The organism is Arthrobacter sp. NPDC080073, assembly GCF_040686575.1.
Taxonomy (GTDB): domain Bacteria; phylum Actinomycetota; class Actinomycetes; order Actinomycetales; family Micrococcaceae; genus Arthrobacter.
Genome location: NZ_JBFBKR010000004.1, coordinates 234,609 through 332,313 on the forward strand (window position 1 = coordinate 234,609; position 97,705 = coordinate 332,313).

Below are 97,705 nucleotides of genomic sequence, written 5' to 3' on the forward strand. Positions count from 1 at the left end.
TTCAGCCGTGTGCTCACCCTCTCTTGGGCCCCGCCCTTCTTTCGTGCCTTCGTTTTGTTGAGTTCCCAACTGACTCGCAGTTGTTGTCGTTATGAGCCCTCAAACCGACAACAACTGCGAGTCAGTTGGGGCTTGGCGGTTCAGTCTTGGCCCAGTCCTGCGGCCGAGGTCTTCTGCCCGCTCACGCTGTTGAGGGCGCGGAGGTCGAAGATGCCGTTGATGTCGGCCGGTTTGGTGATGCCGGCGTCGACGCCGTCCTGAAGGAGCTTCTTGTAGGTTCCGGCGAGCGGGTCCACGGTGAAGGTGATGTTTTTCAGGGAGCGGTCGATGACGTCGGCCGGGAGCGTGCTGCCCGCGGTCGCCTTCAGCGCGGCATTGATGGCGGTGGCCTTGTCGGCGGCGGACGCGGTGTTGAGCCAGTTGACCGAGGCTTCGTGGCCCTGGAGCAGCGCGGTCACAGTCTGCGGGTGGTCAGCGGCGAACTTCTTGCTCACGATCAGGATGGTGGTGGGGAACTGGCCCTTATCCCACAGGTCCTTCTCGTCCACGAGGACCTTGCCTCCGGCCTGGAGCACCAGACGTGAGGCCCAGGGCTCGGGCAGCCACGCGCCGTCGAGCTTTCCGTCCTGGAAGAGCTTGAGGGTCTGGGCGTTGTCGGTCGGGTTGATGGCGACGTCACCCCCGCCGTTCGGGTTGCTCTTCAGGCCCTGCTTGCCGAGCCAGGCGCGCAGTGCCACGTCCTGGGTGCCGCCGAGCTGCGGTGAGGCGAGGGTCTTGCCCTTGAGGTCCGCGGCGGAGTTGATGCCGGGCTTGACCACCAGCTGGGCTCCGCCGGAGGCAGCACCGGCGATGATGCTGATGGACGCGCCCTTGCTCTGGACGAAGGAGTTGATGGCCGGATTCGGGCCAAGGTAGGCGGCGTCGATCGCGCCGGCGTTCAGGGCCTCGACCGCGGCCGGTCCGGCGTTGAAGATCTGGGTGGTGAGCTTGGTGCTGCCCAGCTTGCCGGCGATGATGCCCTTGCTCACCCCGACAAGTGCGGGGGCGTGGGTAACGTTGCCAAAGTAGCCGAGCCGGAGTTCGGCGGCGGGCGTCGTTGCCGCCGCGGCCTGCGTTTCGTTGTTCTTCGCGACAACCGATGCGACGGCGGCGCCGGCACCGATCAGCAGGACGAGTCCGACGGCGATGCCGATCTCGAGCGTGCGGCGGCGCTTGGGCTTGTTGGTCTCGCCGGCGACGATGCGCGTGGTTCCCGGGTTCGAGGCGGGCGGCGTGGGTTCTGGGGTGTTTGACATGGGGGAATCCTTGGGATGCGTTGCGGAAGGGGCAGGGCGTTTGTCAGGCCCTGCGACATCGCCCCGGGAGGGCAAGCAAGGACCAATCCGATGAGGTCATGGATTCACCATAGGGACTGTCATATTTGCCGTTCAATGACCCGGAAACCCGGGGTCACGCACGTTCACGCGGCGTCACAATTGGGGCGTCTCCAGCACAAAAAACCGCAGCTTGTTTCCCATCCCGGGCCTTGAAGGCGGGGTTTGGGAAACAAGCTGCGGTTCCAGTAGCCAAGAACGTCAGATGACGTAACGTTCGTCCTCGTGGTCGCCCGGGTGGTCCTTCACCAGGCCGGCGGCCAGGGTGTTGCCGTCCACGGGGTCGATCACCAGGAACGCACCCGTCCGGCGGTGGTGGAGGTAGTTCTCCAACGGCAAGGGCGCGGCCAGTCGAAGCTGGGCGTTGCCGATGTCGTTCAGCTCAAGGCTGGAGGCAGCCTCCACATTGAACGTGGCCAGATCCAGCTTGCCCGTCACATTGCGGACGAGCGCCTGGACGGTACGGGTACCGTGCTTCACGAGGACCTTGGCACCTTCGCGCAGCGGCTTGGGCGAAAGCCAGCACAGCGCCGCGTACAGATCGGCCGAACTCTCGCGCACGGTCCCGGCGGCGGCAATGGTGTCACCACGGGCGATGTCGATTTCATCGGCCAGGCGGATCGCCACGGACTGCGGAGCAGTGGCCTCGGCCAGCTCGCTGCCGGCGAAGTCGATCCCTGTCACGGTGGTGATCCGGGGCTCGTGGCCCGGGCTCAGGACGGTGACTTTGTCGCCGAGCTTCACGGTCCCTTCGGTGATTTGGCCGGCGTAGGCACGGTAGTCGCGGTACGCCCCGACGTCGAGCCCTGCGGCGACGGCGTCGGGAGCCAGCGCGCCCTGCGGGCGGATTACCAGCTGGACCGGGAAGCGGAAGCTCTCCAGGTGGCTTTCGAGCTCGTCGGCGGCCGGAAGGGTTTCCAGCACCTCGAGCAGGGCCGGCCCGCTGTACCAAGGGGTACGGTCCGAGCGGTCCACGACGTTGTCCCCGTCGAGCGCCGATACCGGGATGACGGCGACGTCTGCAATGCCATCGCGGCCCAAGCCAAGCTCGCGGGCAACCTTCTGCACGTCCGTCTCGATCTCGCGGAAGACCGACTCGCTGAACTCCACGAGGTCGATCTTGTTCACAGCGACGATCACGTGCGCCACGCGGAGCAACTGCAGCACCGACAGGTGCCGGCGGGTCTGCTCCAGGACTCCCTTGCGGGCGTCAATGAGTACGACGACGGCGTCCGCAGTGGACGCGCCCGTCACCGTGTTCTTGGTGTACTGCACGTGGCCGGGGCAGTCCGCGAGGATGAAGCTGCGGCGGTCGGTGGCGAAGTAGCGGTAGGCGACATCGATGGTGATGCCCTGTTCCCGCTCGGCGCGAAGGCCGTCGGTCAGGAGGGCGAGGTCGATCGCCTGGCTGCCGGTGGCACCGGCTCCGCCGAAGCCACGGTCCGCTGAGGTGCGGGCCACGGCGTCGAGTTGGTCGGCAAGGATCGCCTTGGAATCGTGCAACAGGCGGCCCACCAGGGTGGACTTGCCGTCGTCGACGGATCCAGCCGTGGCGAAGCGGAACAGAGTAGATTCGCGCAGGCCAGTCTCCAGGAGTGAAGTCTCAGTGCTCATTAGAAGTAGCCGTCCTTCTTGCGGTCTTCCATGGCTGCCTCGGAGATGCGGTCATCTGCACGGGTAGCGCCACGTTCGGTGAGGGTGGATGCGGCGACTTCGACAACGACGTCGGCAACCGTGCGGGCGTCGGAAAGAACGGCGCCGGTGCAGGACATGTCGCCCACAGTGCGGTAGCGCACGAGCTTCGTCACGACTTCCTCATGGGGTTTCGGCATGGAAACCTCGCCGACCGCACGCCACATGCCGTCGCGTTCGTAAACCTCGCGCTCGTGGGCGTAGTACAGGCCGGGCAGCTCAATGCCTTCGCGCTCGATGTAGCGCCACACGTCCAGCTCGGTCCAGTTGCTGATGGGGAACGCGCGGACGTGCTGGCCCACGGTGTGGCGGCCGTTGTACAGGTTCCACAATTCGGGGCGCTGGTTGCGGGGGTCCCACTGGCCGAACTCGTCGCGCAGGCTCAGGATGCGTTCCTTGGCACGGGCCTTGTCCTCGTCGCGGCGGCCGCCACCGAAAACGGCGTCGAACTTGTTCCGCTGGATCGCATCCAGCAGCGGCACGGTCTGCAGCGGGTTGCGGGTACCGTCGGCACGCTCGGCAAGTTCGCCACGGTCGATGAACTCCTGCACCGAGCCGACCACAAGCTTCAGGCCCAGGCGCTCCACCGTGCGGTCACGGAAGTCGATGACCTCGGGGAAGTTGTGTCCCGTGTCCACATGCAACACGGGGAACGGCACCTTGCCAGGCCAGAACGCCTTCGTGGCCAGGTGCAGCATCACCACGGAGTCCTTGCCGCCGGAGAACAGCAACGCTGGCTTCTCGAACTCGGCGACAACCTCACGGATGATGTGGATGGCCTCGGACTCGAGAGTGTCGAGTGAGGAAAGACGCTCAGAGGTTTCGACGCCGACTGCCGCCCCCGCCCCTTCGCCGCGCGGCTCCGACAGGCCCGATGCCACTCCCTGGGCGGCAGTCGGCGTCTCAGCAGCGTCGGTTTCCAGCACAGACAACTCCAGGTCCTCGTTGGTGATTTGGGTACTCATACGTGTAGTCCGCATTCTGTCTTGTCGGTTCCTGCCCAGCGGCCCGAGCGGGGGTCCGCTCCCGGGGCCACTTTCCTGGTGCAGGGCTGGCATCCGATGGACGGGTAGCCCTGGCTCAGGAGGGGGTTGACGGGAAGGATGTTGTCTTCGGAGTACTGGACCAACTGGTCAAAGCTCCAGTCGGCCATCGGGTTGACCTTGACCAGGCCGTTGGCCTCGTCCCACGTGACCAGCGGAGTGTTGGTCCGGGTGGGAGCCTCGTCGCGGCGGACACCGGTGAACCAGACTTCGTAGCCGGCGAGCGTGCGGCGCAAGGGCTGGACCTTGCGGAGCGCACAGCACTGGGCGGCGTCGCGGGCAAACAGGTCCTTGCCAAGAAGGCGGTCCTGCTGCTCCACGGTGTTCTCGGGAAGCACATCCACGATGTTCACCCGCAGGTTCGCGGCGACTTCGTCCCTCGTGGCGTGGGTCTCCGGGAAGTGGTAGCCAGTCTCCAGGAAGAGGACGTCGACGCCGGGAAACTGGTCCGCGACGAGGGCCGGCAGCACGGCGTCGGCCATGGAGCAGGCCACGGCGACGGCGGGCAGTTCGAAGTTGCGGGCCACCCAGGCAATGACGTCACGGGCGGGCGCGTTCCAGCCGAGCTCCGCGGCACCGGATTCGGCCAGGGCCTTGAGTTCGTCGTGGGAGCGGAGGGAGGTGGTGGTGGTCACTGGAGATCTCCTTCATCTGCGGAGTGTGCCCATTCGGCGAAGGTCTGGCCTTCGGCGCGGTCGGCCACGAACTTCCGGACTACCCGCTCGACGTAATCGGGCAGGTCCTCGACGTAGACCTTGAGGCCGCGCACGGTGCGTCCGAGGCCTGCTTCTTCGCGGCTGGACGAAGCCAGCCCGCCGCCCAAGTGAACCTGGAAACCCGGGGTGGGGTCGCCGTCGGGCGTTGGCAACATCATGCCCTTGAGCCCGATGTCCGCGGTCTGGATGCGGGCGCAGGAGTTGGGGCAGCCGTTGATGTGCAGGGACAGTGCTTGCGGCAACTGACCGCTGTCCGCGAGGTCGGCCAGGCGGCGTTCCAGCTCGGCGACGGCGGTGGCCGCCGTGACCTTGGTTTCGACGATGGCGAGCTTGCAGAACTCGATACCGGTGCAGGCGATGGTGCCGCGGCGGAAGACGGACGGGCGGGCGGAGAGGCCCAGGGTGTCCAGTTCAGCCACGAGCGGCTCAACCTGCTCCTTGGCGACATCCAGCACGACGATCTTCTGGTGCGGGGTGGTGCGGAGGCGGAACGAGCCGCGGGCTTCCAGGGTGTCCGCGAGCTTCACGAGTTGGCCGCCCGAGAGGCGTCCGGCCAAGGGCGTGGCACCGATGAAGAACTTGCCGTCCTTCTGCTCGTGGATGCCGACGTGGTCGCCGGGAGTTGAAGGCTTCGGTGCTGCGGGCCCGTCGGAAAGCTTGAAGCCGAGGTACTCGTCCTCGAGGATCTGGCGGAACTTCTCCGGCCCCCAGTCGGCCATGAGGAACTTCAGGCGAGCCTTGGTGCGCATGCGGCGGTAACCGTAGTCGCGGAAGATGCTGGTGACGCCGAGCCACACTTCGGCGGCTTCTTCGGGCTTCACGAACGCGCCGAGCCGCTTGGCGAGCATCGGGTTGGTGGAGAGCGCGCCGCCCACCCAGAGGTCGTAGCCGACGCCGAGTTCGGGGTGGACCATGCCGACCAGGCCGAAGTCGTTGATTTCGTGGACAACGTCCTGCGAGGGGTGGCCGGTGATGGCGGTCTTGTACTTGCGCGGCAGGTTGGCGAGTTCCGGGTCGCCGATGAAGCGCTCCGCAAGTTCGTTGATCAGCGGAGTGGGATCGATGATCTCGTCCTTGGCGATGCCGGCAACCGGGGAACCAAGGATGACACGCGGCACGTCGCCGCAAGCCTCGGTGGTGGACAGGCCGACGGATTCGAGGCGGCGCCAGATCTCCGGCACGTCCTCAACACGGATCCAGTGCAGCTGGATGTTCTGGCGGTCGGTCAGGTCGGCGCTGCCGCGGGCAAAGTCCACGGAGATCTGGCCGATGACGCGCAGCTGCTCGGTGGTGAGGGCACCGCCGTCGATCCTCACGCGGAGCATGAAGTACTTGTCCTCGAGCTCGTGCGGCTCAAGCGTGGCGGTCTTGCCGCCGTCGATCCCGGGCTTGCGCTGGGTGTACAGGCCCCACCAGCGGAAACGGCCGTGGAGGTCCGTGCCATCGATCGAGTCGAAGCCGTGCTTGGAGTAGACAGACTCGATACGCTCACGGACGTTCAGCCCGCTGTCTTCCTGCTTCCAGGTTTCGTTGGCGTTGAGCGGCGCGGTGCCGTCAACCTTCCACTGGCCGTGGGGTTTCGCGGCAGGACGTGCGGTGCGGGCCGGGCGCTTGGGTGCAGCCTCGTCCGCAGACGCTCCGGCTAGAGCTGTATCAGTCATGCATCGACTGTAGGGCTGGCCAGATTTCTCCAACAACGACGCAGAAACGAAGAGTCACCTAGGGAAACATTTCGTCACGAACCGCCGTCGGGCCTTGTTCACCCGGCCGTGCTGTGCATTCGAAAAACCCGCTCAGGAGCTGGCACCAACCACCGCGTCGTAGCGCTCCAGGGCGATCTCCGCGAGGACCGGAGAGGGCAGCAGCGGTGCCGTCACGACGTCGGCCCCGGCCTTGGACAGCTGGTCGTGGAAGTAGCCCGTGGCCAGCAGGTACGAGGACACCACCACTCTGCCCAGCCCCCCGGCGGTAAGTTCCGTGCGCAAGGCCGCGACGCCGTCGGGCACGTTCGGCTCGGCACTGGCGCCATAGGCGACGCGAACCTTGTTCGGCAGCAGCTCGGCGAGCTGGCGCGCCTGCTCTTCCGAATCGACGGAACCGTCCGGCAACGACGAGCCCGCGGCGGCCAGCAGGACGCCGTCGTCGTCGCCTAGGCCCGAATCGCGCAACCGTGCGGCGAGCAGCTCCGCAAGCCGCGGATCCGGCCCCAGCGGCGGAGCCGCGGACACCTCCGGACGGGACTTGATCGCCTTCGGGATGTCCACCTTGACGTGGTAGCCCGTACTGAGCAGCAAGGGAACGACGACGGCGGGCGTGCCTTCCGGGAGGCCGGCCACCACGCCGGACAACTCCGGTTCCTGGACGTCCACGTAGGCCTCAACGACGGTCAAGCCGGGCCGCAAGGCCTCGATCTCCGCCATGACCTGGCGGATAGCGGCTTGCCCTTCGACGTTCCGGGTTCCGTGGGCGCACGCGATCAAGACGGGGCTGTTCATGCGTGCAAGCGTAACGTTGGGCGAGCATGATCGCCCGTCTGTGAACGGAGAACGGAGCTGCATTTGTTCACTTTTGACCTTGCGCTGGTATGGCTGGATCTGGCCGGCGTCTTCTTTTTCGCCGTGTCCGGATCCTTGCTCGCGGCCAGGAAGCAGTTCGACATCATCGGCTCAGTTCTCTTGGCTTCGCTCGTGGCCTTGGGCGGCGGTGTCATCCGCGACATCATCATCAACGCCGGCCCGCCCGCGGCGTTCACCAACCCGGTATACCTGGTGCCGCCCCTGTTGGCCGCGATCCTGGTGTACTTCCTGTTTTCGAGCATCCAGCGCTTCACGTCCCTTTTGACCCTGTTCGACGCCGGCGGGCTGGCCCTGTTCTGCATTACGGGCACGCTCAAGGCACTGGCCGCAGGGATGAATCCGGTGGCCGCAATCCTCCTGGGCGTCACCACGGCCGCGGGCGGCGGCTTGCTCCGGGACATCACGGCGAATGAAATTCCCACCCTCTTCAATGCCCGGGATCTCTACGCCCTGCCGGCCTTCACGGGAGCCGCGCTGACGGCCTTGCTCTGGAACATCGGGACCTTCAACGGACTTGCAGCGGCCCTGGTTGCCGCCTGGGTTTTCGCCTTCCGGGTAATGGCTTGGCGTTGGGGTTGGCGGGTGCCCTTGGCGGTCCGGGGATGGCACCGCGCCGGGGTCTCCCCGGGCGCCGATTCACGCGGCCGGGATTAGCTAGGATGGGAGCATGACTGACATGTTCCTCGAGAAGTTCCGCGCGCTTGTACCGAAGTATCTCGAGGACGAATGGCAGGAAGAAGATGGGCTGTCCGCCTCCGAGCTGGACGAAGCACTGTCAGCCCACTCGTTCACCATTCCCATGGTGCTTCGCGAGTTCTACCTCGCGCTCGGTGGCTGCGAGGACCTCATGGAGGCCTACCACTACTTCTGGGACCCGGAAGAGCTCGAAGTGGACGACGAAGGCTTCCTCATGTTCCTGGAGGACGAGGATGAGCAGTTCACCTGGGGCTTCCGCGTAGGCGACCTCGGCGTCCCGGATCCCATCGTCTGGCGTCGGAACAACGCCCGCGGCCAGTGGAAATCCGAAGAAGGCACGTTCTCCGAATTCGTGTTCGACATGTTCGACTGGGCTTTCAGCGACGAAGACTAGGGCTTTGCTGGGGGCTTATGGCGGAGGGCGGAGCTTTCTCCCCACCTTTGGGTTGTATTTAGCTCCCCTCCCCCTTGTTTCCGGGGCTATTCTTCTGTGGGTCTGGCCTGCGACTAGCCAAAACCGGGGAGTTTCAGCGGCTTTTTTGGCGTAGGGCCTGGAGAACCTCGGCAAGCACCGTTTCTGGCTGATACACAATCTGCGAATAGTCGTATCTAAGAACCAGAAAACCTTTCACAGTTCCTGCGTTATTGCGTCGCCGATCCTTCTTGACTTGCCGAGGCTGCAGGTGGCTCTCCCCGTCCACCTCCACGATCAGCCTGCCCTCCAGCAAGAAATCCACAATGCCTATTCCGGGCAATTCGACCTGCGTCTCGGTACGGATCCCTGCTTGCCGGAAAAGTATCCGCGCCACAACCTCAATTGGAGAATCGGCCGAACCGTCGACAAGCGAGAGCACCTTTCGGGCCACCCCGTTCCGGTTGCCGGGTAGCCTCTCACGGAGGTAATCAAGATTGGTCCGGCCTTGGAGGAGAGCACTTTCCACCATGATGGCAGCCTCAATTTCAGGCAGGCACCGGAGCGAATGCAGCAGCGTGTCTGTCAGGCTGGCCACAGGACGGATGTGCCGAGTCTCCAAAACTGACTCACGGTGGACTACAAAATCCTTGGCATTGCCGTGCCTGCACAGCAAATGGAGGGTCCTGGGTTCGTGTAAGACCCAGATTCCGTGGTGCCGGGCTCCGGATGCGCAGGTGAGCAGTCCGTTCGCGCTGAGGGCTGCGACGATGTCTTCGTGGGCGACGGGCAAGGCCAGCACACCCCGGCGCCGCCGCGCGACCTCGCCTCGGGCAACCGCTGCCCGGATGGCACGGTCGGAGAAGCCAGCCTCCTTCACCGTGGAGGTTCTCGCAGCGGTGCCTGCGTAATTCAGGAAGCCAACGAGGTCCATAGAGCCACTCCAGCAGCGTGGCGTTGACACCGAAAGGTGAAAGCTTCGCTATGTGGATAAGCGTGCCACCGCCGAAACTCCCCGGCTTTGAGCGAGCTGCCGGAATTCCGACGCCGAGAATCCAGGCCTCGGGGTCCAAGAGGCCATCAAAGGTGGGGAATTTACGCCGCAGAAGTCCCGACAAACTCCGAAAAACTCTTTGACCGAGAAAGTTGCACCCGTGACAAAGTTGTCATAGGCTGTAACCGGATTCACTAAATGCCTCCGGTGAGTCTGATGCGAACGGAGATTATGGTCCCGGTTCGTTGCAACGCGAGACTCGTAGCGTTGCAAGGAACCGGGGCCATTGCATTTACGGCCGCCCCCGCCCGACTGGCTACGGGGGTGGTCCCAGCTAGCTGGCGCGCTCCACCACGGCGTGGGCGAAGTTTGTCAGCGACTCCTTGACCACACCCTCGGGGAGCGGCTTCAAAGCTTCAATGGCTTCCGCGGACCACTGCCGCGCGATCACCCAGGATTCGGCGGTGACAGGATGCTCGCGCAGCCCGGCGACGGCCCGGGCCAGGGCTTCGTCGGAGGACAAATCGCCGTCCACCAGCTTCAAGAGTTCGACGGCGGACTCGTCACCATTGTCGGCGGCCTTGCGGAGCAGGAGCACAGGCAGAGTGGGTACGCCTTCGCGGAGATCCGTGCCCGGGGACTTGCCGGATTTGACCTTGACTCCGGTGACGTCGATGACGTCGTCGGCCAGCTGGAAGGCCACGCCCACCTTTTCGCCGTATTCCACCAGTACATCCTCGAAGGCTTCGTCGGCACCGGCGAAGATGGCACCGAGCTGGCCCGAAGCGGCAACGAGGGAACCGGTCTTGTCGGCGATGACGGAGAGGTAGTGCTCCACCGCGTCCTCGCCTTCACGCGGGCCCACGGTTTCGTGCAACTGCCCGAGGCACAGGCGTTCGAAGGTGCGGGCCTGGATTCCCAAGGCACGCGAACCGAGTTCGGACACCAGGATCGAGGCACGCGCGAAGATCAGGTCACCTGTGAGGATCGCCACTGAGTTGCCCCAGACTTCGTGGGCCGTGGGGGCGCCACGGCGGAAGGGTGCGGAGTCCATCACGTCGTCGTGATAGAGCGTCGCGAGGTGGGTCAGTTCAACCACGACGGCGGCCTGGACCACTTCCGGACGGGAGGCGTCACCGAGGTGGGCGCACAGGAGGGTCAACAGCGGGCGGATGCGTTTGCCGCCGGCTTCCACCAGGTGACGCGACGTTGCGTCAGCCAGGGGGTCCGAGTTGGCAATAGCTTCGCGGAGCTTCTTTTCCACGCGGGCAAGGTTGGTGGTGATGGCAGGACCCAGTTCCACGTCCTTGGCGATCGCCGCGAAACCGGCCGGAAGCTGCAGGCCAGTAGCGATCGCGGTAGTGGTGGGAGCGGGTTCGACAGCGTCCGGCAAGCCGTGCCCGGCATGCGTCCAACTGTGTTCGGCAGAGTGAGTCACGGGTTAACCCTAACTTTTCGCGGAGGAAAGCGTTGATTCGGTGCCGACGCGGGTGGAAGCGGCGGTGGATGTGGTGTTGGAGGTGGCCGGGACCAGCATTTCGAGGACGCGGATGGCGCGGTCCTCGAAACCCTTGGCGGACGCATCCGTGAGGTTGGCGAGCATCCGCACCACGAAGCGCATCAGCACCGGGATGGGCATGCCTGTCCGCAGCGCGAGTTTCATGACCGCGGGCTTGCCGATGAGGGCAGCAAAGACGCGGCCCAAGGTGAAGTGAGAACCCCATTGGTCCCGCACGTAGTCCGCGTAGCGCGAAAGGTGCGCGTCGGCGGCCCTGGAAGCCTCCGTCCCGGAACCCCATCCGGCTGAACGGGAACGCGAGGACGCGTCGATAATGAACTCGGCCGCGAAGCGGGCGGACTCCATGGCGTAGGAAATGCCCTCGCCGTTGAACGGTGAAACCATGCCGCCGGCGTCGCCCAGGAGCATGAGCCCGGGCGAGTAGTGCGGGGTGCGGTTGAAGCCCATCGGCAGTGCGGCGCCGCGGATCTCCCCCACCTGGTTTTCGGGTGTGAAGCCCCATTCGGACGGCATGCCGGCGGTCCATTCGCGCAAGACCTGTTTGTAGTCGAGCTTGCCGAATTCCTTGGAGGAGTTCAGGATTCCGAGGCCGACGTTGGACGTGCCGTCGCCGACGCCGAACACCCAACCGTAGCCGGGCAGCGGCTTGCCGGACTTGCCGGGGAGCTCGAGCCAGCCTTCCATCCAGTCGTCGTTGTGCCGGGGCGAGGTGAAGTAGGTGCGGACGGCGACGCCGAGCGGGCGGTCGTCGCGCTTGTGCATGCCGAGCGAAACGGCGGTCCGTGTCGAGTTGCCGTCTGCGGCGAGCACGACGTCGGCATGGAAGTCGCGCGTTTCGCCCGTCTTGCGTCCGGACTCGTCGAGCAACGCGGCGCGGGCGCCGATCACCCGCCCGGCGTCGTCGCGCAGTGCTTCGGTGACGCTGTGGCGTTCAAGTACGACGGCGCCCGCCGACTGGGCGTGCCGCGCCAGCTCTTCGTCGAATCCGAGGCGCGTCCGGATGAGTCCGTACGTGGGAAAATCGGCGACCTCGGGCCACGGCAATTCAATGGTGCGGCCGCCGGCGATGAGCCTGAGGCCTTTGTTGCGGCGCCAACCCTCATCCTCGGCGTGCGGGAGGCCAAGCTTCTGGATTTCGCGGACGGCGCGGGGAGTGAGGCCGTCGCCGCAGACCTTCTCGCGCGGGAAGGCGGTTTTTTCCAGAACCGTCACGGAAATGCCCGCCTGGGCAAGGTAGTACGCGGCGGTGGACCCGGCTGGCCCTGCGCCGACTATCAGTACGTTCACAGCGTCCTTGTTAATAGGCCGGTTAGCGGGACTGATCGCCGGATTGGCGGCGCGGCTTGATCTGGCGGCGCAGCTTGGCCACGGGAACGCTTTCCCGGTGTTCGGCACCGGGCTTCTGGGCGCGGTGCACCGCTACGATACCGCCGCTCAGGTTGCGGTAGGTGACGTCGGTCCAGCCGGCTTCCTGCAGCCACGCGGCCAGATGGTCCTGGTCCGGCCAAGCGCGGATGGACTCGGCGAGGTACACGTAGGCGTCCGGGTTCGAGGAGACCTTGGTTGCGATGGCGGGCAGTGCGCGCATGAGGTATTCGGTGTACATGGTCCGCCAGAGGGGCACCACGGGGGCCGAGAATTCGGCGATGACCAGGCGTCCGCCCGGCTTGGTGACACGGAACATCTCTGCGAGGGCCTTGTGCGGTTCGTTGACGTTGCGCAGGCCGAAGGAAATTGTGCACGCGTCGAAGGAGTTGTCCGCGAAGGGCAGCTTGGTGGCGTCCCCGGCCACGAAGTCGATGTCCGGACGACGGCGTTTGCCGACCTTCAGCATCCCGAGTGAGAAGTCGCAGGCCACAACGTCCACTCCGGCGTCGGCGTACGGTTCGCTGGACGTGCCGGTCCCGGCAGCTAGGTCCAGGACCCTTTGGCCCACCCGAACATCCATCGCGTCCACGACAACCCGGCGCCAACGCCGGGTCTGCCCCAAGGACAGGACATCGTTGACGACGTCGTATTTGGGGGCGACATCGTCAAACATCGTCGCAACTTCGTCCGGACGCTTTTCCAAGGATGCTCGGTTCACCCTGCAATTGTCTCAGACAAATATGGGAAGAACTTTCGGGGCACACCGGTCCGCACGGCTCCCATTGCCCGCGGGAGTAATGTTGTTCCATCATGACGAGTACGCTCCGCACCTTGACAGTCCCCCTCGATGTTGATTCATCCTCCGGGGGACTGCCGTCATTTCTGGTCAGGGACGATGTCCTGTGCTGGTCCCGCCGCGAGAACGGACTGGTGGGCTTCGGCGAACTCGCGCGATTCACCGCTTCCGGGCCCGATCGCTTTCTCGAGGCCGATATCTGGTGGCGCCATCTGGTCATCGAGGCGGACGTCACGGACCCCCTTGAAATCCCCGGCACCGGCCCTGTGGCCTTTGGCTCCTTTGCCTTCTCCAAGACATCCGCCTTTGAATCACGCTTGATCCTTCCGGAAATTGTTGTGGGGATCCGGGATGGGAAGTCGTGGCTCACCCAGTTGACGCTCGACGACGTCGAACTCACCGAAGCGGGCGCCCTCGCCGCCCTGGCAGGCTGGCTCAGCCCCACGGAACGCGAGTCAGACGAACGCGGGTCAGAGGAACGCGAGTCAGAGGACGGTGAGCTTACGGCGGCGGGAGGCTCCGGCGTCGGGCACCTGGACGGGAAGGTCACGCTGGAGAGCGGCTCGCTGAGCGAAACCGCCTGGAAGCAGGCCGTGGCCGAGGGCGTGGCGGAAATCCGGACCGGGAAGCTGGAGAAGCTCGTGCTCGCCCGCGACGTCATGGTGACGCTGCCCGACGGCGTCAACGCCGCCAAAGTGCTGCGGCAGCTGGCCAGCCGTTACCGAGAATGCTGGACCTACGGCGTCGACGGCTTGGTGGGAGCGACGCCGGAAATGCTCATCCAGGTGGAGGGCCGCACTGCGCAAGCGCGGGTCCTTGCCGGGACGCTCGACCGCCGCGACGCCGAGGGCGTGGACGGTTCCCCCATGGAATACGCCGAACGGGTGCTGGCCGGTTCCGAGAAACAACGGCACGAGCACGAGATCGCCATCCAATCACTGACCACCCAGCTCGCACCCTTTTCCGAAGCTATGAATGCCCACAGCGAACCGTTCATCCTGGAACTGCCCAATGTGTGGCATCTGGCATCGGACGTGAAGGCCGAGCTTGCCGATATCGAGGGACATGTCCCTACGTGCTTGGCCCTGATCAACGCGCTTCACCCCACGGCCGCCGTGTGTGGCACGCCTACCTTGGTGGCCGGGGAACTGATCCGGGAGCTTGAGCACATGGACCGCGGACCGTACGCCGGCCCGGTCGGGTGGCTCGACGCCGCGGGCAACGGCGAGTGGGGCATTGCACTGCGCGGCGCAATCATCGAGAGTCCTACGACCGTGCGCCTGTATGCGGGCTGCGGGATCGTTGAAGGCTCCGTTCCCGACGCCGAACTGGCCGAGACCTGGGCCAAATTCCGGCCGATGCTCGAGTCGCTGGGCATCAGCAGCTAAGAGTCCAAACCCGAGGATTCCGTTCCAAAGCTACCCCCGCGGATGTCTGGGATGCGAGACAATAGCCCCGTTGGGGGTCTTGATTTTTTACTTGGTAGGTTATCCAATAGTAAAACTTAGTTTTCTGTGACGCACATCTCATGTTCGGCGCTACACTATGAACCGATTAGTTTCGCATCCACTGCAACAAAAGGTAAGAAAATGCAGAAATTCCGTTCGCTTCCGGTCAGTTCGACGCTCAAGGCTGCAACAATCATCGCAATCGGCGCCCTGGCACTGACTGCCTGCACCAACGCCTCGGAGGCGGGCCCGTCGAGCGCCGCCTCGCCTTCCGGCAGTGCCAATGCAAGCTTTGACCCCAGCACCATCGCCAAGGACGACACCCTGGCCGCAATGGTCCCCGCGGCCATCAAGTCCAAGGGCACGCTGACCGTTGGCTCGGATACGAGCTACGCTCCTGCGGAATTCCTCGGACCGGACGGACAGACCCCGGTCGGCTACGACGTCGACATCGCCAAGGCGATCGGCGCCACCCTCGGCCTGAAGGTCCAGGTGCAGACCGCCGAATTCACGGGCATCCTCCCCGCCCTCGGCCCGAAGTACGATCTGGGCATCTCGTCCTTCACCATCAACCCCGAGCGTCTCGGCGCCGTCAACATGGTCAGCTACTTCAACGCCGGCACCGCCTGGGCCGTGCAGAAGGGCAACCCGAAGAAGTTCTCCCTGGATGACGTCTGCGGCAAGTCCATCGGCGTGCAGACCGGCACCGTCCAGGAAGACCCGGACCTCTCCGGCCGCAACAAGAAGTGCGCAGCTGACGGCAAGCAGCCGATCAACATCGTCACGCTCAAGAACCAGACCGACGTCACCACCCGGCTCGTCAACGGCAGCATCGACGCCATGGCAGCAGACTCCCCCATCATCGGTTACGCCCTGACCCAGACGAACGGCCAGCTTGAGCGGCTCGGCGACGTTTACGACGCTGCTCCCCAGGGCATCGCCGTTGCCAAGTCGGACACCGCCCTCGCCGATGTCATCCAGAAGACGCTGACCAAGCTCATGTCTGACGGTTCATACAAGAAGATCCTCAGTGGCTGGGGCAACGCCGAAGGCGCCATCACCAAGTCCGAGGTCAACCCGGCGGTCAAGTCTTGAGTATTCCCGCCACCGATAACAAATCAGGTGCACAGATGGATCATCATCAACCAGGCCACGCAGCGCCAGTGCTGAACGATGCGGTGCCGGTCAGGCATCCTGGCCGCTGGATCAGCGCCGTCATCATCGTTGGCGCCGTGATCCTCATGGTGCAGAGCGCGATCACGAACCCCAACTTCCGTTGGGACGTAGTCGGGACATACATCCTGGACGTCAAGGTTGTCCAAGGTGTCGGCTGGACGCTGTTCCTGACTGTCGCCTCGATGGTTCTGGCGATTGTCTTGGCCATCCTGTTGGCTGTCATGCGCCAATCGGACAACCCGGTCCTTCGCTACACAAGCTGGCTCTGGGTCTGGTTTTTCCGCGGCACCCCGGTCTACACACAGCTGCTCTTCTGGGGGCTTGTCACGGTTCTCTATCCGACAATTTCCCTCGGGATTCCTTTTGGCCCTCAGCTTGTGAGCTACGCGCTCTCGGACCCGACCCACGGCCTCATCCCGGCCATCCTGGGCTTGGGGTTGAACGAATCCGCGTATCTTGCGGAGATCTTCCGGGCCGGTCTGAAATCCGTGGATAAGGGCCAGACCGAAGCCGCCGAAGCCCTCGGAATGGGCAAGGGCAAGATCATGTGGCGGATCGTCCTGCCCCAAGCCATGCGCATCATCGTCCCGCCCACGGGCAATGAGACCATCGGTATGCTCAAGACCACCTCCCTGGTATTGGCCGTGCCGTTCACGCTCGATCTGACCTTCGCGACCAACGCCCTGGCCAATCGGATCTACCTCCCCATCCCTCTCCTGATCATTGCTGCTTTCTGGTACCTTCTGGTCACCAGTCTCCTCATGGTGGGTCAGCACTACATCGAGAAGTATTACGGCAAGGGCGTGGATACCAACCAGGCTCCAGCCCTCATCAATCCTGCAGCCGCAAAAGCCGCCGCAGCAGTGGCACCAAGTGCCGAAGCAGAGCCGTCCTTGAAGATGGAATTCCCCGAGGAGGAGGCAAAATGACGATCACCACCCAGAAACCGCTGGTGCGGATCGAAGGCCTCCACAAGTACTTCGGTCCCCACCACGTGCTCCGCGGCATCGACTTGACGGTCAACCAGGGCGAAGTGTCCGTTGTCATCGGCCCGTCCGGTTCCGGCAAGTCCACGATGCTCCGCTGCGTGAACCTGCTTGAAACCATCAGCGCCGGCCGCATCTCCGTCGGCGACCAGCTGATCGGCTACCGCGAAGTCAACGGCCGCCTCCACGACCTGAAGGTCAGGGAAATCGCCGCGCAACGCCGGGAAATCGGCATGGTCTTCCAGCGCTTCAACCTGTTCCCGCACAAGACCGCCCTGTACAACGTCATGGAAGCTCCCGTGCAGGTCAAGGGCAAATCCAAGAGCGATGCCAAGAAGGCAGCCCTCGAATTGTTGGATCGGGTGGGCCTGGCCGACCGGGCCAACCACTACCCGGCACAGCTTTCCGGCGGCCAGCAGCAACGCGTCGCGATCGCCCGGGCCCTGGCCATGGAACCGGAGCTGATGCTCTTCGACGAGCCGACGTCCGCCCTCGACCCCGAGCTCGTGGGCGATGTGCTGAACGTGATGAAGGATCTGGCCAAGTCCGGCATGACCATGATCGTGGTGACCCACGAGATCGGCTTTGCCCGCGAGGTCGGCGACCGCCTGACCTTCATGGACGGAGGCGTGGTGGTGGAATCCGGAGACCCCCGCGAAATCATCGCCAACCCCCAGCACGCCCGCACCAAGGAATTCCTCAGCCGCGTGCTGTAGGTCCTGGCGCTGCCCGATACGCAAAATGCCCTGCGCGGCTGGAATTCCAGCTGCGCAGGGCATTTTGCGTTGCGCAAGGAACTGCCCGCAGCGCCGAATGCCTACGCCCCGAGCAGCACCTGGGACACTGCCGAAGCAACTTCCGCCTTGATGCGCGCGTGCAAGGGACGCAACCCTGAACGGTCCGTGCGTACCTCCACGATGCTGCGCCCCTTCAAAGGCGCGGCAAGCGCCATGGCGAGCTCCGCCGTCGTACGCACCGAAGTGTGCCCGACGCCGTATGCCGCGGCCAGCGCGGAAATGTCCACGCTGTGAGGTGTGCCGAAGAGTCGCTCGACGGCGGTGCCGTAACCGCCGTCGTCCTCCACCTTGCCGTGTTCCAGGAGGCCGAAAATGCCCCCGCCGGCGTCGTTGAGGACCACGATGCGCAGGTCCGGTCCGGGTTCGCCGGCTCCGAGGAACAGGCCCCCGGCGTCGTGCAGGAAGGTGATGTCACCCAGGAGGAGGGTGGTTTCGCGGCCTGCGCCGAGGGCGATTCCAGTAGCCGTTGAGATGGTGCCGTCGATGCCGGCGAGGCCGCGGTTCGCGAACACCGTGGCGATGGGCTCGGAGCTGGGCTGCCCGGCGAGGTCGACGTCGCGGATGCCGTTGGAAGAGCCCAGGACCAACTGCCCTCGGGCGTGTTTCCAGACGGTGGCTCCCACGGCAGGTCCGTTGGCTGCCTGCTCGGCCCCGAGGACGCCGTCGAGCGCGTGTTGGGCCGCGGCACCGGCCAGGAGCCACGCGTCGAGCCACTCGGCCGAGCCCCGGCCTGCGAACGCCGCCAAGTCAGTCAGCGAATCAAAGCGCTCCTCGCCGCGGCGGCCGTGTTCGTACCAGGCCACAGGAACGGGCTCGTAGATGGCGGTGCGAAGGTCTCCGCGGGCCAGGAGGGCGGCGACGGGCCTGGACAGCGTAGGCCGACCGAAGACCACCACCCGCTCGATCGGCAGCGCAGAGCCGCGCCCGAAGTTGTCCAGCATGAGGCGGTACGGCCCCACCGCATTGGGCCCGAAACGCGCGTTGGACGACGGCTCGGCCAGCAACGGAAGGCCGTGGGCGCGGGCAAACGCCTCGGCGACCGGACCGGCGTCGTGCCCCGCCAAAACCACCGTCCGTCGTTCCGTCAGTTCGGCAGGAGCTGGGGACATGCTCAGTGGCTGTGGGCCGGAGTCGTAGTGGAAAACTCCACGGCCCCTGGTGGTGGGAAGGGCCTCGCCGGGTTCCGGAACCAGCGGCTCGCGGAACGCCAGGTTGAGCTGAACCGGCCCGGGAGGCGTGTTCTCAAGGGCGCCGGTCGCCGCGTAGATGGCAGTCTCGACGGCCCTCTTCGGGTTGCTGCCAGCGGCGATGTCGACGGCGAAGCGCACATGTTCGCCGAAGAGGTCCAGTTGGATGGTGGTTTGGTTGGCGCCGGTACCGTGCAGCTCGGCCGGGCGATCGGCCGAAAGGACCACGAGCGGCACGGCGGCGTGGTTGGCCTCCATGACCGCGGGCAAGAGATTCCCGACGGCGGTGCCTGAGGTGGTGAGGACGGCCGCCGGAGCGCCTGTCGAGAGCGCCAAGCCCAGGGCCGTGAAACCGGCAGAGCGTTCGTCGATCCGGACGAGGAGCCTGACCTTCCCGGCCGCTTCGGCCTCGGCCAGCGCGTACGCCATCGGCGCCGAGCGCGAACCGGGAGAGACCACCACGTGCCGCACACCGCCGTCGAGCAACGCCTTGACGGCGATCCGGGCAGCGGCGAGGGAGCTCAGGGAGCCTTGCGAAGTCACCGCACCAGTCTATTAGCGGCGCCTCCTTTCGAACGCCCGCTCGCCTATGGGGCCAAAACCCCATACGCCCGCTCACTCTCTTGAAGAAAGTGAGCGAGCGTTTCCCGAAAGGCCCACATACGTGAGCGAGCGTCGGAAGGAAGCCTTAGCCGTCCTTGCGGAACACCTGCACGATCGACGGACGCGGGGCGCGAACCTGGCCTGCGGCCGGGGCGGTTCCGGCGCCCACGTAGTCCGGGAAGTACGAGTGCGGAGCGTCGAAGGAACCTTCCTCGCCCGGGTGCTGCACCGCGACGAATACTGTCCGCTCGTCGTCGTGCACGATCGGTCCACAGGTCTCGGCGTCGCGCGGTACGGCGAGGAACTGCTCCACCTTGCCGCGCTCGCTGCCGTCGGGGGTGACCTTGAAGAGGCCGTCCGCATACCCGATGGACGACGGCGCGCCGTCAGTTGCGATCCACATGTTGCCTGCCGAGTCGAAGGCCACGTTGTCCGGGCAGGAGATGGGCGAGACCTTGTCGGCCGGGAAGCCGGAGAAGTATGTGGAGGAGTTCTTGGCAGGATCGCCGCAAACCATCAGGAGGGTCCAGTTGAAGCGCGTGGAGGTCTGGTCGCCGGTTTCGGTGATTTCCACAATGTGGCCGTCCCGGTTGAGCGTGCGCGGGTTGACCTCGGTGGCGCCTTCCTTGCCGGGCTTGCCTCGGTCCGAGTTGTTCGTGCAGACCACGTAGACCTTGCCGGTCGCCAGGTTCGGCTCGACGTCTTCGCAGCGGTCCATCTTGGTGGGGCCGACCTTGTCCGCGGCGAGGCGAGTGAAGACCAGGACCTCGGGCACGGACATCCCCGGAACTGCGGAAGCGCCGTCGACCACCAAGGGAAGCCACTCGCCGGAACCGTCGAACGCGCCGTCGGACGGGAGTTTTCCGGTTCCGTCGATCTCGGCCGCGGGAGAGTCTCCGGTGAACTTGGCGACGTAGAGGTCGCCTTCGGAAAGAAGGTTCATGTTGTTCCGGCGGGCCGCAGCCGAGTCTCCGGCCATGTACTTGCCCTTGGAGACGAACTTGTAGAGGTAGTCGAAGCGCTCGTCGTCGCCCATGTACGCCACTACATGGCCGGACGCGGCGACAATCACGTTGGCGCCTTCGTGCTTGAAGCGGCCCATGGCGGAGTGCTTCTTGGGTGTGGAGGAGGGGTCGAACGGGTCGACTTCCACGATCCAGCCGAAGCGGTTGGTTTCGTTGGCATATCCGGCATTACGGGTGTCGAATCGCTGCTCGTCCAGCTCCCACTTGCGTGCGGTGGCCTTGGAAGTAAGGCCGTAGCGCTTGTCGCCCGCCGAGGTGCCGGGAGCCACGAAGTAGCCGTTGAAGTTTTCCTCGCCGGAGAGGATGGTGCCCCAGGGAGTGGTGCCGCCGGAGCAGTTGCCCAGGGTGCCCTTGATCTTCCGACCGGACGGATCGTCGATGGTCTTGACGAGGTCCGTGCCCGCGGCGGGACCGGTGAGCTCGTAGGTGGTGTCGGTCAGGAACCGACGGTTGCGCGGCGCGCCCTTGACGTAGTTCCACGGCTTGTTCTTGTTCTTGCGCTCGAGTTCAACAACCGTGAGCCCGTGTGCGGCACGCCCGATCGCGCGGGCCTCCGCAGCCGCCAAAGTGGCCGGGAACATGATGTTCTCGTTGGTGTACTCGTGGTTGGTGAAGAGTACGGCACGTCGGTCCTTGGAATCCGGGATGGGCAGGATGTCCGTGTAGTCGTTGTTGTAGCCGAACTGGCGGGCCTGCGCCGCCGCGGTCTGGCCGTTCAGCTCGAAGGCCGGCGAGTCGGCAAAGAGCGGATCGCCCCAACGGATGATCGGCTGCCACGCGAAACCGTCCGGCACGGTGAACGCGTCAACCGTGTAGTCGACCGGCTTGATCGGCGTGAACTTGAGCTTGGCCTTGTCGAAGCCCGTCTTTGCCGCCTCGGACAAGCCAACGCCGCCGGCTTCGGGAATGTTGCCGGACAGGTTTCCGCCCAGTACGACGGCGAGCGCGCCCACGGCGCCGAAGCCCAGGGCGGCGCGGCGGGACACAGCTGCGGAAGCGATGTCGCGGAAGTAGGCGTTGGAGCTCGTGTTGCAAACCTCGCCCGAGCAAGCGTTGTCGCACTTCAGGGCGCACGTCACGGGGCTGCGCTTGCCCTTCGTATGGCCGAGCATGGGGAGCAAGCCGAACCTGCGCGCGGTTGATTCAGACATGGGAAATACCTCCGGGGATTGAGTGATTTCCCTACCCTTGCAGCGCTATCGGAATCCGAGAGGACACTCAGGTTAAGTTGCAGTGAATTCCCAGCATTTTCACAGGAATCTATGCATGCAGCAAGGCGTGCACGCGGCGGAGCCGGTCCAGCCACCAATCGCGACGTTCTGCGGGAGCCGCGTACTGCTCCAGCAGCCCCTCGTCGGCGACGGCTTCGCGGACGCGGATGGCGCCGTCGTCGGGCACTAACGGATCCTGCGTTATGTCCGAGGCGAACAGCCGCACGGTCCCCAGCCCGCACGCGTACGGCAGCTCGGGCAGTGCGGCGGCGAGCGCGAGCCCCGCGCGGATTCCCACCGAGGTGTCCAGCGCCGAGCTCACGACGGCGGGAAGCCCGGCTTGCGCCACGATGTCCAGCGCGCGCCGCACTCCCCCAAGCGGCGCCACCTTGACCACGATCAGGTCAGCCGCGCCCGCCCGGGCCACCTTGAGGGGGTCGTCTTCCTTGCGCACGGATTCGTCGGCGGCGATCAGCACCGGGGTTCGCTGCTGGGCGAGCCGTCGGCGGACTTCGGCGAGGCCGTCGATGTGCGGCACGGGCTGTTCGGCGTATTCGAGCCCGACGGCGGACAGTCGCCCGAGTGCCTCAACCGCCTGCGGCACGTCCCAGCCTGCGTTCGCGTCCACACGGATCGCGGCGTCCGGCAGGGCGTCCCTGACTGCGGTGACGCGCGCGACGTCGTCGGCCAGTTCCTGCCCGCGCTCGGCGACCTTGACCTTGACGGCGTCCACGCGGCCGAAGCGCTCCAGGACCTCGGGCACCCGGGCGGCAGGTACGGCGGGGACGGTGGCGTTGACGGGAATGGTGTCCCTCAGCTGCGGCGGAAAACCCTGCCATGCGGCTTCGACGGCGGCGGCGAGCCAGCGGGAAGCCTCGGCGTCGCCATACTCGGGGAACGGACAAAATTCGCCCCAACCGGCCGGTCCACGGAACAGGAGGGTCTCGCGCTCGGTGATGCCCCGGAACTTGACCCGCATCGGCAGGCTCACCACTTTGGCGGTGGCAAGGAGCTCGTCGAGGGTGGGGAACGGAGGCATGGCTTCACTGTAGCGTGGGGCGCCGCTGGGGTGGGGCGGCCGGCGGGCTGGGTGGGGCGGCGGCTAGGCCGAGTTGCCTGTTTGTGGCGGCTGTTTCGTGGCAGGAAGAGTGGGCACGGGATCGCCGGCATGGTCAACGATCGCATTGACGTAACTGCTGAGCTCCCGTATGACCGCGTCCGTGGGCCGCGCATCCGGCAGCGGGTGGACGCCCGTGACGAACAGGTTTCCGCTCATGGTGACCATACGAAGCACATGGATCGGCGACCCGGAACCGGTGATAGTGGTGACGTAGGTGAACGACTTCGAGCCGTGAAGATCCATATTCAACCGTGTCAGGGACGAGTGCACGTTTTGATTCCCCGAGCTAATAGTCACCTCGGTGCAATATCCGAGAACTTTGTCGATGCTGTACATGCTCTGCCAGAAATAGCCGGAGTCGTCGGATGACGCCATGATGACGGACATATTCGCCTGGGGCCCCAGCACAGCGGCCGCGGTCGGGATTCTGTAGTCGACCAACTCTCCTGCCTTCAGGAGGTCCCGGCATTGGCGGGATCGGTAGTCATGTCGGCGCGTCCGACTGCCATCGAATCCTGCATGTCCTGAATCGCCGCCTCATCGACGAGCCGCGACATCAGGCCGTCGGGAGCACGGAGGTTGCCGAGCAACGCCTGCAGCTCCTGCGACGATTGGACGCGCATTTGGGTGCTGCTGCCCGTGCCGGGTGTCGCGGATGGCTTGGAGATCGGTGGGGCGGAGGACGTCCTCGCTTGGGCCAGCGGCCTGGCGGCAGATACATCGAACACGCAGGCGTTGAGACTCAACGCCACGGCCGCTGTCAGCACGATCGTCGCTATTTTGCGCAAGGAAAAAATCGGACCCACCCCCACAGATCAGAATCACCGGTACTGCCCGGCACGCCCAACGATACCCCGGTGGGGCGTCAGGGTTCGGCTGGAAGGGTGTATATGTGAGCGAGGGTTCGGCCGGAAGGGTGTATATGTGAGCGGGCGTCGGGCCGGAAGGGGGTATATGTGAGCGAGGGTTCGGCTGGAAGGGGGTATATGTGAGCGGGCGTTGGGCTGGGGAACACGGCGCGGGCCACCCCTCACACGCGTTAGGTAGAATGCAGCAAGACACGGAACCACAGCCGGAGGAGCCCGCATGCAGCGCAAGGCCACAGCACTCGACGTCGCCAAACGGGCGGGCGTCTCGCGGAGTGCGGTGTCGCTGGTGCTCAACGGCCGGGGAGACGGCAACGTGGCCAAGGAAAGCCAGGACCGTATCCGGCAGGCCGCCGCGGACCTCAACTACTCCCCCAACCCCATCGCCTTGAGCCTGCGGAACCAGCGCACGCGCGTGATCGGCATCGTGTCGGACGAGGTGGTGGTGAGCCCGTTCGATGGCAATATCATCGGTGGCGCCGACGACGTCGCCCGCGCCCACGGCTTTGTCACGGTGGTCATGGACACCGAGCGCGACGCCTCCCGCGACGAGAGCGCCGTCGAGACCCTTTTGGACCGGCAAGTGGACGGGCTGATGTACGTCACGGTTGGTTTGAAGCCGCTCGACGTGCCCCAGGGCATGCTGCGGGTCCCCTCGGTGCTGGCCAACTGCTTCGACAACAGTCCCACCCCGCAGCTGCACCACGTGATCCCGGACGAAGTTTCCGGCGGTCGGGAAGCCACCGAGCACTTGCTGCAGCTGGGCCATCGCGATATCGCGTTCCTTGCCGGCGCCGCCACCTCACCGGCTGTGCCCTTGCGCATCGCGGGGCATCGGGAAGCGATGGCCAAGGCCGCCATCCCCGTGCGCGAAGACCGCGTGTTCACGGCCGGTTGGGACATCAACGACGGTTTCCATGGCGCCATGGGACTGCTCTCCGCCAGCGAGCGGCCGACGGCGATTGCGTGCGCCAACGACCGTCTCGCCGTCGGTGTCGCCCTGGCTGCGGCGCGTCTGGGCCTTGCCGTACCGCGGGACCTCTCGATCATTGGTTACGACGACGAGTCACGCATCGCGGGCACCATGGTTCCCGCGCTGACCACCATGGCCCTCCCCCTGCGGGAAATGGGCGCTGCCGCGATGAGCATGTTGCTGGAACAGATTGAGGACCCGGCCCAGCGGCCCGGAGCGGGAGTCGATTTGGAGGCCGACGCCGGCTTGGAAACCATGGTTCCCTGCCGACTGGTGGTCCGTGAATCCACCGGGCCCGTTCCCGCCCGCTGAATCTCCCCACTTTTGGCCGGACCGCCGCCCGGGAATCCGCGGAAATACAGGGATCCCGGACTGCGACACCGGCCAAAAGTGGTCAAACCTGGGGAAACCACGACGGCGGCCTGCCGCCTATTCGGGCAGCTTCAGTTCCCAGACGTCCGCCGCCGCGCCTTGGGGAAGCTCAAGGATCCATTCCTCGCCCAAGGCAGGGTAGGCACGGAGTGTCGTGGCCACCGATCCCTTCCGATACACCTCCACTAGGGAAGCATCAATGAAGATTCGGAGTTCCTCGCCCTCGGACAATGCCCCCGCAAACACGACTTGCTGCTCAGTGCCGGAGGCAAGGACCAGCCGAACCTCACCGGTTCCACCGACAGTCCCAGCCTTCACAACAGCCTCGGCAAACGGCGGCAACACAACGGACCCGGACGCCCCGCCCGCAAGCACGGGACCCCGATACGCCTCGATCTCTGGGGCAGGAGCAACCACCAATGCACCGTCCTCAACCGAGAGGAAGCGCGGGTGGGTTAATACGCCCGCCCAGCCTGCGGCGTCGATCTCGTCTTGCGAGCGGCCACGTCGTCCATCACGGCCCGGGCCTTCGTTGGCCCATCCCCACAGCAGGGCCCGCGGCGTCGACCCCGCCCCGGACGCAGAATCCAGCTGAACAATCTGGGGAGCATAGAAGTCCCGGCCAAGGTCGGACCTGCCGCCGGAACGCGGGACGAACACGGGCAGCCCCGTGGACGGGTCCTCGGCGAGCGAGCCGATCAAGTGGCCCACTCCGTTGGCGTGCTCATGGTCGTCACCGGAGAGCCACAGGGAAAACATCATGACCCAGGTGTCAGCCCCCTCGGCAGGCATCCCGTCGGCGGCCACCCCGTCGGCGGCCACCCCGTCGGCAGGCACCCGCTCTGCAGGCACCTGTACCAGTTGCGGGCATTCCCAGATTTCGGCGGGAGTGTGCGTGGCCGCCACGGGGTTTTCGGTGGTCAGCCAAATGCCTTGGTACTTCCAGGCGGACATGTCCTCCACCGTGTAAAGCAGCAAAGCAGCATGTCCATTGGCCAGCCCCGCGCCCTGCATGGCGTAGCGCTTGCCGTTGAAGTGGAAGATGAAAGGGTCGCGCACAGCCGTGACCAGGCCATCGCCCGGCATGGAAGCGGCAATGTGGCCATCCTGTTCCCACGTCACCAGGTCCGCGGAGCCCCGGGAAATCACCACTTGCGAGTGCCCGCCGTCGCCCCGCACGCCCGAGTACGCAGCGGTGGGGACGCCGCCGTCGTCGGTCACCACGCCGGTCCAGCAACCGAACTCATCCGGCCCGCCGTCCTCCGGGCGGAGCGCGACCGGGTGCTCGTCCCAGTGGACCAGGTCCGGAGAGCTGACGTGCCCCCAGTGGATCCGGTGGTGCCGGGCCGATTCCGGGTTGAACTGGAAGAACACGTGGTAGCGGCCGTTGATGTAGCTGATGCCGTTGGGGTCGTTGATCCAGCCTTGCGCAGGGCGGGGGTGGAAGCGCGGGAACGCCGGGTCCGGGTGGGTGGCCGCCGCTGCAAGTGCAGGGGTGGAGGATATGAGGTCCGTCATCGAAATCCTTTCGGGGAAGTAGAAGCTATTTGCCTGTGCCGGCGGTGAGTCCGTCACGCAAGGCGCGCTGGCCGAACATGAACACCACCAGGGCGGGAATCATGGAGAGGATCACGCCTGCCAGCACCACGGAGATGCTGCCCGTGCCGAGGTTGCCTTGCAGAGACACCAGGCCCAGCGGGAGCGTGAAGTTCTGCTCCGAGATGGTCAGGATGAGGGGTCGGAAGAACTCGTTCCAGTGGTAGTTGAAGGCCAGGATGCCTACGATCGCCATACCCGGCATCGCCAGCGGCGCATACACGGAACGGAACGTGCGCCACGGCGAGGCGCCGTCGATCGCGGCGGCCTCGCCCAAATCACTGGGCAGCCCCAGGAAGTACTGGCGCATCAGGAAGGTGCCGAACGCCGTCGGGATTGCCGGAAGGATCAGCGCGAGGAGCGTATCGGACAAACCGATGCCGCGGATCAGCATGAAGACCGGAACGATCGTCACCTGCGCCGGGACCATCATGGTGGCCAGGACAATCGAGAACAGCGCCCCGCGGCCCCGGAACCTGAGGTTCGCGAACGCGTAGCCGGCGAGCGCCGCCGTGAACATCTGCCCGACGGCGATCAGCCCCGTCACGAGGGCGCTGTTGAGGACCAGAAGCATGATGTTGAGTTGCTTGAAGACCTGGTCATAGGACGAGAAATCGGGGTGGAGCGGCAGGAACGACGGCGGCAACTGGAACGATTCCGCCGGTGGCCGCAGCGACGTGGACAGTGTCCACAGCACCGGACCGAGAATGAGGACGGACGCGATCAGGAGCAGCACGATTCGTCCCGCCATGCTCCAGTTCCGCTTCTTGCGGGGCGCGGGCTTTTGGGGAGCCAAGCGATCGACGGCGGCGCGCTGGGTTGAGGTTGTAGTCATGGCGGGCCTTACTGGTAGAAGACGAATCGTTTGCTGAGCCGGAACTGGGCGGCGGTGATGGCCATGATGATCAGCGTGAGGATGACGCCGATCGCCGAGGCCTGCCCGAACTCGAGGCGCTGGAATGCCGACTCGAAGATCACCATCACCGCGGTGCGCGTGGAGTCGCCGGGGCCGCCGCGGGTGAGGACGTAGGGCTGGTCGAACACTTGCAGGGCGTTGATGATCGCCATGACCGAAGCAACCAAGGTGGTGGGGCTCAGCAGGGGCAGCGTCACGTGGAGGTGTTTGCGCCAGCCCGTGGCGCCGTCGATCGACGCAGCCTCGTACGTTTCGGTGGGGATGGACGCCAGGCCGCCGATGAACAGCAGGAACGAGAACCCGAAGTTCTGCCACACGTAGACGAGGATTACGACGGAGGCAGAACCGGCCGGCGTCGTCAGCCACGGGACGGCTGGGATGCCGACGAAGGATAAGAGCCAGTTGACCACGCCGAATTGTTCGTTGAACAGGTAGCGCATGAAGATGGACACCGATGCCGCAGACAGGATCAGCGGGAAGAAGAAGGCACTGCGGAAGAAGACGCGAAGCCAGGCCGGAAGTTTCTCCTGCACCATGATCGCCAGCGCCAACGCGAGGCCGAGCTGCAACGCCACGGCGACCACCACGAACATGGTCGTGTTCAGGAACGACACCCGGACCGTGGGGTCCTGGACCACTTCGGCGAAGTTGTCGAACCCGACGAAGCTTGGTGCGGAAATAATGTCCCAGCGGAAGAACGCGAGGACGACGGACGCCACGATCGGCACGAGCGTGAACAGCCCCATGCCCAGGATGGTGGGGGCCAGGAACGCCCAGGGCAGCCAGCGCTGACGCTGTTTCCCGGTGGTTGTCTGTTGGCCCTTGGTGCCGGTTCTGTTCCGGCGATTGGTGGACATGCCCGTTGTTGCCGTGCTCATGCCTGCCTCCTCAAGGCGATCTCAAGGTCGCGTTGCATGGAGTCGAGGGCCTGCTTGAGCTGGCGCTCGTCACCGCTGACGGCCAGGGATACGTTCTTCATCAGTGCGGTCTCGACGGCGGCCTGCTGGGGCGGTGCCGGAATGGGACCGGTGGTGGGGAATTTGTCCAGGGTGTCGTAAAAGACTTTCCAGTGCTTGGGGCCGCGTCCGGCGTACAACTGCTCGTTGACCATGGAACGGCGCGCGGGGGTGGTGTTCGGCGTCGGGAAGACCAAGCGCATGGCTTCCAGGCTGGAGGCGAACTTGAGCCACTCCCAGGCCGCGTCCTTGTCCTTGGCGGTCTTCATGATGGCGTAGCCGGCTGTGCCGAACTGGTGCCGCTGGGTGCGCCAGCGCGGGAAGAACTGGACGTCGAAGTCGTCTTCCTTCATTCCTGCTTCGTGGAGGCCTTCCACCCAGTAGCCGCCGGCGGGGGTCATGCCGATCCTGTTGGAGGCGAACAGCCCGACAAGTGAATTTCCGCCGCCTTCTTCGGGCCGGACGCCGAGGCCATCCTTGACGAGGCCGCGGAGGTAGTCGAACGACTCGTACACCTTCGGGTCATCAGCGTTGGGTTCAAGCCACTGGTAGCCGCCGGAGCGCAATCCGCGCGAAGGATCCTGGGCGTAGAAGCTGTCCCAGAGCCATTCGCCGCCGGTGGACTTGGACTCCTTGAGGAAGCTGGTGTCGTTGGCATAGAGCCAGGGCACTACGCCGCCGAAGAGCCTGTTGGTCCAGTAGTACGGGGTGAAGTCCTGCGGCCTGGCTTTCCGCATGGCAGCCAAGGTGTTGCGGAAATCGACCTGGGTCCAGTTATCCGCGGGACGCTCGATTCCGGCTTGCTGCAGGGCCGCGGTGTTGTAGTACATGTTGGCGGCGTTCCAGTCGATGGGAAGCTGGAACAGGCTGCCCTTGTACATGAACGCTTCCACGAGGCTCGGGTGCACGTCCGCGAAGTACTCCTTCATGTCCGCGGCGTCGCGGCGCAGGTACTCGTCCAAGGGGTGCGCCAGTTTCTCGGCGAAGAGCTGGGCGCCTTCGGTGGCTACGTAAACCACATCCGGTGGTGTTCCCGCTGCCACCATGGTGAGGATCTTGGTAAAAAAGTCCTTCCAGTCCGCGGCCTGGATGGCCTGGACCTTCACCTTGATTTCCGGGTGCACCTTCGCGAACGCATCAATGACCCGCTGGCGGGCGGCTGCGTCCGCTGCGGTTCCCAAGATGGCGATGCTGAGGCTGTTGTCCCCGCGGCCCGGGATGTCCATGCCGGTCAACCGCGGCCACGACGCCACAGTTGCTCCGACAATTCCCGCACCCAAGGCGCCCAGGGCTGTCCTCCGTGAGATCTCACGCAGCTTCCCATTGCTTCCTGGCATGTCTCATTCCTTCCTAACACGTGTTAGGTAGCGTAAATCTATCACCTAACACGTGTCAAGCGTCACATTCGTGTTACGCGCCCCTCACCCTCCCCAACGCCCGCTCACATATAGGGGCGTTTGGCCCGACGCCCGCTCACATATAGGGGCGCTTGGCCCGACGCCGGCTCACATATGTCCCCAACTAGCCACCCAAAACCCGCCATATCCGAGCGAGCGTCCACCCACAACCCGCCATATCTGCAGGAGGGTTCACTTCCGAAGACTCGGCGAATACGCTGAAACAAGCTGCCCCATTCCCCCGTCCCTAGCTTTGGAGCCCATTGATGACAGGTTGGAATGCCGAGAACCTTGCAGGTTCGGCCGGCGCAGGTGCCGTGACGCTGCTGGCAGGAACATCGTTTTGCGTCTCTGCGGCCAACGGCGATATGAACCAACGGCGCCCGCACGGGATGTTCTTCCGTGACACGCGGTTCGTTTCGAATTGGGCGCTCGCGGTGAACGGTCACCCGATCGAGGCCTTGGGTTCTCCTGTCCCGGAGCCCTATCGCGCCGATTTTATCGGCCGAGCGTCACGCACCGATGGGTTGGCAGACAGCCATCTGCTGATTGAACGCCGGCGGAGCCTGTTCGGCGGAGTGCACGAAGAGATTACGGTCAGGAATTTTTCCAGCAAGCCCGCCCGCGCCACGGTTTCACTCACGGTCAATGCGGACTTTGCCGACATCTTCGAAGTGAAGGAGGGCCGGGCACGCCACGAGAGCGTGCACTTGACGCGGGGTGGCGACGGTTCGTTGGTCCTTGAGTCCCAGCGGCAGGGGCGGCACGTCCTTGTCACCGTCGACGCTCCGAATGGCGCGGTTGACGGTGATGTCATCAGCTATGACTTCACTCTTGAGCCGCAAGGCCATTGGTCGACGGGTGTGACGGCCACGCCACGCATCGAGGGGGTCGGGCCCGAGGCGGACGCCCAGGTTTGGGGCAACCAGCGCCCTTACGATGTTCCGGAGGAAAGGCTGCAGGAGTGGCATGGCAAGGTTCCCACGACCGAACTTGCCAACAAGGCCTTCGAGAAAGCGTTGGTGCAGAGCAGGGCTGACCTCGGCTCCCTCAGGATCTTCGATCCCGATCATCCCGGGCGGACGGTGGTGGCTGCAGGATCGCCTTGGTTCATGGCCCTGTTCGGCCGGGACTCGCTCCTGACTTCCTTCATGACACTTCCGCTGGATCCTTCGCTGGCGCTGGGAACCCTCAAAACCCTGGCCGACCATCAGGGCCGGACCGTCAACCCGCTCAGCGAGGAGGAGCCGGGCCGGATCCTGCACGAAGTGCGTCTAGGTGCCACCACGGGCCTTGCACTTGGCGGTGGGAGTGCCTATTACGGTTCAGTGGACGCCACGCCGTTGTTCGTCACGCTCGCCGGGGAGCTCACCCGTTGGGGATTCCATTCGGAGGTCTCTGCGTCCCTTCTGCCAGCGGTGGACCGCGCCCTGGACTGGATCCGCGACTACGGAGACGCCGACGGTGATGGCTTCGTTGAGTACTCGCGGGCCACGGATCATGGCCTCCTCAATCAAGGCTGGAAGGATTCGTGGGACGGCATCAACTTCGCCGACGGCACATTGGCAGAGCCGCCGATTGCCCTATGTGAAGTCCAGGGTTATGTCTACACCGCCTATCTCAGCCGGGCCTTGATGGCCCAAGAGGACGGCGATCTGAAGCTGGCCGCGGTGTGGGGCGCTCGGGCAGCCGAGCTCAAGCGACTTTTCAACGAGAAATTCTGGCTCCCTGAACGCGGCTATTTCGCCATCGCCCTCGATCGCGAGAAACGGCCGGTAGACGCATGCGCGTCCAATATGGGCCACTGCCTTTGGAGCGGAATCGTCGACGACGACAAGGCTCCGTTAGTCGCGGAGCGGCTGATGTCGGACACCATGTTCACGGGCTGGGGCGTCCGGACGCTGGCTTCGGATATGGCGGCCTACAACCCGGCGAGCTATCACAACGGCTCGGTGTGGCCGCATGACAACGCACTCATAGCCGGCGGATTGATGCGCTACGGCTTCGTCAAGGAGTCGCAGCGGCTCATCACCGGCATCCTGGACGCCGCCGAGGCGTTCGGTGGGCGGCTACCGGAATTGTTCTGCGGCCTGGACAGGAAAACCTACGGGACGCCCGTCCCCTACCCTTCGTCATGTTCGCCGCAGGCCTGGGCCGCAGCCACACCGGTTCACTTGCTGAGGGTATTGCTGCGCTTCGATCCTTGCCTCACCCACGGCGGCCTTTGGCTGGCGCCGGTGATTCCCGAAGGCTTCGGCGACATCAAAATGGGGAACATCCCGCTCGCAGGCTCCCGGATCTCAGTGGAGGTGGTCAACAGGGAAACACATGTCACGGAACTGCCCGAGAACATCGCGCTGCACCGCGAAGCCCGCAAACCGCTATCCGATCTCCTGGACGTCCACCACGCCACCGCCGGACCGGGGTGGGGGAACTAGGTGCGCATCGGACTGGTTGCCCCGCCTTGGATTCCCGTGCCGCCTCCTGCATACGGCGGCACTGAGTCGATCATCGATATCCTCGCTCGGGGCCTGGCTGCCGCCGGCCATGATGTGCTTCTGGCGGCGGCATCGGGAAGCACATGTCCAGTGGCCAAGGTCCCCGGCCCGCCGATTGCCGACGGCTCGAGGATAGGGAACGGGACAGACGAACTCCGCCACAGCGTGTACGCATTCGCGGCGATGGACGACGTCGACCTCATCCACGACAACACCCTGGCGGGACCTCTCTACAGGCACCGGCCGAAGGGAACGCCCATCGTCGCTACCGCCCATCTCCCCTTTTCGGCCGAAAACCACGACATTTACCAGGCCATGGCCACCGACACCGCGATCATTGCCATCTCGCACCATCAAGCTGACACTGCCCCCGGAATCAAGATACGGAAGGTCATCCACCACGGGATAGACACGCAGTCGGTCCCGCTCGGAGCCGGCGACGGCGGCTACGCCAGTTTCCTCGGCCGGATGCACCCCGGCAAGGGCCTGCCGGAAGCAATAGAGACCGCCCGCCTCGCCCAGGTTCCCCTGCGAATCGCGGCCAAGATGTACAGCGCGGAAGAACATGAGTACTACGCCGCGGTCATCGCACCGCTGTTGGGGCCCGACGTCGAATACCTCGGCGAGCTGAACGCTGCGGACAAGTTCGTCCTCCTGGGCGGCTCCGTGGCCCTGTTGAATCCCCTTCAGTGGGATGAACCCTTCGGGATGGCGATGATCGAGTCCCTCGCCGTTGGGACTCCGGTGGTGGCAACATTCCGGGGATCCGCCCCGGAGATCGTTGCCGAGGGTGTCACGGGCTATCTCCGTTCCAGTCCCCCGGAGCTGGCCGAGGCGGTCATCGCCGCCGCGACGCTCGATCGCGGAGAGTGCCGCCGTGCCGCGGAAAACTACTTCAGCGCCGAGCGGATGGTCGCCGAACACTTGGCGCTCTATGAGGAACTCCTCGCCGAGCAAAAGTGATCCTCGCAGGCAAATATGGCACCCTGAAAGCAATGAGTTCTCCTAAGACAAGCCGACTGCAGGCCACACGCGGGACCGCTACCAGGCGCTGGGCGGGCGCTGGGATGGGCATCCTTTTTGTGCTCGCAACCCTGGCCTGCATGGCCGCATTCATTGCCACCTACTATTTTTTCGTGCGCACCACCACGGGACAGTACATCGACGAATCCGCCCTCGTTGAAGCCGCGACCATCAACGGTCCCACCGAACGGGCCACCACCCAGTTCCTCGATTGGTTGCCGGTCATCTCGGTGGCGATCGCCGCCGTCGTCGTTCTTTTTGTCACGATATTGCGCCGCCGCTGGAAGTCAGCCGGGATCGCGGTGGCCGCTTGTGTCGCGGCAAACCTGGCCACCCAGCTCCTCAAGGACTGGTTTCCGAACAGGCCGTTCCGCGGTGTCCAGACCATCGAGCTAAACTCGCTGCCCTCCGGTCACACCACCTTGGCGGCCTCGGCGGCTGCCGCGGTGTTCCTGGTGGTGTCGCCGCGCTGGCGGCCCCTGGCGGGGTTCCTCGGTGGCACATTCGCGGTGGCGGCCGGGGTGTCCACGCTGATCAACCAGTGGCACCGGCCTGCCGACGTCGTCGCCGCCTTCCTGGTGGTTGGAGCGGTCATGCTTCCGGCCGGCTGGTTGGTGCTACGCACGGGAAAGCGCTGGAACGTCCAGGACTGGCGCGGGGAACACTGGGCATCGTCGCGTTTGTGGCTTTCGCTCTCGACCCTGGCCGGCGTCGCGGCCGCGACTGTTGCGGTGTACTCGCTGATGGGAATTGCGAGCGGTTTCGGGCCGGAAAGCAGCACCACCAACTACTTCTGGGCCGGGGTCTCCCTGATTGTCATCGCCGGTTATCTGGCAACGGTGGCTGCCACTTGGCTTTTCGGCCTGGGCGCCCGACGGCGGCAGTCGCCTTAGTGCCGTGCGCAGGCCGCCGTCGTGGTTTCCCCACTTTTGAACACTTTTGGCTGGCATCGCAGTCCGAAATCCCCGTATTTCCGCGGATACCCGAGGCGCTGCCCGGCCAAAGGCGGGGAGACTCAGCGGGCTGAACGGGTCTCTGTCAACCGCACCAGCTGGGCAAGAACCCAGGAACGCTTTTCAGGACGGTGCCTGACTTCAAGTCCACCAGGTCGGTCCGGATAGGAGTCGGTTCGGGGAGGACGGGATATTGGTCTCCCGTGTATTGCGGTGCTGCTGTTTCGACGGCGAGGTAGTCGCCGGCCGGAGAGATGCAGGTGTCAAGGATGCGTGACCAGGCCGCGGCAGGCCGGTAGAGCTGGCGCGAGCCGTTCTTGTCGGTGACGTTGACGACGGAGGCCTCCTTTCCGCCGTCGTACTTTCTCGCTACCTGCATGTAGTGGCCGGAAGCATCGAGGACCATGGGCTGGCTCGCGGTGGTGGTGACCCCGTTCGCGGCATCGGGTACGAAAGCGCCGGGGAGGGTGAGCGGTGTGGAGGTTCCGGTGACGAGGTTGATGGCCGAATATCGAGGCGGGTCTACGCCCTTTTTCAGCCCTGGGTCGGCCACGGCGAGTTCGTTGCTGCCGGGGACGAATCCAAGGATCCCGGCGTGCGCGCCGAGGGGCGACAGTTTGCCGGAGTCCAGCGTGTCAATGAGGAACATGGACTGGTCATCGGTCTGCGCCACCAAGGTGGCCGCACCCGGGACAAAGCGCCAGTCCGCGGCCGAAACCGGACCGTTGATCCCTTGGACGGCCCGCGGAGCCGAGGACGGATTGTCGACGTCGTACACGAAGAGTGTTTTCCAGTACTGGCCGGTGCCCGAAGAAGCGGTGAAGGTGAAGCCTATGAGGTGCTTGGATCCTGCTGCATGGAGGTTCGCCACTGTTCCCAGGCTTGGCAATGGAACAAGGATTGGCGGGCCGCCCGTGAGGGGGACGATTTCGAGCGAGCTGGTGTTGTCATCGTTGAGGGTGACGACGGCGAGGGCGGAGGGAAGGGCGGCATACTCCTGGATGCGGGGGGCGCTGACGATGACAGTTCCCTGGTCCCCGCCGGACACGCTTGTGCCGAGGATAGTGTCCGGCTTCTTCAGCCCTTTGTTGTCTTTGCCGGTGTCCCTCTCCAGGCTGTACAGGTCAAAGGCCGCCGGTGTGGCGGAGCGGGCCAGGGCCGGGGTGGAGTTGGGGTGCGGCAGCTTCGAAAGGTTCGCGACCGTCAACCCGCCCGCGAGGACGGCAAGGATCGCGATGGTGCCGTAGAGGCGTCGAGCGAAACGTCGTCCTGCCAGCAGCTCGGCGGCGGCAGCAATCGCTGCAGCCCGTTTGGCTGAGACGGGACGGCGCTTAGTAGACATAGGGCTGCGCCGGTTGTGTGGTGGACTGGATGGAGTCCGGTATCAGGACGATTGCCTCGCGACTGGCCGCGTTGGGGTTGGCGCGAAAGCTGCTGGTGACTGTGACCCAGCTGTCGGTTTTGTATTCGTTTTGCCACCCGGGGTGGTAGACGGGAACGCCAATCGGCTGGGCATCGACAGCGCAGCAGGTCACCACAAAACGGGTCACGAAGAAAACGTTCGGATCTGTCTTGTCCGCACTGACGAAGCCGGTCACGGTGGCAGTCTTGTCGGCAAAAAAGTCCTGCTTCGCGCCGGACCGAAGCAGCGATGCCCAGTCCCTCACCGTGAATGCGGAGTAGTCTCCCTTGCCGGGCAGTGCGGGTGCTTTCAGGGTGAGGGCGGATGCTGAGCCGTTAAGGTCCCGCTGTGCAACAGTGGCAGTGGTAAGGGTCGACGGCGGCAGGATCAGTAGGGCGACGACGGCGGCGACCATGGTCAGCACGCTCCCGAGCGGCCATAGCCAGCCCCACCGGGAACCGGGTTCATTGCCGTGCTCGTGCTCGTCTTGGGCGGTGGGAGCAAAGGCGAAGGCTGCCAGGGCGAGCACTCCTGCGATGACGGCCATGACCACCGTGAACACGAAATACCGTGGATGGATATACAAGGCAAGCTGCCCTGACAGGCCCAGCCAGATCGTCGCCGTAAGGCCGATCAGGCTCAGGACCACGCCCTGCCACCGGCTCACGAGCCGCCTAATGACCATAGTTGACCGCCAATCCGAGGACCGCGGCGCAAAGTGCCACAAGCAGGCTGAGCTGAAGGAGGGTTTTCGCGGTAAACGTGGTGCGCATCAGGGCGAGCATTTTTACGTCGATCATGGGCCCGAAGACGAGGAAAGCCACGATGCCTCCCGGCATGAAGGTTGCCCCGAACGACAGGATAAAGAAGGCATCCACGTTTGAGCAGATCGCAACGACGAAGGCCAGCAACATCAACGCCAGGACGGACCAGACGGGATTGCTGCCCAAAGCGACCAGCACTTCGCGGGAAACGGCAACCTGGATCAGCCCCGCCATGCCCGCACCAACAAACAGGGCAGGCATCATTGCGCGCGTCTCCTGCGAGAACATCTGCACGCTGCGCCTCACCCGCCCGGTGGCGCCGTCGTGGTGGTCTGCCACCGTACAGGTTTCCTGGAACCGGGCGGTCAGCAGGTCCTGGGGACGCGGATGCCGGCTGTAGATCCAACCGACAAGATTGGCGATGAAAAAGCCGCCCAGGACACGGGAGACCAGGATGCCGTTGTCCCAGCCAAACGCCTGGGCGGTGGTGACGATGGTCACGGGGTTCAGGATGGGGGCCGCAAACAGGAATGTCATCGATTCCGCAACCGTGAGGCCCTTGACCACCAGACCCCGGGCCAGCGGAACATTACCGCACTCGCAAACCGGCAGCAGCATTCCCAGGAGCGAGAGAAGCAGCCTCCGCAGCATCGGGCTCCGAGGCAGGCGACGGAGCAGCATGCCCTCCGGCAACCAGACCTGGACGGCGATCGAGAGGACAATCCCGAGGAAAACGAACGGCAGGGACTCGACGACGACGCTGATCGACAGCGTGGCAAAGTCGCGGGCCGCGTTGGGAAGCCCAAAGACCTCCGGCGTGGATGGTGCCAGCACCCGCACGGCCGCGAACAGTGCAACGAGGGCGAGGCCGACGATGAGGCCGGCGGCAGACTTCGACGTAAAAGCACGGGACGGGCTTCCGTGCTCGCGTTCCGGCTGTTCGCGTTTGTCGACTGCAGGCAGCGTCACGGGCACTCCTTCCTCCACGGAGCCGGCCGGGCGCGCCTGACCGGAAGGGCTGGCGAAACCGACTGTACACGCGGAGTGCTTTGCGCGACTACCCCTGGGCGACGCCCTAGCACCGTTCCGAAGGGACGATGGGGAAGCTACCTAGACATATCAGAAGCTCCACCTAAAGAAGCATGGGAAGAACAAGTATTGACCACTCGTTTCAACAGCTGCTTGGGGTCGTAGCCTCACAATTACGCGAGTGTGAATAAAAAACCGGCACCGAGTACCACCGCTGGAAACCCAGATCGGACTCCCCTTTCGAGCGGCGCCTTCTTGGCTCACCAACGAGGGATCACCCGGCTGCTAGTGCGTTACCTAGCCTGGGGAGGAGTTGACCATGAGTACCACGAATGACCAACGAGCGGCGACGGAATCGCCACACGAGGGCCGTGCACGGTCCAATGCGGACGGGATACTGCTCGGTAAGCACTTTCGCAAGCGCTGGACCGCTTTTGGCAGCACGGCGCTGATTGTTGCAGGCCTGCTGGCCGGGGTGGGGTTCGCCGCACCGGCGCATGCTGCCCCGACCACGGTGGTGTCACTGACGTTCGATGACGGCAACGCGGACCAGTTGACGGCCGAAGCCACGATGAAGAACCTGGGCCTGGTAGGCACGTTCTTCATCACCACCGGGTGGATCGACCAGCCCACTTACCTGACCACTGCAAACCTGCAGCAAATCGCCGCCGACGGCAACGAGATCGGCGGCCACACCGTCACCCACCCGGATCTTGTGTCCCTGACCCCCGCTGAGTCGACACGGCAAATCTGTAACGGCCGCGTGGCGCTGATGAACATGGGCTTCAAGGTCACCAGCTTCGCCTACCCGTTCGCTTCCGAAAACCCGGCCACCGAAGCCTTGGTGAAAGGGTGCGGCTTCAACAGTGCCCGCGGCCTGGGCGACGCAGCGAGCAAGGACCCGGCCTCGGCGACGCTTCCCGCGGCAGACACGATCCCGCCCGCCAATCCCTACGTGACTGCGGCACCGGATGAGGTGGACAGCACGTGGACCCTGCAGAATCTGCAGGACCAGGTCACCCACGCACAGACAACCGGCGGGTGGGTCCAACTGACGTTCCACCACGTCGCCGTCGGCACGGACCCGACCCTGACGATCGCCCCGACCCTGTTTAATCAGTTCGCCACCTGGCTGGCCCAGCAGAAGGCGGCTGGTACGGTCGCTGTGAAGACCGTGGACCAGGTCATTGGCGGCACCCAGCAGCCAGCGGTTCCGGGCCCTGCCGTACCTCCGCCGCCACCGCCGGGAACGAACATGATTCAAAACCCCGGCTTGGAGACCCTGGTCAACACGATCCCGCAGTGCTGGGCCGCCGGCGGCTATGGCACAAACACTCCCGCTTTCTCTATCGTCACGCCAGGTCACGCCGGTACGAACGCTGAACAGCTCACAGTCACAGGCTGGGTGTCAGGGGACGCGAAACTCCTGCCCGCCCTGGACCTGGGTGGTTGCTCACCGACCGGCACACCTGGACACACTTATCAGCTGAAAGCTTGGTATAAATCCACCGCGGACACCCAATTCGAAGTCTATTACCGTGTAGGTAACGGGTTCTGGACATACTGGACCGCAAGCCCATTGGTCCTCCCCGCGGCGAACTGGACCCAAATCACCTGGATCACGCCTCCCCTGCCGGCTGGCGCATCAGGCATCAGTTGGGGCCTGAACATCCAAGCCAACGGGACCATCACCACTGACGACTATGAGATGTACGACAACGGCACCTCGTTCGCCGACATCCCGGCAAGCTATCCGTTCTACAACGAGATCACGTGGCTCGCCGCCAACGGAATCACTACAGGGTTCCCACAGCCCAACGGCACCACCCTGTTTCAGCCGCTGCAGTCCATAAGCCGGGAAGCGATGGCCGCGTTCATCTACCGGTACAAGGGCAGCCCAGCGTTTACCGCACCTGCTGCCTCCCCGTTCACTGACGTTCCCACCACGGACCAGTTCTATAAGGAAATCACCTGGCTGGCTTCCACCGGCATCACCACCGGGTACCCCGGGCCGAACAACACGAGAAGCTTCCACCCGCTGGATTCGGTGAACCGGGATGCGATGGCCGCGTTCCTCTACCGCTTGAGCGGAAGTCCAGCAGTTACCCCGACCGTGACGTTCCTCGACGTGCCCTCAACCTACCCGTTCTATAGGGAGATCAGCTGGCTCGCCGCCAACGGCATCACGACCGGCTGGGCTGTACCGGGAGGAGCGATATTCCAGCCCCTTCAACCCGTACACCGCGACGCGACCGCTGCGTTCCTGTTCCGTCTCAACGCCAAGTTCCCCAGAGTCTGAACCTTAGAAGAACCTGGCTCAACATTCGACCACTTTTGAACCACCCTCCAGTCCGGGATCCCCGTATTCTCAGGGATCCCGGACTGCTGCACGGGCCAAAGGTGGTCGGATCTAGAGGCTCGGCCGTGTCCACGACTGAATGCACGGCGGGGCGTACCCTGATGCTATGGGCTCCGAAGTCCTGGATCTCAGGCTCACCACGGGCATACGGGTTCCGTGCCTCGTCCATGGCGACGCCGACGCGAAGCCGCTGTTGCTTTTGCACGCCTGGGGTGAATCCCGTCGCAGCTTTGACCGCCTTGTACCTTTGCTGACGGACTTCAGGGTTTACGCGCCCGACCTCCGCGGCCAAGGCGATGCGGAGAAACCGGAGCTCGGCTATTCGCTGGCCGAACAGGCCGAGGACGCCGCCGCCATCCTGGATGCGCTCGATGTGCCGAAGGCGTTCATCCTCGGTTCCTCCAGCGGCGGCTATGTGGCCCAGCAGTTAGCCATCGGGCATCCCGATCGTGTCGCGGCGCTCGTCCTCGTGGGCTCTCCGCTGAGCCTTCGCGGCCGGACTGCTCTCGCCGAGGAAGTCGCGGCTCTCGAGGACCCCGTCAACGAAGACTGGGTACGGAGTTCCCTCGCTTGGTTCCCACTGCTGCACGCGATTCCTGTTTGGTTCATCGAGGACCGGGTACGCGACGGGGTCGGGATGCCAGCGCATGCGTGGAAGCGCATCCTCGATGGTTTGCGCACGGCAACTCCGCCCTCGGAGTCCGGAACCATCCTCGCGCCCACCCTGATCCTGTGGGGCGCACATGACTCCGTGCTGCCCCGAAGGCACCAGGAGGCCTTGGCGGCTCGAATACCAGGCGCCGTGTTGAAGGTTTATCCCGGGGTAGGGCACCTGGTCTTGTGGGAGTGCCCGGACCAGGTGGCAGCGGACGCGACCGCGTTCCTCAGTTCCCTCGGCTAGGGTTCACGCACGGCCGCTGCCACCGCTTGAGTGCCCGACGGCGGCAGTCACCGCAGTGCCCTACCGACACCCGAACCCGTCTTCGGGACCAGTCCGCGCAGCCGGAGCCGGGCCGGTTCCTCGACGTACTTGAACAGCAGGTGGGTGGCCAAGGCAATCCCGAGCAGGCACGCCGCCGCGAGCAGGTTCTCCTCCAGTTGTCCGGCACCGTTCGGCCAGTCCCTGATGAGCCAGTAGAAGAGGTAGATGAAGAACATGTGGACCAAGTACAGGCTGTAGGAGCTGCGCCCGCCGTACTGTAGCCACCCCGCGGACAACGCCGAGCGGAGCCAGCCGCGGGTCAGGCTAAGAAGGCCAATGAGCAGCGGGAAGGCAAGCACCGCCAGCCGGCCCGGGCCCGGTTTTCCGGCCGTGGCAAGGAAGAGGACGACGGCGGTTCCGGTCAGCAGGGCGCCGGGACCGGCAAGGGCATGGTTGAACTTGATGCGGTCCACATTCCGTGCGGCGATGCAGGCGAAAGCGCCGGCAATGAAGCAGCAAGCGATCCGCAGGAGCCATTCGTAGGGCTGATGCTCAACCGTGGCGATGGGCAGGTCCGGCCCCCAGATGGCGGTCGGCAGGAGGACGAGCACAGAGGCCGCCAGCGCCGCCAGCGGATGCAGCCGACGCAACCGGAACAGGACCAGCGCCAGCAGCGGAAACGCCAGATAGGCCAGCCACTCGGCGCTGACCGTCCAGCCCGGCCCGAACCAGCTCGCGCCGTCGGTTCCGGGTTGGAACCAGAGATGTATCATCAGCAGCTGCTTGGCCAGCCCCCACGGAGAGAGGTCCGGAGCCTGGGTCTGCAGGGACCATTCCCGCACGGATTCCTGGGCAGTCCCGTACACGAACCACAGCCCCAGCACCCCCACCACCAGGGCGAACGCGGGCCACATCCTGGCGAACCGGGCCCAGACAAAGTCCGCTGCATCCCGCCAGCGGAACCGTGGGCCCAACCGGTCCAGGTAGGTGTAGGTGATGATGAAGCCGCTGAGCACAAAAAACACGTCCACGCCAAGGTCGCCGTTGGCAATGACGGGACGGAACAGCTCGTAGACGGGCCCGAGGAAGGTGTGCTGCATGGCTTGAAGATGGAAGAACACCACCCACAGTGCGGCAACAAAACGCAGTGCGGTGAGCGTGGCGAGATCAGGCCGGGACTGCTTTGCTTCGCCCTTCGGCAGGCGATTCCCCGCCCCGGAACCGGGAGCCGGGCGGTAGGTGTCGGGTTTCCCAGGGGTCGGATTCGCAGTGGGGGCACTATGCGGAGGCGAGATGACTGAGAACATCCAATCCACCATACCGGAGGCACCTGACCGGAGTCTGGGAGCCGCATACCCAACTAACTCGCAGTTAATGTCGTTTTCAGCGCTCTAAACGACATCTATTGCTAGTCAGTTGGGCGGACGCCGGTGGGGTTCAGTAGTTCCTGCGGTGCTTGAGTTTCGGGAGTGCGACGGCGAACACCGCCGCCGCGGCCACGCCCAGGACGCCTGTGGCCCAGACGCCCGCCGCGAGCGACACAGCGGCAGTGAGTGCCGAGAGCAGCACGGGTCCACCTGTGGCACCGGCGTCGGAAATGAACCTCCACAAGCCAAGGAATTGCCCACGACCCTTATCCGGGGAAAAGTCGGCGCCGAGCGTCATGATGAGTCCTGAGCTGATGCCGTTGCCGAAGCCGATCAGGAGCGAAGCCAGCAGCAGCCCCACAAAATCCGCGGACAACGGCATCAGGAACAACGCCGCGCCCATGATGAGGGTGGACGGCACCGCCACCCACATTCGCCCCTTGCGGTCCATGAGCTTGCCGGCCGGGTAGAACACCAGCATGTCGATCGCTCCGGACAGACCGTAGATCAGTGACGCGTGTGTGGCGTCCAATCCCAGGTGCTCCGCCCACAAAGGGATGACCACTTGGCGTGAGGCCCGCAGCGCGCTGAGCAGCAGGACCCCGGTCCCGATGGTCAGGAAAACGCCCGCATGGGAAACCGCGACGCCACGGAGGGTGGGCTCGGGACCCTTGCGTCCGCCGTCGACGTCGTCCGGCAACACAAGGTCCGGGATGGTGAGGGACAGCACCGCGGCGGCCGCCATGCCCGCCACGCCAACCCAATACGCGCCGCTGATCCCGGCAAACTGCATGACGGCCGCGCCGACGAACGGGCCGATGAACACGCCGATCCGGGTGACGCCGCCCAGCGTCGAGAGGGCGCGTGCCCGGTAGATGACCGGGACGGCTTCCGTGAGGTACTTCTGGCGCGCGAGGTTGAAGACGCTCGTGGACATCCCGACGACGGTCATCGCCGCGGCGAGCAGCCAGATGCCGTTGTGGGCAAGGAGCGGCGCGAATCCTGCGGCCAACAGGGCCAATGCTCCGGCGGCACCCGCGGCGACGACTGCCCATCGTTCGCCGAACTTGATGGTGATGAGCGAAGCGGGCAGATTGAAGAACCACGACCCCAGCCCGATCAGGGTGACCACCAACGCGGAAACGGCCACCGAAGCACCAAGGTCGCGGGCGGACAATGCCACCACCGGAAGCACCGCGCCTTCGCCGATACAGAACAGCAGGGCGGGCCCAAAGGCGGGCAAGGCAATGCTGCGAAGATTGAAGGGCTGAAGGGTGCTGGTGGTGGTCATCCCTTTCATCCTAGGCCGCTGCCTCCTTTGCGACGCGCCCAATACCTCTCGCGAAGGGAAATCCGGGTGCGCGAGGCAATCAGCGCAGCGCCTACTTCAGGAACCTCGCGTCGAACGAGTTCAGGTCCACATTGATGCCGTTCAGGGTGTGTTCGAACTTCTGCTGGATCCCCACCCGCATGGTGCGGGCCGTGTTCCAGCCGCCGTACTGCACAGGTGCCGGAGCCAGGTAGTCCGCAGTCCAGCTGGAGTAGTTGAGGTTGCTCGTGTCGGTATCCCAGAGGGGCACGTCCGAGAATGCGGTGCTGTTGCCCATCAAGCCTGGCCACATGCCGCGGCCGCTGTAGATCACAGGCCGCACGCCCAGGCTCCGCACGCCATCCACCATGGCCCGCGTTACCAGGGATCCTCCGGGCTCGATATCCAGGGCGAAGAACTGCAGTTGGGCGATGTACGGGCCGGCGGCTTTGATCCCGTTCTCCCAGCACGAAGCGTCACGGGTGTAGACCGCGATCTTGAGGCCGGCGTCGAGCGCCATCTTCAATTGGGCCTGGGTCTGTTGCCACGGGGTGCACGTGCCCCACACCGTGGAGTGCATCACGTAGAGGCGGAACCCCTCGGCGTAGGCCTGGCGGAACCAGTTGGGATCGGTGATGGCCGCGGTAGTGTCGAGCACCTTCACGGAGCCGCCACCGGCAGCCGGGGGCACGACGACGGCGGGCGCGGGTTCGGCGGCAGGCTGCGGGACGGCTGGCGGTGCTGGAGCCGGGGTAACGAGCGGGGCCACCTCAGCGGCAGGTGCGGCGTTCGCGATTGTTGCGGGGGCGGCGTCGGGCGCTGGGTTAGCGGAGGGGCGAGCCCCGGTGGCACCCGTTAGTCCGAGGAGAAGCACGGCAGCGAACATCAAGGCAAGTTTATTGGGAATCAAAAGAGGCTCCTGGGTGCTGGCCTCGGGTCCAGAAACGGGCGCAGCAGGGTGTCACGAAGGCACGGAATGAGGTGCACCATGCCCGGGCCCAGTTCCCGGTCATGGCGAGGACGCCCCGCAAAGCGAATGACGTCCAGGTGCAACTCTAGGGAAATCCCGGCGGAAGCGACAATTTGCAATCCGCGCAGTCGTCGAGTACTAACCGGTTACAACTACGTCGCCCCGAAAAGGGGAGGCGCTACACGTACCCGTCCACGATCGCGGCCGCGATCTCCTTGTACGCACGGCGGGTATCGGGGCGCAGGACGTCCAGGGTGACCAGGTCACCGTCGGCCACTCCCCTGTCGTGCGGGACGGCGATCAACTGGCGGCAGATCCCGGAGAGGTGTTCCTCGATGGCATCCTTGTCCACGCGGGAAGATACCTCGTCCTTGTCCGTGATGACCACGATCGCGTTGCGTGCGAGCTCCTCGTAGCCGTGGCTCGCAAGCCACTGAAGGGTGCTGCGGGCCCGCTTGGCACCGCTCACGGCATACCCGGCCGCGATGATGAGGTTGTCGGCCGATTGCAGGATGCCGCTCATCGCGTTGTGCGTGACACCGGTGCCGCAGTCGGTCAGCGCAACGGAGTAATAGCCCGAGATCAGCTGGCGGATCCGCAGGTATTCCTCGGCGGTCAGTGAGTCCGAAACTTCCGGGTCCTGTTCGCCGGCGATCAGGTGCAGTCGGCCGGCGTGATGCATGTACCGGGCGAGTGCCGTGAGCGAATCGACATTGTCGACGTTCTTGAGCAGGTCCGTGATGGTGCGCGGCGTGGCCTTCTGGTAGATGCCCTCGCCCAGGGCGCGCTCCACGAGGTCGCCCGAATCGGGGTTGGCATCGATTGCGCAGGGCGGGTCGCCGCGGAATTCCGCCAAGGTGAGGCCCACGCCGACCGTGGTGGAGGTCTTGCCGATCCCGCCCTTGAGGCTCAGGACGGCCGTGTTGTAGCTGCCTTGGAGCTGGCGGGAAATGCGCCGCGCCAGCTCATCCTCTTCACGCTGCTTGGCGCTCGGCCCGAGGTTCCAGGCGCCGCCGGTCAGCCTGTAGAGCATGCCGCGGAAGCCACCGACGGGACGCGGTTTCTGTTCCCGCACGAACGAACCCGGCGAGGAGATGAAGTCGGAAATCGGAGCGTTGGCGGCTGCGGCGCGTCCGGCTCGTGCGGCAGCCGGGGAATCAGCGCCCGACGCCGGTGCTGCCGCCGTCGCGATCTCACGTCCTGGTTCCTCACGGCTCGCGTCACCGCTGCCCGAGTCGGTTGCCGCCCCGGCGGACGCGTCGGCGGCAGCTGCCGCTTCAGCCCAGGATCTGCTTTGGAGCGGGGCAGGCGGGGATGCGGGCGCGTCGGAATCGTTCGGCGTAATGATCGGCATAGTTCCTGTCCAGGCGTCACCCTCTTCGCGGCGGCGATCGCGGCGTCGACGAAGTTCGGGCTGCCCTTCGTTAGATGCAGCGGCGCTGGCTTCGTTGTCCACAGAATCCGGCATGGTCTTGTCCCCTAGGACTCGCAGCGTTGTGCGCCGCGGCTCTCGTTTAGATTGCTTCAACCAGCAATTCTAGGTGGCGCCGGCCCCAAACCTGACATACGGGCCGTGCCGGGCAATTCGGACCGGCGACATTCTGCTGGATCACCCGGCGCCGCCCCGAGCTTGTCCCCGGGAAATACGCGGATTCTTCTCCGGTACGTCGGCGGTGATCCAGCAGAATGTAGCGCTACTCGGCGGTGAGGGACTCGATCAGGCCCTCGATGCGGCTCTTGATCTCGTCGCGGATGGGGCGGACGGCGTCTAGGCCCTGGCCGGCCGGGTCTTCGAGGACCCAATCCTCGTAGCGCTTCCCCGGGAAGTAGGGGCATTCGTCGCCGCAGCCCATGGTGACGACGACGTCGGATTCCTTCACGGCTTCGGTGGTGAGGATCTTGGGGATTTCGGCGGACATGTCGATGCCAAGTTCAGCCATGGCTTCGACGGCGGCCGGGTTGACTTTATCTGCAGGCTGCGATCCCGCGGAGCGGACTTCGATCCGGCCCTCGCCAAGAGTCGTGAGGAAGGCGGCAGCCATCTGGGAACGGCCTGCGTTGTGGACGCAGACGAAGAGGACGGAGGGTTTCTTGACGGTTTCAGTGCTCATGAGAGGACCTTTCGATCGGGCGCCGGGAAGGCTGCGGGCAACGTGGCAACACTTGGGTACAGGGCGCGGATCAGGAGGAACCCAAGGCCGCCGCCCAACAACTGGGCGAGGATGAACCCCGGGGCAGAGGCCGGGGCGATCCCGGAAAACGTGTCGGTGATGGTCCGGGCCACGGTCACAGCAGGGTTCGCGAAGCTGGTGGAGCTGGTGAACCAGTAGGCGGCCGTGATGTACCCGCCGACGGCATAGGCAACTTTGTCCGGTCGGCCGGAGCGGATGGTGCCGAAGATGACCAGGAGCAGCCCGATGGTGGCGACGACTTCGCCGAGCCACAGCCCTCCGCCGGCACGTCCATGCGTGGAGAGTGTCACTGCGTCGAGGCCGAACATCAGGTTGGCGAGCACGGTCCCGGTGAGGCCTCCAACGAACTGGGCTGCGATCAGTGCCAACGCCGTGGGCGTGTCCAGGATCCCCAGTGCGCGCTCCACCACAGTGACCACGGGGTTGAAGGATGCCGAGACGGGCTGCAGGGCCAGGATCAACGCCACGAGGGCGGCGCCCGTGGCGACGCTGTTCTGCAGGAGCTGCAGTCCGGCGTCGTCCGGGGACAGGCGCGAGGCCATGACGCCGGACCCCACCACGGCCATGACCAGGAAGGCGGTGCCGGCGAGCTCCGCCACGGCCCGCCGTGTCAGCACGCTCACTGGGCCTGTCCCCCGATCAAGGCCGCCAGGCCGGACAGGGCATCGGTGCGGGCGCGGTAATAGACCCAGACGCCCCGCTTCTCGCGTTCCAGGAGGCCCGCTTCGTGCAGGACCTTCAGGTGGTGGCTGATGGTGGGCTGTGACAGCTCAAAGGCGTCGTTGAGATCGCATACGCAGGCTTCGCCGCCCTCGTGGGACGCCACCAGGGACATCAGCCGCAGCCGCACGGGATCACCCAGAGCTTTGAGCAGCGGAACGATTCCTTCGGCTTCGGATTCCGACAAGGGTTCCCGGGACAGCGGCGAACAACACGCCACCGTCTGGACAGGCGTTAACTCCAAGGACATAGACACGGGTAAATATTCACACTTGTCGATGTTTAAGGCAACGCCGGATCGTCGTCCGCCATCGACGCCGCGGCGGCAGCGATGCGGTTGGCCATTCCTTTGAAGATGACGCCGTGGAAGGGCAGCACCGCCAGCCAGTACAACCGTCCGCCCAGCCCTTTGGGGAAGAAGACCGCCCTTTGTCGGTAGAGAGCCCCGCCTTCGGCTTCTTCGGCGCGCATTTCCAGCCAGGCGCGCCCGGGGACCTTCATTTCCGCGCGGAGGCGCAACAGGGAGCCGCGGTCGATCTGCTCCACGCGCCAGAAGTCCAGGGCGTCCCCCGTATTCAGACGGGTCGGACTGACCCGGCCGCGGCGGAGCCCGACTCCGCCCACGATCTTGTCCATCCAGCCGCGCACGGACCAGGCCAGGGGGAACGAGTACCAGCCGTTGTCGCCGCCGATGCCTTCTATGACTTGCCACAGTTGTTGCGGGGTGGCTGTCGTAGCCTGCTCCTGGTTGTCCTGGTACACCAGGTGGCCGGCCCATTGCGGGTCGCTGGGAAGCGGATCACTCGGGGCACCGCGAACGGAGGAGTTCTGCCAGCTTGTTTCCACTTCCCCGGCGGCCTCGCGCGCCAACGCCAAGCGAAGCGATTCCCGGTATCCAAGCAGCCCGGCTTCGGGCGGATCGATATATCGGTGGATGTCCTGCTCCCCAACCACGCAGTTCTGCTGCAGGGATCCGATGAGCGGCACGGCCAAGGAACGGGGTATGGGGGTGACGAGGTTGACCCACTGGGATGCCAACCATGGAGTCAGGACGGGCAGTGAAATCACCGGCCGGCGCCGCAGGCCCGCTTCCGCGGCGTAGCCGTTCATCATCTCGTCGTAGCGGAGGACATCCGGGCCACCGAGGTCGAAGGTGCGGTTGAGCGAGGCCGGGAGTCCTGCTGCGGCGACAAGGTAATGCAGTACGTCGCGGATAGCGATCGGCTGGACTTTGTTCCGCACCCATCGCGGAGCCACCATGAGGGGCAGCACCTCGGTCAGTTGCCGGATCATTTCGAAGGAGGCCGAACCGGAACCGATCACGACGCCGGCCTGGAGCACCACCGCGGGCACCGGGGAGCTCAGGAGAATGTCGCCCACTTCCTTGCGGGATCGGAGGTGCCGGCTGAGTTCCGTTCCTTCCGGGTGGAGGCCGCCCAGGTAAATGATCCGCTCGGCGCCAGCATCGGTCGCCGCCCGTGCAACATTGCCGGCACAAAGCCTTTCGGTCTCTTCAAAAGACCGCTCGCCGGAAGGACCCATCGAGTGCACCAGATAGTAGATGGCGTCAGCCCCGGCAAAGGCCTGCCGCAGGGAGTCCACGTCCTCAAGGTCGCCAATCATCACATCCACGCCCGCTGCCCAGGGGACGTCCCTGAGCTTGTTCGCGTGGCGTACCAGGACGCGGACGTCGTAGCCGGCGTCGAGCAAGCGCGGGACGAGCCGTCCCCCGATGTAGCCGGTGGATCCCAATACCACTGCCAGTGGATTCATCGTGGCCCCTTCCGATGCCCTTGCGGCGCCGGAAGACCGACGTCCAAGGACAGCGTAGCCCTACACCGATCCCGCCCGTTTCCGGCGGTCGTTCTTGCCCCGGAGGTCGCGGTTCAGGCGGCGGTCCCCGTGATACAGCAGCGACTCCCAATCGACCTGCTCCGGGGTTTTGGGAATGATGGCCGGCGGCAGCGCCTTCGGCTTTTTGGGCGCGACGTACAGCCAGTTCAACACGCCCAGGTACATGTCCACTCCGGAATTGGCCAGTCCGATGTAGGCCCGGATCGCACCGGCGGCCATGACGGCGTTGAAGGCAGCGAATGCGGCGTTGCCCCAGTTTCCCAGTTCCCAGTTGCGCCAGACGGTCAACAAGGAGAACGCGACGATCAGGTACGGAGCGAGGACGTAGAGGGCCGGGGCGGCGGTGCGGTCCTTGACCTTGGGGGTGCGGACGAACGGAATCTTGTCTCCCGTGAGCGCCTGCTGGAGAGACTTCAGGACGCCGGCCAGATTGACCGGCAGGAGAACGAGGTTGAAACCATAGATCCGGAAGATGTCGCTGAACCGGTGGCCGCAGTCCCGCAGGTCGCTGCCCATGGCCAGGAAGTAGGGCAGCGCGGCGAGGAAGACCAAGGGGCTGAGGAGACGGCTGTCGTAGGGGTACGCCAGGAGGAACAGCAGCCCGAAGCTGGCCCAGGTGATGGAGGCCATGTAGTTGACTCGCAGCAGGATTTCGCGGAAGAGGACTGGCCGGGCCTGGCCTCGGCGGTTGCGGATCTGTTCCCAGAGCTTGGGCAGGATCAGGAGGCCGCCGTTGGCCCAACGGCGCCGCTGCACCACGAGCGATCCGAAGTCGGGCGGCGTGGCACTGTAGCTGAGCCTCTCGGGGTAGTTGACCAAGGTCCAGCCGCGCTTGCCGAGGTCCACGCTGGACTCGGTGTCTTCGATGACCGTGCGGTCCTGGATGTAGGTTCTGACCTCGAAGCCGCCCATCGTGGAAATCTCAACGATGTCTTCCAAGGCGCGTTTGCGGATCACGGCGTTCGCTCCCACCCAGAACGTGGCGCCGTATTGGGTCATCCCCTGGTGCTGGATGTGCTGGATGTCCGTGGTGGCGCCGGCGATGCGTTCGATCCGCGTCGGGGCGCCTCGGAAGGAGGAATACGGGGTCTGGGTGACGGCTACCTGCTCATTGCCCGGGGATTCGAGGAGTTGGACCAAGCGCAGGCAGTAATCGCGCAGCAGCAGCGAGTCCGCGTCCAGGGTCAGGACGTAGGTGGTGTCCGGGATCGAGAGCGCGCCGCCGTCGGGCACACCTGCGGGTCCAGCAACCCCTGCGGGCCTCAAGACGGTGCCGTCCGCTGTCTGTTCCGGATGCCAGGTCCCGCCCATGAGCGAGAGGTAGGCATTCAGGTTCATGGCCTTGTTGGCCTCGTGGGAGAGGCTGGCGAACCGCTTTCGCTCGAACGTGGACACCCGGGCGTTGAAGATCCAGGTAAGCCGCGCGTACAGCTCTGCGATGCGTTCCGGGCCGGGCGAGGCCTGCTGGGCGTTGGCAGCCGTGAGAGCCAGAATCACCAGTCGTAGTTCCCGTGCCAGGCCCATGAGGACCAGGTCCACGAAGAACTCGTCCACGTGGTCCTCGACGGACTCGGTCTCCGCCATTGCTTCTAGCCACTCCGCAGCGTATTCGTATTCGGCGATCAGCCGCTCCACTTCGGTGCCCGCGTCCAGTTCAGGTTCCTGATCACGACGACGGCGGTACCTCGCGTAGGCCGCGTTGACCCTCGCCGCCGGTTCCTTGAGGGTTTCCGTGATCTGGCCTGCGAGCGAGCGCGTCGCTTCCAGGCGCCGGAGTACGTCGGGGTCTTCGGGGAAGGGCGGATCGTCGAGAAGGAGCACAACGCTGAGGTCCGGGAACTCCTGCAGGACCGCGGACCACATGGTGCCACGGACGACTTCCGGCTCTTCCGCGTAGGAAGGAATCAGCACGGTGATGCCTTCGGAGTAGTCGAAGAAGTGCCGGTCCAGTTCCCCTCGGGGAACCCGGCGGTGGGCCCGGAAGCGAGTCAGGGCGCCCTGGCGGGCAGTGAGGTACATCAGCGCCGAGAACGTCAGGAAGGACACCACCACCAGGTAGGACAAGGATTCGGTGCCGAAGCGGAATCCGGCGCCGGGGTTGTCCACCAACTGCTTGAGCACCGTCGTGACCACATAGCCAACCCAGGCGAGCACGGTGGTGAGGACGGCGACGCGGCCGAGGACTATTTTCCGCCGCGATGGTGCAGGGTGGACGATCGAGAGCGGTTCGGAGCGTTTTTCCGCGCCCCACTGACGCTTTCGGGCTTTTGAAGACTGCCCATCTGCCGTTCCCTGTTCATCGGGGCGAAGCAGCACGATCTGATCCGACATGAATCCCCATTCGCTGTCCGTGCACCCCCAGCGGGCGCGCGGCACAATGCGGGCGTAATGTAACGGACCGCACTCCAGTGCGCCCCTATGATAGGCGAACAACGCGGAGTTCCGACAGAACTCATGGAAATGCTACGCAAGATGCTGCGTTTCCAGGGGGTGAGATCTTTCCCAGACATCCGTGAAGTCCTTATCACAAAGTTCTAGGGGTATCTCTGTGTCGAAGCGCTTTCCCGGCCGCCGGCTGTCCGTCCTGCGTTTGGGAATCCTTTGCGTCATCGTGGTCGCGGCGGTCACGGCGGGCTATCTCGGCCTCCGGAACGTCCAGGACGTCAGCGCCGCGGCATCCATGCCTTCGGTATTCTCCGGCTACGTAGACGTGACGGCGACGCCGCGCTTCGCGTTCGAAGATCCAGCCGTGCCCAGCGCGAAAGCCGTGGTGCTGTCGTTCGTCGTCGCCGATCCGAAGCAGGACTGCGCCCCGTCCTGGGGTGCGGTGTACAGCCCCGGCCAGGCAGCTTCCGATCTCGACCTGGACCGGAGGATCGCCCGGCTCCGCCAGCTTGGCGGAGCCACAGCGGTCTCCTTCGGCGGGCTGAGCAACAGCGAGCTCGCCGTTTCCTGCAAAGACACGAAGGCCCTGACCGATGCCTACCGGCAGATTGTGGATCGCTACGATCTCACCACCATCGATCTCGATATCGAAAGCAATGCGCTGACGGACACGGCCGCTGCCGACCGGCGGGCGCAAGCCATTGCCGCCCTCCAGAAGGAACGCGCAGCCAGCGGCAAGCCCCTCGCCGTTTGGCTGACGCTTGCGGCCGACCCGAATGGCCTCACGAGCCAAGGCCAGGGCATCGTGGCGCATACCCTCGCCGGCGGAGTCGAACTGGAGGGCGTGAACATCATGGCGATGGATTTCGGTGCGAGTAAGCCCTCAAGCTGGAGCATGTCCCGAGCCGCAGAATCGGCTGCGGATGCCGCCCACGGCCAGCTTGATGCCCTCTACCGCAACGCCGGAACTGACTTTGGCAGCGAAACCCTCTGGCGCAAGCTTGGCCTGACCGTCATGGTCGGCCAGAACGATGTCGCCGGTGAAATATTCACCCTCAATGACGCGTCCACTATGAACAGCTTCGCCAAAGACAAGGGCCTCGGCAGGTTGTCGATGTGGTCCATGAACAGGGATAGGACGTGCAGTCCCAATTACCCCGACTTGAGCAAGGTCTCGGACAGCTGCAGCGGGGTGGTCCAGGGTTCCCAGCTGTTCTCCGCGACCCTCGCGAATGACGTGGCGCTGCCTACCCCGACTGCGGTTCCGTCGCCTACGGCGACCGCCTCAAGCAGCGCCACGGCCACCACCACCGACGACCCGTCAACGAGCCCCTATCCGGTCTGGAACACCAATGCCGCCTACACCGCGGCCGACAGGGTGGTCTGGCACGGCAGCGTCTACGAGGCAAAATGGTGGACCCGCGCTGACGTCCCGGATAACCCGGTCTTGCAGGGCGGTGCCACTCCGTGGAAACTGGTGGGTCCAGTGCTGCCCGGAGATAGGCCAAGCCCCAAAGCAACCGTGCCTGCGGGGACCTTCCCGGGATGGGCGCCGGCGACCGTCTACCACAAGGGCGACCGCATCCTCTTCGACGGGTCCGCGTTCGAGGCCAAGTGGTGGACTCAAGGCGACAGCCCGGAAGCCGCAGTCCAAGGCGCCCCGGACTCCCCTTGGGCAAGATTGACGCCAGCCCAAATCCTGACTGCGCCGGCTTCCTAAAGCGCGAACTGGCAGCAGATGCCCGCAAAATCGTTTCCGGAGGGCATCTGCTGCCAGTTCGCGCTTCGTGGAGGAACGGGCGTAGCTCCAGCAGCCAGCTTCCTAAGCGCTCGGACCGTTCTGGCGGCGCCGACTCTTTCGCCTGCCCTGGATCAGGGTCGCTACACCGGCCAGCGCGGCAAGGAGTCCCGCCACAAGCAAGTAAGGCACCGGACCGGCGCTCGCATCCTGGATGATTTTGGGCAGTTGTCCTTGTTGTTCCCCTGCGGAGGTGGCGGGTGCCAGGTCTTTGACCGTGAAGGGCACGGTGGCGTCGACAGCGGCTTCGGTGGCGGCATCCTTGAGCGTGAGGCTGGCAGTGTAGTCACCAGGCTGGAGCTTGCCGTCAAGGGTGGTTTCGACCTGGGTGTCGGTGCGCGCGTAGACCGAGTCCATGGTCACCGCTGCCTGGCTGACGGTGTTGCCTTTGTGGTCGCGGATTACCAACTGGCCGGCGGGCTTCAGGTTGGTGGTGCCCGTATTTTTGACTTGGACATCCACCACGGAGCGGTCGGCAGTGGTTGTATGGCTGGCAGCTCCCAGGGCGAGAGCCGCTTGGAGGGGGCCGGGGACATGGACGGACACCGCGATGGCCTGCCGGACAATCTGATTCAGGACCACGGATCCGGACCCCTGGAGCGGGACATCGTTTTCCAGCACCAAGCTGGTGATGTAGTCTCCGGGGGCCGTGCCGTCGGGTACGGTCAAGGCGAAAGTCCGGGTGCTTCCCTGGCCAGCGGGCAGTTGCAGCACCTGGGGCGTGTATGACAGCCAGGTGGTGGTTCCAGTCGAGGTGCTGTCCCGGTCTTTCGCCCCGAAGCCGCCATTGATAAGGGAGTACGCGTCGGCCGCGTAGGTGCGGGCAGCGATCGCGACGGCGCCGTGGTTGCCCAGCTCTACCTTCAACTGCCGGCTCTGGCCTGGGTCCATGGTCAGGCTGAAGTAGGAGCCGGCTTGGTCAAGTGGCTTAAGGCTCAGGTTGACCGGCTGTTGGCTATCTGCGGCGGCAGCGTCATTCAGGGGTCCCACCGCCGCCCCAACAGCGGAACCGGAAACCAGCAGGACAATAGTGAGCAGGAGCCGGCTCACGCCGTTTCGCGGGCCGGTCACGGCCCGGAACCGATGGTCGTGGTGATAGTCGAGGTGTAGGTTCCGGCCCTGGCCTGGGCCGGGAGGGTCAGTGACAGGTTGATGCCCTGGGTGTAGGTGCCGGCACCGTAGCCGGAGTTGGCGTGCAGGACCATCCGCGCACTGTTCAGCGACCCGGCCGGCGAAACCGTGGGCACCGTTGGCCCGTTCGTCGGGTCAACGGGCTGGCTGCCCGAGGACGCAACGGGAGCCTCGACGGAGACAATGGCTAGGGCCGACGCGGGAATGGCGGTCCCATTGTTCGGCCCGCTGTAAGTCAAGGCCGAGGCCTGTTCTGTCACATGCCAGCCGGCCCCCGTACCGATTCCTGGCGTCAGCGGCGGTATCGGCGGCAGGTAAGCGGACGTGTCCGTGACTGTCAGCACAGCCCGTCCCGTGATCGTCTGCTGATTGTGTGAATAGGGAGTGGTCGGCAGAGCCAAGCTCTGCAGGCTCGCCGTCAGGGCGGCCGACGCCGGACCCGCGCCTACGGCTGCCAGTGCGATCGCGAGAAGCACCGCGACCGCGGCCCGCCAGGGCCGTCCCGTCACCATCCGTCCTCACCGTCCATGGGCTGGCATCAGGGGGCGGCGGCGAGGGTAGTCGTCAAGGTTGCGGTGTAGGTGCCTGCCCGAGTGTCGGCCGGGATCGCCAGGTTCACGTTTATTGGCTGCGTATAGGTTCCGGACCCATAGTTCGCCCCGGCGCGGATGACCTTCACTGCTGTGTCCAGCGACCCAGAGACGCCGTTCGTGATGTTGGCGCTCTGCGGGCCGGTTGGCGCGCCGTCGGTGCCTGTGTTGCTGATCGCCTCGCCCGCCGTGGACGCGACCGCGCCGACCGAGGTGATGGAGAACGCCGACGCGGGGATCGCCGTGCCTGAGTTTGATCCGGAGTACGCGAAATCGCTGACCTGTTCCGTGACGTTCCAGCCAGCCCCGGTGCCGCTGCTGTCATCGACGGTCAGAGTCATGGTGCCGGTGTTGTTCTGAACTGTGTGCGCCGTGACCACACTGGCAAGCGACATGGCTGCGACCGAGGCCGAACGGGTACCGCCGATGACAGCCTGGGTTACTGAATCTGCAGCGAAGGCCGAGGGAGCCACCAACAATCCCCCAGCGGACAAGGCGGCCACGACCGCTACTATTAGGGCCTTGCGAATCAAGGTTACGGACGTTGAAAACCGAAGCATGTCGAGTCCCCTCCTCAACTCTCGTCGGCCTTGAAGCCCCCTAACAGGCGGCCCCACAGCACCTCCCGATCAGCATCGGAGCAGAAGCCCAGCGCTTCTGCGAGAGTGAGCACAACGTACCAGAGTGGCCTACGTGACAGCTGCAAACCACGCTACGGACGGGAACATTACGTCCGCCCTTCGTGATGAAGTTACCGGCGTTCCGGAGAGTGGGGCGTCCGATGCGCGCTGACCACTGCCAAGACGATTCCTGCCATTAAGGCAAAAAGCGCGCCGACGACGGAGAGGGAAACGACCGCGAATGGCCAGGATGGCCCTTGCTCGGGATCGAGCCGCGAGGTGTTGAGCCCAAATACCGCCGAACCAATCCAGATGTAGTTAACGACCAGAACGGCGGTAGCTCCAAGCACTATCGCGACTATGAAGAGTAGTTTCTGGGCTTTGTACATGCTCTTCCCCAATATTTGTGTTTCCTCCGAAGGAGTACACAGAAAAATATCAGCCCCCGATGGCCTCTGGGTAGCTACAGCAGCCAGTTCCCCTATACTGACATCTGAATAGTTGTTCATATGTTGGAGGTCCCGTGGTTGCCCGTGAAGCTGTCGATGAATGCGGCGTGAAACTTGTCGACCCCGACAAGGTCGAACTCGTCCGGGCGGCCCTGCCCTCGGATCATGACATTGCCGAGCTTGCGGACGTGTTCGCGCTGTTGGGCGATCCCGGGCGGTTGCGGCTGTTGACGTCGCTGCTGGAAGGCGGCGAACTGTGCGTGTGCGACCTCGCGGCGACGACGGCGATGAGCGAGAGTGCGGTCAGCCATGCGTTGCGGCTGCTGCGCGCCCACCGGGTGGTTTCCGTTTCAAGGCGCGGCCGGATGGCTTACTACCGTCTGGATGATGCGCACGTACGGATGCTGCTGGACCTGGGCTTGACCCACACCGGACATACCGTCGCCGTTCATCCCGAGCGCACGGCCAAGAAGGCCGGCACCGCTCCCGCTAAGAAGGCCAAGGGCCAATGAGCACCCACCACCACACCCACGCCGCGTCGGGGAACTCCTCCAAGCACTATGCCCACAGCCACGTAATAGCAGCGAACGCAGACCGGCGCTATCTCGTTGTCGCGTTGGCGCTGATCGTCGGCTTCATGATCATCGAGGTGATTGTCGCCGTCGTTTCCGGCTCGCTGGCCCTGCTTTCGGATGCCGGGCATATGCTCACCGACGCCGGGGCGATCGCCGTGTCGCTCTGGGCGATCAACCTCGCGGCCCGTCCGGCGCGGGGTATCTGGACGTTTGGATTCAAGCGCGCGGAAATCCTCTCCGCCGCCGCCAACGGAATCACCTTGCTGGTGATCAGCGCCCTCGTGGCTGTGGAGGCCATCCACCGCCTCCTCGATCCTCCGCCGGTCCAGGGCGGCCCTGTCCTGGTGGTCGCGATCCTAGGGATCATCGTGAACCTCGTTGCGGTGTGGGTGTTGGCCAAGGCTAACCGGTCCAGCCTGAACGTCGAGGGATCATTCCAGCACATCCTGACCGACCTCTACGGATTCATTGCGACGGCGGTCGCCGGGCTCGTCGTCCTGACCACCGGTTTTGTCCGTGCGGACGCGATTGCTTCGCTCATCGTGGTGGCCCTGATGCTGCACGCCGCGTGGGGGCTGCTGCGGGACTCCGGGAGGATCCTCCTGGAAGGGGCGCCGGAAGGTGTCGACCTGGACCAGGTGAGGGAACACCTTCTCGAAACCGGGCACGTGCATGACGTCCACGACCTGCACGTCTGGACAGTCACCTCGGACCTTCCGGCCCTCTCCGCGCACGTCGTCCTGGACGAGAGCTGCTTCAACGACGGACACGCCCCGCTCATCCTTGACCAGCTGCAAAACTGCCTGACCGGGCATTTCGACGTCGAACACTCCACCTTCCAGCTCGAACCCGCCGGCCACGCCGTCCACGAAACCGGAACCCACTGATGGCCGCTGCCCCGCCCGCGTCTGCCCAACGCTGACCTTCAAACACACCCCTTAGTGGTGCGCTTGCGTCTCCTGGAGCCGCTTGATGAACCAGCGTGACTGCTCGGGCCCGTAGGGAAGCACCGGGATCGCTTTGGTGGCGTCCGACGGCGTGTCCCGGATCGACTGCCTTGCTTGCCGTACCGCTGTGGACATGGTGTCGGCCATGGTCTTCACGAATTGGTCGCTGCAGGGCTTGCCGTGGCCGGGGATGAGGAACTCGTAGCGGTGCCGCAGGGCGGAGATGTGCCGCAGGACGTCTGCCCAATCTTCCGGGTAGGAGTCCTCGAACGAGGGGTGCGCGCCTTGTTCCACGAGGTCACCGGCGAAAAGGGTGCTGGGCGTGCCTACCAGGAGGTCGCCATCGGTGTGGCCGCGGCCCAGGTAGAACAGGGTGGCGGTGAGGCCGCCGAGGTCAACCAGGACGGGCTGGTCCTTGACGATCGCGTTGGGAATGACGAGTTCGACGGCGTCGCCCCGGCCCGCGGCCATCTCAGGTTCCGTGGCGGCGACGAAGCGGCGCTGGTGGTCGCCGTCGTCGTCGATTGTCGCCGCACAGTTCACGTGCCCCCAAAACTCGGTGACGCCGTCGTCGGCAAAAACGGCGTTGCCGAAGTAGTGGTCGTAATGGGCGTGGGTGTTCACGACGACGAGCGGCAGCTGGGTCTTTTCGCGGACGGCGGCGAGGATCTGCCGTCCTTGGCGGGGGCCGCAACCGGTGTCGATCACCATGGCTCGTTCCGTGCCTACAACGAGGCCCGTGTTGAGCAGACACCCTTCGGTCTCCAACACGTAGTTGTTAGGGCCGACTTCGAGCCATGCTGACATTGTTTCTCCGTCTTCAGATGCGTTCCGGCAGTGTTCAGGCCTCGATTCTACCCACGTGGAGCCGGGAGGATCGGGACGAAAGGCGCAGTGGATGCCCTGGCCGTTCGAATGCGATGCGCAGGAGGGGCTTGAGGACCAATGCTCGGGAAAGCTACGCTGTCGGGGTTGGCGATGGCTACTTGTGGGGGGAGGACGTGATCGTGATGCCGGATACTGCGGACCGTGGAAAGGCCAGTGTCGCTTTAGGCGACGATGGACTTCTCCACCTGCGTTGGCGTCCCGGGGTCGACATAGAAGTTGAGGATGCCCGGGCGGCCATGGCGAAAGTCAACGAGCTATGCCAGCAGGAGCAGCATCCAATGCTTGTAGACATGGCCACAGTCGCTTCCGTCAGCCGGGAAGCCCGGGGTATATGGTCCATTCCCTGCGGCGCTTCGCGCATCGCTTTGTTGGGTACGTCGCCAGTAGACCGGGTCCTGGCGAACTTCTTCCTCGGAGTCCACATCCCGCCTTGCCCGACCCGTTTTTTCACATCGCGCAGCGAGGCCCTGGACTGGCTCAATGCGGGCGTGTGAGCCCCGGCTGTGTTTCCCGCTTCTGCCCGCAGGGATTACGTGACCTCGACAGAAAGCGTTGAGGACCCGCGCCTGCAGCAGTTGGTTGACGGCGTTGTCCGATTGGCTGCCGGCGATCTGGACGCACGCATTAAGCCTTCGGAGCATCGGGATGACATTGATGCTGTCATCACGGGAGTCAACCTGCTCGCAGAAGAACTGGGCTACATTCATTCGGAACTCGAAGAGCGCGTGGCCGCTCGCACGGCGATGCTGCGGCGGACACAGGTTGAGCTGGAACAGATGGCCAAGACAGATGCCCTCACCGGACTTGCAAACAGGACGCTGCTTACCGAGCGGATCCAGGAAGCGATCCTGTCCTGCACGGACGGCGGAAGAGCCCCGGCCGTGTTGCTCCTGGATCTGGACTCATTCAAGGCCGTCAATGACATCCTGGGCCATAGCGCCGGTGACGCCGTGCTGGTGGAGGTTGCCAAACGTCTCCGCGCGGCCGTCAGGCCGCAGGATACCGTGGCCCGCCTGGGCGGGGATGAGTTTGCCATCCTCGTTACCTCAGCCACGGAAGAGGAGATCATTCGAATTGCGCACCGCGCATCGGAGTATCTGCAGGACAGCATGTGTATCGGGATAGAAACGGTTTGGGCGATGGCGAGCATCGGCGTTTGCGTCGGCAAGCCGGGGTACCGGGCGGAGGCGCTGATGCGCGATGCCGACATTGCCATGTATCAGGCAAAGGCGCGGGGCCGGAACAATGTCCAGCTATTCCAGCCGGAGATGCTTGACGCAGTCCAGGAACGGTCCCGAATAACGGCCGAACTACGCACCGCCGTTGCCGGCGGGGAACTGGCGCTGCTGTATCAGCCGGTGGTCGAATTGGCTTCGGGCCGCGTCATCGGCATCGAAGCCCTCCTCCGATGGCATCACCCCGTGCGCGGAACCATAATGCCGGGCAGTTTTATTGGCATAGCAGAAGAAACCGGCTTGATCTTTGAGCTGGGACGGTGGGTGCTGCATGAAAGCCTCGCCCAAATGGAGCGCTGGAGCCGAACCGACCCGGACCTGAAAGACTTTTGCCTGCACATCAATCTTTCTGCCGCCGAACTGCTTCGAACCGACTTGCTGGAGGACATCAGCCACACGCTGGCTAGGTATGGCGTGGATCCGCGGCGTCTGGTCCTGGAAATCACCGAGACCGTATTGATGTCCCGGGGAACCGGACAGGAACAAGTCCTGAGCAGGCTCCGGGAGCTCGGCGTGGGGCTGCAAATTGACGACTTCGGTACCGGCTATTCGTCCATCAGCTACCTTCGCTCGCTTCCGGCAGACACAGTAAAGGTCGATCAGTCCCTCATCAAGGACATGGAGTCGGACTCCCGGCAGCAAAACTTCGTTTCAGCCATTCTGCAGCTGATTTTCGCTGCGGGGCTCAACGCGACCGTGGAAGGCATCGAAACCGCCGAGCAAGCGGCCCAGCTGCGGGCCATGGGCTGCCTCTACGGGCAAGGCTACTTTTACGGATATCCGGTCCCGGCCGCGGAAATACCACATCAGCTCCGCCAGCCCGCGCGGCATCTGTAGAGTTAGCGCATGTCGAAGCTTTGGGACCAGATGCTGCTAGTCCCCACAGTAGTCCGCCTCGCTTCCCGGGCACCGCGCAACCCAGACGCAGCTTGGGAAGGGTACTGGCGTGGAATCCGCACTACTGGCCGCTCCGGCGACGTGCTTTGGGACTCGGACTCTTCGGCCGAGCGTGCGCAGTACTCCGACGCGATTGCAGCTCACTTCGATCCAGCCCTTCCGGTAGTCGACGTCGGGTGCGGCAACGGAACCCACACCCGCTGGCTTGCCGGCCTGTTTCCACGAGTTCTCGGGATCGACGTATCCACGGGGGCGATCGAGAGGGCGAGCAAGGAAGCAGCAGGCATCGAAAATGCCGACTTCATGGTTCTCGATGCTGCGGCGGCAGGTGCCGGAGAGGTCCTGCTGGAGCGGCTGGGTCCAGCCAATGTCTTTGTCCGCGGAGTCTTCCACGTCCTGAAACCCGGCAAGCAGGCCGCCATGGCCGCCAACCTGCGAAAGGTCATCGGGAACAGAGGCCGGGTGCTACTGGCCGAAACCAACTTCCGCGGAAATAGCCTCGGTTACCTGACTCAGCTCGGCGCCACCCGGCAGAGCATGCCCGTGCAGCTGCGGCGCGCCTTGGAGAACCTTCCCCGGCCCGGGCATTTCGGTGCCAGGGAACGGCACGGCGTATTTTCGGATTCGGACTGGCAGTTGATTGCGGACGGCCCGGTTAACATCGAAGTGGTCCCGATGAACGCGAGCGGTCTTCCGCAGTGGGTTCCGGGATATTACGCGCTTCTGTCAGGCGCGGAAGATTCCGGAACAGAACACGGAGGGGCGTAACTGCATCCCGTGCGCACCGCACGTTACGTCCCCGTGAAGATTTCATTTCAATCCGGACCGTCCGGTTTGTTTGGCGGTAGTATTCCCTTAGTTTGCAGGTCCGGGCTCAGCCGGAGCTAAAGGCAAAGGAATAATTTCATGTCGAAGCGGAAACCGTCTTTGAACAACGCCGGGATGCGGGCCCGTCCGGAGACTGTGGAGCCGCCCGTCAAGCAGTTGCGTGGGCTGCGCCGCCAAGTCCTGGAAATCATCGATGAGGTGTTGTCGGACTCTTCGCAGGCAACGGATGCGGTGCGTGAGCAACTTCGCCAGCACATAGCCGCCCACCCCGGGCATCCGGAAGAGGCGTTGTTGGCGCACTTGACTTCGCTCAGGTCGGAACAGCCAAGCCAGCCCGACCCAGCCCCTCAAGACAACCCAGCCCCGCAAGGCGATCCAAGCAGCCAGGACCCCAGCAGCCCGCGGCTCGAGGCGGTCCTCAGGGACCGGATGCTGATGACCGCCTTCCAGCCGGTTTTCGACCTCACCACGGCCACCGTCGTCGGTGCCGAGGCTTTGACGCGTTTCGTCAGCGACAGCGGGGACCCTGCCGATTTCTGGTTCACGGAAGCCGAGGACACGGGACTCCGAACGGATCTTGAATTTGCGGCATTGGAGTCCGGGCTTACGGCCGCGCTGGATCTGCCGCCCCACCTTTTCGTCGCGTTGAAGCTTTCCGAGGCGGTCTGCCTGGATCCCCGCCTTCCCGTGCTTTTCGAGCAAACTCCGGTGGCGCCCGCCCGGATGATCCTTGAAGTCTCCGGAAAGTTCCCCCCGGACCAGGCCGCTTCGCTCGACGCGGCGGTGGCTCCGCTGCGCAGTGCCGGCATGCGCCTGTCCATCGAAAATACCGGTTCCTTCTTCGCCGGGGCCAGCCATATTCTTCGGCTCAAGCCGGAAATGATCAAGCTGGATTGGAGTCTGACTGCAGCCCTCAACCAGGATCCCCTCCGGCAGGAACTCGTGGAGGCGGAGGTCGGGTTCGCGCGAAAGATCGGTGCGGTCCTGACCGCCCAACGCATCGAAACCGAGGCCGAACTCGCCACCCTCAAAGGCCTGGGAGTGACGATCGGTCAGGGTTATCACCTGGGGCGGCCCTCGGTCCAGCCCCGCGAATGGGCCAAGTGGAGCGGGCGTGCCAGGCATCTCGCCTCCCCCGGCGGTCGCGGCAGGAACCTGCGGAGCTGGTTGAACCTGACCTGACTGACTTGGCCCCTCAGCAGTGAAGCGCCTCGGATGATCAAACCCTTCATCAGGCTGTGCCAGGAGCGTGCCAATTCCTCGGTGCGCTCCCCTCTTGCTTCTGCTGCGGTCATCTGATTCTCTGGCACTACCGGGCCGCCGCCGCGCTACTTCCGGTGTGGACCGCGTCCGGCTGAAGGGACGTGGGACCGCTATGACTTCTTTGTGGCTAGACGCGCGCGAGGTTTCCGCAACCGCGAGCCCCGATGAATTCACGCCGGGGAACAGTTACGACACCGTCGTGGTCGGCGCCGGAATCACGGGCTTGGCCACGGCACTCATGCTGGCACGGACCGGGAGCAATGTGCTGGTCCTCGAGGCCCGACATATCGGGGCGGTCAACACCGGGAACACCACGGCCAAGCTGACCCTGTTGCAGGGCACCACGCTGTCCAGGCTTCGGGACCAGTATTCGGTGAACGTGGTCCGCGCCTACGTTGACGCGAACCGGGCAGCCCAGAAGTGGTTGCTCGCCTATCTCGAGGAGCGGGGTGTGCCTTTCCAGTATCGGGATGCTTACACGTTCGCCACCACCCCGGCCGGCGCGGATCGGCTCCGTGCGGAAGCCTTCATGGCCCGGGCTGCGGGACTCAACGTCAAGTCCACCCGTGAGACGGGGCTGCCGTTCGACGTCGACGACGCCTTGCGGCTTGCGAAGCAGGCCCAATTCAACCCGATGGACGTCTTGGATGCGCTGGCTGCGGATGTCCGGGCTGCCGGCGGCAGCATCGTGGAGGGTATCCGTGTCATGAACATCCGCAACGGCGATCCCATGACGGTGGTCACCAGGAAGGGCGAGGTCCGCGCCCGCAACGTTGTGCTCGCCACCGGGACACCCATCCTGAACCGCGGGCTCTACTTCGCGAAGCTGCGGACGAATCGTTCGTACGCCGCCGCGCTGCGGCTGCCGGAAGGCATGAGCCCGCCGCCGGGGATGTACCTTTCCGTTGAGCCGCCCACCCGCTCCCTGAGGGACTATCCAATGCCCGACGGCGGTGCGTTGCTTCTGGTGGGCGGCTTCGGGCATCCGGGTGGCCGGGCGCCGTCGACGCAGGCCCATGTGGATGAGCTGCTCGGCTGGGCCCGACAGCACTATCCGGGTGCCGAGGTCACACACACGTGGGCAGCCCAGGACTACCAGGCCGCCAATCTCATGCCGTTCTTCGGCAGGTTCCCCCGTGGCCACGGGAAGATTTTCTTCGGCACCGGCTACAACAAGTGGGGCATGACAAATGGTGTTGCGGCGGCGCTGGACATCGCGGCCGATATCCGTGGCGAAAAGCTGGAGTGGGCCCACACGATCCACCGCCGGCTCACGGGTCCACGCGGGGCAGCATCGACGATTTCGTACAACGTGGAGACACAGCAGCAGAACTTCCGGGACAAGGCAGCCCTGAAGGAGAAGCCGACCATCACCGAGGAAACCAACCCCGCCGAGGGAACGGGCGTCACGGGGCTCTTCCACGGGAAGCCCGCGGCCGTCTGCACGGTGGACGGAGTGGTGTGCAGGGTGTCAGCGGAATGCGCGCACCTGGGCGGGATCCTGCACTGGAACGACGCCGAAAAGACCTGGGACTGCCCGCTGCATGGCTCGCGTTACTCCGCCGCGGGAAAGCTGCTGGAGGGCCCGGCGACGCACAATCTGTTCAAGCTGCAGTAGGGGGCATCGGCGTCGGACGTGAAGGGCGATCGCCGAAGGTATTGCTGGACTCCGACGATTCGCGGGGGCCTACGGGCTCACGGCCACCCGGTTCACCACTGGAATTTCGGTCAGCATCCCGGCAATTATTGCAGCGACCGACGAATTGATGCGGGCAATCGGGCCAGCCATCGCCCTCCCCACGGAGCAACGTAACTTTCATTCCGGCATCCTAGTCCCCCGCACGGGACGTCGGAAGGCTTCGCGGCCCGGGTCGTTACCAGCGAGTCCTCCTTCCAAATGCCAATTTAGGAACCGAGTGGGATCACTTCGCTCGAAAATCCCTTCCAACAAACGCCGAGAGGTCGTAAGATTTCTTCCAAGCTGTGGGTCTCAGGGGGCACCTATTTGAATAGGAGTTTCCCTTGCGACGTCTAAATATTTTTGCGTCAGCTTCTGCGTCCCATTCTTTTTCGATTGCGGCTTCTGAGAGAAGGCAATCGTGAAATGGTACAGTTGCGCGCATCCGCCGATCTTTATGGTGTCCCTGGCGATCCTTTTTATGACCAATTGGGACCTGTGGCTTCGAATCCTCGTGCCATCGGTGGTTCTGGTTTTGTACGTGATCAATGAAGTAGTTCTTTATCGGAGGGAGAAGGCGGCACGTGCACGTGCAGCCGAGCTCGATCGCACCGACCCGATGGTGCACGCCTACCGGGAGCCCCCTTCCTAGTCCCTCGATCGACGGCGCTCAATCATGGCGCAGAGGGGAGCGTCTCACCCGCGGGGGCGATCCCTACGGACGTCGGGAGCCAAGGATGAATAGGAGCTTCAATTGCAAACGTCACACATTTTTGCCCAGGTAAGAAACCGGCTGCTCATTATTGGCGTGATTGTCTGCGCGGGCGGAGTCACCTTCGAAACGTTGGCCACCAACTTACTTTCGTTGCTTATCTCCCTCCAAGGCGGGGCCGGCGCGGGCGTCGGTATATGGCTGACAGGCCTCGTCGGTTCAGTCGTGCGCTTCGGGCTTGCCCCACTGGGCGCATCACTCGTAGCTCTGGGCATCGCAGCACACATGCTTCGAAACCAGATCCCGCACCTTCTCAACAACCGTGGGAAGGAGGAGTAACCGACGTGAACGGCTCGGTGGATGGACTAGGGCACAGTAACCGCTTCCATCCTGTCGAATGGTGTGGCCGGCCAGGCGGTTTGGCCGGCCACAGACTTCGCTCCGCCGAAAGCAAAGTCTAACGCCCGGTATCTCAGGGGGCTGACGTATCGGGCGCACCATCCGGGGGCGGCTACCCCAACCGGAACCCTACGGTCGAAAAGGACCGATAGGTGGCCGTTTGCTCGAATTTGAGTGGTGTTCGCTGCGAAATTGAGTGGTCAGCCGCGCCACCCATGAGTAGGCGGCAGCGAACCCGGTCGCAATACATCAACATCGGGCCGGCCCTGGTCTTCCTCTCTGCTATCGCGATGCTGACGGACTCCATCCGCGGGCACGCCGCGCTCGAACCCCGGCTCCGCGCTGCCCAGGCTGCGATCGAGGCGCAGCTCGGCTTCAATGAGCACCGCTTGCGCTCGATCCGTTCCGACTATGGCGCCGAACTCTCCACACGTCTTGACGCGGTACTCGACGCCCGGATGACGACAACCCTGGACAGAACCGAGGCCTCACGCCTGCTGCGGACGATCTCGGATGAGGTCGTCCGCCCGATGAGCCACCAACTCTTCCACGACCACACACCCTGGCCGCATGAGACGGCCCCTCCTCGGCCGCTTTCCTCCGCAGAACGCTTTGAGGGACTCACGCCTTTGATCCGGGCCGCGCCGGTCGGATTGCCTGTCCTGCTCTTTACGTCACTCATTGCAGTCCGTCTGCTGGCGGAATACGGCGTCCTCTTCCTGCTGGCTCAGTCGGTTATCGGAGGGGTAATCCTGCTCCTCGGGAACGCCGCGACGGCCCGTACGGTGGGCAGGATTACCAGTTCACTATGGCGAATTTCCGCGATGGCCCTCTGCTACGCGGCCACCGCCGCGGTTTCCGCGTCGGTGACCTGCCTACTGCAGGGCGCGTTCGGCTATACCCCGTTCTTCTACTGGGCCGCCGTTTGGGCCTATCCGCTCACCGCGCTCACAGTTGCGGTTCTTCGAGCTACCGAACGCCAACGACGGCGGCACGAAGTCAGGCTAGCACGCTCGCTCAACGAGCAACTCAAGCTAGCCGACCGCGCGCGCCAAAAGCTGCTCCACACCCGCCGGAGAGTCGCCAGGATTCTGCACAACAACCTCCAGGGAAACCTGGTTTCGAGCGCCCTAGCCCTGAGTGCCCCCGGAGGGAAGGATCCAGAAGAGGATTTTGGCCCGCAACGCGTCAGGGACATCCTGACGCGTGCCGTGGCTACTGCTCAGAGCGAGATCTTGGACGAGACGCCCGGGCAACCAGGGAGCGCAGCATCGAGTATCCAGGACCTGCTGAGTACCTGGGGGCGCGTGCTGAAGCTGGCATGCGACATTGACCCTGATGTGTGGGCGTTGTGCGACGAGGACCCTGCCAGGGCTGACGCTGTGATCGAGGTACTCTCGGAAGGCTTCACGAACGCCATCCGCCACGGTGAACGAAGCCATGTCCGGGTCGAAATGTCGGCCCAAGACCAGCACCCGAAACGAGCGGCGGCCGAGACCGGAGCCCTTCACATAAGCATCTGTTCCCCCGGCGGCTCCAAGGCCAGATCCGCCCCGGCCTCGGGATGACGACGCTTCAGACCCTGTCCAAGGAAGCAACGTTGAGCGATGAAGGCGACAACGTCGTGCCTTGGGTTGTTCTTGCATGAGCATGCCGATCGGTCTCTGTGTCAGCAGCTAGTAGTAGTCTTGGATCCAGTGCAGCGCTGCCGCCCACATCCCGCATTGGTTAGAGGACGGTATGACTCTTCTCCGCGATCACAAAACACAGGCCACACCGCCCACCCGAAAGAGGCGCCTGTTTTTTCGGTTGTTTGCTGTCCTTGCGGCCATGGCAGTCGTCTGGGCCGTTGCCGGCATATTTCTGTACGTGGCGCCGCCTGCGGACGAGCCGAAGCACGCCGATGTGCTGTTCGTGCTGGGGCCGCCGGATCAGCGCATGGTTTACGCCGAAAGGCTTATGCAGCAGGGGTATGCGCCCACCCTTGCGGTCTCAAGTCCAGTGGATCAACACGGCAGATACACAGCGGACATATGCGGCGCCCAGCGCGCGTACCGGGTTATCTGCTTCCACCCCGATCCGTTCACCACGCAGGGCGAAGCAAGGGCGCTAAAAGACCTCTCGGACCAGTATGGGTGGAAGAGCGCGAACGTCCTGACCGCCCAATTCCATGTGACCAGGGCCCGGGTGATCGTCAGCCGCTGTTACGAAGGAGACCTGCACATGGTCGCTGACCGGAGGGGCTTGCCGCTGATTTCCTGGGCTTACCAGTACCTCTACCAAACCGCTGCCTTCGTCAAGGTCGCGATCCACCCGGGCTGCTGAGTCAGGCTTCCCAGAAGAGCACAGTCACAGGAGTGTCGTGGAAATAGCATTCTCTGAACTAAAAGTGAATTCCTCCAGCTCCTTTATAAAAGAACTCGAATAATCGTATCGAGGTGCGGCCCATAAGAAGATTCCACCGCCGGCCTGCTGGCGTGGACGATCGGCCGATGCCGTCCATAAGATTTGCTAAATTTTGATAAGCCACCTTAGTAATTCAAACCCTAAACGGGCGGTACTTGTTTCTTGGGAAAATTCGGACCTTATAACCCGGATCCCCGCATGGAGTAACCCAGGTCACCACAGTTCGTTCGACGTAGTGCCACGTCAGACCGCCTTTTTGATTTCACGGCCAAACCTTGCGGATGTACTATCGCACGCCAAATATTGTCAAATAGTGTGTGGATCCACTACCTCTGCCGCGAGTGTTCGCGGTAAGTCGCATCGAATGAAATACGTAGCTCAGCACGCAGAAGCGAGTATGGATGGCGAAAAAGGCGTAATAACTACTGTGGTTAGGGCAATCCCGGGCACTTAGCGTTTGGACATGTCGATTTACCTGTAGGAATGCGCATCACCCGAGGCTTCTTCAAGCTCCCGTCCACCTGCGCAACTCTTCCTGGTCGATCAACGGTCTCCTATTAACGCCATCTGGGATTGTGATCAGTCATGTACAACGAATCTGGGGAAAGAGGTGCGCCGCTGGGGGGTGGCGCTAGTGTCAAACGCCGTGGGCTACTTAAACTCGGAGCTCTGGCAACCGCAGCATCTGGGGCTTTCGCGCTGTCAGGTTTCAGCGAGGACCGCGCCGAAGCAGCCGGAAACCCTGGCATGATGCCGACCGCGCTAGGCGTTAGTGACCTTTCCGCCTCCTATATGCCGTTGGACGCCACTGCCTACTATGCGACCGACCACGGCGTTGTAGCTGACGGCGTGACCGATGACGCACCAGCCTTGAACGCACTCATAGCCTCGGTGTCAGCGGGCGGCGGCGGCCGCGTTGTGCTTCCGCGCAATGCCACCTGCCGCATTACCTCCACCATCAGCATGGCGGCAAATGTTATTTTGGAGGGCTACGGCTACAGTTCCGTTATCAGCCTCGGCGCGAACGTCCCCCGCTCCGGAATGATCGTTATTGGCGCTATAAGCAATGTTACAGTCCAGAACCTGCGGCTCGTCGGGAACCGCTCGACGTACACCTCGCTCAACTCCGGGATCTGGGCACCCGCCCCCGGCGGACGGACAAACATCCGGATTAGCGGAGTGACAGTAGAGGACGTGAACTACGCCGGTATCGCTGTCCTTGGGGACACTAACCGCGTCGTGGTTAACAAGAATGTGCGCATCACGGACTGCGCCACGAGAAACACTGGGGCCCACGGCATCCTCATCCAGTGGGGCGTAGACAACGCACACATTGATCACTGCACAGTGGAGGCCTTCGCGCAGTTCCAGCCAGACGTGTGCGGGATTACAAACGGACGGCAAGCTTACGATACGTCCATCCGTGACTGCTTTGTGGACGGTGCGGGTTCCCTCGGCCGCACACAGAACGCGATTTCTTTGGACTGGGCCAAAGGTCGTTGCGTCTGCACAGGCAACACCGTCGTCAACGCGCAAAGCCTCGGCATCGAAATTGGAGGCTGTTATGACACGCTTGTGGCCAACAACACCGTCACGGACGGAGCGAAGTCGGGCATTCAGTTCACCGGATACATACCGCAGGAGCAGACCAGCCTCGGGGTAACAGTCAGCAACAATGTGGTCGCCCGATGCACGACGGGAATCGGCATGCAGCTCGGCGGGGACACAGCAGCCATCACAACCCCTGCGGCCCGTCGGGTAATCCGCGGTAAGAATTACGGCGCAAACTCACTTGTGGTTCAGCGTACCCGACTCTACAAAGCCGCCACGGGCGGCGTGACCGCCGCCACCGAGCCCGCGACGCTCGGCTACACAGTGACCGGCGGGACCGTGACGGACGGCGCAGCCGTGTGGACTGATCAAGGGCCAGTCAACGCGGACATAACCATCAGCGCCAACACAATCACGAATTGCTCAGCACACGGGATCGAAACGATCTACGCCTACGGTCTGAGCATTACCGGCAATCACATTTCCCGCTGCACACGGTCCGGCATCCGCATCAACACATCGTGCAATCTGTTCACTATCGTCGGCAACGACCTTGACGCCAACAATGTCGCAGGCACCAGCGCGGACGGCAACCTCCGCATTGAAACCCTTTACAACGTCGCGCATGTCGGGGAGGTGGCGCACAACTCGTCCAGGGACTCCGGGCTGGCGGGTACGGAATTCTATTTCACCGAGTCCGGCGTCCGCTTCGACAACCGGCTGCTACCGAACGTCACGACGCCCACGGTTGCTTTCTCCGACGTGTTTCAGTCCAGCAACACCGCAACTACCAACATAAGCAACTTCTTGGACGGCAATGCTCGCACCCGCGTCATCACGGTCTACGTGAATGACACCCACACAACCTTTGTGCACTCAGCTGCCGGGTCCACGGGGATTCGGCTCGCGGGCGGCGCCAACTACTCCGCACCCATCAACACCGTGATGCAGTTCGCGTTGACCAACGGTACGCAGTGGTTCGAGGTATCCCGCGTGAACCCTGGGTAGATCTCCGCAGAACCGGTTCGGTCACCAGCTGGAGGTTTATAGTGTCATTGATCCGGAAGTCAGCCGAACGCCTCTAAGTGTCTTCCAAAGTCAACTCGCGCAATAACACCCAGCTCGTTAAGCTAGAATCGGCGATTAGCTTCCGGAGTTTTCTGGAGGACGCTTTGCCGGTTTGAGTGAATTCGGGCAAAGTACGAAGTCCGGCAACGCCTGCCGCGCATTCTACAAATCCGCGAGCACCGTCCCCGGGTTCTCAATCGCATCCGCAACATACCGCAGGAAGCCCGCAGCCGTTTCCCCATCACAAACCCGGTGGTCGAACGCCAACGTCAGCTCCGTTACCTTGCGGACGGCGAGCTGTCCATCAACCACCCAGGGCTTGTCGATGATGCGACCCACGCCAAGCATCGCTACCTCGGGATAGTTGATGATCGCTGCGGAACCGTCCACGCCGAACACACCGTAGTTATTCAGGGTGAATGTACCGCTGGCCAACTCGGTCGGTGTTGCCTTGCCGTCACGTGCAACGGCGGTGAGCCGGCGGATTTCGGCATCGAGCTCGCGGGCGTTCAACAGGTGGGCGTTGCGGACCGACGGAACCACGAGTCCGCGGTCCGTCTGTGCGGCGAAGCCAAGGTTGATGCCGTCGAATGCGATGATCTCTTGCATTTCCCCGCCGGCCGTATCCTCCGCCGTGACAAACCGAGTGTTCAGCTCGGGGAATTTTTTTAGCCCAGCAGTGACAAAACGAGCGATGAACGCGAGCAGCCCTGGAGCGCCGTGGGGATCACGCTTCTTGAGTTCTGCACGCATTTCAAGGAGCGCGGAGGCGTCAACGTCTACCCAGACAGTTGCCTCAGGGATCTCGGAACGGCTGCGGCTCATGTTGGCCGCAACAGCCTTCCGTATTCCGCGGACTGGAGTGCGCGAAGCCACGGTCAAACCGGTACGAGCATCCTGGATCTCGGGGGATGTCTGGACAATGGCGGGCGTATCAACGGGCGCGGTCTCGCGCGCGGCCCCTCCGATGGCGGCCTCAATGTCGCTACGCAGGATGAGTCCGCTCTCCCCTGAACCAGGCACGGCGTCCAGCGAGACCCCATGGTCCCGGGCCATCTTCCGCACCAAGGGGGAAATCACTGCAGAGAGCTTCCCGGGAGTCCGCGTGCGGGACAAGGAGAGCTCGTCAAGGTCGGGCTCTGAGGTCACAGCAACAGCGGGAGCGGACACCTTTCGCGGCCGGGTGCGGCGAGCCTCCCCACCTCCGGATGTGCCGTAGCCAATGAGCACGTTCCCGGATCCGGCTTTCTCTTCCGTCCGGTAGGTCTCGGCTGCTGCGGCGACCGCGGGTGTCTGAGAGGCCTTTTCCTCCGCAGGCGTAGGGTCACCAGCAACCGAGGCGCCAACAGGGGCCACTGAGATCAGCGGCTTCCCAACGTCGAGCGTCTGGCCGGCTTCGCCGTGCAGCTCGGCGACGATGCCTGCGTACGGCGAGGGCACTTCCACCATGGACTTGGCGGTTTCAACCTCGGCGATCGGCTGGTCCACGCGGATCTCGTCGCCCACGGCAACAAGCCAGTTGACGAGTTCGGCCTCGGTGAGGCCCTCCCCCAGGTCCGGAAGCAGGAACACCTGCATTTCTGCACTCATGGTCAGTTCTCCCATTGAAGGTCGTCAACAGCGTCGAGGATGCGGTCGACGCTTGGCAAGTAGTAGTGCTCCAGCTTCGGAGCCGGGTACGGAATGTCGAAGCCGGTCACGCGGCGGATGGGCGCGGCCAGGTAGTGGAAGCAGCGTTCCTGTACCCTGGCGACAATTTCGGAGGACACCGAGGCGAATCCGTGGGCTTCGGCGATGACGACGGCTCGCCCGGTCTTTCGGACAGAAGCACACACAGTCTCGTCGTCGAAGGGCACAATCGAGCGGACATCGATCACTTCAAGGGAGCGGCCCTCTTCAGCGGCCGCGGCCGCGGCGGCAAGCGCGGTCGGGACCGAGGGGCCGTAGGCGATGAGTGTCGCATCAGTGCCGGGACGCGCAACGGCGGCGCGCCCCTCGCTGCTGGATCCTGTCGCAGCGTTCGCGGCGTGTTCGGCGCGCAGGGCGCCCAGGTCCACCTGGTCTTTGGACCAGTAGAGCTTCTTGGGTTCCATGAACATGACGGGATCGTCGGAATCGATGGCCTCGCGGAGCATGCGGTAGCCGTCCGCTACGGTCGCGGGCGTGAAGACCTTCAGCCCGGCGGTGTGGGCGTAGTAGGACTCGGACGAGTCGCAGTGGTGTTCCACCCCGCCGATCCCGCCTGCGTAGGGCACACGGATGACCATGGGAAGCTTCACGGCACCTTTGGTGCGGTTGTGCATCTTGGCCACGTGGCTGACGATCTGTTCGAATGCCGGGTAGGCGAAGGCGTCGAACTGCATCTCGATCACTGGACGCATTCCGTTCATGGCCATGCCCACGGCCATGCCCACAATGCCTGATTCAGCAAGAGGGGTATCGAAGCACCGTTGCTCTCCGAATTTGGCCATGAGGCCGTCGGTGATCCGGAAGACGCCACCGAGGCGGCCAACGTCTTCACCGAATACCAGAACGGAAGGGTCGGCCTCCATGGCGTCTGCCATCGCGGTGTTGAGAGCTTTGGCCATGGTTATGGTTTGTGGACCGGAGGCTTCGGCGACTGCTGCTGCGCTTGCGGCCGCACTGGCGGTGGCGGAGCTGACGTCACCTGTTGCGGCGTGCTCGGTGGCCTCAGAGGATGTTGTGACGGCGGGGCTCATTTGCCTGCCTCCTTCTGGCTGGATGCCTCACGGGCGAGTTCGTCGGCGAGCAGGGCGGACTGCTCCTCCAGTTGCGGAGTGGGAGTGGAGAAGACGTAGCGGAAGAGATTCTGCGGGTCTACGGGTACGTCCTCCCCCAGGCCTTCACGAAGCTGCGAGGCAACGGCCTCGGCCTTTTCCGCGATTCGCCTGGAGCCGTCGTTGTCGAGCAGTCCACGATCGGTGAGGTACGCCGTCATGCGGCTGATGGGGTCCTTGGCGGTCCATTCGGCCACTTCGCTGTCCTCCCGGTAGCGGGTGGCGTCGTCGGCGTTGGTGTGGGCCTGCATGCGGTAGGTGTGGGCCTCGATGAGGAGCGGGCCGGAGCCTTCGCGGGCCAATTTCACAGCGCGATCCAACACAGCGAGCAACGCGACCAGGTCATTGCCGTCAACGCGCTCACCGGCCATGCCGTAGCCGACGGCCTTGTGGGCCAGCGACGGCGCCACGGACTGTTGGCTCAGAGGCACTGAGATGGCGTATTTGTTGTTCTGCACGAAGAAGATGACAGGCAGGTGGAACACCGCAGCAAAGTTGAGTGCTTCATGGAAGTCACCTTCACTAGTGGCACCGTCGCCGCACATTGCCAACACCACAGTGTCCTCGCCGCGCAGTTTGGCGGCATGGGCAACTCCGACCGCGTGGAGCAGCTGGGTGGTCAGCGGCGTGCACTGGATGCCGACCTTGTGCTTGGTCGGGTCGTAGCCGCCGTGCCAGTCGCCCCGAAAGATCGTCATGGTCTCCACAGGGTCGACGCCCCTGGACATGACCGCTACAGCGTCTCGGTAAGTGGGGAACAGCCAGTCGCCTTCGCTAAGGCACAGAGCGGCGGCCACCTGGCACGCCTCCTGGCCGTGGCTGGACGGGTAAACGGCCATGCGACCCTGCCGGACGAGGGCTGAGTTCTGGTCATTGACGCGGCGCCCGACGACGAGTTGTTCATAAGCTGCCATGAGTTCGGCGTCGCCTGGGATGGGATATTCGTGACCCGGTTCCGTGCCCTGCTCAGCTTCAGGCTTGAGCACACCAGAGGGGTCGACCATTTGGATCTGATGGTGGGCAGGCAGCATGTAGTCTTCGACGCTGATGCCGAACTTGCGCCGCACTTCGGACGCTTGGTCGCTTGCTTCGGTGTCGTCCGGCCGAGCGTCAGCCAGACCCTGGGCCTCATGGTCTGCGGAGATCGTCATTGGTCCGTCCTTCTGTATCCACTATTTGTCACCAGTATGTTCCCCGGAGAAGTTTCGTATCCAGCTCTGGGGAGAATCATGGAAAAGCTTGCATGAAACCTTTAGTCTGGAAGACAAATTGCAAATGTGAGCCGGGTAACGGGCCTACGCTGTGGACGAATTGGAGATGCGATGGCCGAGGTCGAAGCGGATCAGGCAGAGGTTCCACTTGACCAAGTGGACAGGGACATCATTGCTGAGCTGACGCGGGACGGCCGGATGTCGGTTACCCAAGTGGCGGAAAACGTCCACATCAGTCGCGCGCATGCGTACTCGAGAATCTCTCGGCTGACGGGCGAAGGGGTGCTCACCAAGTTCACCGCCCTGGTGGACCCCATCAAGGCCGGATTGAAGTCATCGGCCTACGTTACCCTCAAGGTGCAGCAGCACTCCTGGCGCGAACTCCGTGAAGAGCTTCGGCTCATTCCCGAGGTGCAGCACATTGCGCTGGTGGGCGGCGATTTCGATGTCATACTGCTGGTCCGCGCGACCGACAACATTCACCTGCGCAGGGTCATTTTCGACCAGCTGCAGTCGATGCCAGGGGTGCAGGACACCCAAACGTTCCTGGTGTTTGAGGATCTGGATACGCGGTAGGGCGTCAGTGTTTCAGGCGGATTTCTGGGACACCTACGTGCGAACTCGAAGGCCGTTAAACTAAGTCGTCGGACAGACACAGGTCATCGCTGAGGCGCAACAAGCAGGACGACTCAACTTGGCCTTTCCCCGCACCCGAAGGGCGAGGATCAGCATGCCGACTGCTCCGACGATTCCAAGCGCGCCCAGCATGGTTGCCAGGCCTGCGGTGTAGTCTTCGAGGGACGTCGCGCTACCGAGAGAGCGCGAGGTAGACCACTCCGACCGTGACCAGCAGCAAGACGAGCAAACCCACGTACTTGACACGATTCGGAGTAGCCTTCCGATAAGGATTAATGTCCAAATAGCCGGGCAAAGCGTCCTCCATTTTGATCTCTTAGGGATTCCCTAAGCACGTATCGGCTGCCAGTCAGCCCTAGTAAGAAGATTCGGAACTGTTGCGAGCAGCTGAGAAGCCACGGCGTGTTGGGCCAAGGCACGTCGCTCGCCCCGAGTTGTGGATTCCACCGCCTGCGGACGAAAGCGCATTGCAGGACCTTCGCATATTCGGCGGTCCTTCGGAGCGACATACCCCCGCAACACAGGAAACACGCTTCAACGTATGCCGGTTACACTTAGGCGAGACCGCACGAATATTGCCGTTCTGAGGCATGCCACTCGGCGTCGCCTGTCACGACCCAGGGGGGAGCCAAACTTGGACCTACGCGACTACACGCGGATCATACGCCGCAATTGGATTCTAATCGTCGCTATAACGCTCGTCGGCATAGTCCTCAGCGGGGCAGCATCTATTCTCGTAAAGCCCACATATACTTCCGAAACGCAGCTCTTCGTGGCAATTCAAGGTTCCGGTTCTGTTTCCGAATTGCAGCAAGGGAACACGTTCAGTCAGGCCCGCGTACAGTCATACGTCAAGACGGTGGATACCCCCGCGGTCCTTAAGCCCGCCCTTGAAAGCTTGGGCGGAAGTGACTCAACCGATGACCTCGCGAAGCGAGTGAAGGCGTCTACGGATCTAAATACGGTCCTGATAAACATCGCTGTTTCAGACGAGTCACCTGCGCAGGCAGCAGCATACGCGCAGGCCATCGCGACAAGCCTAATCAAAGTTGTAGACGCCCTGGAGAAGCCAAAGACGGGCGGCACCTCACCCGTCAGTCTCTCCATTATTCGTCCCGCCGAAGCGCCAACTTCTCCTTCTGCGCCAAACACGAAGCTCAACCTGTTTCTTGGATTCTTCATAGGCGCCGTAGTTGGCTTTGCTACCGCAGTGTTACGGACTCGGATGGATACCAAAATTCGAGGCGAGGCTGATCTGCGAAAGGTGACGGCGGCTTCCCTTCTGGGCGCCATTTCCTTCACTCAGGATGCCGCGAAGAAGCCACTGCTGACACAGACCCCTCATCAGAGTCCCCGGGCTGAGTCTTTTCGCCAGTTGAGGACGAATCTTCAATTCGCAAACGTATCGGGCGGCGCCAAGTCCATACTTGTCACTTCATCCCTTCCAGGAGAAGGCAAGAGCACAACCGCTACCAATCTGGCCATTTCGCTATCCCAAGCTGGAAGCACGGTTTGCCTAATCGACGCAGACCTTCGTAGGCCCCGTGTCAATGAGTATCTGGGCCTCGATCGCAGCGCCGGGTTGACAACTGCACTCGTTGGAGATGCGGACCTGAACGACCTTCTTCAACCGTGGGGCGAAGATAACCTTTACGTGCTCGCATCAGGCCAAATACCACCAAATCCCAGTGAGTTGCTTGGTTCCGAGGCAATGAGAAATTTGCTGCTGAGGCTCGAGAAGTCGTTTGACATCATTATCGTAGACGCTCCCCCTTTGCTGCCGGTTACCGACGCGGCGGTTCTTTCTCAGCACGTGGGAGGAGTCGTAGTGGTAACGGCTTGCCAAGCCGTCAAGACCCAAGACCTTGAAAAATCATTAAAGGCTCTTGATCTCGTTGGAGGGAACCTCCTCGGTGTCGTGCTCAACAAGCTCCCCGCAAAGGGCCCCGACGCCTACACCTACAGTTACTACAGCCACGACACCCAGCCAACTAAGGCCGAATCGGCGTACTCTCCATCATCCGAAGAAACCATCCCTCTGATGGACGACGATCCCCATAGATCAAGTGACTTCGACTCGATACTGATCCGGGAAAATCGCAGAGAACCCCGATCGTATCCACTCCACTAGCTGCTCATGCGGACTTTACATGGAGTTCGTACCCAATTTAGAAGGCGCTACTGTCTTACGCTCACACGAAGCACCATCATCCTCCAATGGACGGGTGAGAGTGAGTATCAGACGTAGTCGATTGAGGAATCTGTGAGCCTAATTCTGGTACTTCTGACTTCAGCCGTGCTAATTGCTGCCTTCTTTGGAACACCTAAAGATGGTAACGGCGTAAAGCCTGCACTAAGCGCATACACCCTCGTACTATCCCTCTTTGCAGTCTATGCGGTCTTCCCTGCGGTCCTAATTTTGGCAAACGATTCGAAGTATCTGTGGGCGCCCAGCTTCTCCGAAAATCCGGCTCTTCCAGTTACACTGGGGCTCTGCCTGGTCGCACTGTTTGCCTTCCTGCTGGGGCATTTCGTCTTCTCCAGACGATCGAATCATAACCCGTTTGAGTGGGCTTCCAAGGTGAAGGACCACACACCTGTCTCACTCAAGGGAGTGCGAACTGCGATCGTATTGGTGCTAATCGGATTGGGACTGAAGATCTACTTCGTCCTTTCGTCAGGCGGACTCAACGAGACTGTGCAGCGACTGTCCGGGAGTATCCGCACAAACTCCGGTCTAGACCAACTCGACGCCAACGCAGTCGGACTGCGCACAGTTTCAGGAGTCGCTGACGGCGCAGCAGTTTGGCTGGTACTCCTTGCGCTGAAATCCAAACGGCACCGAACCTTAGCTTTTGCGGCGCTCCTCTTTGTTCTCGCACTCAGCTATACAACCATGGGCAAACGTCTCGGACTTCTCTGGCCCCTTTTGGCGGTTGTGATCGGCATACATCTTTTCGTCAAGAAAGTTGGAATTCGAGCCCTCCCAATCGGAGTCATCGCTTTCCTTGCCCTGACAATGGGAACCCTATTTTTCCGCATATTTCTGCCAGCCGCGTCCGCCGGCGTCGGCATCGACTTGAATACGGTCAGTTACTCCGGCGGATCTATCTTGGCTTTCTATTTCTATTCATTAGAATTCTCCACGGTAGAAATGATGACGGTTGCAATTTATGGAAGACAAGAGATAAACGATCTATTCGGCGGCCCCGTTCAAGCTTTCTGGGAGACGTCCATAGTTCCGTTCACGTACGTTATCCCAAGAACCATTTGGCCCGACAAACCCGAAAACATTTACGATCTGTCGCACGGCATCAGTGCCGTTTCAACCGGCACCCCGCTACAAAGCGTAGTGGGATATGCCTCCACCTTGGTTGGCACTAGCTATATTACCGCTGGAATAGCTGGCACCATAGTAGCCTTTTTAGCACTCGGCTGGCTGACCGCACGAGTCGACCGCAACATAATGAGAACAGATTGGTCCGTGAATACCGTCCTTCGATATTCATTTCTGCTCGTCGTCGTCTTCCATTTGTTCCGCCAAGGCACTATAGGGTGGGTCTTTATCATTGCCGTTGTACAACAACTTGGGTTTCTCGCGGGCATTGTGCTGCCGAGCATGATTGCTGCAGGAGGTACTAATTCTTCGTCGGCCGGGAAACTTTCGCCTCGTCTTCAAGGGGTTAAGATTGATTAACATTATTAGACCATTAAAAGATCTGAAGAGAATCGCCGTGACCACGATCCAAACGGTGGATGTCGCCGCCGTCAAATTTCGGTGGTTGAGGGCAAAACTCTTGCTCGGACACATTGGCGCTCGAGCTCGCCTTGCGAGCACAGTCAAGATCTACGCTGGACGTACTGTTCGCATTGGAAATCGAACAGTCCTAAACGACTTCGTCCACATATGGGGGGGCGGCGGAGTTGTTCTGGGCGACGACTGCCTGATCGCCGCGCACGTCGTAATTACTTCGCAGTCACACGATGTCGCGGCCGCAGCGCGCGGCCTCCTCTACTCACAAACGTCAGAAAAAAAGCCAGTGACAATTGGTGACAATGTTTGGGTAGGCTCGAACGTAACTATTCTGCCAGGCGTTACTATCGGAACCGGCGCGGTAATCGGTGCAGGGTCAGTTGTCTCACGCGATATCGAGCCCTACCATCTGGCCCTTGGTGTACCAGCAAAAGCAATACGGGCACTTAAATGAGCTACCATCTGCTCAATCTTAGACGCGCGTCCACGGTGGGTATAATCGCTACTCTGGCAGGCGGAATTTCGACATTTGTAGTGTTTCGCTTGTCAATTGAGCTGACTTCTTTGGCGGCAGTCGGGGCATGGGCTCTAATTCAGGGCATGTTCTTAATTGCCCGTATTTCCGACATTGGAACTGGCACCAACATAACTCGAGCTGTTGCTCACCCCATCAAACAGCGTGAATGGCCTCAAATCGGGCGCGTGGTGGCGGCCGGGACAATTCTAAGCGCCATTCCTGTCGCCCTGATCGGGGCAGCTCTGACGCCAGTAATAACTTGGTACGTGTCAAGGCAGTATGGATCACTTCTTGGCAACGAAAGCATCGCTGCACTCAGCCTTCTTGCATTCGTTGGCGGCCTGGTGAGCTCAATCGCAGCCGTCGTGATGTCGGCGCTCGAGGGAACTTTCAGAATCGTCTACAAAAGCTGGGCAACAGTCATCGCCAATCTAGCTGGGCTGGCAGCGGCGATTCCACTGCTCAAAGTAGTTGGCATCCCTGCGTTGGGGGTCCAGGGGGTCGTCGTGCCACTTATCCAACTTATCTTGTGCGGGGTCTATCTCGCTAGGGTATCTCTAGGACGTCGCCCAACAGGCCACACCCCTCTGGCTGCAATGATCCGATCGCTATGGAAGGAGAATCTCAGCCTTTCTGCCATAGGTCTTTGCCGACTTTCGTTTGAGCCCGCAACAAAATTCCTCCTTTCCCTAATTGCCCCACTCCCCTTCATTGCCGTTTTTGAGCTGGCGCTGCGTGTCTCGACTCAGATGAGAGTTACAGTTCAAGCCGCGGCCCAGCCACTTCTTGCCGTGGGTGCCCGCTCAAACGGACAATTGAATTCTGATGCGGGCTCTATATTTGGGGACGCCCAAGTCCGCCTGTCGCTTGTTGCTGTGATTTCAGGTGCGGTCGCCCTGATTTCATCACCCGTCATAAGTTGGTTCGGGCTCGGCTCATTTGAACCAATCTTTTTGGCGATATTTGCAATTCTTGTCGTCTCAAACACCGTGAATACCGCCGGACTGGTCGGGTACTACTACTTAGTTTCTGGCGCGAGACTGGGTTATCTATTAGTAGTCCATTTGCTCATGGCGCTACTTAATGTGCTTGGAGGTGCCGTGGCAGTCACTCTCCATTCCCCAATTACTGTTGTGCTGTCTTACGGAGCGGCATTCTGCCTCGGAGGAATTATGTCCTTCACCCCCCTGCGGAGTGCAATTCCTTCAGGTATGTGGAGCCGACAGTCGACCGGAATCGGGACCCCTGCATCAATTATGGCGATTATCTGGCTGGCAATCGCAATGGCCTCGGAAGTGGTACTCTTCCCCAAGGTCGGGACCGGCCTACAGATCGCAGCAGCTGGGGGCTCTAGTCTCTTGATGCTGGCCCTGTCGACGAAGCCCCTCAAACGCGCACTTGGGCGCACGAAAGAAGCTTAAATTGAACATCGCGGTCCTTTGTGCGGTTTACAATCGAAAAGAAACAACCATCCGCGGCCTAACCAGCCTACTCAAGGCAACGGCTGAGACTCCGTACAGTTTGGAGATTTTTCTACTTGACGACGGATCCAGCGACGGTACCGCCGAAAAGGTGGGAGAACTCTTTCCCGAAGTGACGATTATTTCGGGCTCAGGAGATCTTTATTGGAACCGAGGGATGTGCAAGGCTTTCGAAGCTAGTTTGGCTTCCAGGGATTACGACGCATATTTGCTGTTCAATGACGACGTCGAGGTGCTTCCTCAGTCTACGCAGACATTCTTTTCCGAGTATGAACGCCTAAACGCCATAAGGCCCACCATAGTTGTCGGTTCAACGATAAGCCGCTCCTCTGGTGAGACCACTTACGGTGCTTTCGTCGAGACATCACGCATCAAAGCTTTGGCATTTGCCTCCGTGGGTGCCGTCGACGAGACTACCGTCTGCGATACTTTCAACGGAAACTTCGTGCTCGTTCCGGGAGCCTTTTTCCGAAAGGTTGGGGGGCTCGACCCGAAGTATCACCATGGGCTCGGTGATATCGACTTAGGTTTGGTGGCCAGACGGCACGGGGTTAATTCAGTCCTCGCCAGCGATCCCATCGGATACTGCGAAAAGGGACAGCAACAGGATTCTCGTCTGGCTGACGCAGATCTCTTCCAGCGCTGGAGGTTGATATTCGGTGCTCCCAATGGCTTAGGGCCTTATAGTCACTTTGTGTGGAAGCACCGCTCACGCGTCTTGTTCCCGATCTATGTGGGACTGAATGTGGTCAAGAAGTTGACAAAGCTCGCTGGAATTAAGTGAGCGCTGTGTTACCGCCGAGCGAGGAACGGTCGTCGGCAAGGCTTGGGCACACCGAATGCTTCTCCTGAGTGCTGACCGGACCCTCACGGCGTAGACAGCAGAGCGGCCGGCAGATGTATTCCCGGGACGTGTGTCATCCCAGGAATCCCTTTCCCTCCGAACCACCGAGAGTCATTTTCCGGCCCTTCGCAGATGAGCGTGGTTAGGGCCGTCTGACGCCGAGGGCGGGAGCGTGTCCGGGTTGCTGCTGCGGCGTGGTGCGGGAGGAGAGAGGTCAGGGCCTCTTTGAATTGGTAGCGACCAAGCTTCCAAATAAAAAAGAGACCCTGATATGGCCAATGCTACTTCCTGCCCGGGTGGTCGCTGGTGCGAGCGGGCCGACGCGCTTCTTGGTGTCGACGGCATCCACGTCTGCTCTGTCACGGCGGCCGGGACCGGCCTGGTTCTTCACGTCGAGACAGCCGAATCCGTCAGCGGGTGTCCGGACTGCGGTGTCGTCGCGGTCGGGCACGGCCGCCGGCAGGTCCGGCTCCATGACACGCCGTGTTTCGGGCGGCCGGTGCGGCTGCTGTGGGCCAAACGTGTCTGGCGCTGCCCGGATCCTGGCTGCCCCAGAACCACCTTCACCGAAGAGCATGAGCTGGCCGGGCCCCGGGCTAAACTCACTGCCCGGGCCGTTGCGTGGGCGACCGACGGCCTGCAGCGTTTCGACACCTCCGTCTCCGCACTGGCCCACCAGCTCGGCGTCTCCTGGCACACGGCCTGGGACGCCATCAAGGCAGAGGCTGCCCGACGAATCGCAGCGACCGGCAGGCTGGCCGGGGTGAACGCGCTCGGAGTCGATGAGCATGTCTGGTCCCATACCGGCCCGCCCGGATCCGGGATGGTCACGGGGATCGTGGACCACACCCGCTACGGGAACGGCGTGGTGCACGCCCGGTTGCTGGACCTCGTCCCGGGCCGGTCCGGGAAGGCCTATGCCGACTGGCTCAAAGCCCGCGGCGAGGAATTCACCGCCGGCATCAAGACGGCAGCGCTGGATCCGTTCCGCGGCTACGCGAACGCGATCCGCGACGAACTGCCCGAAGCCATCACGGTGCTGGACGCGTTCCACGTCGTGAAACTGGGATCAGCCATGGTCGATGAGGTCCGCCGTCGCGTGCAGCAGGAGACCCTCGGGCACCGCGGCCGCAAGGGCGACCCGCTCTACGGGATCCGCCGGACCCTGCAGATCGGAGCCGAACACCTCACCGACAAACAGGCAGCCCGGCTCGACGCGAAACTCGCCCTCGGGGACCCGGACCACGAAGTCACCCTGGCCTGGCAGTGCTATCAGAAGCTCCGAAACATTTACCACGCCAGGCCGGAGCGGGGCAGGGAACTCGTCAACGAGGTGATCTCCTCGTTCCCGTCCTGTCCGATCCCGGAGGTCTCACGACTGGGCCGGACGCTCAAACAATGGAAGACGGCGATCTTGGCCTACTTCGACACCCACGGCGCGTCCAACGGGCCCACCGAAGCGATCAACGGCGTCATCGAAACCACCCGCAGAATCGCCCGCGGCTTCCGCAACTTCACCAACTACCGACTCAGATGCCTACTCGCCGCCGGCGGGCACCGCCCCTACCGGATCAAACAGACCAACCATGCCTAAATGCGAAGAGCCCATTTTCCGAGATGGCGCGGCCCAAACGGGTTACAGGGCTCTTCGTGGTTGGTGGGGAATTGAGTTCGTGTCGTTGAAGACAAGAGGGCCCGTGGCCCTACTGGGATGAGTGTGTCTAAGCGGCTCTTCACGGTTCGTGGTGATTGTTCTGCCGTGATGGATGTTCATGCCGCCGTCCGGACGGCGGCATGACACTCATCCCGAGAATCCCTTTCCCCACGAACCACCAAGAGCCGGTTAAAGCATCCACAAGCTGGTCCCGGAGCCGGCCGGTCAGCGGGTACCGCCCCGGGACCTGGGCGATAGATTCTTCCTATGCGTTCTGAATCTCACTATAGGTATCGATCCAGCGCTTCACGACGCTTTTCGTACCGAATTCTTGAATAACGCGAGAACGCCCGGCTTCCCCAATACGCAATCGCAGAGCTCGGTCTGCAACGAGTTTCTGAAGCGGGACTTTCGACGCCTCTGCACTATCTACGACGAAGGCGTCAATTCCGTTCCTTAGATCCAGTCCTTCCATAGCTATTGACGTGCCCACCACAGGAACGCCAGCAGCCAGCGACTGTATGGCTCGATTCTTTAGCCCAGTGCCAACCGAATCAGGGAGTAATACGATGTCAGCCTTCCGAAGCACGGCCAAATAGTCTTCAGCCCACGCTATGAACTTGTAATTTAGTCCTTCGAACCAAGAAGCGAATTCAGCGTTCAATTCAACTCTTCCAAGGATGGTGAACTCGACTGCTCGACGCCCAACGTATGAACGAAAGACCTTCCGCGCGAAAACTTTCAACGCATCGCGCATATGTTGTTGCCGAAGATCGGCGTAAACGAGAATATCAACTCGACGATGGAGTTGGGCTTCCCCTGCGAAATCTTCCGGTTTTGCCATTTCTTCGCCACTTAGTTCGGCGGGTAAAGAGACCGGAATCGCAATGACCGCGTCGAATCCGTGAATTTCTGACAGATAGCGCCGATCGTCATCCGAAACTACGTGCCAAATTGGGTTACCCCTACGCAACAAGCGCTCCACCCCGAGATAAACGAAACCAGTAGCAAAGTAGACAACTTTCGGCAGGAAACCATCAGCTTGTCGAAAAAATCTGAAGTTGCGTCTCGATCCCGGATCTATGAAGCTGAGGATGGATCTCGACGCCAGTCTGCGGGTTGAAACTGCACAGGCCGCGATTCCCTCAAAATGAATAACATCAACTTGCGACAAGTTGTACAATCGTCTCCGTAAAGGGCCCGCCGCTCGAGAGAACGGAAATAGATTTCGAATAGCCGAGACGAGGAGCGATCGTGGTTGCTCGGATGGCGGGCTGGCGAAAGCAATCCCGTGTTCGCGGTAGAGGGCTTCCTCATCCAGTGCTCTTAGCGACTTCACGAACCCATGAAGCTCGACCTCGACGCCTTGGTCTTTCAGTCCTCGTACTAGAAGCAAAGTTTGCTGGTGCAACCCTTCCGCGGGAGGGTAACTCAGATCCGAAACCACGTAGGCGACCCTCATGAACTTCGATCTTCCAGAGCATCGACGAGTCCGCTTACCATCGCTTCAACACTGTAACTCGAACCACAGGCATTTGAGATCTCGGCGCCTTTCGCTCGCCATGCCTGGCGGTCATCTACCATTTGCTTCATTTTCTGGGACAAGTCGTGAACGTCGTCCGTCCTAAAATATATGCAATTAGAGCCGTCTTCTACTGCTTCAATCTCTGGTGCGTGTGGTTCAGCACGGGATATTATCATTGGCACCCCAAAGCTGAGGCTCTGCGTCACTGAAAGCCCTACGTACCCTGGAGAAATGCTTGCAATAGCGCTGGAATACAAGGTCTTCAGGACTGAATAGTCCTCAACATGGCCCAAAATGAGCACTGAATCTGCGGCTGGCGATGTCTCTACTTTTCTCTTGAGTTGCTCGGACAAGGGTCCGGCTCCCACGATCACTAGTCTCAGACCGCTTCTGACCGCTAGAAGCTGCTCGAAGGCCTCAATTAATAGTAGTGGCTTTTTCTCGGAGTGAAGTCGTCCAACATATATAAAAGAATCACGGATACTCTCCTCGTCGAACATAAAATCTTCGCGTAGATAGAGCGCGTTTGGTGCAGCCCAAATTGGTAGACTGGGATGAATTTTAGTGAGCTGGTCAGCCTGCGTTCGAGTGTAGCAGATTACACCGGAGGAAAGTCGTCGCATCCTTGATCGCACAATATCTGAGCGGCTCTCCTGGCCTGCTCGAGGAAACGCATGTCCCCAAAGAAGAGTTCGCTTTCTTGCCAATCTCCGAAGAATTAGCAGTATCCACACACAAGGCATTCGAGGATTCAAGTCCATTACTAGCAGGTCGCTCTTCAAGTAGGTGAAGAAAGGAATTGACTGAATTACGACAGCGTGGGCTAGAATATAGTTCTTGACAATTATATGATCGAAGTCTTCACTTTGGATCAATCGAATGGATGGCTCCGGCGCTTTGTCTCCGCTGTATACCTCGAGATTGTCGCCAAAGTGTCGCTTAAGGCCCAACATTGTGTTCAAACGATAGCTCCCCAGTGAAGCGAAGCTCATAACAATTCTTGGTGTGCTATTACTCCGTTTGTAACTCGGTGAAGAACGCTTGAAATATTTGAGCAGACTCTGTGCTGGCATCTTTTTAGACATCGAATCTCCGCCCAATATAGCGCAGGGGGTTTCCGCCTACAATCTGATTTTCTTCAATCTCGCCTCGCACAACGCTCATTGGCGTCACCAGACATGATTTTCCGATTCGCGTCCCTCCCAGAACAACGCATCTTGATGTTATCCACACGCCGTCGCTGATCCATACGGGTGAGGTAACAAGGCCCATGTCGGAGCGATGGGAATGTGTACCCGTTGTCACGAAGGTCTCTTGTGAGATCACAGCATCCGAGCCGATGTAGACATGATCCTGGTTGTGAAACCACACCCCTTCTCCGATCCAGCTCCGGTCTCCGATGTGAAGCTTCCACGGGAACTTCACTCGAGTTCGAGGGCGAAACACGACGCCGGCCCCGATGTCTGCACCGAACAGACGCAAGATTTTGACCCTTAAGGAAGAACTGACCTGCCAAGAATTGGTAATGAAGAGAATCTCCGTGGCTGCCCAGAGGTAGATAAGAACTCTGGGCCTGTCCCAAGCCGCACGCTCGCCTGGGGCAAGCGATAGATCAATAACTGGTACAGCCTCGTGCGCAGCCGCGCGGTTTGACTCATCCGTCATACGTCCCCCGATAAGTGACTGAAGTCTTCCGCCAACTATTGTTGCATCTGTGAGCACAGACAACTTCAAGATCGTCATTATGGGTCTTCACTACGCCCCTGAGTCCACTGGCAACGCACCGTATACAACCGGGCTTGCAGAGGGACTCTCGTCTAGAGGTCACACCGTACAAGTCCTCACCGGCTACCCGCATTATCCTGAATGGAAAGTTCATGCTGGCTACAAGGGCTGGTCCAGCCGAGAAGTAGTCAACGGCGTTCGCGTCAAGCGCTTTCGTCATCATGTCCCTACCCGTCCAACATCGCTGAGCCGGCTACATATGGAGCTCAGCTTCGGCGTTCGCCTCCTGTTTGCCCGATGGGGCCGCCCCGACGTGATCATCTTGGTCAGCCCGGCCCTTTTCTCCGTCGGGGTCGCCTCCCTGCGTTACAAACTAAGTCGGAACCGACCCGCTATTGCAATTTGGGTGCAGGACCTATATAGCCGCGGCGTCGTTGAGGCCGGGAATGGCAGTCGCGGTTTCGGCAAGTTGGCCATCTGGTTGGAGGCACGAATTCTTACGTCGGGGGATGGCGTTGTTGCGATACACGAACGATTCGCACGTTACATCATCGCGTCGCTTCACGGTTCCCACAGTTCCACGAGGGTCGTCAGGAATTGGACTCACTTACCCGAGGCCCCATGTTCAGATCGGCGTGATACCAGAGCTAGCCTCGGATGGTCTGAGGACGAGATCATCGTCCTGCACGCAGGGAACATGGGGAAGAAACAAGGCCTTCACAATGTCGTAACAGCTGCAAAGTACGCTGAGACCATAAAAAGCAAGGTTCGATTTGTACTGATGGGCGACGGGAACCAGAAGATGCGGCTGATCGCAGCATCGGCGGGAATTTCAAACATAGATTTCGTCGATTCTCTCCCCCAGAGGGATTTCCAAGCTGCTATGAGGGCTGCGGACGTTCTGCTAGTCAATGAACTTCCCGGGGTAAAAGACATGTCGGTGCCGAGCAAGCTAACTTCCTACTTCAGCGCGGGTGTGCCCGTTTTGGCCGCGACAGACGAGGGGAGCGTTACTGCTTCAGAAATTGAGGCATCATCGGCGGGGGTTAGGGTCAACGCGAATGACCCGCAAGGCCTTGTGCAAGCGGCCGAGGAGCTCGCGCAAGATCCAGAACTCGCGGCGAGACTCGGCGACAATGGCATAAGATTCACACGAGACACACTGTCGGCAGGCGCGGCCATCGACCAGTTCGATGACTACGTTAGGCACTTGGCACAATCGCGTAGTCGATGAGTCGAGATTTCCTCTTATCGCATACTTGGGGGCACTATGAAGAAACGCGCATTTATCACTGGTATTACCGGACAGGACGGGTCCTATCTGGCGGAACTCCTCCTCAGCAAGGGCTACGAGGTCCATGGACTTATCCGTAGGGCATCAACTTTCAACACGGCACGGATTGACCATTTGTATGTCGACCCGCATGATCCGAAAGCGAAGCTTTTCCTTCACTACGGCGATCTGAGCGACGGTGCACGACTTGTGACTCTGATGGCGGAGATCCGTCCAGATGAGGTCTACAACCTCGCAGCACAGTCGCACGTACGAGTTTCCTTTGACGAGCCGGAACACACTGGCGACACAACAGGTGTCGGATCCATCCGCCTTCTCGAAGCCGTGCGGATGTCCGGCATCGAAACGAAGTTCTATCAGGCTTCATCGTCCGAGATGTTTGGTGCCACCCCGCCTCCACAGAATGAAGAAACACCCTTCTACCCGCGCTCCCCCTATGGGGCCGCTAAAGTCTATAGCTACTGGGTGACGAAGAACTACCGCGAGGCTTACGGAATGTTTGCCGTCAATGGAATCTTGTTCAACCACGAATCGCCCCGGCGCGGCGAAACGTTTGTGACGCGCAAGATCACGCGAGCCGTGGCCGCGATCAAGTCCGGCAAGCAGGATCTGCTTTACATGGGCAACCTAGACGCAGTCCGTGACTGGGGCTATGCAGCGGAGTACGTCGAGGGAATGTGGCGCATGCTGCAAGTTGACGAACCCGACGACTTTGTTTTGGCTACTGGCGGTAACTACACCGTTCGCGACTTCCTTCAAATCTCCTTTGAGCACGCCGGCCTGAACTGGGAAGACCATGTTCGCTTTGACGAGCGCTACCTACGACCCACAGAGGTAGACGCGCTCGTGGGCGACGCATCAAAAGCCCACGAGAAGCTTGGGTGGAAGGCAACCGTCCACACCCCAGAGCTGGCTCGAATCATGGTGGAGGCTGACATCGAAGCCTTGAAGCACGCTGGCAAAGACTGGATCGACGGTGTCGATCTCGATAGTTGGAAGAACTGATGTCCGAGACCGTCTCATTCACGCCTGGCAAGCTTGATCGCAGCTCGACCTTCTATGTGGCAGGACATCGCGGCCTCGTGGGGTCCGCCATCTGGCGCAAGCTGGAGATCGAAGGTTTCACGGAACTCGTCGGCAAGACTTCCACAGAACTGGATCTCAAGGACCGGAACGCCGTCTTTGAGTTTCTTGCGAGGAGCAAACCACGCTATCTAGTTTTGGCTGCCGCAAAGGTGGGCGGCATCCTCGCGAACAACACTTATCCCGTGGACTTCCTGAGCGACAATTTGCGGATCCAAGTGAACGTTCTCGATGCAGCGCGTGAGCACGGCGTTGAGAGGCTCCTCTTCTTGGGATCATCTTGCATCTATCCAAAGTTCGCGGATCAGCCAATTCGAGAGGATTCGCTTCTCACGGGGCACCTTGAACCCACCAACGACGCCTATGCGATTGCGAAAATCGCGGGCATCATGCAGGTCCAGGCTGTTCGCCGGCAATATGGGCTTCCGTGGATATCTGCAATGCCTACTAATCTCTATGGCCCGGGGGACAACTTCTCACCAGAAGGCTCTCATGTGTTGCCGGCATTAATCCGTCGATACGACGAAGCCGCCAAGTCTGGCGCTCCCGTGGTAACCAACTGGGGCACGGGTTCACCCAGGCGGGAATTCCTACACGTAGACGACATGGCCGCGGCTTGCCTTCACCTGATGGAGAACTACGACGGCCCAGAACAGGTGAATGTCGGTACCGGCATGGATGTCACTATCCAGGAACTGGCTGAGATAGTAGCCAACGCTGTCGGATTCCGCGGAGTCATCGAGTGGGACACGTCCAAACCAGATGGCACGCCACGAAAGTTGCTGGACGTTTCCAGACTCTCTGAGGCCGGATGGTCTGCTTCCATTGGCTTGGAAGAGGGAATCGGCTCCACCGTGGACTGGTACCGCGAAAACGCTGGCAGAACAAGAGAATAAGAGGCAAGTCTTGGGGGGCAGCACATCTCACGTTGAAGAAGTTCATCAATCCGACTCAGCTTCGAGAAGCCAGAGTTGGCGGGACAAGTATGTGAAACGACTAAGGTTTATCGACGCATTCGTTGTCATCTGGGCTATTGCCGGTGCATATGGAGTTCGCTTCGGATTCATGGACATCGACAGGCCCATTCCTCGCGATGTGGACTACTTCCTACTCTCCGCGATCTTGATCCTTAGCTGGTGGCTCATGTTGGAATTCTGGGGAACGCGCGAAGCCAAGGTCCTTGGCACGGGTTCCGAAGAGTACAAACGAGTAATCGCAGCGTCTGCATGGCTATTTGGCTTCGTGGCAGTCGTCTCGTACGCTCTCCGAATCGACACCGCAAGAGGATTTGTTGGACTTGCTTTCCCTTCGGGGGCTTTGGGCCTCCTCGTAGCGAGATGGCTTGTCCGGCAGCACTTAGGCGTTGATAGAAAACATGGCCGCAGTACGTCCAGAGTCCTGATAATAGGCAGTCTTAATTCTGCAGCCCACCTTGTGCGTTCGCTGAGGAGCCAGCCGTCGGCAGGTTATTCGCCAGCCGCTGCGCATCTTCCCGGGGTTAGTGTCGACGCTTCACAGTCCGCTCTACTGGGTGTTCCCCTTACAGGGACCGCTTCCGATGTTCCTTCCATCCTTTCTGTGATCGAAAGAACAGAGGTGGACGCAGTCGCGATCTCTGACGGCGCCTTGCTGAGCCCCGAGAACCTCCGCAAACTCGGCTGGGAACTGGCCGCTCGTGACATTGGGATGATTTTGGCTCCAGCATTGACGGATGTTGCGGGTCCACGTATTCATACCCAGCCCGTGGCCGGCCTCCCCCTGATCCATGTCTCTACACCCAAACTCACGGGCGGCAAGAAGGTTGCGAAGAGAGCTTTCGATGTCGTAGGCGCCGGCCTGCTGACGCTCGCAATGTCCCCGCTGTTCGTCTTCCTGGCTTGCCTCGTAAAGACCACAAGTCCGGGGCCGGTCTTCTACTCGCAAGAACGAGTGGGCCTGCGCGGCACAACCTTCAGAATGCTGAAGTTCAGATCCATGAAAGTGAATGCCGATTCCGAACTCATTAAACTGCTCGCGGCACAAGGTTCAAACCACACACCCCTTTTCAAGGTAGAGAACGATCCCCGAATAACGCCTGTAGGCCGGTTCCTTCGAAAGTATTCTTTGGACGAATTACCCCAACTGCTCAACGTTCTGGGCGGAAGTATGAGCCTCGTCGGGCCACGTCCCCAGAGAGAAGGTGAAGTGGCGCTCTACGACGACGCAGCAACACGGCGCTTGTACGTGAGCCCAGGGATGAGCGGACTCTGGCAGGTTAGTGGTCGCTCAAATCTTAGCTGGGAGGAAAGCATCCGTCTGGACCTGTACTACGTTGAGAACTGGTCACTGATGGGAGACGCGGTCATCTTGTTTAAGACATTCAAAGCTGTTTTCGCGGGCCATGGCGCCTACTAACCACCTCTGACGCAGAACGACCCTCTGGGGAAGGCAACAAAATGCGCATTTCAGTCATCGGCTGCGGCTACCTCGGTGCCGTACACGCCGCCTGTATGGCCAAGCTCGGACACGAGGTGATTGGCATCGATGTGGACGAGCGGAAAATCAGCACTCTCTCCGCTGCCCGTGCCCCCTTCTTCGAGCCAGGTTTGGATGAGCTCCTTGGGGACGTGCAGGAAACCGGACGACTGTCATTCACCGCTGACATGTCCATGGCTAAAGGGAACAACGTCCATTTCATTTGCGTAGGCACACCCCAGAAGACGGGGGAAAACGGGGCCGACCTCCGCCATGTGGATGCGGCCATGCAAGCGCTCCTCCCCCACGTCGGGCCAGGGGACCTTGTGGTAGGTAAATCCACAGTCCCTGTGGGGACCGCCTCCCGTCTGGCTGCCAGCTTGGCCGAAAGTGAACCCAACGCCCACCTTGTGTGGAACCCCGAGTTCCTCCGCGAAGGACACGCAGTCAATGACACGCTTTCCCCGGATCGGCTAGTTTACGGTGTGGTCGACGGCTCGGAAGATCACTCCGCCGTTTCGGTACTAGATGAGGTCTACGCTGCACCAATCTCTGACGGCACTCCTCGATTGGTCATGGACCACCCCACCGCCGAACTTGTCAAAGCCGCCGCCAACTCCTTCCTGGCCACCAAGATCTCCTTCATCAACGCCATGGCGGAGGTCTGCGAAGCAGCAGGGGCAGATGTCACACGGCTAGCCGACGCCATTGGAATGGATGACAGAATCGGTCGCAAATTCCTCAACGCCGGCATCGGTTTTGGTGGTGGATGCCTCCCCAAGGACATTCGCGCCTTTATGGCCCGAGCCGGCGAGCTCGGCGCGGACCAGGCGTTGACCTTCCTCCGAGAAGTGGACTCGATCAACATGCGTCGCCGCACGCGGGTCGTGGAGCTAACACGCGAACTGTGCGGAGGAAGTCTGCTAGGACACCGCGTCACGGTGCTCGGCGCTGCCTTCAAACCCGAGAGCGACGATGTCCGGGACTCGCCCGCGCTCAGCATCGCGGCCCAACTCCAGCTCCAAGGCGCCGTCGTAACAGTCACTGACCCGAAGGCATTGAATAACGCCGCCAAACGCTTCCCTGAACTCCAGTATGAGCTGGATTTAGAAACGGCTATCGCCGGAGCCGATACCCTCCTCTTGCTCACCGAATGGCAGCAATACAAAGACCTTGACCCCTTCGAAGTGAGCAGCGGCGTTGCCGGGCTTCGGATACTGGACGGACGAAACGCCCTTGATGCTGCAAAATGGCGCGCCGCCGGTTGGCACTACCGCGGACTCGGAAGGCCTTAAGCGTGACCGACACCAAACAATCCAAAACCACCCCAGATGAACCCCAGTCAAGGCGGACCAACGGCAAAGATGCTCCGGGCAACCGGCGCCGTCTGCTTATTGCCGGAATTTGCCTTGGAGCCATCCTAGTCATCTCAGGAGTCGTGCTTCTTTGGCTGGGCGCCAAGGGCTCCATCATCAAGACAGAGCTTGAGGCATCCACCCAGTTGGTGCCCAAACTCAAAGAGAACATCCTCGAGAACCGCCCGGCCGACGCCACCGCCCTTGTTGACGAGCTTCGGAGACACACCGCGGCCGCCCGGGACGCCGCGTCCGATCCCGTCTGGTCCCTGGCCTCGGCCACGCCATGGCTCGGCGCGAACTTCTCCGCCGCGACTGAAATAGCCCGCTCAGCAGACGACGTGGCCACTCTGGGCGTCACTCCCTTGGTGAAGGTGTATGACTCTCTAAACTGGGACAAGCTGATGCCGGGTGCAAGCGGAACGGACTTGGAACCGATCCGAAAGGCGGCCCCAGCTGTTGCGTCCGCCGCACACGCCGTGAGCGCCTCGGCTGCACGGCTGAACGGGATCGACGCCAGCGGGCTTCTTCCCCAGATCGCCGGGCCGCTGACACAAGCCAGAGAGCAACTTAGCTCCGTTGTGGACGAGTTGGACACGGCATCCGACGCGGCAGGCTTAGCCCCGGCCATGTTGGGCTCCGATAAGCCGCGCCACTACCTGCTGCTGGTGCAGAATAATGCCGAGGCCCGAGCCACCGGTGGCATTCCCGGCGCATTGGTAGTGCTAACTGCAGACAAAGGCAAAATCAGTCTCTCCGCTGAAACCAGCGCCACCGAGCTTGGAGTGTTCAACCCGCCAGTAGCCGTCGATGCTGAGCAACAGCGCATCTACACCGACCGTTTGGGCACGTTCATGCAGGACGTCAACTTCACTCCCGATTTCCCCACCTCAGCTACTACAGCGTTGAAGATGTGGGAACAGAAAAAGGGAGAACACCTGGACGGAGCGATTTCCATCGATCCTGTGGCTCTCGGCTACATCCTGGACGTCACAGGACCCGTCGGCCTTGAAGACCCTCAGATAATTGCTCTGACCGAAGGAAAGCTGCCGACCCAGCTCACCGGCAAGAACGTGGTGAACACCCTGCTCTCCGATGTGTATGTCCAAATCAAAGATCCAAAGATGCAGGACATCTACTTCGCTGGCGTGGCCAAGGAAATCTTCAGTGCTCTGTCTTCTGGCAAAGGGGAGGCGAAAAGCCTTCTTGCAGGCGTCGGGAAAGGCGTAGAAGAACACAGGGTCCTGCTCTGGTCTGGGGACACGACAGAACAGTCCATTCTCGCGAAGTACTCGCTCAGCGGCTCCATTTCCGGCCCCAGCGTTCCGTCGGCCCAGTTCGGTGCGTATTTCAATGACGGTACCGGAGCCAAAATGGACTATTACGTGAAACGCACGGTTCAGCTGATCCAGCAATGCGCGGGTGCCGACGGTTATGGGACTGTCAAGGTTCGAATCACAAGCACGAACACCGCACCTGCCGATGCGGCAACTTCATTGCCGGCGTACGTTACCGGCGGCGGAGCCTATGGGGTGCCGCCAGGCACGGCCCAAAGTAATGTGATCGCCTACGGCCCTGCCCAAGCCCAAGTTGAAACCGCCACCCAAGATGGGAAAACAGTTCCGTTCGGTGCGCAACTCCACGACGATCGACCAGTAGGCACCCTCTCCGTGCGGCTGGCGCCAGGGCAGAGCAGCACGGTGGAATTCACTTTCGGGAAGATCGTCCAACACAGTCAGGCCGAAGTGGTAGTAACACCAACTGTCCAATCCATGGACAAGGTAATACTCCCGACTCAATCGGCAAGCTGTGGGGCCACGGGATAGACAGGGTGTTAACCCTTTGTAACGAGTTTGGATTTACTTTGCGGTAAGTAGCCTTAGGATGGTAACTTCTCTCTTGGGTGGGTCTCAGATTTCAGTTCACGTGTTTGTGGTGGATGAAATCACATCATCACGATGAATTACGTATCAGGTCTCAAGCACGTACCAAGGTCTCAGGGGGACAAAAATGAAGAAATCACTTGCAGTGCTCGCACTTGCGAGCACCATCGCTCTTGCCGCTTCGGCTCCAGCAATGGCCGTCGACTACCCGGCGCCGGTCCCGGGCACCGTTTCTAGCGCGACCGTGACGGTGGGCGGGACGGTCGTATTCTCAGGAACCGGCTTCAAGCCGGGCGAAATCATCACCATCACAATCACCTTTACTGCCGCTCCTCAGGGCGCAGCAGCACCCGGCACGAGCAATGGCCTTGCGATGGCCGTACCGGGAGCCCTTCACTTGGCACCCACGACGGTGACCGCTGTTGCTAACAGCTCCGGCGCCTTCTCCACCGACGTTGCGCTGACCGCGGCAGGTACGTACCAGCTGACGGCCTTCGGCACAGAGTCCCACCACAGCGTCACGGCAACAGTTGTTGCCGCCGGAGTCAGCGGCGCGGGTCTTGCAAACACCGGCGGTGCAGGCCTTGCCAACACCGGTGGTACCGGCTTGGCCAATACGGGCGTCGATTCCAGCCTGATCCTTTGGGGCCTGGTTGGCGCTGGCGCACTCGTAGCCGGCACGGCCTCCGTAGTGGTGGTTCGCCGCCGCGCAAAGAACGAAACCGTAGCCGCAGCCTAACCGCAAAACAAAAGGAGGGGTTGTTTCCGGTGATCCGGAAACAACCCCTCCTTGTTTGCGCATGCGGTAATTTGTGAACATGGGGAGACATTGGCGACGCCGCAAGCGGCTGAGCTTCAGGGTGGGTTTTCCGTTGATTCCACGGATTCCAGCTATTCCGAGTCAGGCCTGGCCGATCATATTTCTGATTCTGCTGGCCGTGGTTTCCTTCGGCGTGGCTGCCTTCGCGCTGATGCGGCACTCGTGAAATCGCGCTCTTGCCAGAAATCGCTTGCCCGCGGTGGACGACGACGCTGGAGTCTTGTGGGCTATTTCGTTGTACTGGCATTCATCGCTTTTTGGCCGACCCCAGTGGACAAGCCGGCAGCAGGCGATCTTGCAGTCCTCTTGGATTTGCTGCACCGAAATGGCATACCCGAATGGATCAACTACGGATTCGTCGAGGCCTCGGCCAATATACTCCTCTTTGCACCTGCAGGGCTTCTTCTTGCACTCACGCTTCGCCGCAAGCGATGGTGGCAGCTCCTTGCGCTCGGCGCGGCTATATCAAGCACGGTAGAACTCGGCCAGCTCCTGTTCCTGCCACACCGATTTTCAAGCTTGCAGGACATCCTCATGAACACCCTTGGAGTCGGCCTCGGACTGCTGGTTGCGGCTGTGTTGAAGTGGCTTCCGCTGAGCACCGCCCGGCCTTGAATGAGACTTGATGTCCGGCGTGTTAAGTTGTAAATCATAGGCGCCACGCCTGCCAGCTAGTGAAAGAGCTACACCTTTGGAATCGCCCCAACCCATTCGGATACTGACAGTTTGCACCGGGAACATCTGCCGCTCCCCGGTAGCCGAACGCTTGCTTCAGGCAGGCCTGGACCAGGTCATCCCCGGCGGCTTCGAAGTCCGCAGTGCCGGCACCCGCGCCATGGTGGGCAACCCCATCCAGCCGCTGTCGGCCGACATCATCCGCACTTACGGCGGCACACCCGAAGACTTTGCTGCACGGCAGCTCACCTCAAAAATCCTGAGGGAATCTGACCTGGTACTCACCATGGCGTCCCACCACCGCGGGGAAGTTCTGCAGCAGGACGCCTCCCTGCTCAAGCGGACGTTCACCATCCGCGAGTTCGCCCGGATGGTGACGGCCCTTGAGGAGCGAGGCGACGCACCGCCGTCGGGCTCTGACTACACCCAACTATGGCGAGAACTGCCGGCACGGGCATCCTCCGTGCGTCACCTCGTCCTCGCGGCGAAATCCGCGGACAACGACGTCGCCGACCCTTACAAACAGGGTGCCGAGGCGTACCTGCGGATGGAAGACGAACTGGCTCCCGCAATCCTCAGGATTCTCCGCTACGCGCGGTTAAGCATGCAGCCGTCCTAGCCGAGGAATTCCTTCATCCAGGTTTTGAGGTCTTCACCGAACTCGGCCCGCTCGGACGCCAGCGTGATGACGGCCGTCAGGTAGCTGAGCTTGTCACCAGTGTCGTAGCGACGTCCACGGAAGATGACCCCGTAAACGCCCGCGCCTTCTCCGTCGCCCTTTGCGAGCGTCTGGAGTGCGTCGGTCAGCTGGATCTCGCCGCCGCGCCCGGGGCCGGTCGCCTCGAGGACATCGAACACAGCCGGGTGCAGGACATAGCGTCCAATGACAGCCAAGTTTGATGGCGCTTCTTCAACAGAAGGCTTCTCCACGAGGCTGTTGACCCGGACTTGGCTCATTTGATTAGACGATATGAAGTCGAACGGGTTAGCTGACCCTACTTAGATAGGCGCTGTGATCGACCGTTGCACCAACCTACGATTAACCCGGACGTCGCCCCGGAGTCTCTCCTGTGCGTTGTCTAGAGGGGACCCATCCGGTAAAGGAAAGCGGCCATTGCGTCGCGGCTGATGGACTGCAGCGGACGGTAGGACCGTGCCCCGCCGGCCTCCGCCCAGCCGGTGGAGATACCCTTCTCCGACATCCAGGCCATCTCCTTATAGAACTGCTGTCCCGTGGACACATCCGTGAACGGCGACACCGCCGGCGGCGTGTATGCCGGGGATCCGGCCATCCGGTAAAGGAAGGCGGCCATTGCGTCGCGGCTGATGGACTGCAGCGGACGGTAGGACCGTGCCCCGCCGGCCTCCGCCCAGCCGGTGGAGATACCCTTCTCCGACAT

At 62.5% G+C, this 97,705-nt stretch carries 82 protein-coding genes and 1 pseudogene; 40 read left to right on the plus strand and 43 right to left on the minus strand.

The window, feature by feature from the left end; translation table 11 throughout:
• Nucleotides 1–140: 140 nt before the first annotated feature.
• From AB0O52_RS07185 to AB0O52_RS07210, 6 genes are all read right to left on the minus strand, one after another.
• Complete coding sequence (locus tag AB0O52_RS07185) at nt 141–1,295, minus strand: ABC transporter substrate-binding protein (RefSeq protein ID WP_364535364.1); 1,155 nt, start codon at nt 1,293–1,295, stop codon at nt 141–143.
• A 279-nt stretch (nt 1,296–1,574) separates the two neighbouring features.
• Entirely contained in the window at nt 1,575–2,987 is a 1,413-nt protein-coding gene (locus AB0O52_RS07190; protein ID WP_364535367.1) for a GTP-binding protein, read from the minus strand.
• Complete coding sequence (gene cysD, locus AB0O52_RS07195; protein WP_364535370.1) at nt 2,987–4,030, minus strand: sulfate adenylyltransferase subunit CysD; 1,044 nt, start codon at nt 4,028–4,030, stop codon at nt 2,987–2,989. The genes AB0O52_RS07190 and cysD overlap by 1 nt, the downstream gene beginning before the upstream one ends.
• The gene (locus AB0O52_RS07200) at nt 4,027–4,743 is read right to left on the minus strand and encodes a phosphoadenylyl-sulfate reductase (protein ID WP_364535373.1); all 717 of its coding nucleotides are present in this window, start codon (nt 4,741–4,743) and stop codon (nt 4,027–4,029) included. Before AB0O52_RS07200 ends, cysD begins: the two co-directional genes overlap by 4 nt.
• Nucleotides 4,740–6,485, minus strand: coding sequence for a nitrite/sulfite reductase (locus tag AB0O52_RS07205; protein WP_364535376.1), 1,746 nt, complete (start codon nt 6,483–6,485; stop codon nt 4,740–4,742). Before AB0O52_RS07205 ends, AB0O52_RS07200 begins: the two co-directional genes overlap by 4 nt.
• Nucleotides 6,486–6,617: 132 nt before the next feature.
• On the minus strand, nt 6,618–7,319 hold the full coding sequence (locus AB0O52_RS07210) for a sirohydrochlorin chelatase (RefSeq protein WP_364535379.1): 702 nt from the start codon (nt 7,317–7,319) through the stop codon (nt 6,618–6,620).
• Between the two features lie 63 nt (nt 7,320–7,382).
• On the opposite strand from AB0O52_RS07210, the gene AB0O52_RS07215 reads away from it, so the two are divergent.
• Entirely contained in the window at nt 7,383–8,054 is a 672-nt protein-coding gene (locus AB0O52_RS07215; RefSeq protein WP_364535382.1) for a trimeric intracellular cation channel family protein, read from the plus strand.
• Between the two features lie 13 nt (nt 8,055–8,067).
• Nucleotides 8,068–8,490, plus strand: a complete 423-nt coding sequence (locus AB0O52_RS07220; RefSeq protein WP_364535385.1) for a hypothetical protein — start codon at nt 8,068–8,070, stop codon at nt 8,488–8,490.
• Between the two features lie 133 nt (nt 8,491–8,623).
• Here the strand turns inward: AB0O52_RS07220 and AB0O52_RS07225 are convergent, their stop codons facing one another.
• From AB0O52_RS07225 to AB0O52_RS07240, 4 genes are all read right to left on the minus strand, one after another.
• Complete coding sequence (locus tag AB0O52_RS07225; protein ID WP_364535388.1) at nt 8,624–9,442, minus strand: DUF559 domain-containing protein; 819 nt, start codon at nt 9,440–9,442, stop codon at nt 8,624–8,626.
• 394 nt (nt 9,443–9,836) lie between these two features.
• Nucleotides 9,837–10,940 (minus strand): polyprenyl synthetase family protein, encoded by a 1,104-nt coding sequence (locus tag AB0O52_RS07230; RefSeq protein WP_364535390.1) that lies wholly within the window; start codon nt 10,938–10,940, stop codon nt 9,837–9,839.
• A 9-nt stretch (nt 10,941–10,949) separates the two neighbouring features.
• Nucleotides 10,950–12,308: a geranylgeranyl reductase family protein gene (locus tag AB0O52_RS07235; RefSeq protein WP_364535393.1), complete on the minus strand. Its 1,359-nt coding sequence runs from the start codon at nt 12,306–12,308 to the stop codon at nt 10,950–10,952.
• 22 nt (nt 12,309–12,330) lie between these two features.
• Nucleotides 12,331–13,107, minus strand: a complete 777-nt coding sequence (locus tag AB0O52_RS07240; protein ID WP_364535396.1) for a demethylmenaquinone methyltransferase — start codon at nt 13,105–13,107, stop codon at nt 12,331–12,333.
• A 92-nt stretch (nt 13,108–13,199) separates the two neighbouring features.
• Here AB0O52_RS07240 and AB0O52_RS07245 point away from each other — a divergent pair, with 92 nt between their 5' ends.
• The 4 genes from AB0O52_RS07245 to AB0O52_RS07260 all read left to right on the plus strand — a co-directional run bounded on the left by AB0O52_RS07245 (nt 13,200) and on the right by AB0O52_RS07260 (nt 17,511).
• A complete protein-coding gene (locus tag AB0O52_RS07245; RefSeq protein ID WP_364535398.1) occupies nt 13,200–14,573 on the plus strand; it encodes an isochorismate synthase in 1,374 nt (457 codons plus the stop codon).
• Between the two features lie 201 nt (nt 14,574–14,774).
• Complete coding sequence (locus AB0O52_RS07250; RefSeq protein WP_364535401.1) at nt 14,775–15,728, plus strand: ABC transporter substrate-binding protein; 954 nt, start codon at nt 14,775–14,777, stop codon at nt 15,726–15,728.
• A gap of 35 nt (nt 15,729–15,763) precedes the next feature.
• Entirely contained in the window at nt 15,764–16,738 is a 975-nt protein-coding gene (locus tag AB0O52_RS07255) for an amino acid ABC transporter permease (protein ID WP_364535404.1), read from the plus strand.
• Nucleotides 16,735–17,511: an amino acid ABC transporter ATP-binding protein gene (locus AB0O52_RS07260; protein ID WP_284755345.1), complete on the plus strand. Its 777-nt coding sequence runs from the start codon at nt 16,735–16,737 to the stop codon at nt 17,509–17,511. The genes AB0O52_RS07255 and AB0O52_RS07260 overlap by 4 nt, the downstream gene beginning before the upstream one ends.
• A gap of 101 nt (nt 17,512–17,612) precedes the next feature.
• Here the strand turns inward: AB0O52_RS07260 and menD are convergent, their stop codons facing one another.
• The 5 genes from menD to AB0O52_RS07285 form a co-directional block, all read right to left on the minus strand.
• Nucleotides 17,613–19,322, minus strand: coding sequence for a 2-succinyl-5-enolpyruvyl-6-hydroxy-3-cyclohexene-1-carboxylic-acid synthase (menD, locus tag AB0O52_RS07265; RefSeq protein WP_364535407.1), 1,710 nt, complete (start codon nt 19,320–19,322; stop codon nt 17,613–17,615).
• A gap of 145 nt (nt 19,323–19,467) precedes the next feature.
• Nucleotides 19,468–21,558 carry a PhoX family phosphatase gene (locus AB0O52_RS07270; protein ID WP_364535410.1) on the minus strand — a complete coding sequence of 697 codons (2,091 nt, stop codon included), beginning with the start codon at nt 21,556–21,558 and terminating at the stop codon, nt 19,468–19,470.
• A gap of 109 nt (nt 21,559–21,667) precedes the next feature.
• Entirely contained in the window at nt 21,668–22,657 is a 990-nt protein-coding gene (locus AB0O52_RS07275; RefSeq protein ID WP_364535413.1) for an o-succinylbenzoate synthase, read from the minus strand.
• 63 nt (nt 22,658–22,720) lie between these two features.
• On the minus strand, nt 22,721–23,179 hold the full coding sequence (locus AB0O52_RS07280; protein WP_364535416.1) for a hypothetical protein: 459 nt from the start codon (nt 23,177–23,179) through the stop codon (nt 22,721–22,723).
• Nucleotides 23,180–23,190: 11 nt separating this feature from the next.
• Nucleotides 23,191–23,526, minus strand: coding sequence for a hypothetical protein (locus tag AB0O52_RS07285; RefSeq protein WP_364535419.1), 336 nt, complete (start codon nt 23,524–23,526; stop codon nt 23,191–23,193).
• A 298-nt stretch (nt 23,527–23,824) separates the two neighbouring features.
• Here AB0O52_RS07285 and AB0O52_RS07290 point away from each other — a divergent pair, with 298 nt between their 5' ends.
• Entirely contained in the window at nt 23,825–24,889 is a 1,065-nt protein-coding gene (locus AB0O52_RS07290; RefSeq protein ID WP_364535421.1) for a LacI family DNA-binding transcriptional regulator, read from the plus strand.
• Nucleotides 24,890–25,006: 117 nt separating this feature from the next.
• Here AB0O52_RS07290 and AB0O52_RS07295 read toward each other — a convergent pair whose 3' ends face one another.
• From AB0O52_RS07295 to AB0O52_RS07310, 4 genes are all read right to left on the minus strand, one after another.
• Nucleotides 25,007–26,467, minus strand: a complete 1,461-nt coding sequence (locus AB0O52_RS07295; protein ID WP_364535424.1) for a glycoside hydrolase family 32 protein — start codon at nt 26,465–26,467, stop codon at nt 25,007–25,009.
• 25 nt (nt 26,468–26,492) lie between these two features.
• On the minus strand, nt 26,493–27,296 hold the full coding sequence (locus tag AB0O52_RS07300; RefSeq protein WP_364535607.1) for a carbohydrate ABC transporter permease: 804 nt from the start codon (nt 27,294–27,296) through the stop codon (nt 26,493–26,495).
• A gap of 92 nt (nt 27,297–27,388) precedes the next feature.
• Entirely contained in the window at nt 27,389–28,318 is a 930-nt protein-coding gene (locus AB0O52_RS07305) for a sugar ABC transporter permease (RefSeq protein ID WP_364535609.1), read from the minus strand.
• Nucleotides 28,319–28,335: 17 nt separating this feature from the next.
• The gene (locus AB0O52_RS07310; protein ID WP_364535427.1) at nt 28,336–29,754 is read right to left on the minus strand and encodes a sugar ABC transporter substrate-binding protein; all 1,419 of its coding nucleotides are present in this window, start codon (nt 29,752–29,754) and stop codon (nt 28,336–28,338) included.
• A 326-nt stretch (nt 29,755–30,080) separates the two neighbouring features.
• On the opposite strand from AB0O52_RS07310, the gene AB0O52_RS07315 reads away from it, so the two are divergent.
• The 3 genes from AB0O52_RS07315 (at nt 30,081) to AB0O52_RS07325 (ending at nt 34,228) form a co-directional block, all read left to right on the plus strand.
• Nucleotides 30,081–32,252 carry a glycogen debranching N-terminal domain-containing protein gene (locus AB0O52_RS07315; protein ID WP_364535431.1) on the plus strand — a complete coding sequence of 724 codons (2,172 nt, stop codon included), beginning with the start codon at nt 30,081–30,083 and terminating at the stop codon, nt 32,250–32,252.
• A 36-nt stretch (nt 32,253–32,288) separates the two neighbouring features.
• Entirely contained in the window at nt 32,289–33,275 is a 987-nt protein-coding gene (locus tag AB0O52_RS07320) for a glycosyltransferase family 4 protein (protein WP_364535434.1), read from the plus strand.
• A gap of 104 nt (nt 33,276–33,379) precedes the next feature.
• On the plus strand, nt 33,380–34,228 hold the full coding sequence (locus AB0O52_RS07325; RefSeq protein ID WP_364535612.1) for a phosphatase PAP2 family protein: 849 nt from the start codon (nt 33,380–33,382) through the stop codon (nt 34,226–34,228).
• A 145-nt stretch (nt 34,229–34,373) separates the two neighbouring features.
• On the opposite strand, the gene AB0O52_RS07330 is transcribed toward AB0O52_RS07325, so the two are convergent.
• The 3 genes from AB0O52_RS07330 to AB0O52_RS07340 are packed head-to-tail and all read right to left on the minus strand — an operon-like array spanning nt 34,374 to nt 37,423.
• Nucleotides 34,374–35,630: a hypothetical protein gene (locus AB0O52_RS07330; protein ID WP_364535437.1), complete on the minus strand. Its 1,257-nt coding sequence runs from the start codon at nt 35,628–35,630 to the stop codon at nt 34,374–34,376.
• Nucleotides 35,620–36,357 (minus strand): TIGR03943 family protein, encoded by a 738-nt coding sequence (locus AB0O52_RS07335; protein WP_364535440.1) that lies wholly within the window; start codon nt 36,355–36,357, stop codon nt 35,620–35,622. The genes AB0O52_RS07330 and AB0O52_RS07335 overlap by 11 nt, the downstream gene beginning before the upstream one ends.
• 7 nt (nt 36,358–36,364) lie before the next feature.
• Complete coding sequence (locus AB0O52_RS07340; protein WP_364535443.1) at nt 36,365–37,423, minus strand: permease; 1,059 nt, start codon at nt 37,421–37,423, stop codon at nt 36,365–36,367.
• 379 nt (nt 37,424–37,802) lie between these two features.
• Here AB0O52_RS07340 and AB0O52_RS07345 point away from each other — a divergent pair, with 379 nt between their 5' ends.
• Together AB0O52_RS07345 and AB0O52_RS07350 are read left to right on the plus strand one after the other, a co-directional pair.
• The gene (locus AB0O52_RS07345; RefSeq protein WP_364535446.1) at nt 37,803–39,782 is read left to right on the plus strand and encodes an S-layer homology domain-containing protein; all 1,980 of its coding nucleotides are present in this window, start codon (nt 37,803–37,805) and stop codon (nt 39,780–39,782) included.
• A gap of 166 nt (nt 39,783–39,948) precedes the next feature.
• Nucleotides 39,949–40,743, plus strand: a complete 795-nt coding sequence (locus AB0O52_RS07350) for an alpha/beta fold hydrolase (protein WP_364535449.1) — start codon at nt 39,949–39,951, stop codon at nt 40,741–40,743.
• A gap of 47 nt (nt 40,744–40,790) precedes the next feature.
• Here AB0O52_RS07350 and AB0O52_RS07355 read toward each other — a convergent pair whose 3' ends face one another.
• The 9 genes from AB0O52_RS07355 to AB0O52_RS07395 form a co-directional block, all read right to left on the minus strand.
• Entirely contained in the window at nt 40,791–42,071 is a 1,281-nt protein-coding gene (locus AB0O52_RS07355; RefSeq protein ID WP_364535452.1) for an acyltransferase, read from the minus strand.
• Between the two features lie 130 nt (nt 42,072–42,201).
• Nucleotides 42,202–43,422, minus strand: coding sequence for an MFS transporter (locus AB0O52_RS07360; RefSeq protein ID WP_364535455.1), 1,221 nt, complete (start codon nt 43,420–43,422; stop codon nt 42,202–42,204).
• A gap of 91 nt (nt 43,423–43,513) precedes the next feature.
• Complete coding sequence (locus AB0O52_RS07365) at nt 43,514–44,350, minus strand: hypothetical protein (protein ID WP_364535458.1); 837 nt, start codon at nt 44,348–44,350, stop codon at nt 43,514–43,516.
• A 238-nt stretch (nt 44,351–44,588) separates the two neighbouring features.
• Nucleotides 44,589–45,878, minus strand: coding sequence for a MinD/ParA family protein (locus AB0O52_RS07370; RefSeq protein ID WP_364535461.1), 1,290 nt, complete (start codon nt 45,876–45,878; stop codon nt 44,589–44,591).
• Between the two features lie 226 nt (nt 45,879–46,104).
• A complete protein-coding gene (locus tag AB0O52_RS07375) occupies nt 46,105–46,521 on the minus strand; it encodes an arsenate reductase ArsC (protein ID WP_364535464.1) in 417 nt (138 codons plus the stop codon).
• A complete protein-coding gene (locus AB0O52_RS07380; RefSeq protein ID WP_364535467.1) occupies nt 46,518–47,225 on the minus strand; it encodes an aquaporin in 708 nt (235 codons plus the stop codon). The genes AB0O52_RS07375 and AB0O52_RS07380 overlap by 4 nt, the downstream gene beginning before the upstream one ends.
• Complete coding sequence (locus AB0O52_RS07385) at nt 47,222–47,572, minus strand: metalloregulator ArsR/SmtB family transcription factor (RefSeq protein WP_364535614.1); 351 nt, start codon at nt 47,570–47,572, stop codon at nt 47,222–47,224. The genes AB0O52_RS07380 and AB0O52_RS07385 overlap by 4 nt, the downstream gene beginning before the upstream one ends.
• 32 nt (nt 47,573–47,604) lie before the next feature.
• The gene (locus AB0O52_RS07390) at nt 47,605–49,095 is read right to left on the minus strand and encodes an SDR family oxidoreductase (protein WP_364535470.1); all 1,491 of its coding nucleotides are present in this window, start codon (nt 49,093–49,095) and stop codon (nt 47,605–47,607) included.
• Between the two features lie 60 nt (nt 49,096–49,155).
• Complete coding sequence (locus AB0O52_RS07395) at nt 49,156–51,507, minus strand: glycosyltransferase family 2 protein (protein WP_364535473.1); 2,352 nt, start codon at nt 51,505–51,507, stop codon at nt 49,156–49,158.
• A 217-nt stretch (nt 51,508–51,724) separates the two neighbouring features.
• On the opposite strand from AB0O52_RS07395, the gene AB0O52_RS07400 reads away from it, so the two are divergent.
• The gene (locus AB0O52_RS07400; RefSeq protein WP_364535476.1) at nt 51,725–53,281 is read left to right on the plus strand and encodes a chitinase; all 1,557 of its coding nucleotides are present in this window, start codon (nt 51,725–51,727) and stop codon (nt 53,279–53,281) included.
• A gap of 102 nt (nt 53,282–53,383) precedes the next feature.
• Here the strand turns inward: AB0O52_RS07400 and AB0O52_RS07405 are convergent, their stop codons facing one another.
• The 4 genes from AB0O52_RS07405 to AB0O52_RS07420 all read right to left on the minus strand — a co-directional run bounded on the left by AB0O52_RS07405 (nt 53,384) and on the right by AB0O52_RS07420 (nt 56,089).
• Nucleotides 53,384–54,430: a DUF916 domain-containing protein gene (locus AB0O52_RS07405; RefSeq protein ID WP_364535479.1), complete on the minus strand. Its 1,047-nt coding sequence runs from the start codon at nt 54,428–54,430 to the stop codon at nt 53,384–53,386.
• A complete protein-coding gene (locus AB0O52_RS07410; protein WP_364535481.1) occupies nt 54,427–55,002 on the minus strand; it encodes a hypothetical protein in 576 nt (191 codons plus the stop codon). Before AB0O52_RS07410 ends, AB0O52_RS07405 begins: the two co-directional genes overlap by 4 nt.
• 26 nt (nt 55,003–55,028) lie before the next feature.
• Nucleotides 55,029–55,583, minus strand: a complete 555-nt coding sequence (locus tag AB0O52_RS07415; RefSeq protein ID WP_364535484.1) for a WxL domain-containing protein — start codon at nt 55,581–55,583, stop codon at nt 55,029–55,031.
• 248 nt (nt 55,584–55,831) lie between these two features.
• Nucleotides 55,832–56,089, minus strand: coding sequence for a hypothetical protein (locus AB0O52_RS07420; RefSeq protein WP_364535487.1), 258 nt, complete (start codon nt 56,087–56,089; stop codon nt 55,832–55,834).
• A gap of 134 nt (nt 56,090–56,223) precedes the next feature.
• On the opposite strand from AB0O52_RS07420, the gene AB0O52_RS07425 reads away from it, so the two are divergent.
• Both AB0O52_RS07425 and AB0O52_RS07430 read left to right on the plus strand, forming a co-directional pair.
• Nucleotides 56,224–56,661 (plus strand): metalloregulator ArsR/SmtB family transcription factor, encoded by a 438-nt coding sequence (locus AB0O52_RS07425; protein WP_364535490.1) that lies wholly within the window; start codon nt 56,224–56,226, stop codon nt 56,659–56,661.
• The gene (locus AB0O52_RS07430; RefSeq protein WP_364535493.1) at nt 56,658–57,611 is read left to right on the plus strand and encodes a cation diffusion facilitator family transporter; all 954 of its coding nucleotides are present in this window, start codon (nt 56,658–56,660) and stop codon (nt 57,609–57,611) included. Before AB0O52_RS07425 ends, AB0O52_RS07430 begins: the two co-directional genes overlap by 4 nt.
• A 51-nt stretch (nt 57,612–57,662) precedes the next feature.
• On the opposite strand, the gene AB0O52_RS07435 is transcribed toward AB0O52_RS07430, so the two are convergent.
• Entirely contained in the window at nt 57,663–58,478 is an 816-nt protein-coding gene (locus AB0O52_RS07435; protein WP_306959078.1) for an MBL fold metallo-hydrolase, read from the minus strand.
• Nucleotides 58,479–58,681: 203 nt separating this feature from the next.
• On the opposite strand from AB0O52_RS07435, the gene AB0O52_RS07440 reads away from it, so the two are divergent.
• From AB0O52_RS07440 to AB0O52_RS07480, 9 genes are all read left to right on the plus strand, one after another.
• Nucleotides 58,682–59,053: an STAS/SEC14 domain-containing protein gene (locus AB0O52_RS07440; RefSeq protein ID WP_364535617.1), complete on the plus strand. Its 372-nt coding sequence runs from the start codon at nt 58,682–58,684 to the stop codon at nt 59,051–59,053.
• 39 nt (nt 59,054–59,092) lie between these two features.
• Complete coding sequence (locus AB0O52_RS07445; RefSeq protein WP_364535496.1) at nt 59,093–60,631, plus strand: EAL domain-containing protein; 1,539 nt, start codon at nt 59,093–59,095, stop codon at nt 60,629–60,631.
• Nucleotides 60,632–60,640: 9 nt separating this feature from the next.
• Entirely contained in the window at nt 60,641–61,459 is an 819-nt protein-coding gene (locus tag AB0O52_RS07450; protein ID WP_364535499.1) for a class I SAM-dependent methyltransferase, read from the plus strand.
• Nucleotides 61,460–61,597: 138 nt separating this feature from the next.
• The gene (locus tag AB0O52_RS07455; protein ID WP_364535501.1) at nt 61,598–62,701 is read left to right on the plus strand and encodes an EAL domain-containing protein; all 1,104 of its coding nucleotides are present in this window, start codon (nt 61,598–61,600) and stop codon (nt 62,699–62,701) included.
• 193 nt (nt 62,702–62,894) lie between these two features.
• Nucleotides 62,895–64,400, plus strand: coding sequence for an FAD-dependent oxidoreductase (locus tag AB0O52_RS07460; protein ID WP_364535504.1), 1,506 nt, complete (start codon nt 62,895–62,897; stop codon nt 64,398–64,400).
• 814 nt (nt 64,401–65,214) lie between these two features.
• A complete protein-coding gene (locus AB0O52_RS07465; protein ID WP_364535507.1) occupies nt 65,215–65,511 on the plus strand; it encodes a hypothetical protein in 297 nt (98 codons plus the stop codon).
• A gap of 275 nt (nt 65,512–65,786) precedes the next feature.
• Nucleotides 65,787–67,139: a hypothetical protein gene (locus AB0O52_RS07470; RefSeq protein ID WP_364535510.1), complete on the plus strand. Its 1,353-nt coding sequence runs from the start codon at nt 65,787–65,789 to the stop codon at nt 67,137–67,139.
• A 262-nt stretch (nt 67,140–67,401) separates the two neighbouring features.
• The gene (locus AB0O52_RS07475; RefSeq protein ID WP_364535513.1) at nt 67,402–67,896 is read left to right on the plus strand and encodes an ElyC/SanA/YdcF family protein; all 495 of its coding nucleotides are present in this window, start codon (nt 67,402–67,404) and stop codon (nt 67,894–67,896) included.
• Nucleotides 67,897–68,727: 831 nt separating this feature from the next.
• Entirely contained in the window at nt 68,728–70,536 is a 1,809-nt protein-coding gene (locus tag AB0O52_RS07480; protein ID WP_364535516.1) for a right-handed parallel beta-helix repeat-containing protein, read from the plus strand.
• A gap of 222 nt (nt 70,537–70,758) precedes the next feature.
• On the opposite strand, the gene AB0O52_RS07485 is transcribed toward AB0O52_RS07480, so the two are convergent.
• From AB0O52_RS07485 to pdhA, 3 genes are read right to left on the minus strand one after another with little or no spacing between them, the layout of a single operon-like run.
• Nucleotides 70,759–72,186, minus strand: coding sequence for a dihydrolipoamide acetyltransferase family protein (locus AB0O52_RS07485; protein WP_364535518.1), 1,428 nt, complete (start codon nt 72,184–72,186; stop codon nt 70,759–70,761).
• A 2-nt stretch (nt 72,187–72,188) separates the two neighbouring features.
• Entirely contained in the window at nt 72,189–73,316 is a 1,128-nt protein-coding gene (locus AB0O52_RS07490; RefSeq protein WP_364535521.1) for an alpha-ketoacid dehydrogenase subunit beta, read from the minus strand.
• Complete coding sequence (gene pdhA / locus AB0O52_RS07495) at nt 73,313–74,545, minus strand: pyruvate dehydrogenase (acetyl-transferring) E1 component subunit alpha (protein WP_364535524.1); 1,233 nt, start codon at nt 74,543–74,545, stop codon at nt 73,313–73,315. The genes AB0O52_RS07490 and pdhA overlap by 4 nt, the downstream gene beginning before the upstream one ends.
• A gap of 171 nt (nt 74,546–74,716) precedes the next feature.
• On the opposite strand from pdhA, the gene AB0O52_RS07500 reads away from it, so the two are divergent.
• The 7 genes from AB0O52_RS07500 (at nt 74,717) to AB0O52_RS07530 (ending at nt 83,431) form a co-directional block, all read left to right on the plus strand.
• Nucleotides 74,717–75,181, plus strand: a complete 465-nt coding sequence (locus AB0O52_RS07500; protein WP_234748882.1) for an Lrp/AsnC family transcriptional regulator — start codon at nt 74,717–74,719, stop codon at nt 75,179–75,181.
• A 694-nt stretch (nt 75,182–75,875) separates the two neighbouring features.
• A complete protein-coding gene (locus AB0O52_RS07505; RefSeq protein WP_364535528.1) occupies nt 75,876–77,372 on the plus strand; it encodes a polysaccharide biosynthesis tyrosine autokinase in 1,497 nt (498 codons plus the stop codon).
• A 132-nt stretch (nt 77,373–77,504) separates the two neighbouring features.
• Nucleotides 77,505–78,938, plus strand: a complete 1,434-nt coding sequence (locus tag AB0O52_RS07510; RefSeq protein WP_364535531.1) for an O-antigen polymerase — start codon at nt 77,505–77,507, stop codon at nt 78,936–78,938.
• Complete coding sequence (locus AB0O52_RS07515) at nt 78,931–79,449, plus strand: acyltransferase (protein WP_364535534.1); 519 nt, start codon at nt 78,931–78,933, stop codon at nt 79,447–79,449. Before AB0O52_RS07510 ends, AB0O52_RS07515 begins: the two co-directional genes overlap by 8 nt.
• A complete protein-coding gene (locus tag AB0O52_RS07520; protein ID WP_364535537.1) occupies nt 79,446–80,933 on the plus strand; it encodes a hypothetical protein in 1,488 nt (495 codons plus the stop codon). Before AB0O52_RS07515 ends, AB0O52_RS07520 begins: the two co-directional genes overlap by 4 nt.
• Nucleotide 80,934: 1 nt before the next feature.
• A complete protein-coding gene (locus AB0O52_RS07525) occupies nt 80,935–81,777 on the plus strand; it encodes a glycosyltransferase (protein ID WP_364535540.1) in 843 nt (280 codons plus the stop codon).
• Between the two features lie 331 nt (nt 81,778–82,108).
• Complete coding sequence (locus AB0O52_RS07530) at nt 82,109–83,431, plus strand: ISL3 family transposase (protein WP_364535542.1); 1,323 nt, start codon at nt 82,109–82,111, stop codon at nt 83,429–83,431.
• 325 nt (nt 83,432–83,756) lie between these two features.
• On the opposite strand, the gene AB0O52_RS07535 is transcribed toward AB0O52_RS07530, so the two are convergent.
• Together AB0O52_RS07535 and AB0O52_RS07540 are read right to left on the minus strand one after the other, a co-directional pair.
• Complete coding sequence (locus tag AB0O52_RS07535) at nt 83,757–84,938, minus strand: glycosyltransferase family 4 protein (protein ID WP_364535545.1); 1,182 nt, start codon at nt 84,936–84,938, stop codon at nt 83,757–83,759.
• A gap of 11 nt (nt 84,939–84,949) precedes the next feature.
• Entirely contained in the window at nt 84,950–85,516 is a 567-nt protein-coding gene (locus AB0O52_RS07540; protein ID WP_364535548.1) for a glycosyltransferase, read from the minus strand.
• A gap of 1,214 nt (nt 85,517–86,730) precedes the next feature.
• Here AB0O52_RS07540 and AB0O52_RS07545 point away from each other — a divergent pair.
• The 9 genes from AB0O52_RS07545 to AB0O52_RS07585 all read left to right on the plus strand — a co-directional run bounded on the left by AB0O52_RS07545 (nt 86,731) and on the right by AB0O52_RS07585 (nt 96,924).
• Nucleotides 86,731–87,975 carry a glycosyltransferase family 4 protein gene (locus AB0O52_RS07545; protein WP_364535551.1) on the plus strand — a complete coding sequence of 415 codons (1,245 nt, stop codon included), beginning with the start codon at nt 86,731–86,733 and terminating at the stop codon, nt 87,973–87,975.
• Between the two features lie 36 nt (nt 87,976–88,011).
• Nucleotides 88,012–89,040, plus strand: a complete 1,029-nt coding sequence (gene gmd, locus AB0O52_RS07550; RefSeq protein ID WP_364535554.1) for a GDP-mannose 4,6-dehydratase — start codon at nt 88,012–88,014, stop codon at nt 89,038–89,040.
• Nucleotides 89,040–90,014 (plus strand): GDP-L-fucose synthase, encoded by a 975-nt coding sequence (locus AB0O52_RS07555; RefSeq protein ID WP_364535620.1) that lies wholly within the window; start codon nt 89,040–89,042, stop codon nt 90,012–90,014. The genes gmd and AB0O52_RS07555 overlap by 1 nt, the downstream gene beginning before the upstream one ends.
• 91 nt (nt 90,015–90,105) lie before the next feature.
• Nucleotides 90,106–91,512 (plus strand): sugar transferase, encoded by a 1,407-nt coding sequence (locus AB0O52_RS07560; protein WP_364535557.1) that lies wholly within the window; start codon nt 90,106–90,108, stop codon nt 91,510–91,512.
• Nucleotides 91,513–91,553: 41 nt separating this feature from the next.
• Complete coding sequence (locus tag AB0O52_RS07565) at nt 91,554–92,867, plus strand: UDP-glucose/GDP-mannose dehydrogenase family protein (protein WP_364535560.1); 1,314 nt, start codon at nt 91,554–91,556, stop codon at nt 92,865–92,867.
• A 2-nt stretch (nt 92,868–92,869) separates the two neighbouring features.
• The gene (locus AB0O52_RS07570; RefSeq protein ID WP_364535563.1) at nt 92,870–94,753 is read left to right on the plus strand and encodes a DUF4012 domain-containing protein; all 1,884 of its coding nucleotides are present in this window, start codon (nt 92,870–92,872) and stop codon (nt 94,751–94,753) included.
• 184 nt (nt 94,754–94,937) lie between these two features.
• On the plus strand, nt 94,938–95,549 hold the full coding sequence (locus AB0O52_RS07575; RefSeq protein ID WP_364535566.1) for an LPXTG cell wall anchor domain-containing protein: 612 nt from the start codon (nt 94,938–94,940) through the stop codon (nt 95,547–95,549).
• A 51-nt stretch (nt 95,550–95,600) separates the two neighbouring features.
• Nucleotides 95,601–96,245, plus strand: a complete 645-nt coding sequence (locus AB0O52_RS07580; protein WP_364535569.1) for a VanZ family protein — start codon at nt 95,601–95,603, stop codon at nt 96,243–96,245.
• Between the two features lie 76 nt (nt 96,246–96,321).
• Nucleotides 96,322–96,924, plus strand: coding sequence for a low molecular weight phosphatase family protein (locus AB0O52_RS07585; protein WP_364535571.1), 603 nt, complete (start codon nt 96,322–96,324; stop codon nt 96,922–96,924).
• On the opposite strand, the pseudogene AB0O52_RS07590 reads toward AB0O52_RS07585, so the two are convergent.
• Both AB0O52_RS07590 and AB0O52_RS07595 read right to left on the minus strand, forming a co-directional pair.
• A pseudogene (locus AB0O52_RS07590) lies at nt 96,921–97,253 on the minus strand (sugar phosphate nucleotidyltransferase); the annotation flags it as partial. The gene AB0O52_RS07585 and the pseudogene AB0O52_RS07590 overlap by 4 nt on opposite strands.
• A 131-nt stretch (nt 97,254–97,384) precedes the next feature.
• Nucleotides 97,385–97,705, minus strand: a 321-nt coding sequence (locus AB0O52_RS07595) for an S-layer homology domain-containing protein (protein WP_364535573.1), incomplete at its 5' end; no start/stop codon positions are given.

What these genes read in the sequence shown, in the direction of transcription:
- AB0O52_RS07295 (WP_364535424.1), bottom strand. Translation starts at nt 26,467, where the DNA reads ATGACGGACCTCATATCCTCCACCCCTGCACTTGCAGCGGCGGCCACC.
- AB0O52_RS07355 (WP_364535452.1), bottom strand. Translation starts at nt 42,071, where the DNA reads ATGTTCTCAGTCATCTCGCCTCCGCATAGTGCCCCCACTGCGAATCCG.
- AB0O52_RS07530 (WP_364535542.1), top strand. Translation starts at nt 82,109, where the DNA reads ATGGCCAATGCTACTTCCTGCCCGGGTGGTCGCTGGTGCGAGCGGGCC.
- AB0O52_RS07225 (WP_364535388.1), bottom strand. Translation starts at nt 9,442, where the DNA reads ATGGACCTCGTTGGCTTCCTGAATTACGCAGGCACCGCTGCGAGAACC.
- AB0O52_RS07565 (WP_364535560.1), top strand. Translation starts at nt 91,554, where the DNA reads ATGCGCATTTCAGTCATCGGCTGCGGCTACCTCGGTGCCGTACACGCC.
- AB0O52_RS07290 (WP_364535421.1), top strand. Translation starts at nt 23,825, where the DNA reads ATGCAGCGCAAGGCCACAGCACTCGACGTCGCCAAACGGGCGGGCGTC.
- AB0O52_RS07260 (WP_284755345.1), top strand. Translation starts at nt 16,735, where the DNA reads ATGACGATCACCACCCAGAAACCGCTGGTGCGGATCGAAGGCCTCCAC.
- AB0O52_RS07470 (WP_364535510.1), top strand. Translation starts at nt 65,787, where the DNA reads ATGAGTAGGCGGCAGCGAACCCGGTCGCAATACATCAACATCGGGCCG.
- AB0O52_RS07310 (WP_364535427.1), bottom strand. Translation starts at nt 29,754, where the DNA reads ATGCCAGGAAGCAATGGGAAGCTGCGTGAGATCTCACGGAGGACAGCC.
- AB0O52_RS07440 (WP_364535617.1), top strand. Translation starts at nt 58,682, where the DNA reads ATGCCGGATACTGCGGACCGTGGAAAGGCCAGTGTCGCTTTAGGCGAC.
- AB0O52_RS07255 (WP_364535404.1), top strand. Translation starts at nt 15,764, where the DNA reads ATGGATCATCATCAACCAGGCCACGCAGCGCCAGTGCTGAACGATGCG.
- AB0O52_RS07375 (WP_364535464.1), bottom strand. Translation starts at nt 46,521, where the DNA reads ATGAGCACTGAAACCGTCAAGAAACCCTCCGTCCTCTTCGTCTGCGTC.
- AB0O52_RS07325 (WP_364535612.1), top strand. Translation starts at nt 33,380, where the DNA reads ATGGGCATCCTTTTTGTGCTCGCAACCCTGGCCTGCATGGCCGCATTC.
- AB0O52_RS07210 (WP_364535379.1), bottom strand. Translation starts at nt 7,319, where the DNA reads ATGAACAGCCCCGTCTTGATCGCGTGCGCCCACGGAACCCGGAACGTC.
- AB0O52_RS07555 (WP_364535620.1), top strand. Translation starts at nt 89,040, where the DNA reads ATGTCCGAGACCGTCTCATTCACGCCTGGCAAGCTTGATCGCAGCTCG.
- AB0O52_RS07300 (WP_364535607.1), bottom strand. Translation starts at nt 27,296, where the DNA reads ATGGCGGGACGAATCGTGCTGCTCCTGATCGCGTCCGTCCTCATTCTC.
- AB0O52_RS07455 (WP_364535501.1), top strand. Translation starts at nt 61,598, where the DNA reads ATGTCGAAGCGGAAACCGTCTTTGAACAACGCCGGGATGCGGGCCCGT.
- AB0O52_RS07420 (WP_364535487.1), bottom strand. Translation starts at nt 56,089, where the DNA reads ATGTACAAAGCCCAGAAACTACTCTTCATAGTCGCGATAGTGCTTGGA.
- AB0O52_RS07205 (WP_364535376.1), bottom strand. Translation starts at nt 6,485, where the DNA reads ATGACTGATACAGCTCTAGCCGGAGCGTCTGCGGACGAGGCTGCACCC.
- AB0O52_RS07190 (WP_364535367.1), bottom strand. Translation starts at nt 2,987, where the DNA reads ATGAGCACTGAGACTTCACTCCTGGAGACTGGCCTGCGCGAATCTACT.
- pdhA (WP_364535524.1), bottom strand. Translation starts at nt 74,545, where the DNA reads ATGACGATCTCCGCAGACCATGAGGCCCAGGGTCTGGCTGACGCTCGG.
- gmd (WP_364535554.1), top strand. Translation starts at nt 88,012, where the DNA reads ATGAAGAAACGCGCATTTATCACTGGTATTACCGGACAGGACGGGTCC.
- AB0O52_RS07480 (WP_364535516.1), top strand. Translation starts at nt 68,728, where the DNA reads ATGCCGACCGCGCTAGGCGTTAGTGACCTTTCCGCCTCCTATATGCCG.
- AB0O52_RS07575 (WP_364535566.1), top strand. Translation starts at nt 94,938, where the DNA reads ATGAAGAAATCACTTGCAGTGCTCGCACTTGCGAGCACCATCGCTCTT.
- AB0O52_RS07540 (WP_364535548.1), bottom strand. Translation starts at nt 85,516, where the DNA reads ATGTTCGACGAGGAGAGTATCCGTGATTCTTTTATATATGTTGGACGA.
- AB0O52_RS07370 (WP_364535461.1), bottom strand. Translation starts at nt 45,878, where the DNA reads ATGCCGGATTCTGTGGACAACGAAGCCAGCGCCGCTGCATCTAACGAA.
- AB0O52_RS07360 (WP_364535455.1), bottom strand. Translation starts at nt 43,422, where the DNA reads ATGACCACCACCAGCACCCTTCAGCCCTTCAATCTTCGCAGCATTGCC.
- AB0O52_RS07350 (WP_364535449.1), top strand. Translation starts at nt 39,949, where the DNA reads ATGGGCTCCGAAGTCCTGGATCTCAGGCTCACCACGGGCATACGGGTT.
- AB0O52_RS07490 (WP_364535521.1), bottom strand. Translation starts at nt 73,316, where the DNA reads ATGAGCCCCGCCGTCACAACATCCTCTGAGGCCACCGAGCACGCCGCA.
- AB0O52_RS07410 (WP_364535481.1), bottom strand. Translation starts at nt 55,002, where the DNA reads ATGGTGACGGGACGGCCCTGGCGGGCCGCGGTCGCGGTGCTTCTCGCG.
- AB0O52_RS07450 (WP_364535499.1), top strand. Translation starts at nt 60,641, where the DNA reads ATGTCGAAGCTTTGGGACCAGATGCTGCTAGTCCCCACAGTAGTCCGC.
- AB0O52_RS07435 (WP_306959078.1), bottom strand. Translation starts at nt 58,478, where the DNA reads ATGTCAGCATGGCTCGAAGTCGGCCCTAACAACTACGTGTTGGAGACC.
- AB0O52_RS07475 (WP_364535513.1), top strand. Translation starts at nt 67,402, where the DNA reads ATGGCAGTCGTCTGGGCCGTTGCCGGCATATTTCTGTACGTGGCGCCG.
- AB0O52_RS07460 (WP_364535504.1), top strand. Translation starts at nt 62,895, where the DNA reads ATGACTTCTTTGTGGCTAGACGCGCGCGAGGTTTCCGCAACCGCGAGC.
- AB0O52_RS07305 (WP_364535609.1), bottom strand. Translation starts at nt 28,318, where the DNA reads ATGTCCACCAATCGCCGGAACAGAACCGGCACCAAGGGCCAACAGACA.
- AB0O52_RS07345 (WP_364535446.1), top strand. Translation starts at nt 37,803, where the DNA reads ATGAGTACCACGAATGACCAACGAGCGGCGACGGAATCGCCACACGAG.
- AB0O52_RS07385 (WP_364535614.1), bottom strand. Translation starts at nt 47,572, where the DNA reads ATGTCCTTGGAGTTAACGCCTGTCCAGACGGTGGCGTGTTGTTCGCCG.
- AB0O52_RS07250 (WP_364535401.1), top strand. Translation starts at nt 14,775, where the DNA reads ATGCAGAAATTCCGTTCGCTTCCGGTCAGTTCGACGCTCAAGGCTGCA.
- AB0O52_RS07220 (WP_364535385.1), top strand. Translation starts at nt 8,068, where the DNA reads ATGACTGACATGTTCCTCGAGAAGTTCCGCGCGCTTGTACCGAAGTAT.
- AB0O52_RS07185 (WP_364535364.1), bottom strand. Translation starts at nt 1,295, where the DNA reads ATGTCAAACACCCCAGAACCCACGCCGCCCGCCTCGAACCCGGGAACC.
- AB0O52_RS07485 (WP_364535518.1), bottom strand. Translation starts at nt 72,186, where the DNA reads ATGAGTGCAGAAATGCAGGTGTTCCTGCTTCCGGACCTGGGGGAGGGC.
- AB0O52_RS07270 (WP_364535410.1), bottom strand. Translation starts at nt 21,558, where the DNA reads ATGTCTGAATCAACCGCGCGCAGGTTCGGCTTGCTCCCCATGCTCGGC.
- AB0O52_RS07275 (WP_364535413.1), bottom strand. Translation starts at nt 22,657, where the DNA reads ATGCCTCCGTTCCCCACCCTCGACGAGCTCCTTGCCACCGCCAAAGTG.
- cysD (WP_364535370.1), bottom strand. Translation starts at nt 4,030, where the DNA reads ATGAGTACCCAAATCACCAACGAGGACCTGGAGTTGTCTGTGCTGGAA.
- AB0O52_RS07315 (WP_364535431.1), top strand. Translation starts at nt 30,081, where the DNA reads ATGACAGGTTGGAATGCCGAGAACCTTGCAGGTTCGGCCGGCGCAGGT.
- AB0O52_RS07520 (WP_364535537.1), top strand. Translation starts at nt 79,446, where the DNA reads ATGAGCTACCATCTGCTCAATCTTAGACGCGCGTCCACGGTGGGTATA.
- AB0O52_RS07430 (WP_364535493.1), top strand. Translation starts at nt 56,658, where the DNA reads ATGAGCACCCACCACCACACCCACGCCGCGTCGGGGAACTCCTCCAAG.
- AB0O52_RS07245 (WP_364535398.1), top strand. Translation starts at nt 13,200, where the DNA reads ATGACGAGTACGCTCCGCACCTTGACAGTCCCCCTCGATGTTGATTCA.
- AB0O52_RS07500 (WP_234748882.1), top strand. Translation starts at nt 74,717, where the DNA reads ATGGCCGAGGTCGAAGCGGATCAGGCAGAGGTTCCACTTGACCAAGTG.
- AB0O52_RS07390 (WP_364535470.1), bottom strand. Translation starts at nt 49,095, where the DNA reads ATGAATCCACTGGCAGTGGTATTGGGATCCACCGGCTACATCGGGGGA.
- AB0O52_RS07395 (WP_364535473.1), bottom strand. Translation starts at nt 51,507, where the DNA reads ATGTCGGATCAGATCGTGCTGCTTCGCCCCGATGAACAGGGAACGGCA.
- AB0O52_RS07330 (WP_364535437.1), bottom strand. Translation starts at nt 35,630, where the DNA reads ATGTCTACTAAGCGCCGTCCCGTCTCAGCCAAACGGGCTGCAGCGATT.